Source organism: Colwellia sp. Bg11-28, assembly GCF_002836245.1.
Lineage (GTDB): Bacteria > Pseudomonadota > Gammaproteobacteria > Enterobacterales > Alteromonadaceae > Colwellia > Colwellia psychrerythraea_A.
In genome coordinates, this window is record NZ_PJBA01000006.1 from 230687 (window position 1) to 346029 (window position 115343).

Below are 115343 nucleotides of genomic sequence, written 5' to 3' on the forward strand. Positions count from 1 at the left end.
GTCATGTAATAAATGCCGTGCAAGAGCACGGCATTTATAAGCATAGTCTACTCTCTACTTTGAATTAGAAAGTATAACGACCACCTAAAGCATAACGTGCTTCTTGCTCTGATAAATTCCACAATTGTGCTGTGGTACGACCGTGAGTTCGAGTATCTTCACCAGTAATATTAATACCTTCGAAGAAGACAGATAGCTGTTCAGTAACTTGATAAGCCACATTAAAGTCTACCTGTGCGTATTCTTCTGTATAACCAGGCTCATTTATATATTGAGCTTGTGTATTTAAGAACTTGTCTCGCCAGTTATAAGCAATACGTGCTTGGAAGTCATCGTTTTCATACATTAGTATTAGGTTAGCTGTATCACTTAAACCCACTAGGGCAAACTGAGTTACTGAGGGGTCACCGTTGTTATCAAAACCTACATCACCATTAACAGTGGTGTAGTTCGCTTGAAAACCAAAACCTGTTTCGCCAAAAAAGTGTTGAACAGCAAATTCAAAACCATCGATTTTAGCTTCTTTATTGTTTACAAACTTAGTTACCGTAAAGTCCATTAAGGGATCTTCACCATTAGGTAAAACATCATATTGAACTTCAAAATCTTCAGCTGGCATCGAATAGAAATCAACATTATTTTCGGTTGCAGCAACCATAGCAAATAAGTTGGTATCAGTTATTTCTTCACCTAATGCAGTTAACGCTAAAGCGGCCGCTTGAGCACGAGGGCCTGCAGTTGCATCACGTAAACCGTATACATTTTCTTCAACAGGTTGACGACCAGCGAAGTTATTAACACGCTTTTCATAATAACCAATCGATACATAACTCGTCTCTGCAAAGTACCATTCAGCAGATAAATCGATATTATTTGACTCTAATGGTAATAAACCAGGGTTACCATTAGAAGCCGTACCTAGTTGAACACCTGGCAAGCTAGTTGGGCCGGTCGGTCCGCTAACATCAGAAGCGGCAGCACTTAATTGATCATAAGTAGGTCGAGCAATAGTTTTACTGAAAGAGAACCGCGCTACAACATTATCAACAACTTCGATGTCAAAATCGAAACTTGGTAATGCATGGTCATAACTTGCATCGGCAGAGAAGTCTTGCATTCCATTACCGAAACGTACGTTAAAGTCATTATTACCCTCCCATGCAACCGCATTAGGTAGTGCTACATTAGCTGAAGAAGTGACGTCAGTACTTTCAAGACGTAGACCCGCAGAAATGTTATATGGACGACCGCCTAACTCACCTGAAAGGTCAAGTTGAAAAAATGCGGCGGTAATATCTTCTTTAATAGTACGGTTAGTCGCGGACGCTCCATTGGCTACAAAATCAAAGCCATATTCGCCAGCAGCCCAAGCACCAATTTGTGAAGCACTACCAGTGAAACCTTGATTGAAGGCACCATTTTTATCAAAATCATTAATTTCTTTGGTGAAGTTAACAGGAGTTAAGAAATCAGCAGGTAACTCGCCAGGGTTTTCAACACCCCAGTTACCCATAGTGTGCCGTGTTAAGCTTTGTACAGAATGACTCTCCATAGAACGAGACTCAATACCAAATTCGATACTGCCTTCCTCGAACTCATAAGCACCAATCAGGCGAAATTCATTAATATCGGTTTTTTGAGATGCATAGTTCATATCAAGAATTGATGTACCCACATCATCTTGATCAAGTATGCCGTTACAATTTAAACCTCTTCTTGGGTCACAATCGTCAAAATCGACTCGCATAGTAGGGTAGTCATTACTAAAATCAACACCTTGACCAGCAGAAATGTTTGCACCTAACCCTGCATTAACCCAACTACCATATTCTGCATCAGGAGAGCTATCAGCTGTTGAGCTATGACCATCAAAAGTGATGTTAAAATAGTCATTAACGTCGTAACTAATGTTTAAACCAATTGAATCATTTTCATTTACTTGGTTTAGCTCTTGTTGCGCTAAACCTAAATCACGTGGGGGTTGATCACCACGATCTTCATTATAATCGATTGGAGTGGCTGTCGTTTCATCGTCAAAACCTAAACTAGATTTGTAGGTGTCCATCCAAATAGATTGTTCAGCGCGTGCCTGAAAAGTATCCTGTTTTGAATAGGTGTAATCAAGCGTTGCAGTTAAAGATTCGACAGGTCTGAACTGTAAGGTAAGTTGAGCATTAGTACGCTCACGTTCTTGGTCGGTAATAAAGTAGCGTAAATCTGATGGCATTGAATAAAGTTGACCAATATCAGGTGCATTGTTTAATTGAATATCATCAGCTGCTTGTGGGATTGTGCCATCGAAGGCACCGGTTCGCCATTGATTAACAAATGCACCAGAGGTAGAACTATGTCGTTCTTGTGTATTAACTGTTAATGAGGCGCCAAACATCTCATCATCATCAGTCCAGCTGAATAAACCGGATAACTCAGGTGTAACATCATCACCTACACGGTTACTTGTATCCATGAGTGCTTTTGCACCAACACTAACATGCATGCCCGGGTTATCTAAGGGTTTGCCTGTTACTATGTCAATAACTGCGCCAATACCACCAGTAGCTATGTTGGCTTTACCTGTTTTATAGACAGAAACAGATTTAACAGCATCAGATGCTAAATTTGAGAATTCAAAGGCTCGTGAATTTGCGACACCACCACCAGCAGGTAAGCCAGATGCTGGCATTGTACGGCCATTGAGGGTAACCATATTAAAGTCGGGACCAAAACCACGTACGGTTACTTTACTACCTTCACCATTAGTACGATCAATTGATACACCCGTAATGCGTTGTAAAGATTCTGCTAAATTGGTATCAGGAAATTTACCAATATCCTCAGCTGAGATAGCATCAACGACACCAGAAGCATCACGCTTAATTCTTGTCGATTCTTTAATACTTGAAAGCATGCCAGTTACGGCAATGATTTCAATTTCATCACTGTCTTTCAAGCTTGCTTCTTCTGCTGATATTGCTGGCAGTGCTGTTACTCCAAGTATCAGTGATAAACTTGTCGCTATTCTTGTCTTAGTGAATATTTTCTTACTCATGTTACATCCCCAGTCGAGTGGACCATATTATATTATAATTATGTGTTGGTGTAAGCGCTTACATAATGATACAAAAAAATAAAACAAACCAGTATTTTTTAACAAGTTACAAATTAAAGTAAAATGTAAGCGCTTACATAAAGGTAAATTAATAATAAAAATTGGTCAATAAATATTTCAATTTAAATTAAAGTTTATACACTAAACGAAGGTTTTACATACAATCGCATTTTTAATTTTTTTATATTAAAACTGTTACTAAACAAATCTTTATTCATTACTTTTTATCTTTAGACAAAATTCACATTGAAAAAATTATAAATAACAGTATATTTGTAAGCGCTTACATTTAATTGTGAAATGGTTAAAAAATAAATGTAATACGTTTTTTGTGCCTTAAAGAATCAATGTGAATTTTTTCAATAACAGCGAACCTATAATGATAAAAAAAATAAAACAGCATCAACTTAACTTAGGCGAGAAAATGGGTTACGCCTGTGGTGATATCGCCTCAAATTTTTATTGGCGGGTCTTTGATGTATTCCTGTTTATCTTTTATACCGATGTATTTGGCCTTTCTCCGGCTGCTGTCGGTACTATGATGCTGGTTACCCGGCTTATAGATGCTTTCTCTGATCCACTGATGGGCGCAATAGCTGATCGCACTAAAACAAAATTTGGTAAATTCAGACCCTATTTACTTTGGGGAATTATCCCTATGGTGGCCGCAGGCGTACTTACTTTCACCGTACCCGATGTCAGTGATGGTAATAAGTTAATTTGGGCTTACGGCACTTACATCTTTATGATGTTGGCTTACACCTTCATTAATGTGCCCTATGGCGCTTTATTGGGGGTTATCACCCCTGATAGCCAACAAAGAACTACGTTAACAAGCTTTCGTTTTATTGGTGCGTTTTCAGGAGGAAGTCTCGTTGCTTATATGACGCCTGAATTGGTCAATTATTTGGGGCAGGGCAATGAAGCCTTAGGTTGGCAGTATACTATGTTGGTTTATGGTTTAATTGCAGCGGTACTTTTTGTAATTACCTTCTTATCCACTACTGAGCGTGTTTCCCCGCCGGCAGAGCAAAAAACACCGGTATTGCAGGATTTAAAAGACTTAACGCAGAATAAACCTTGGAAAGTCTTGTTTGTTTTAGCCCTTATTATCATGATGACCATTTCATTAAGAGGTAGCACGGGCACTTTTTATTTTAAATATTACGTTGAACGTCCTGACTTAATTGGCAGCTTTGCCATGGCTTATATGATTGCGTTAGCCATTGGTGCAGCATCCACGCCCCTATTAACCAAGTTTGTTGATAAACGTCGCTTGTTGATGACTATTGTTGCGCTACTTTCGATCATTTTCTATTTTGTACCAAACGACAGTATTACCTTGATGTACGTTTTACAAATAATGATTGGTTTAGCATTGGGACCAAAGTCACCGTTAGTTTTTTCTATGTATGCCGATACGGCGGATTACTCGCAGTGGCGAACAGGAAGACGGGCAACCGCGATGATTTTTTCAGCGGCAGCATTTTCTCAAAAGCTTGGCGGTGCCTTGGCTGGGGCTATGATTGGTTGGTTACTCGCCTCTATGGGGTATGTGGCTAATCAAGTACAAACGGGTGTCTCCCAAGAGGGAATTGTGTTGTTGATGACTTTGATCCCTGCAATTTTTGCTGCTATTGCCGTACCGTTAATCTACTTTTATCCGTTAGGTGATCAACAATTAGAAAAAATTCAGCAGGAATTATTAGCTCAACAAGACAAATCTAATACTGATGATGGTCAGCCAGCTATAACAGGAGCTGTTAATGTCTAAATTACCTTTATTCAGTATTGATACTGCAGTTGATGGCTTGAGCAATATAAAGCTTACCAGTCCAACGACGTTACCTAATGCAACCGGGTTTTTATGGAACCGCGCCATGGTTATGCAAGTGAATTGTCGGGGTTATGTCAATTCACAGTTTATGCAGCCAGAGCCTGCTAAATACTCTTACGCGCCGAACATGGAAGCTAAAAGCTTTATTCAACCAGAGCATAGTTATTTCAGTCATCACCCAGGGCGATTTTTTTACCTTAAGGATGAAGACAGTGGTGAGATCATTTCACTGCCTTACGAGCCGATGCGCGTTCAACTTGATAAGTTTTCTTTCGAGTTAGGCAATAGTGATATTATTTGGTCAATTGAACACCATGGTTTGAAGATAACCATTAAAGTTAATTTAACAGAGGATGATTTAGTTGAATGCTGGTTTTTTTCGGTAACCAATTTAACGGATACCGTTAGAAATATTAGTCTCTATCCTTATTTCTCTATTGGTTATATGTCATAGATGAATCAATCGGCTTGTTATAACGAAGCGTTAAATGCCATTGTTGCTGAGTCTGTTACGCCCTATCAAAAAGTGGCGGATTACTTTACTAATAAGCAGTTAAAAGATAAAACCTTTTTTTTGAGTGATACCATTCCTACGGCGTGGCATGCCAATCAAAAAGACTTTGAAGGAGAAGGTGGGTTACATCAACCGAGTGCATTACAGGCTGCGCTATTAGAAAATGTTGAAGCGCGTTATGAAACCCCAGTTGCTGTTATGCAGTTTCAACAGACGTTATTACCTAGTGAACAGAAAAACTATCAATTTCTCTTTGGACCCGCAAAAAATGAGTTAGAAATAGCTGATATTAAAGAAAAGTATCTGGGTCATCAGCAACGAAATAAAGCGGAAAGATCCTATCGAGATTACATTGCCCAAGGAAAAGCGTGTTTAACCATTAACAGTGGTAATGACGGCTTTGATGATTTTTTTAATCACTGGTTACCAAGACAGATGTTTTATCATGGTGAGGTTAACCGATTAAGCACGGACCCTCAAACGAGAAACTATATCCAAGATAATATGGGCATGGCTTTTATTAATCCAGAGCGAACTCGTCAAGCTTATATCTTAGCGGTTTCCCAACAAACCATTAATGGTGCTATGCCAGAGGGGGTGTTGTTACACGCAGATGCGAAGCTTAAATATATTAATCAAGTACCGCATGCGGACCATGGTGTTTGGTTGCCTATATGCCTGTCAGTTTATTTAAACGAAACGGCTGATGTCAGCTTACTCAGTGAAATGATTACTTTTGCTGATTCAGCAGAGATACAATCTTTTGCTCGTCATGTCGAGTTAGCATTGGATTACCTGATTAATGCTACCGATCATCGAGGTTTAAGTTTTATTGAGCAAGGTGATTGGTGCGATCCAATGAATATGGTTGGTTATAAAGGCAAGGGCGTTTCTACTTGGTTATCTTTAGCAACAGCCTATGCACTAAAAACTTGGTGCGAACTTTGTGAAGAATACGACATTTCCATTAGCCGACAAAAATATAATGAATATCGTTTTGCAGCCAAAGCCATTAATAGCTCAGTAAATAAGCACTTATGGCATGGTCAATGGTTCGCTCGTGGTATTACCGATGATGGCCGTGTTTTTGGTACTGATGAGGATGTTGAAGGAAAAATATTTCTTAACCCTCAAAGTTGGGCCATGCTCAGCGGGGCCTCAAATGAGTTTCAGCAAGTCGAGATGATTACGGCTATCGCTAAGCAGTTAATTTCACCGCAAGGAGTAATGATGCTGGCGCCAAGTTATACCAGTATGGTGGAAGATATTGGTCGTATTACGCAAAAACATCCAGGGGTGTCTGAAAATGGCTCCGTTTATAATCACGCGGCAATATTTTATATTTACGCGCTTTATCAAGCCGGGCACAATAATTTAGCGTTTGAAATGCTCAGTAAAATGTTGCCATCCCTTGATAATGCTGAAGTAACCGGGCAGTTACCTATCTATGTACCTAACTATTATCGCGGGGCTTATCACCAGTTTCCGAAAAAAGCAGGTCGTTCGAGTCATTTATTTAATACCGGTACCACATCTTGGTTATATCGTTGTTTAGTGGAGGAGTTGTGTGGCTTAAAGGGCTGTGCTCGCGGTTTACACCTAGCGCCGAAAATGCCAGTAACCTTGCCAAATTTATCTGGTCAGCGGTTGTTTAGGGGAGCAATGGTAAATTTTGATATTGAGCAAACCAGCGATATTAGCATCATGGAAGTATTACTCGATAAGCAAGTCATCGTTGGCAATATATTAACTGGCTTACAGGCAGGACAACATTATCAGTTACAAGTGAGGGTTCCCATGACCAATGAGGATGACGTTAAATGACAAAGTCCTCACAGCCGTTGCCGTATTTGTTTATTGTTATGGGCGTTAGCGGCACGGGTAAGTCAAGCTTAGCCAAACAAATCTCCGATGAATTTTCATTGGTTTTTATTGATGCAGATGACTTTCACAGCGCTGAAGCTAAAAAGCATATGGCAGCAAATAAACCTTTAACAGATGAAATGAGATCTCCTTGGTTATCAAGTATCACTGATCACTTAGTTTTGCTTTCACAGCAAGGTCAGTCGATTGCGCTTGCTTACTCAGGGTTAAAATCGGTCCACCGAAACTTATTTAGAGACTTGCCTTTTTATTGCCATTTCTTCTATCTGATTGCTAATAAGAATGTTATTGCGAACCGAATTTCTCAGCGTAAAAATCATTTCTTTTCATCCGATCTTCTTGATAGCCAATTTGAGGCAATGGAACCACCCTTGTTAAGTGAACTAGACGTTAGCACTATCAACATAGAACGACCTTTTGTATTGGTTTCTGATGAAATTAATAAGCTCACCAAGCAAATCACTAGGAAAAAGAATAATGCAAAAATATGTTAGTTGTTTTACACCGTTGAAGTTTATCACCGCAATATTAGTGGCAATCTCACTTAATGTGTCTGCCCTTGAAGCGCTCAAATCATCAGAAAAAATGCTGATTGATGGATTAGCTGATGAGGCCAGTTGGCAGCTAGCTAAATGGCAGCCAATAGATAAGCTTATTCTGGGCATGCAACCCAGTGCTGAGGATTTTTCTGGGCAATTTAAAATTATGTGGGATGAAAAGCAATTATATTTACTGGTAGAAATCACCGATGATATTTTATTCGATCAACATGCCGACCCACGACATTTATATTGGGATGATGATTGCTTAGAAATTTTTCTAGATGAAGATGCTTCCGGCGGAAATCATCAGTTTAATTTTAATGCCTTTGCATACCATATAGCGCTTGATAATCAGGCTGTAGATATTGGCGAGAAGAACGCCGATGGCTCAGATAACTTTGTGTTATTAAATGATCATATTACCAGTGTGTGGCGACGTAACGAAAGTGCACCAAATAAAGTTATTTGGGAAGTGGCTGTGCGAGTTTATGACGATAGTTTTACTATGGCGATTAAAAACCCAGTGGCAGTGACATTATTTGAGGGTAAAAAATTGGGTTTCATGCTGGCTTACTGTGATAACGATGGCAGTAAAGAACGGGAACATTTTATCGGTTCAATAGATATCAAAGCAGTAAATGGTAGTAAAAATTTAGGTTATATCACCGCTGACGTATTTCAAAAGCTGACCCTAATAAGGTAATTAAATTTCTTACTGAAAACTCTACAGATATTCCGGTAATAACAAAACAGAGGCGCTTACATTTAATTGTGTGCCCAAAATTAACAAGTTGAAAAGGTTAGGTAATGAACAATACATTTATGACAAAAAAGCTGAAAAACAAGTTAAAAAATACCCTGTTGGTTTCTGTAATACTCACGCTTAGTGCTGGCCTTACTGCGTGTGTTAATGACAATAAAACCTTAATTACAAAGCAGGATGTTGCAGCGCCGGAGGATCGTTTAGTGACAGTAGAGCAAGATGTGGAAACGCTCCTGTCAAAAATGACGCTGCCAGAAAAAGTATCTTTGGCGCATGCCAGTGGTAAATTCCACGTTAACGCAATTGAGCGTGTCGGCATTCCTGAAATGTGGTTGTCTGATGGTCCTCATGGGGTGCGTCATCAAATTGAACGTCATACTTGGGCATCGGCAGGTTGGACAGATGATCATGCTACTTATTTGCCTCACCTTACCTCTGTTGCGGCCAGTTGGGATGTTGAAATGGCTCGCTTACACGGTCAAGTCTTGGGCGCTGAAGCACGCGACAGAAAAAAAGATTTTATTCTAGGACCTGGCGTTAATTTAGCGCGTTTGCCTTTATATGGCAGAAATTTTGAGTATATGGGGGAAGATCCAATCTTAGCGGCAAAGTTGGTAGTACCTCAGATTAAAGCTATTCAAGCAAATGATGTGGCCGCTACTGTTAAACATTATGCGTTAAACACGCAGGAGTTAAATAGAATCGGCGTCAATGCTAAACCAGATGAGCGTACCTTAAGAGAAGTGTATTTACCTGCCTTTGAAGCCGCGGTTAAAGAGGGCGGCGTGCTTGGCATGATGGGATCATATAATCAATACTATGGCACTAATGCTAATCAGAGTAAGCATTTGGTGATGGATATTTTAAAAGGAGAATGGGGATATCAAGGGGTATTACTTACCGATTGGCATGTTGATATTAATACCTATGATGCTGCTATTAACGGTTTAGATTTAGAAATGGGTACAGATGTTGCTGATTATCAAGATTACTTTTTGGCGAAGCCTTTTTTAGCAATGATCCAAGCAGGAAAAATTCCTGAATCAGTGGCAGATGAAAAGGCTAGACGTATTTTAAGAGTGCAACATACTATAGGTATGTATGACGATAACCGTTCTCTTGGGGCAAGGAATACTATAGTGCATCAAGCTGCGGCGCGTAAGATTGCTACCGAAGGTGTGGTGTTATTAAAAAATGAAGTTGTCGGCTCTAAAACGGTATTACCGTTAGATAAAAAACAAGTCAAAAATATTTTAGTGCTTGGTCCTAATGCAGATAAAAAACACGGCACGGGTGGCGGTTCATCAGAAGTTAAATCTTTGTATGAAATCACGCCACTAGAAGGTTTAAAAGCAAAGTTTGGTGAAAATGTAAATATTACCGTGATGCGAGCACGTAGTAGTGAACTGTCTGCAATTGCCAGTGATTATGTTGTGAGTCGTCACTGGACTGGAACGCCAGCCTGGAATATAGCTTACTTTAATGAATCAGCAAGGGTGAATTTACAGGAGCAATCTTGGATAGTTGATTCTAACTTTACGGCCAAAAATTCAGCCAATACTCAGTTCATTACGATGACGGCAACAATCAAACCTTTAACTACAGGTTCACATCAATTGAACGTTGAAACATTAGGTGATTTTCAATTAAAAATAAATGACCAAATTGTCATTACTCATCAAGTTGATGATACTGATTCAACATCATCAACATCATCGACTAATGAAAGTAAAGTTACCGAGTTGTCGCATGATATAGAGTTAACGGCGGGTGAAAGCTACTCGTTTGAAATTGAATATGATGGTAGTGAACATTTTACTTTAGGTTGGAATGCGCCAGGTGAATTATTCAGTAGTGAGGCCGAGTATATTGCTGCTGCTAAAGCTGCCGATGTTGTGATCTATTTTGGTGGCTTGAGTCACGGTGACGACAGAGAGTCAATTGATCGCGTGGATATGAAGCTACCTAACTCGCAAGATGAAATTATTAGTAAGTTGATTGCAGCCAATAAAAAAACAGTCATATTCCTTGTCGCTGGCTCAGCCGTTGAAATGCCTTGGGCAAAACAAGCCAACGCGATTGTTTGGGGTTGGTATGGCGGGATGGAAGCGGGCCATGCGTTTGCTGATATCTTAACAGGTGATGTTAACCCGAGTGGTAAAATGCCGATTACCTTACCAGCTCATTTGGAAGACACCGCACCCATTGCGCTTAATGATTATAATGCTAAAGAAAGTTTATATAGTGAAGGAGTCTTTATTGGATATCGCTGGTTTGAACAACAACAGATCAAACCAACCTTTACCTTTGGTCATGGTCTTTCATATACCCAGTTTAGGTTAACTAACGTTAACTTATCAGCATCAACGATAGTGGCTGATGAAAGTATTACTGTGACTGTGGAGGTTAAGAATACTGGTGTTGTCGCTGGTGCTGAGGTGGTGCAGTTATACCTACACGATAAAAAGGCTAGTGTCTCAAGACCGATAAAAGAGTTAAAAGGGTTTGCCAAAGTTTATTTAGCGCCAGGAGAAAGTAAGCGAGTTAGTATTTCCTTAAATAAACGTGACTTATCTTTTTGGGATGTTCACACCAATGACTGGTTGGCTGAAGTGGGGGAATTTGAAGTACTGTTGGGAACTTCACTTGATAACATTCGCCAAAAAGCGACTTTTACTTACCAAAATAAATATGAGCAATAGTTACTGGTGTTATAGCAAATGGATTCATGGTGCTAAAGACTGGACTAGTTAAGTTTAGCTAGTCACGAATGATGTGTATATATTTCAAGAAGTCACTACTATTTACCGGTTAAGTTGATTAAAATTAGCCATTAAATAGTGGTGAATCATTAATTTTTGTTTGTGTTTGCGAATAAGTTTTCAGATTCACGTATTACAATATAAAATTAAATGGTTAGTTATGAAATTTAGTCCACTGGTTCAAGAGTTAATTGATTCATTAAAATGTTTACCTGGCGTTGGCGCAAAATCAGCGCAGCGCATGGCATTTCAGTTACTTGAACGTAATCGTCGTGGTGGTAGTAAGCTTGCCAATACCTTAGCGAAAGCCATGACTGATATTGGTCATTGTCAGCAGTGTCGAAACTTTACTGAAGAAGCACTATGTGAAATATGCCAAAGCCCAAAGCGACAACTTTCAACTACTTTGTGTATTGTAGAAACGCCGGGTGACGTTATTGCTATTGAACAAACAGGTGAGTTCTTTGGGAAGTATTTTGTCTTGATGGGGCATTTATCTCCTATTGATGGCATAGGACCAGATGATTTAGGCTTAGATATATTAGCGAAGCAATTTGCTACAGGTCAGTTTAGTGAAGTTATTTTGGCAACTAATCCGACGGTGGAAGGGGAGGCAACAGCACACTTTATTGCTGAGTTGGCTCAGCAACATCAAGTGAATATCTCTAGAATTGCCCACGGAGTCCCTGTTGGGGGGGAATTAGAATATGTAGATGGCAATACACTTTCACATGCTTTATCTGGCAGAAAAAGCTATCAGATCTAACACCTTTATTCAGACATCTATTGATATAGCTTACGTTAAGGAAAGCGTTAACCGCCGGTAAATTTAACTTTAAATCCGGCCTTTTCGAGTACTTGCTGTATAACGTCGCGTTTGTCGCCTTGAACTTCAATGGTTTCATCAACGACGGAGCCACCGCTACCGCAAGTTTTTTTAAGTTTCTTTGCTAACTCTTTTAATGCTTTATTATCTAAGCCTAAGCCACTAATAACAATAACGCCTTTACCTTTTCGGCCCTTAGTTTCGCGCCTTACTCTGGCAAAACCATCACTTGGCGTAATGCTCTTTTCTTTTTGTTGGTTGATGCGGCCTGATCCTGTTGAGTAGACTAATGAGTCATCACTCGCGGGTGTAGGTTTATCCTGCTCAATTGGCGCTTTACCAAATGCAGCAGCTAAATCACTTAAACTCGATAAATTATTTTTCATAAATCACTCAATACTCTTAACTTTTGCTATTAACTAAACCCGCTTCACAAATTTTAGATAAAATAAAACCACGTCTTATTTTCATAAGCGTGGTTTTATTATATCAATATTACTTTGTGCTTAGTACTGTTTAAAGGACTGCTTGAAAGTAATGACTAATGATTGAATTATAACTTGCTCTCTAACTCTGGTAACGCATCAAATAAGTCAGCAACAATACCATAATCAGCGACTTGAAAGATTGGTGCTTCAGGATCTTTATTGATAGCAACAATAACCTTTGAATCTTTCATACCCGCTAAATGCTGAATAGCACCACTAATACCTACCGCAATATATAAGTCTGGAGCAACAATTTTACCTGTTTGGCCAACTTGCATATCATTCGGAACAAAACCTGCATCAACAGCAGCGCGTGATGCGCCAATAGCTGCGCCTAGTTTGTCGGCAATACCGTCAAGTAATTTAAAGTTATCGCCATTTTGCATACCACGACCACCAGAAATAATAACGCCTGCTGCGCCTAAGTCAGGTCGCTCAGATACGGTTAATTCGTCGCTTACATGGCTTGAAATACCAGCATCAGTTACCGTGTCAAGGTTAACTACTTCAGCTGTACCATCTGTCGCAACGGCATCAAAGCCAGTAGTACGAACAGTGATAACCTTTTTGTTATCTAAGCTTTGTACTGTTGCAATAGCGTTACCTGCATAAATAGGACGAACAAAAGTATCACTACTCTCAACGTCAATAATGTCAGAAATTTGAGACACATCTAACAAAGCAGCAACTCTAGGCATAAAATTTTTGCCGGTAGTTAGCGCTGTTGCTAAAATATGTTCATAGTCAGCGGCTAACTCAGTAACTAACAAACTAACATTTTCAGCAAGTTGATGTTCATAAGCGGCATTGTCACAAACTAAAACTTTGCTTACGCCATTTACTTTTGAGGCAGCTTCAACAACATTTTGGCAATTAAAACCAGCAACTAGTAATGTTATATCACCACCAATTTTTTGTGCTGTGCCAACTGTTTTTAGAGTTTCAGCTTTTAACGAGCTGTTATCGTGTTCAGCAATTACTAAAATACTCATGAGATCACCTTGGCTTCATTTTTTAATTTTTCAACTAATTCATCAATGCTTTCTACTACAATACCTGCTTGACGCTGTGCAGGAGGAGTAACTTTTAATAATTTAGTACGAGCTGTTAAATCAATGCCAAAATCTGCTGCAGGTTTCACTGCTAATGGTTTACGTTTAGCTTTCATAATATTAGGTAATGAAGCGTAACGAGGTTCATTTAAACGTAAATCTGTGGTCACAATAGCAGGTAAGTTAAGCGCAACAGTTTGTAAACCGCCATCTACTTCACGGGTAACATTAACTTTTTCGCCTTCAACTTTTACAACTGAAGCAAATGTGCCTTGTGGCATACCTGTTAAAGCAGCAAGCATTTGACCTGTTTGGTTATTATCACTATCAATAGATTGCTTACCTAAAATTACAAGTTGCGGTTGTTCTTCTTCAACAACTTTTTGTAATAATTTAGCAATATTTAGTGCGTCTAAGCTTTCATCAGTGTCAATTTGTATGGCGCGATCTGCACCTAAAGCTAATGCAGTACGCAACTGCTCTTGACAAGATTTATTACCGACAGAAATTGCAATTACTTCTGTTGCTATACCCGCTTCTTTTAAACGAACAGCTTCTTCAACGGCAATTTCACAAAAGGGGTTTATAGCCATTTTTGTATTGGCAAGATCTACATTTGATTGATCGGGTTTTACCCGAACTTTGACGTTATAGTCAATAACACGTTTTATCGGAACTAATACTTTCATCGTAGCCTCTGAAAAGGGTTGTTAATTTAAAAATAAATAATAGTTAAAAGATACTCTTGCTTTACGTCAACGTCAACGTAAACTTGGTTAAAACTTTTAAACTAAGATACAATCTAACGAAATGCTTTAACAGTGTCTTGCTTGGACATCTGTTGTAGGATACTATCAAACACTTGTTTGAATATCAAACGCACGTTTGAAATTTAGTATAGACTTTTAAGATATAAATTAAAATATAAATATAATCACACTGGGAGATCTTATGGAACGCGAATCGATGGAATTTGACGTAGTCATTGTTGGAGCAGGGCCCGCAGGTCTATCAACTGCTTGTCGATTAATGCAATTAGCACAAGAAAAACAGCAAGAATTAATGGTTTGTGTTGTTGAAAAGGGATCTGAAGTTGGAGCCCACATTCTTTCGGGTGCTGTGTTTGAACCAAGATCTTTGAATGAACTATTTCCGGATTGGCAAGAACGAAATGCGCCATTAACGACTAAAGTTACCGGCGATGATATTTATCTATTGAATAATGAAAATTCAGGTATCAAATTACCTAATTTTTCTGTGCCTAAAACTATGCACAATGACGGAAATTACATTGTTAGTATGGGCAATGTTTGTCGTTGGTTAGCTGAACAAGCTGAACAGCTAGGTGTTGAAATTTTCCCTGGTTTCCCGGCACAAAGTGTTATTTATAATGACGATGGTAGTGTCGGTGGTGTTATCACTGGCGACATGGGTTTAGATACTGAAGGCAAAGAAAAAGATTCGTTCATGCCGGGTATGGAATTACGCGCTAAATACACGGTTTTTGCCGAAGGCTGTCGAGGTCATTTGGGTAAAGAGTTAATCGAAAAATTCAACCTTGATGAGCAAAGTTCTCCACAACATTATGGTTTAGGTTTTAAAGAAATTTGGGATATTGACCCAGCAAAACATCAGCCAGGACTTGTTGTACATACAGCCGGTTGGCCATTAGATAAAAAGACTAATGGTGGTGGTTACCTATATCATGCCGAAAACAACCAAGTTTTTGTTGGTTTAATCATCGACCTAAATTATAGCAACCCACACTTAAGTCCTTTTGATGAATTTCAACGTTACAAACATCATCCTAAGATTAGTCAGTACCTTGAAGGTGGTAAACGTGTTTCCTATGGCGCTCGAGCTATGGCCAAAGGCGGTTTTAATTCTTTACCTAAAATGACGATGCCAGGTGCATTATTAGTAGGTTGTGATGCTGGTACTATTAACTTTGCGAAAATTAAAGGTAATCACACAGCGATGAAGTCTGGCATGATTGCCGCTGAAGCTATTGCTCAAGCATTGATTGTTGGAGAAGCTATCGCAGGAGAAGGTAAGCAAGATTTAACTCAATTTACGCAGCTATATAAAGACTCTTGGTTATATGAAGAGTTATACAATACCCGTAACTTCGGTCCAGCTATGCATAAGTTTGGTACCATGTTGGGCGGCGCGTACAATACGTTAGACCAAAACTTTTTTGCTGGTAAATTACCGTTTAATTTTAAAGATGATAGTGTAGATTATGCTCAATTAAAGCCGGCTGCCGATATGCCAGTTATTAATTATAGTAAGCCAGATAATAAATTAAGCTTTGATAAACTCTCTTCAGTTTTTTTGTCAAATACTAACCATGAAGAAGAGCAGCCTTGTCATTTAAAACTTAAAGATGCAGATATTCCTATCAGAGTTAATTTAACTAAATACAATGAACCTGCACAGCTTTACTGTCCTGCTGGTGTGTATGAGGTTGAAAAAACTGAAGACGGCGACAAGTTTGTCATCAATGCTCAAAACTGTATTCACTGTAAAACATGTGATATTAAAGATCCAAGTCAAAATATTACTTGGGTTACACCTGAGGGCACTGGTGGTCCAAACTACCCGAACATGTAATATTCGCTAATCAACTGATTATAAAAGCCCAATGTACCTTACTAAGTATCTTGGGCTTTTTGCTGCTAAGATTTGATAAATCAGAAGTGCACTATTTGAGAAGTTATAGTCGCTATAAAATAAAACAACCTGTGTAAGGGAATCCTTACTTATAAAGGTTGTTATGAGTTAAATTGTGTCGATGTGAGGGGATAAATATATCGAGCTAGTTCGATGATTCGATTAGGTTATACTCTTTTAATGCTGGTATGGCTTGGTGAAGTTTTGTTTCTAGTTGATCTAGGTAAGTCAGTTGTTGACAAAAGTTTTCTGCTTTTTTATCTAATGCTTTAGCTCTTTCTGCGACTTCTAACTCCAAACCTTTACTGAGTGTTGTTAAGCGTTTATCAAAAGTGGTTATACGTGTTTCACCATCGAATTCATTGCTATTATCATTAGCTAAAATTGATTGGCCAACCGCTTCTAATATTGTACCGATAGATGTTGAAATCATTGCTTCAATTTCTTGTTCAAACTCCCCAGTAAACATTTCATCCAAGTTATTTAAATCTTGTGGGGCTATATAATAATTATTAGCACTTTGATTAAATCGCGCTCGAATTCGCCATTTTAGTTCTTCAAATTTGGCCTGTACTTTTTGTTGTGAAGCGCTATTTTCACCTGTTAAGCCGGCAACTACTTCGTTTACTGCTTTTAAGCCGATATCAACGCCTTCAATAGCAATAGATACAATTTCAGGTACTTGTTGACGAATGCCAACACTAAAGCTAGTCAGCAATTGCTGTTGCTCACTAGATAAGGCGATCTCTCTACCTTTAATGAACAGTTGTGTGGCATTATTTATTTGTACTTGGGTTTTCGCTTTATCGACAATCCGGATATGTTTAGGGTCAATGATGACCCCATAATTAAGGTTGATAGAGCATTGTTGAGCGTATGCTTGCTGGCTGAACGGTATAAGTGCTAGCGCAAAGAAACTGGATTTAAGTACAGATTTGTTAGCCATAGCCATTATGTATTCACTATTGGATCAATCAGTATTTTTCGCTCTCGATATCTCATTTTGCTTGGACCATATTCACGACGAGATCTGTCATTATAGTCGCCAACAATTAACTCTACGCCATGATAAAGCTTCTCCGTTGCTTCAAGGTAAATACTGGCCATGTATTCTTGGAGGTTTTCTTCGTGGATTAGCTTTTCGTTGAGTATTTCACCCATTTGATTAGCATGATATTGATAGGTAGGTATAATTTTAGCTACTAATTCTGGCCTAGCTTTTTCTTTTGGTAATTTCTTTAATTTATTGATTGCTGCTTTCAATTCGTTTGTTTTATCAGACTCAATTTTAAGCCGTTCTTCTGATTGGTGAATTTCATCTTTAAACTTGAGTATTTTATGCTCAAAATTGATAATGGTATTACTACCCGCCGTTGCGCCAATTATACCAGCATGAACCGAAGTACCTACTTTGGTGTAGCCACCAATTAGTTTTCCGTTAGCTTGCTCATCTTTTCCTATCCATAACCGGCCACTTATATCTAAAATGCTGTGCAATAATTGATTTTCAATACGAACATCTTGGTAACAAGTAATTTGGGCATATTGACCATACTTTGCATAAATACTGCCTTTTGCACTGATATTGACACTCATGGTAATGTTAGTTATATGTTTTTTTTCAACATCATGTTTTCGGCCAATAATCCCACCAGAGATAGTGATGTCGCCACCCGCTTCAAGCGTTGCTGACTCAACAAAACCACCTACCGTAATATCACCTGAAGCAGTTACTTTCATACCTTCAGTAACATCACCATCAATAATAACACTACCGGTAAAGTTGATATTACCCGTGGCAACAGTGACATTTTTAATCTTATAAACTTCATCAACTTCCATACCATTATTAATGAGTTTAGGTAAGCCTACTTTTTCAGAAACCAGAATATTAGTATTTTGCGGACTTATGTTTGTTCCTTCGCCAGCGACGAGTTCAACATCATTACCAGGCTCTGGCGACAGTGGGGTAGCAGTTACAGTATAGCCTTGCTTCCCTTGAGTTAAAGGCACTTTTTTTGCAATAGCATCGCCTATATTTACACAGATAATATCGCCTAAATCTCGCATGTCGACACTACCATCTTCACGTTTTTTTGGCTTTAAAATCCTTGCTTGGGCACTTTCAACTAAAGGCTGTATTAGAGCATCTTTGCCATTAACCGCTATTTTCCCAGTAGCAATTTGCATATCAACCTGGCTATTGGGAATTTGTTTTGCAGCAAGTTGTGCAAGTTGAATTAAATGCTCTTTACTAAAGCCTTTTTTTACACCTGCCTCTTGTGCGGCGTTTAATATCGCTTTTGCAGAAAGATGTTTACCACCTTGAGCGCTAGTAATTTCAGCGGTAGCCCCCATCTCATCTGATTCTATAGTGATGCTAATTTTCGCATCAACCCGTTCGAGTACTTGATAGCGAATTGTTCTGCCTACTTTTTTATCTTGTAGGGGTTTTAAAACATCATTTAACTCAGCAACAGCATTTTTAATATTACCGTTATTAATGCGAAGTTTTGCAAATTCTGATGCATCAATTAATTCTTTGATACTCAAGGTGGATATAGTGTCACCACCTTTGATTGGCTCTAAGACTAAATCTATATTATTTTTTTTATTACAGATTAAACTGGCTTTGGTCATTGCGCGGGCTCCCCCAAACCGTTAAGTACTGCTGAGCCAAATAACGGTTAGGTGCTGTTCTTTTACTATATAATTATTATGAGTATGTAGTTTATGGACTTTGTTACATATAATGATTTTGATGAATTTTAATGAAGCTGCTAGTACCTTCTTTAGAGTAATCTATTTTATATTCAATGCCATCAAGTGCCTGAACAAACAAAAGTGTTTTTTCTTCACCAAATAATTCTGCAGACGAAATATCCACAATATCTTGGTAAGCTTTCTTAGCAATAGAGCGTTTTGCAGGTATTTCACCCTTATATATGCCTATACCGCGGTGGCTAATAATAACAACGGACTTATCACCATTGATGATAAGTAAATCGAACTTTTTTACTTTGTGAATAACGGTATTTCGACCACTGGTTATAAAATTTCTCTCTATCAAAATAGGCTCCTGAAATTAATCTATCATTTCTATTTGTTATTAGTCTTAATATATAAATTTTTACTAAACTAAGCAATGGATAAGCAGGCTTCTATCCGGCTATACATTATTCTAGTTCATCAATTTGTTAACTTTTTGTCTATCCTTGTTGACACTTCATTGATCGGTAAAGGCGCGCTCTGTTATATAGTTAGGAATCGACGTTATGTTTTGTTGATAACGGCGGAGTAAGTCTAAGCCAATGGCCGCTACAAACTCTTGAAATTTAACTCTTTTGTAAGGTAGAAGTAAACATTGAGTTTTGATGTTATCAATGCTACCCCAAGCAAGCCACACGGTACCTACCGGTTTTTCTTCAGTTCCGCCGTTTGGACCTGCGACACCTGATACTGCAATAGTAAGATCTGCAGTAGATTTTATCAATGAACCTTTTGCCATAGCAACAACCACCTGCTCACTCACAGCACCATATTGGTCAAACAGCTTCGCGGGGACATCAAGCATGGCTGTTTTCATTTTATTACTGTAGGTCACATAACCTGCTTCAAAGTTCATGGATGAACCGCTAATCTCGGTTAACTTACTAGCAATCAAGCCACCAGTACATGACTCTGCGGTGGTGACCTTTAAATTATGTTGTTGTAATTGATGAAGAAGATGTTCTGCAAGCGATTTGGGTTTGTCTTGAATTTCAGAGATTAAATGATCTCCAAGAACGTCGGCTAGTTTGTTGTGCCATATTGGCTTCAACGCTAAACCTTTTTTAGTATTTGTTGTGAGTTTAACTTCAAGTAACGGCATTCCTGCGCGAAAGCCTAAATCAATTGCTGTTGGCCATTGGGGGAGTTGTTCATTAATTATTTTTTGCAAACTAGATTCGCCAAGGCCAAAAATCTGTAAGCGCGTAACGTCAGTGATCAAATCGCTTGGTAAGTCTGCAGAGATAGCAGGTACTATTTGTTCTATAAGCATTGTTTCTAGCTCATGAGGAACGCCCGGTGTGCAGTAAATATCACAATGATTATAACGTACGTAAAAACCAACAGCACTACCATTTTTATTCGCTATTATTTGGCAACTTTTAGGTAATATAGCTTGTTTTAAGTTAGGGCCATTTAACTCCGCGCCCCGTTGTTGACACCAGTTGGTTAAATGAGTAAGCGCCTGTGGGTGTTGGCTTAATTCGTCTTCAATGGCTAGTGCTAAAGCTTGTGCGGTTAAATCGTCCACCGTTGGTCCTAAGCCACCGTTGATAATTAATATATCACTGGTACTAGCCATGTAAGTTATCTCATTAACAAGGAGCACTAAATCATCAGCTACCGTCACCTTACGGTTGACCTCAAGTCCAATGTCTTTCAGTACTTGTGCCATCATAGCTGAGTTACTGTCAACAATATCGCCTGTCATCAACTCATTGCCTGTTAATAATAACTGTACTTTTGGGGCCGACATAGTTCATTTTCCTAAATGGTTTAATTGCTGATAAATTTAAACCTTTTTTAGTTAAACTTATATCTAATTTTTCTGTGAGGATCATGAAAGTGTCAAATGGATTAATTTCAGGATATTTCAGTTTGTTATTGAGTTCCCTAAATGAAACTTGTCTAATAAGAAAATACAGTGTTATCTACTTTGACAATATAATAACTTTTCACAACACCACTTTTTACATTAAAATAGTCACAAACTTGTTGATAAGAAATGTGGTTTTTAGATGGTTAAGTAATAACTTAATCTTTTAGTTCCACATTGCAAAATATTAGGAAAACACATAGTGAGTAAATCTAGTTATCCCCGAGCCTTGCTCTTTGGACGCTGGTATCGAAATGATATTGATGAGCATGGCAATGAAACCGTTGAATATGCTCAACTTAGTAGCGATGGTAGTTTTGAGTTTACCTTTATAACACTTGATAAAAAAGGGAATGTTATTGAACAAATCACTGAGTTGGGTGATTGGGGACTCGTGGCAGACATTCATTTTACACTTACTAAGAATGAACTTATTAATGAAGAACTCTATGCTGCTGATTTAAATAATGATGATAATTATCAAGCATATAAGGTATTATCATTAGACCATCAGATATTCCATTACCAGCATAGGTTAACGAATGATGAATATATCATGAGACGGGTTGTTGATAACCCCGGTCATTGCTAGAATGTTCGACAAGAATTTACTGATTTATACCAATCGGACTCATTTATTGGTCACTTAGCGAGAATTAAAAGGCTTATTAGGCAAGGCATTGATTGAAGAGAATGGTTATTCCTTTGTCAAAATTAATAACGCCGCATATAAAGCTTTTAAACTCGCCCTTCGGGAGCGTATTAGCAAACTGATAACATCACAAAATGAATGAAATATAGAATAACTATGTTTACATTATTTTACTTGTTATAAGCTCGCTACTAACACTCTAAGTTGTACAATAAACGAATCCGTTTGGTATTACCCTATTGAAGTTAAATAAAAGAATTAGAGATAGTTAATGAAACGATTAAAAGCAGCAAGTTTAATGACCGCAATAAAAACTCCTTACACAGATAAAGGAGAGGTTTGTTTAAAAACTTATGATTTCTTGATAGAACAACAAATTTCTGCTGGTGTAGACGGCATAATTGTTGGCGGTACTACCGGTGAAGGGCATTTACTTAGCTGGGAAGAGCATTTAATGCTAATTGCTCATTGTGTAAATAACTTTGGTGATAAATTAATTATTGTTGGTAATACTGGCAGTAATAATACCCGCGAAGCAATAAAAGCCACTGAAAATGGGTTTGCTATGGGTATGGATGCCGCTCTACAAATTAATCCTTACTATGGTCGTACTTCAATTAGAGGTGTTAGCGAGCACTTTAAACGTGTTCTTGATATAGGCCCTGCCTTTATCTATAACGTGCCAGGAAGAACAGGACAAGATTTAACACCAGAAATTATCGAACCTTTATCAACGCATAAAAACTTTATTGGTGTGAAAGAATGTTCTGGTAACGATCGCATTGCCTATTATGAAAAACGAGGTATTGCTTGTTGGTCAGGTAACGATGATGAATGTTATGTAGGACGTCATGTGCACGGTTCTCATGGCGTTATTTCTGTTGCTTCTAATATCATTCCTGGTTTTATGCGCCAATTAATGGATAAAGATAATGTAGAAGAATCAGCTAAGCTTAATGATAAATTGCAAGGGTTAATGAAATGGCTATTTTGTGAGCCTAATCCTATTGCCATTAACACCGCCATGATCATGACTGATGCTGTTCCAAATAACTTCCGTTTACCTTACATCGCGCTTACTAAAGAGCAACGTGAAGTTGGCCTTGAATTATTAAAAGCGATAGAGACAAAAGACTTAGTTGGTGACAGCTTGTCTTTACTTGAAGACAGTGATTTTAACTACTGTATTTAGTCGTTATACCCTTGTAAGTTAGTTATACGTATAAAGTTAAAGCCTCAATCATAATTGGGGCTTTAATGTTTCTGGCAATTCAAATAAACGTTGTTGTTCTATTAGTGGTTTGTCACTTGCGGGCGAAATTTCGGTGGCTAGTGGGCAAACAAAGCGTAAGCTTACTGCGCACAATTGCAAATTACGCTGTTCATCTTTATCAGCTATTCCATGTAATCTATCGCCAACTACGGGCATTGCAATACTTGCAGCATGTAGTCGTATTTGATGTTTTCTGCCGCTGTCAATTTTAACCTTAATTAATGATTGGTCTGTCATTTCATCATAGGCCAAACACGTAAAAGTACTTAGTGCTTTTTTACCATCAACGTCACTATCAATAATGTCTGGTTGGGCTCTTTTGCGGTGATCACCATGGACAATAATTTGGTAATGCTTTTCAAGTTGATGATGCTCAAACATATGAGACAACGCCCTTGCTGCGCTTTTACTATGGGCAACAATAATTAAGCCAGTTGCCGCTCTATCTAATCGATGCACAATAAAGGCAGGGCGTTCGTTCGGTAAGTTTTGCTGAGCGAAACGAGCGATGGTGCAATGGTCACTCCATTTAGAGCCTTGTGACAACATACCGTAGGGCTTATACCAGACACTGTAATCAATTAAATCGGCAATTAACAATGCTTGTGGAACAGGTGATGAGAGCACTTCACTATTAAAATAAAAGTGCAGTTCATCACCGTTTACTAACTGCTTCTTAACGCGGCGTAGTCGCTGTGTTTGTTTTTTATTTTTAGCAGGCGTTAACCATAATGCGCCTTTAGTTATTGCCTGTTTTAGCTGCGCCTTTGACAAAGAAATATTTTGCTCATAACCATAGTTTTCTAATAATGCAATGGCAGTAGTATTAACTTGTTCGTCAATTTTAATATGCCATTCAAACTTTTTATGGCTTTGAGTCGGGTTTTGACCTTGGGTGTCTGAACAGTTTTGATCTACGGGCATATTTCAAATGAGTAACGTGGGCTTTGCACTTATTTTACTAGGTTTATTCACTTAGCAAAGCTAAAATATCCAAATGAGGATAATAATCCTAAATAATATTAAATATAAATAAATGAGAATAACTATGACACGTGATTTAGCGCTTTACCCTGAAGATGAAATTGGCAATACCCTTTGGCAGATGCAAGAAAGTGGTGAAGATTTACTTAGTGAGCGTGAAATAGAATTCTCAGTATTATTTCCCAATCAGGAGCTCGCGCTTAAGTTCGGCCAGTTATTATTAGAAAACAATCAAAAACTGTCTTTTACGCCATCAGAAGCACATGCCGATTTACCTTGGGAAATTACCGCTTACCCACAAATGCCAGTGAGCTATGAAAATATTACCAGTTATCAAGAGCTGTTAGAGTCAAGCGCTGCACCTTTAAAAGGGCAGTTTGATGGTGTTTACTTTGTAGGATAGTGTCAACAATTCTAAATAGGTCAAAGCCACTACCTTTTCGTTTAGTTACTTTATTCAAGTTAAATAAATAGGTTGTTGGCTTCATTATATATGAGTTTGGAAGGTTATGAATATAGATCTTAAACAGTTCGCAGCGTTACAAAAGGCGAGTAAAGAGTCATTCTTTGAGCAAAGAAAATTGCTTAAGCAAGTCATGTCAGGAAGAACAGTCCCGTGTAGTACTTGCAAGCAACCATTAAAACTTTATACGCCAGAGCAAGGTGAACTTACTGGCATTCGTTGCGCAAAAGGTTGCACTGATATTGCGTTAGATTTTGCTTAATTGATTATTTTATCAGGCATTATAAAAAAGTTGCTATATCTTCCAAGTCCTTTTTTACTTGTGCATGAGCAGGTACGGTAGCATCATCGGCAGGATAGCCAGCAATGACTAACATATAAGCACGCTCATTATCGCCACGTTGGCAAACCTTATTTAAAAAAGACATCGGCTTAGGTGTATGCGTTAAAGTAGCTAAACCGGCATTATGCAGTGCGGTAATCAATACTCCAGTGGCGATACCCACTGATTCATGGACGTAATAATTAGTGTGTTTATCTTCTTCACATACGCCGCCCTTTTTTTGACTAAAAATAGCTATTAACCAAGGTGCATGCTCTAAATAAGGTTTATTAGCATCGGTACCTAAGTCTTTTAAAGCATCAAGCCATTCTTTACCTGCACGGCCCTCATAAAAACCACGTTCGTGAAATTCTGCTTGCTCTCTGATTTGTTTTTTAATCTCTATAGAGTTAACCGCAACAAAGTGCCAAGGTTGATGGTTAGCGCCACTAGGGGCTGTTCCAGCAGCTTTTAAGCAGTTCTCAATAACTTGTTTATCGACTGCTCTATCACTGAAGCTACGAATAGAATGACGGCGTTTAACCAGATCATAGAAACTTTGCGATCTACTTAGCATTTCAGCTTCTGGGTATTCAATGAAATCATCAAGGGGAGAGCAGTCATGTTGTTGCATACGTTAGATGGCCTTTATTGTTTTTATTTTATGAGTCCGATTGGTCTTAATCGCTTACGGTAACAATATTTTAGCCAGGAACAAAAGGCAATAAAAAACCGGAAATCTCTTATTAGAAATTTCCGGCTATATTTTATTGTTTATCTTGCAGCTAGTTAGTCCAAATCAAAGGAAAAAGCACGGAGCTGACGAATGTCAGTGAGTACTTTTGACAAATGATTTGGGCTTAATAGCAAAAAGATTAGCCAATGAAAGCACGCGCGTTACGGAACATGCGCACCCAAGGTGAATCTTCACCCCAGCTATCTGGATGCCAAGAGTTAGCAACCGTTCTAAATACACGCTCAGGATGAGGCATCATAATAGTTACACGACCATCAGTGGTTGTTAATGAGGTAATACCATCAACAGAGCCATTCGGGTTAGCTGGGTAAGTTTCTGTAACGTCACCGTAGTTATTTACGTAACGCATTGATACCGTGCCTGAGTTGTTAGCAGCATCAATAGCAGCATCAGAGCTAAATTCTGCATGACCTTCACCGTGTGAAACAGCGATAGGCATACGTGAACCTTCCATGCCTTTAAACAACACTGAAGGACTCTCTTGAATTTCAACTAATGAGAAACGTGCTTCAAAACGCTCTGATTTGTTTTGTACAAAGTGAGGCCAATGTTCTGAGCCTGGGATAATGTCTTTTAAGTTAGACAACATCTGACAACCGTTACAAACACCTAAGGTGAAAGTATCTTCACGCTCAAAGAATGTTTTAAACATAGTGCGTGCGTTAGCATTAAATAAGATTGATTTTGCCCAACCTTCACCAGCACCTAATACATCACCGTATGAGAAACCACCACAAGCTACTAAACCGTTAAAGTCAGCTAAATCGGCGCGGCCAGATAAAATGTCAGACATATGTACGTCGATTGCAACAAAGCCTGCTCTATCAAAAGCGGCTGCCATTTCAACATGTGAGTTAACACCTTGCTCACGTAAAATAGCAACACGTGGGTTAGTTATGTCGTTTGCATTACTGTTAACAGAGGCTTGCGCATCTTTAACAATTAAATCGGCAACAATATCTTCGTTGATATCAAAGGTTAATTCAGTGTTTAAACCTGGATCTTCAGTATCAAATTTAACATCATGCTCTTGCTGTGCACATTCTGGGTTATCACGAAGCGACTGCATTCTGTAAGTCGTTTGTGCCCAAACGGTACGATAATATGTACGAGAGTTTTCTAGAACCACTTCATCATCACGGCTAAAGCGAATAGTATCTTCGTTATTAAGGCGACCAATATCAGTACAGTTCTCTAAAATGCCGTGCTGAGCTAAAATAGCGTGAATGGCATCAACATCGCTTTCACGAATTTGAATTACACCACCAAGTTCTTCATTAAATAAAGTGGCTAAATCATCGTTTGCACCATTTGATAACTTGCTGATGTCAATATCAACACCGGTATGACCAGCAAAAGCCATTTCAGTAACGGTAGTGAATAAACCACCATCAGAAATATCATGATAAGCAATTACTTTCTCTTGACGGACAAGTGTCTGCATCGCATTGAAGAAACCTTTTAAGACTCCTGCATCGTCAACATCAGGAGTTTCACTACCAAGTTGTTTATAAACTTGTGCTAAACATGAACCACCTAAACGTTTTTTACCTTTTGACAAGTCGATAGCAACAAGGCGAGTGTCACCTTTATCAGTTCTTAGCTCAGGTGTAACTGTTTTACGGATATCTTCAACAACACCAAAAGCAGTAATAACTAAAGAAAGAGGAGAGGTTACAGATTTTTGTTCGCCATTTTCTTCCCATTGGGTTTTCATCGACATAGAGTCTTTACCCACTGGAATAGTTAAACCAAGGGCTGGACAAAGTTCTTCACCAATCGCTTTAACTGCTTCATAAAGACCAGCATCTTCGCCTGGGTGACCTGCTGGAGACATCCAGTTAGCTGAAAGCTTAATACGGTTTAAATCACCAATATCAGTACCAGCAATATTCGTTAGTGATTCAGCTACGGCTAAACGAGCAGAAGCGCCAAAGTTTAGTAAAGCAACGGGAGTACGTTCACCTAAAGACATTGCTTCGCCGTGGTATGAATCAAGTGCTGAGGCAGTGACACCACAGTCAGCAACAGGAACCTGCCAAGGACCAACCATTTGATCACGATTAACCATACCGGTTACCGAGCGATCGCCAATGGTAATTAAGAACGTTTTTTCAGCTACGGTTGGTAAGCTTAAAATTCTGTCAGCAGCATCAGCTAATGTCACTGTACTAAGATCTAATGAATCACCAGCCGCCGTTGCTGTTTTAACGTCTTTATATATTTTAGGTGTTTTACCTAGTAATACGTCAAGAGGTAAATCAATTGGCGTATTTAATTTTTCATTGTCGCTAAAATGTGAATCAGTAACGGTTAAGTGTTCTTCTTCTGTAGCACGGCCAACAACTGAATAAGGCGCACGTTCACGTTGACATATTTGTTCAAAAGTTGCTAAATTTTTGTCAGATACTGCAATAACATAACGTTCTTGAGACTCGTTACACCAGATTTCATGAGGCGCCATGCTACGCTCGTCATTTGGTACGTTACGAAGTTCAAAAATACCACCACGGCCGCCATCAGCAACTAACTCAGGGAAAGCATTTGATAAACCGCCCGCGCCAACATCATGAATGAAAGCTATTGGGTTCTCTTCGCCTAGCTGCCAACATTTATCGATAACTTCTTGGCAACGACGTTCCATCTCAGGATTTTCACGTTGAACAGAAGCAAAATCTAAACTTTCAGCTGATTGACCAGATGCCATTGATGAAGCAGCACCGCCACCTAAACCAATGTTCATGGCAGGGCCACCTAAAGCAATAAGGTTAGCGCCAACGATGATTTCACGTTTTTGTACATGTTCATCACGAATGTTGCCTAAACCACCCGCAAGCATAATTGGTTTGTGGTAACCACGTACTTCTTTACCGTTAAACGAGTTAACTTCTTCTTCATAGGTACGGAAGTAACCTAAAATAGCAGGACGACCAAATTCATTGTTAAATGCTGCCCCGCCTAATGGGCCTTCCATCATGATATCAAAAGCAGTAACAATACGGCTTGGTTTGCCAAAATCAGTTTCCCAAGGTTGTACAAAGTCAGGAATACGTAAGTTAGATACAGAAAAGCCTACTAAACCAGCTTTAGGTTTTGAACCAATACCGGTTGCGCCTTCATCACGAATCTCACCACCGGAGCCTGTTGCAGCACCTGGGTAAGGTGAAATTGCCGTTGGATGGTTATGGGTTTCAACCTTCATTAATATTTGAATGTCTTCATGGTTATAACCATAAACATTTGTTTCAGGATTAGGGAAGAAACGACCCCCCTTATTGCCAACCATTACTGCAGCATTATCTTTGTAAGCACTAAGAACATAATCAGGATTGATTTCATGAGTATTACGGATCATTTTAAACAAAGATTTTTCTTGTTTAACGCCGTCAATAGTCCATTCCGCGTTGAAAATTTTATGGCGACAATGCTCAGAGTTTGCTTGTGCAAACATATAAAGCTCAATGTCGTGAGGGTTGCGACCTAATTTGGTGAAGTTTTCGAATAAATAATTAACTTCGTCTTCTGCTAAGGCGAGACCTAATTCAATATTGGCTTGAACTAACGCATTTTTTCCGCCGCTTTCAATATCAATTGCCGTTAGCTCGCCTGGTTCACTGCTTGCGAATAAGGTGCTTGCCTGGGCGAAGTCATTAAAAATACTTTCCATCATACGGTCGTGTAATAGCGTGTTTAACTGTGCTTCTTGACTGGTGCTTAATTGTGCATCATTTTCTAATGTCACGTAATAAGCAATACCACGCTCTAAACGCTCCACTTTAGCTAAACCACAATTGTGCGCTATATCGGTAGATTTTGATGACCAAGGAGAAATAGTGCCTGGACGAGGAGTCACTAATAAAAACAAACCAGCAGGTTGATGTTCTTCAATTGTTGGGCCGTAAGTAAGTAATTGCTGTAAAACTTTCTCTTCACTTGTGCTTAATTCTTCATTAAGTTTAGTGAAATGGGCAAATTCAGCATAAATATCATTTACTGGCAGTTGTAACTGTTCACATTGAGCTAATAGTTTTTTAACTCTGAAGTCAGATAGTGCTGGGGCGCCACGAAGGTTTTTAATCAACATCGTCATAGGGTAATCACCAAGTTTTATGTAAGGTTTGGATTGGCTTCTATATGCTAAATTTGCATAGTAAATGCTAATCGAAAATTTCGCGCGTATTATAGTTGAAAATAAGGCTTTTGTTAACGGAAAAAGTCAAGTAATAACTTAACACTAGTGTCAGGTAAAAAGTACTTGGCTAATAGAACAATACACGACACAATTGAGACCATGACTAAATATTTATCTTTTTCAATAAAAACTAAGCTCACTAGTAAGTTAGTGACTAAGTTTACCTCGTTGCTCTTGGTTATTTTCACCACAGTACTATTAAGTGCTTGTGATAAAGAAAATGATTCTTCAAGTTTATCTCGAATTTTGGCTAGAGGTTATATCAATGTAGGCACAATTTTTGGCCCAACAAATTATTACACTACAGCAAATGGCTTTGCGGGTTTTGAATATGAGTTAGCAAAACAGTATGCAGATTCACTTAATGTTGAATTACGTATTGTCCCAACTTATAGCCTTGATGAACTTTTTATTAAATTAAATACCGGAGAGGTAGATTTACTTGCTTCGGGATTATCAATTACGGATAAACGCTTACAACGTTTTAGGTTTGCACCTAGCTATGAAACCATTAGTCAAAAGTTAGTGTTTAAACAAGGCAATGTTAGACCTAGGAAAGTGGCTGATTTAACAGGTACGCTGATGGTTACTTCAGGGTCAAGTTACGTAGAAAATCTTGAAAAGTTAAAACAAACAAATAACGAATTAGCTTGGCAAGAATCAACCGAGTTTGATAGTGAAGAACTACTGAGAAAGGTTTTAAGCGGCGAGATAGATTATACCATTATTGATAGTAATAATTTAGCGATTAACCGTCGTTATTACCCTGAGATAAGTATTGGTTTTAGTATTAATGAACCTGAGCCGTTAGCTTGGATGGTAAGTGAAAATAGCCACGATGATATCTTAGCAAGCTTGGTTGAGTTTTTTGGCACCGTTCATCACGATGGCACTTTGCTGGCGCTGGATGATAAATACTATGGTCATATTGAACAGTTTAATTATGTTGAAACGAGAACCTTCATTAAAGCGGTGGCTGGAACGTTACCTGAGTATCAACCACTGTTTGAGAAGTATGCGCAAGAGCTCGATTGGCGTTTATTAGCCGCTATTAGCTATCAAGAGTCACACTGGAACCCAACAGCACGTTCATACACTGGTGTTCGCGGTATGATGATGTTGACATTAGCAACAGCGAAACAAATGGGTATAAAAAGCCGTTTAGACACTGAGCAAAGCATTCAAGGGGGGGCAAAGTACTTTAAACGTATGATTGCCATGATGCCTGATAGAATTCCGACGCCAGATCGAATTTGGTTTGCGCTAGCTTCTTATAATATTGGTTTTGGTCACTTAAATGATGCGAGAATTATCACCCAACGCCAAGGTGGTGATCCAGACCGTTGGGTTGAAGTGAAAAGTCGACTGCCATTATTACAACAGAAAAAATATTACAAGAACACTAAACACGGTTATGCTCGCGGTGAGGAGCCAGTTCAATACGTCGATAATATTCGTCGATATTACGATACCTTAAGTTGGCTAGATGAAAAAGCCAAAGAGCAAGCTATTGCATTACAGCTAGCACAAGAGAAGTCACAAGCTTTATTATTAAATGACATTGTAAATGACTCAGTCAATGAATCGACTTCAGAGGAAAATGCTACTGAAAGTATTTTAAAAGAGGAAGAGGTAACAGCTGAAACGGCTCAATAAATCGCAGTTTCCCTGCTATACTTTTCATTGTCAATGTCATAAAACTGTCATGATAGCAGGCTATAGTTATCTGACTATTTAACAGCCAATTGGAAATAATTAACATGAAAAGACCATTAAAAAGTAATCAACGTAGAAAACAGTTAAACCGCCAGCATCATAAAATGATCTCACGTAGACAGTCTCATTTTAACCAAGCAATAACTGAATTACATGAATCACCAGTCAGTAACCAAGCAAACTAGAGAAAAACTTAAAGCAAAGAGTACTTAATCAACCTTAGTTGATAGCTATTCCATCAGATGGAATTAGCTAAAGCTTGTGGTAGGTATTTATCAATATTGATTTTTCGCCAGATTGAATATCATCGCTATTTAAACACCTGATAAGTAAAACATCTTCGAACAACTGCCTTTATTATTGATGACATCATCACCACTTAGGTTAAATAAACCAAATAAATGCCTAATTAATCTATATTCAATTGTTCAAATAGATCAAACCTACCGTGAGATTATCTCTACTATTTTGGACTATAGCTTGCTCAACCATATCATCACATACGTTTTTTTCAGTAGAGAATTCAGATAAGTAGTGATAGATTTCTCGATCAGTTAAATAATCGTGTAAGCCATCGGTCGAAAGCATAATAGTATCACCACTCTCTATCGCAATAGTTGCAGTATCGACAGATATTTTTTCTCGAACACCTATTGCTTGTGAAAGTAAGTTTTTAGTCTTAGCACTCTTTGCTGTTTCAGCGCTGATCGCACCTTTATTGACTAATTCTTGTAGCATGGTGTGATCAATGGTTTCTTGTACTAAGTTTTTATTTTTTAATGTGTATGCTCGAGAGTCACCAACCCAACCAAGGTGGCATTTATTATTTTCGATAACCATTAATACGCCTGTTGTCCCCATTCCTTGCTGCCCTACTGTGTTTTTGGCTTGCTCAAAAATACTCAAGTTAGCGGCATTAAGTTGCTCTGTAATCCATGTCAGCCAATTAGCTTGTTTAGTTATGGATACTTTACCCCAGGCATATTTGATATGGTCAACTAACATGGCGCTAGCAATTTCACCGGCATTGTGGCCGCCCATACCGTCAGCAATTAGCATCCAAACAACATCTAGCTCTTTATGAATGCCGTAACTAATAGCATCTTCGTTATTGTCTCGAATCGAGCCCTGATGACAAAGGGATTTAATGTGATAATTCATAGGGGTTAACTGTTTACCTTTACCTTATTATGCAAGCGTGGATGTTTAATCTATTCGTAAGCAAGTTAGTTTGCTGTGATCTTAAAATCACGTTTAAGTGCATTGGTTAATGCCAATTTAAATTCTGACATTGATTGGAAACGCTTATCAATATCTTTATGCATGGCTTTACTACAAATACGCATCGCACTTGTTGGCAAATTAGTATTGCGTTGATTAACGGCAATAGCCTTCGCTTTAGTTATTTGATAGGCCACCGTTGCTATGGACTCTCCTTCAAAAGGTAAGTGGCCACAAAGCAATTGATAAAAAGTCACGCCTAAGCTGAAAATGTCGCTGCGACCATCCACTTTTAAGCCTAATATTTGTTCTGGAGACATATAATAGGGGCTACCCATAATGATACCTGTTCGGGTATTACTGTTATCACTGACATAAGCTATTCCAAAATCAGTAACCGTAACTTTGAGCAAATCGTCATCATAAATAATATTAGCGGGTTTGATATCACGGTGAACAACATTTTGATTATGGGCATATTCTAGCGCATCAGTTATCTGAATCAATAACTGATAAACCAATGGCGTAGGGAGTATTTTGTCCGCTTGGGTAAATAATGATAATGGCGCGCCTGTGAGTAAATCCATAGCGATGTAACCTAGGTGATTATCTTCACCTACGTCATAAATCGTGACTATATTGGCATGGCTTAAACCACCTGCTGTTTGCGCTTCTCTGAAGAAACGCGCTTTAGCTTCAACAAATTCAGGCGAATCAATGTCATCACTTAATTGTAATGTTTTTATAGCTACATGACGGTTGATTTTAGGATCAACGCCTTGATAAACGATGCCCATCGCACCTTTTCCTAAAACCCCTTCGACTTGGTAGCGGCCAAAATTTTCAACCCTAGTTTGATGAGTTGTCGAGATAGTATTTGTTACTGGGTTATCAACGATAACTAATGTTTGTTCAATATCATTCCCAGATACGGGTGAAGGTTTATTTATCGGTGGAAATTGATTATGACTCGCTGCATTGGTATTTTCTTCTGGTAAAAAGCTGCTGTGTTTTACTTGAGGAGATTTCACTCGTTTGTTAGTTAGTAGGCTTTTTAGCTTAGCTCTTATCTTGGACTTCACTTTGGACTTAACAGTGGAATTAGGCGGTACTAAAAATTCGTTAGTCTCTTTATAAGGCGTTTTTTGGGAATAAAGTGCAGCTAAAAATAGCTTATATTCTTTTTGATAAGCAAGAAGTAATAGCCATGTCCCCATTATCGAGATTATTATCGGGGGAACTTCAAGCCATTGTCCTTGATTGAAAAAGACATATTGTAAAATGAAAAGCAAAACGACGTAACTAAGTACACTGATCGATTGCTGCTTTAAGGATAATTGACCTATGAACCAGGTTAGGGAAATGCCTAGTAGCAAGAGCAGCCAAGCAAATAAAATAATAACCAGACTCTGATAAACATAATCTTCTTGAAGCAATTTACCAAGTAATGTTTTGAGTACTTTATCCTGAGAGTAGTTATTATCGGTAATGAAGATGACTTTGTAGTTAGGCCTAGAGTTAGTGTTAGTGCTTGAAGAGTATTGTTGAATAAACTGGCTTACAGAGCTTAACCTAGGTAAAACAGTCTCCGATCTTTCTTGACGTTCTTGATTTATTTGATTAACCCTGGGTAAGTTCTCTGAAATAAATACCTCACCAAAAAAACCCAAAGGATATTTTTTAGGAGCTAAAGTATTCACCTGCGTGAGTAAACTCAATTGCCAATCTTGTTTGATGGATAGTTCGGTATTTGAACTTAGCTGTTTTATTATTTCGCCTGGTAAAGTGAGATATAAGATCCCATCTTTTCGCCATATCAACGGAAAAGTTTGTCGTTTACTTTGCAAGAAAGGTGAAAAAATAAAGTACTTTGAACTCAACAACTCAGTGTCAATTTTTGACGAAAAGCGAAACCAATTAAGTAATGGTGAAAAAGGCATTGTTGCCTGAGACTTTAATGGTGATGCAGAGCTAACTTGGCTTGAGCCAATAACAATCTTACTGTTACGGGGTTTTGAGGATAGGTAAGCCTCAAGTTTATTCATAAAACTGCTTGATTGTTGACCTAACAGGGTTATCTGACTATTGGGGTAATACGACAAAAGAGTTGTTACTGATTTTATATCTTGTCCATTGAACTCGGAATGTAACGTTAAAATGTCATTAGCATTTAAGGTCGGTTTTTTATCTGATAAAACAGGAGATGATTCAAGTTGGCTTAGCCATTGAATATTTAATAGATTTATCTGGTTTAGGCCGCCGATAGAAGCATACCAAAAGGAAAATCCCCAGAATAATAAAAGTAGATAAAACCAACCCGTATGATAGATGGGCAGAAAACGTTTGATCATGTGTAGTGATAACCTTTAGCTATTTCTTAGTATTATTATTATTTTGCTGTTGTTATGCCTCTATTAATACCTGAAAGCGTGTGGCATATCAAATTTTAGCTGACAAGTTAGCAAAATGGCTCATTAACATTACAATGTAATTTATTGAGATTACAGCGAGCTATCTTTAGCGGCTTTTTTGGCTAGTTTTTTTTCTTTTCTACGTCGTTTAAAAAATGCAGATAACAACTGGCTGCACTCTTCTTCTAGGATATTTGAGCATACTTCTAATTGGTGATTTAACTGTGGGTTATTTACTAAATTAAAAGCACTGCCTGCGGCACCTGTTTTCAGATCGCTACAAGCATAAACTAAGCGATTGATTCGACTATGCACTAACAGACCAGCACACATAGGGCAGGGCTCGAGAGTTACGTACAAAGTGCAGTCAAGCAAGCGATAGTTATTAAGAAACTCTCCTGCCTGTCTGATGGCATTCATTTCAGCATGACTTGATGGGTCGTTAAGCATGATTGATTGGTTAAAACCTTCACCGATGATTTTACCTTGATGCACTACCACGGCGCCAACAGGAATTTCATCATGTTGCTCAGCTTGTTGCGCTAGTTCAAAGGCCCTTCGCATAAACGTTAAATCAAGTCGCTCTTGGTCTTCTATACTTTGCGTCAATGGTGAGTGTACTGAGGATTGCTCTGTCACAAGAATATCTCCAGTAAATCATTTAAATATCGTTGTCCTAGCTGGGTTACCAGCCAATATTCTTCATTGTCTATCACTTCACAGGTCATGAGGTTTTTTTGTTGAGCTTCTTTAAGCAAAGGTAATACTACCTTTATATTAAGCCCTGTGCTTGTTTGGAACTGCTCAATGCTAAAAGCGCTGTGCAGTCTTAGCTGATTCATCATGAACTCAAAAGGACGTTCACTTTCATCAACTTCAGATAATTTATCTAAGAAATCACGATTATCATCTAAATAGCCTTTAGGGTGTTTTACTTTAATGGTACGCATTATTTTCTGGCTTCGACTATCAGTGATTTTTCCATGGGCACCACAGCCAATGCCAAGGTAATCACCATATTGCCAATAATTTAAATTATGCTGACATTGATAGCCTGGCTTAGCGTATGCAGAAATCTCATACTGCTGATAACCCGCTTCATTGAGTAACTTAACGCCCTGATCCTGAATCTCCCATAAAATATCATCAACAGGTAACTTAGGCGGTTTAGAGTGAAAAATAGTATTGGGTTCAATCGTTAATTGATACCAAGAAATATGATTCGGATTTAGGCTGATAGCCGTTTTTAGATCATCAAGGGCATTATCTAATGATTGATTGGGTAAGCCATGCATTAGATCTAAATTAAAACTGCTGACACCACTTTCTGTAGCCAATTTTGCTGCTATTTTAGCTTGGTTACTATCATGAATACGGCCAAGCTTAATTAATTTATCAGAGGCAAAGCTCTGTACGCCGATAGAGAGTCTATTAACACCGGCCTTGAAAAAGCCTATAAATTTATCTGCTTCAACAGTGCCAGGATTTGCTTCTAAAGTGATTTCTATATCTGCTTTATGGTCAAAACGATTGAGTACTTGTTCTAGCAAGTCTTTAATAGACGCAGCAGAAAATAAACTCGGCGTACCACCACCAATGAATATTGAATGTAAGGAGCGAGTGCTTAACCCAAAACGTGCAATATCGGCGTCTAAATCTCTGATCAGCGCTGCGACATAATCTTGCTCAGGGATAGCACTTTTAACGGCATGTGAATTAAAGTCACAATAAGGGCACTTTTCCACACACCATGGAATATGAATATAAAGTGATAAGGGCTGATTTTCTAACAGTTCTAACATAAGTAAAGGACTCGAACTTACTTTGATGAGGTAGCTAGCGCTAGTTTTTCAACTAACTTAGCTAGTGCTTGACCACGGTGACTTAGTTTATTTTTCACTTCGCGTGATAGCTGCGCGGAAGACATTTGTAAATCGTGTTGCCAAAAAACAGGATCGTAGCCAAAACCTTGCTCACCTTGCTTAGTTCTAGAGATAGTTCCTTCCCATATACCATGACAGATAAGTGGTGTTGGGTCATTCTCATGTTTCATATAAACCAAAACACAGTGGAAACGCGCAGTGCGTAATTCGTCGGGAGTAGTGGCTAACGCAGTTAATAGTTTGTTGGTATTGTCATCATCAGTGACCTCACCTTCAGTGATATCTGCCGCGTATCTAGCCGAATAAACACCAGGAGCACCATTTAGTGCATCAACTTCCAAACCAGAATCATCAGCAATAGCGGGTAAACCAGTGATCTTTGCTGCATGGCGCGCTTTAATAATGGCATTTTCTACAAAGGTGCTGCCGGTTTCGGCAACTTCAGGAACATCAAACTCACTCTGCGGTACTATTTCTATTGATTGCTCAGCCAGTAAATGGGCTAATTCTTTAACTTTACCTTGATTTCCTGTGGCTAATACAACTTTTGACATGATGGGTACCTGTGGCTATTTTGAGTTTTATTGATGGGGCTTATACCAATTTAATAAACTTGGTATTAATCGCGCTATTCTATCCTAGAATTGGATGTTTCGCTAAAGTTAACAGCAAAAAAAAGAGCTTTCAAAAGCTCTTTTTTTATGAGTTTATGGTAATAATTAAACTATGTCAGACTATTAATCCACGTAGAAAGTTTGCGAGAATTTTAATTGCTGTTTTTCTTTGCCATCATTAATCATGATATCAAAATGAATTGTCTCTTCATTGCTATAGTTAACCTGTGCAAGGTAATAAATAGCGCCACCTTCTTTGACTTCTTTAAACGCTAAATCTTTAAATTGGCCTAGATTGTTTTTGGCTTTACCCGTAATACTAACCGTTTTCGATGGTGTGTTTTTCTGGGTATTATCTAATACTGAAATATTGATTAAACCATTATATCGACTACGCGTAATGCCATAGACTTTAGCTATTTCAGGCGTAAAAAAAGTTGAACCAATAGCCATATAATGCACATTCATATTGCCTAGTTTTTTCATGTTTTCAGCACTAACATTGCTCATCAAAAACAAGCTAAGGCTAAAGGCAATAAGTAATTTGATGATTGACGTTTTCATGTGGTGCTCCAAAGAAATATAGAGGAATCGGTACTGTTCTATTACATATCTTTAGTATAGAACAGACCAAAAAAAATACTATTGTTTTACAACGCACCCCAGTAAGGTAATGAGTTTGAAAGTAAGATATTGATGACATTCATCAGTAAAAAGGCCAGCAACATTGATAAATCTAAACCACCCATATTTGGTATTATTTTGCGAATAGGATTTAAAAAAGGTTCAGTCAATTGGCTAAGCACCATTAACGTTGAATTATAACCTTGAACAACCCAACTCATGATCGCCATAATAATCATGATAACAAAGAGTAGAAATCCAGCTTGTTTTAATAACACTAATAAACCGATATAAAAAGCTAACACCCCTAAACTCTCACCGGATAAAGCGGCGAGGGAAACAAACTTCAGCGTTGCTACTACATAAGCAATGAGTATTGTTGCTAAGTCAAAACCACCTAAGCCTGGAATAACTCGACGCAGTGGTATCACTAATGGATTACTTACTTTGACAATAAACTGACTTAATGGATTATAAAAGTCAGCTTTAACCCATTGTAGCCATACACGCATGATTAAAATCATTAACAAGGCGTCGAAGGCGAATCTAAGCAAATAAATAATTGCTTCCATTTTTTTTCCTCTACTTAATTTTGGTTACTTTGAATTCGTTAGAATTAGTTTAATACGTTTTTATTTAGCCATTTCTACAGCACGAGCAATTGCAGCATTCATGGCATTTTTAACTATTTCTTCTATACCATCAGCCTTAAAACGTTCTATTGCGGCATGTGTTGTACCGCCTTTTGAGGTGACATTAGCGCGCAACTCACTGATAGGGGCGCTGTTGTGAGCGACCATTTGGGCAGCACCAAGCGCGGTCTGTTGCACTAGCATACGGCTTTCTTCTGCAGAAAAACCATACTGCTTTGCTTGCTGTTCCATCGCTTCCATAAATAAGAAATAGTAGGCTGGAGCAGAACCAGCAACAGCGATAATATTATTAATCTTATCTTCTGTGTCGAGCCAAATACTTTTGCCAACCGCGTTAGTAATTTTTTCTGCATTAGCCTTTTGCTCTACCGCCACTTCTTTTGAAGCAAATAGACCACTCATGCCTAAACCAAGTTGAGAAGGGGTATTTGGCATGACACGGACTACAGGAGCAAGGTTTAAAGTGTCGTCTTTTGATAACGCTGATTGAATTTGTGCAACGGTAGTACCTGCAGCAACAGAAATGAATAGTTTTCCTGCTATATCGATTGCTTGGCTTATTTGAAAACAAACATCAGTGATAAAGTGTGGTTTAACACAAAGCACAATAACATCGGCGAACTCACTGGCTTTGATATTATCGTTTGTTTGTAACACTCCAAACTCTGTCGCTAAATTGAGTCTCTTAGTTTCAGAAGGGTTGGCTACTATAATGTCTTGGGGAGTGATACCAGAATTAACTAAACCAATAATTATGGCACGTGCCATATTGCCGGCACCTATAAAGGCTATTTTATTCATAAAAGGGATTCCTAAACGATTAATGGTTAAATTTTATTTTCTCTGGCGCCAAAAATGGCGGTGCCAATTCTCACCATGGTTGAACCGTGGGCTACAGCGTTATCTAAATCATTAGACATGCCAAGAGAGAGAGTATCAACGCTGGGATATTGCTTTTTAAGTTGGGTAAACAATTGCTGCATTTGCTCATAACAGGCTTTAGGGGCATTTTTTTCAGGAACAGCCATTAAGCCTCGTAGGGTGAGTTTATCACAACTATCAACAATTTTAGCAAGAGAAAAAACCTGCTCAATACTTATACCTGACTTTGACTCTTCATTGCTAATATTGACTTGTAAACAAATGTTTAGCGGAGTATCGTGACAATTATCATCCGTGAGATGTTGATTAAGACGCAAGGCTATTTTTTCTCTGTCAACACTGTGAACCCAAGAGAAGTTACTGGCAATTTGTTTCGTTTTATTTGATTGGATAGGGCCAATAAAGTGCCAAACTATCTCAGGTAAATGTGCTAACTCTGCTATCTTCTCTACCGCTTCTTGCAGGTAGTTTTCACCAAAATCGTGTTGACCAGCCAGGTACGCTTGTTCAACAAGTGAAGTTGGCTTAGTTTTACTCACGGCTAGTAGCGATACTGGAGATGATTGTTTTGATAATTCTGCAAGGGGAGTTAATCGACCACTTTGTTGACAAGCTTGCTGAATTTGCGCTTTAACTTTATTAAGATTATCTTTTACATTTATCATATTAAATATTGAGCTATGTTAACTTATCTTATTTTCTGGTTAGTATAACCTATTAAATTATTACCGATAAAAGATAATATTATTATTTTTTATCACTTTATAAAAAGAGGCTTTTATGGATATTACCGAACTACTCGCATTTAGTGTGGAGCATAACGCATCAGATTTACATTTATCAACAGGTACACCGCCTGCTATTCGTGTTGATGGTGACGTACGTAAACTGAATATTCCAGCCTTTGATGGCAAAGATGTTAATGCGTTAGTTTATGACATTATGAATGATCGTCAGCGTAAAGAATATGAAGAAAATCTAGAAGTCGATTTCTCATTTGAAGTACCAAATTTAGCACGTTTCAGGGTTAATGCTTTTAATCAAAATAGAGGCCCTGCAGCTGTATTTCGTACAATCCCAAGTAAAATTCTTTCACTTGATGATTTAGGATGTCCTGAAATATTTCGTGAAATATCAGATACACCACGTGGCTTGGTGTTAGTTACTGGGCCTACCGGCTCAGGAAAATCAACCACGTTAGCTGCGATGGTTGATTATATTAATGATCATAAACACGATCATATTCTCACCATTGAAGATCCAATAGAATTTGTACATGAAAATAAAAAGTGTCTTATTAATCAGCGTGAAGTTCACCGAGATACGTTAAGCTTTTCAGCTGCATTACGTTCAGCCTTGCGTGAAGATCCAGATGTGATCCTAGTCGGTGAAATGCGAGATTTAGAAACGATTCGCTTAGCTATGACAGCAGCAGAAACAGGCCATTTAGTCTTTGGCACCTTGCATACAACCTCAGCACCAAAAACTATTGATCGTATTATTGATGTATTTCCAGGCGAAGAAAAATCTATGGTTCGCTCTATGCTGTCAGAGTCACTTCGCGCGGTAATTTCACAATGCCTAATTAAAAGAGTCGGTGGTGGTCGAGTAGCTGCTCATGAAATTATGATTGGGGTTCCCGCTATTCGAAACCTTATTCGTGAAGATAAAATTGCCCAAATGTACTCAGCGATTCAAACAGGTATGCAACATGGCATGCAGACTATGGATCAATGTCTACAGGGCCTTGTTAACAGAGGCATGATAACTAAACAAGATGCGATGGAAAAAGCAGTTGATAAAAATCAATTTTCAGGCTTTTAACATGGTGTTTTGTAAATGTAGAACTGACAGGAATAGAGGGTAATAAATGAAGCTTCATGAATTATTAGAAAGGATGGTAAAGCAAGACGCCTCAGATATGTTCGTTACGGCAAAATTACCAGTGAGCGCTAAAATAAATGGTGATTTACAGCCTATAGATGACGTGGTACTGACTGCTGAACAGTCATTAGCTTTAGTTTATGACTCCATGAATGAGAAGCAAAAAAATCAATTTGATACTGAAAAAGAATGTAATTTTGCCATTCAAATTGATGACATCGGTCGTTTTCGTATTTCTGCTTTTTGGCAACGAGATATGGCGGGCATGGTTGTTCGTCGTATTGTTACAGATATTCCTGATGTTGATGATTTAGGCTTACCTCCGATTTTAAAAGATGTGGTTATGTCTAAACGTGGTTTAGTGCTTTTTGTGGGTGGTACCGGTACTGGTAAATCGACATCGATGGCTTCATTGATAGGTTATCGTAACCGTAACTCTTGTGGGCATATTCTTACTATTGAAGACCCAGTGGAGTTTGTTCATGAGCACGGAAAGAGTATGGTCACTCAGCGTGAAGTTGGCTTAGATACTGTATCCTTTGATGCGGCACTGCAAAGCTCATTACGCCAAGCACCTGATGTCATTTTAATTGGTGAGATTCGAAACCAAGAGATAATGGAGCATGCGCTTAGTTTTGCAGAAACGGGGCATTTATGTATAGCTACCTTGCATGCAAACAACGCCAACCAAGCTATTGACCGTATTATGCATCTGGTACCAGCAGACCAGCATGGAAAGTTGTTATTTGATTTAGCGTTAAATCTTCGCGGCATTATTGCCCAGCAACTGGTACCAACAAAAGATGGTCATAGCCGAGTAGCCGCCATCGAAGTATTACTAAATTCTCCTTATATTAGTGAACTCATTAAAAAAGGTGATATTGGTGGTATTAAAGAGGTGATGGAAAAATCAAATGAATTAGGCATGCAAACGTTTGACCAAGCATTATTCAACCATTACCAACAGGGTATGATTACTTATGCGGATGCGTTACATCATGCGGACTCGCCGAATGATTTACGTTTAATGATTAAATTGCGCAGTAATGAGCAGGGTGGTACAGGCGGCTTATCAGGTGTCACATTAGATGGCTTCGACTCTACAGATAACTAGAAACGAGTAAGTTTTTAGATTCTGAATGAAAAAAGCTGATATTTCCCCAGTATAACTTAGGTAAATATCAGCTTTTTACTCTATGAAATACGTATGCTTATATCATAGAGTATCTTTAGATAATCATTAACCTACGTTTTAAAATAAAATTCATGATTACTTATTATTATTTGGCTTTGAGCTATTACCAACATAATAGTAAATTGTCCATGTTGTGGAAAATAAACCTGAAGTAGGTACTAAGTGCGTTGAAAAAGTCACTTTCTCATTCGGTTTAGCATCATGGTTGGTAAAGGTTGTTTTCATACCATCGTCATGTTTTCTTTTACTTTCTTCCAACTGCCATTGTTCACCTAAACACTCTTGAGTGACTCTTTTAGCACTTTGGTAATAGCTTTTAGCCGTTTCTTCATTCGGCGCTACTAAATTGCAAGAATAGGTATGCTGTTTTCCACCCCATGAAAACACCTGGCAGTTTTCACCAAAGAGCTGATATTTAGCTTTCCATATATTACTGGCTCTCCCTGAAATCTTAATCTCTTTTAATGAAGAAAAATCATCATAATAAGCACTCTTAAGTAAATCGAGTTTAGTACAAGCATTAGTGGTGGGCATGATGTTTGTGGCAATTTTTGTATTTTGATTAACGCAACTTGTTAATAAAATGCTAGAAAGGATAAGGGTATATTTTGCATATTTTTTCATAAAACTATATCAGCCTGACGTAAAATTTTAAGGTAATACCAATAAGTAATACCACTTGTATTAATTAAGGTTACATAATTCAGTGAGGATAAATTTGCAAGAACAAGGCGCTTGATTGAGTAATAGCTGGCTATTGGGATTGAAAGCAACAATGTTATTGGATATTTAGACCTCTTGAAAATGATCAATTATTTAGTGCAATTGGTATTTGTTTGATTGGTATAAATACTTTCTAGTACTGATGGTACAGAGTTTTAACCGTTTTTCCTAGTTAACATCTGTGTAAATGTTTCTAGGTAAAACATTAACATCCTATGTTATAAAATTGTGATGTGTTTATACCCATGTTATCTCAGGATGCAGGATTCAGCTGGAATTAGAAACGCCTTTAGGCAAGGCATTGATTGAACAGAATGGTTGTTCGGAGAATATGCTCCTGCATTCTCTAAGAATACCATCCATGTAGCGTCCTTATCGAAATCAATAACGTGGCAAAAAGCGTTTCTAAACCAGTCCTTCGGGGATGTTTGAGCTATTCATGCGTTTCGTTGCATCTGTTTTTAAGGGAACCACCCTTAATAAAAAGATGCGACTTGATTATGAATAGCTCAGGCACCCTGAAACTCGCATCCTGAAGTATCATGGGTATAACTGCATATCATAGTGAAAAAGAGTTATATTTTTAGTGATTTAAATAGCTTAAAATACTGCCATTATTTTTCTATATCCAACAACTATTTAGACTATCCCAATGATCCCTATCACGCCTTTAAATACAAAAAGTATAGAACTCATACAAGCCCAAATTGATAACAAAACTAAACCATTAGGTGCATTAGGGGCACTAGAGCCTTTGGCGCTGCAACTTGCTTTGATTACTGAACACAGGCATCAAAAAATCTCAGGTTGTAATAACTCCGACTTTAGTCATTCTGAGCTTAATAGTTCTGGTCAAATCAGTATAAATAATCCTGCTATGTTAGTTTTTGCCGGTGACCACGGTATTAATGATAATAATGTCAGTATTGCGCCCAGTGCAGTTACTAAACAGATGGTACTCAATTTTTTACGGGGTGGTGCCGCGATAAATTGTTTTTGTCAAAGTAATGATATCGCTTTAACTGTGGTCGACTGCGGTATATTACAGCCTATTTCCGCTGATGAAGTCCCTCAAGTTGCAAGCAAAACAATGAATAGTGTTAGCTTTATTGAGCAACGACTTGGCGCAGGAACAAATGATTTCTCAGTTGAAAGCGCTATGTCTATCATGGAAGTAGAACAAGGATTCGACTATGCAAGACAACTGGTTGATGTACAAGTTGAGCAGGGTGCTGAAATATTGTTATTAGGTGAAATGGGCATTGCTAATACTAGTTCAGCTGCTGCATTGATGTCGGCTTTAACTTTATCTAGTGTTCCAGAGTGTGTTGGTCGAGGTACCGGTATTACTGATGAGCAATTAGAGAAAAAAATAGCCTTAATCGAAAGCGCACTTCAACGCGTTAAAGTATCAGAGAATAATGTTGAAAATTTAACTCAAGATGAGATTATATTACTGTTATCTGAGTTAGGTGGTTTTGAGATAGTTCAAATGGTCTCTGCTGTCTTATCAGCGGCGTCGGCTAGCATACCGGTTGTCATTGATGGCTTTATTGTCAGTGTCGCTGCTTTAGTTGCACTGCGCTTAGATAAAGATGTGGCCAACTATTTAATCTTCTCTCACGTTTCTCAAGAAAATGCCCACCAAAAATTGCTTGAAGAACTGATCTCGGCGCAAACATTTAATGTGTCAAGCAGCCAACCTTTATTGAATCTAGGTCTTCGCTTAGGAGAGGGCACAGGTGCAGCACTTGCTTTGCCTTTAATAAAAGCCTCTGCAAGTTTTTATAATAATATGGCCAGCTTTGAAAGTGCAGGTGTTACGGTATGAGTGTATCAGTGAATGAGCCGCTAAAAAATAAAGTAGCTGCGCAGCTGAATTTATTTTATTTGGCGTTAAGCTTCTTTACTCGTTTGCCTGTTCCTAAAACCATGCATTATTCAGAAGCATTATTAAATAAAGCTAATCGATTCTTCTCCTTAGTAGGCTTAGTCACTGGTTTACTGCTCGCGTTAAGTTATGTCTGTTTTAGTACCTTTTTACCCGCCAATATATCTATATTGTTAACTATGACGATAAGCTTGTTATTAACAGGCGCTTTTCATGAGGATGGTTTAGCTGATATGGCTGACGGTATCGGTGGTGCTTTCACCATAGAAAAACGACTGACTATTATGAAAGATAGTCGTATCGGCACTTATGGTGCCGTTACCTTAGTGATGGCTTTATCATTAAAATTTACATTACTGGTAAACCTAGCTGAGCAAGATAGTAATCACTTACTTTTAGCTATTATATTAGCAGAGGTTTTATCCCGAGCGGTTGCTGGCAGCTTAATCTCATCTATGCCCTATGTAAGTGATATTGAACAAAGTAAGAGTAAACCATTAGCCCAAGCACAATCCTCATCAGAATTAACTATTTTGCTCTTGATAGGTTTAGCTCCGCTCATTTTTTATTCTAGTGAAGTGATTTTCTCGTTGTTGATCGTTTTAGTGTTGTTTCGTTGGCTTTTTAAGCAATGGCTTATGGCGAGAATAGGTGGTTTTACCGGTGACTGTTTAGGTGCTGGGCAGCAACTCTCTGAGTTACTTATTTATTTAACGCTTGTTTCTTATATTGATAAAGACGTATTCATAGGACTTGTTTTTACAGGGTATAGTTTTTTGGGAAATAGTTTTATGGAGCATAACTTTATGGGAATAGTCGGATGATTCATCTTGTTTTAGGTGGAGCTAGATCGGGCAAGTCTCGATTTGCCGAGCAACAGACACGCGAGTTATCAGTAAAGCAGGGAAAACAAGCGGTTTATATTGCAACAGCAACCGCCATTGATCCAGAAATGGACAATAGAATAGCCCAACATCAAAGTGATAGAGGTGCTCGGGGTGAAAGTTGGCAATTAATTGAATGCCCATTAGCCCTCGCAGAAACATTGAGTGATCTTGATAACAATAATGTCTACTTGCTGGATTGCTTAACGCTGTGGTTAAACAATCAACTTTATGCGGTTCATGAAGAGAATCGTGATCAGCAATCCCAACATTTACAAACTGAAATAGACAAATTAGCCACGGGCTTAGCCTCAGTAAATGCTGACATTATTATTGTTAGTAATGAGATAGGGTTAGGTGTAATACCCATGGGGGAATCTACCCGATTATATGTTGATTATTGTGGCTGGTTAAACCAGAAAGTTGCAGAAGTTTCAGATAAAGTCACCTTGGTTACCGCGGGTATCCCGCTTTGTATAAAAAGTAATGATGTGTAAGTAGTGAGCTTTCAATATGCTTGAAATTGACTTAATAAGACATGTTAAAGTGTTGGGCAAGCCAGCCTTATACGGCTCTACTAACGTTGCCCCTATCGCGGCAGAAAATGCGCGTTTGCTTGGACGTTTACTGGCACAACAAAAAACCTCTAACGCCTATCAAGGAGTTATTTCTTCTCCGTTGATACGTTGCCAAAACCTAGCAAGAGAATTTTCACAGTTAGGCCAATTATCCTTAGAAATATCACCTGAGTTACAAGAGATGAACTTCGGCAGTTTTGATGGTGTGCCTTTTGATGATCTTCTGTTCGAAGAAAGTGTTTTCGAAGGTAGTGTTGTTGAAACTGAACAAGATGGTGTAGAGAAAACTCAACTGCATTGGTCACAACTTGAAGGCTTTTTTCAGGCACCTGCAAACATTGTATTACCACAAGCTGAAGCGTTGCCTGATTTTCATCTTCGCGTGAAACTGGCTTGGAAAAAGCTGATAGTACAGCAAGTCAGCATTGCCACTAAGCAAAAAGAAAGTCTCCAACTAGAACAAGGGCAGGGGAAAAAAGAATATCAAAAAGCTAAGCGAATTTTAGTTGTTGCTCATGGTGGCGTAATTCGCATGATCTTAGCGCATATATTAGCGCTAGATTGGCAACAAGCCAGCTGGCATCAAAAACTACAGATTGGTCATGGCAGTATTTCCCGTATTTTGATTAGTCAGCCTTATCAAGATAAACAACTAGATCAAGCCGTAAAGCAAACTCAAACCAAAGACCAAGTACAGTACCAACAATTAACCCAACAAGTGACGACCATTGCTATGCCGTTTCTTGAGGAAATATCAGATGAACACTAAGCAAAGTAACAGCCATTCTACACCGAGTACTTTTGAGGGAGCTCAAATTAGGCAAGGCAAAGCGAGTCAATGTAAAACCTTGATGATACAAGGAACAACGTCTGATGCGGGAAAAACGACTCTCGTGGCAGGGCTGTGCCGTGTGTTTGCTGATTTACAGGTTAAGGTAGCACCCTTTAAACCACAGAATATGGCGCTTAATAGTGCCGTGACACCATGCGGCGGTGAAATAGGACGAGCACAAGCGTTACAAGCTAAAGCGGCGCGTCTAGCGTTAGATGTAGACTTCAATCCCATTTTGCTAAAACCTAATAGTGATACTGGCGCGCAAGTTATCGTGCACGGTAAAGCACTTATGCATAAGTCATCGTCGAATATGGAAGCTAGTGAGTACCAAGATTATAAAAAAGTGGCCATGCGAGCAGTATTGAGTTCACATCAACGCTTAACACAGCAGTACGATTTAGTTGTTGTTGAGGGGGCAGGAAGTCCAGCAGAAATAAACTTACGCAAGGGTGATATTGCTAATATGGGCTTTGCCGAAGCCGTTGATTGTCCTGTATTGATTATTGCTGATATTGATAAGGGGGGCGTTTTTGCTCAGCTCGTTGGTACCTTGATGTTGCTGTCACAATCAGAGCAAGACAGAGTGGTTGGTTTTGTGATTAATCGCTTTCGCGGTGACATTAAATTACTTGAATCTGGGCTGACATGGTTAGAAGAAAAGACCAATAAACCTGTGCTGGGGGTTTTACCTTATTTACATGGCTTAGATATATCTTCTGAAGATGCCTTAGTCACACAACAGGCGCTGGTTGAGGGAACATCGACTTCATCAAAAGTGCGTATTATAGTTTTAGTTTATCCACATATGAGTAATCATACTGACTTTGATGCTCTGCGCCATCATGAAGAGATTGATTGCCAGTTCCTTTTTGCTAAGGGCTCGAAAGATGAGATTAATCCCGAAAAAATAGCTATTCCAGCGTGTGATCTTATTATTTTACCCGGTAGCAAAAATGTCCGTAGTGACCTTGATTTTTTAAGGTTACGAGGCTGGGATGACGATATTGCCAAACACCTACGCTATCAAGGCAAAGTAATTGGTGTTTGTGGTGGTTATCAAATGTTAGGGGAGTTGATTGCAGACCCCGAAGGATTAGAAGGACAACCAGGGGTAAGCGAAGGGTTAAGTTATTTTGCGATGAATACCGTTTTAGATTCGAAGAAAACCTTAATTAACGTTTCAGGTGTCTTGGAGTTGACGCGACAAAGTGCCAATATTAGTGGTTATGAAATTCATGCCGGTGTGAGCACACTTATTAATGATACAGAGAAATTATCTCACTTATTGACAGTCGAAGGTGAGGGACACGGATTATTAAGTGAGGATGGTCAGATAGCAGGTTGTTATCTACATGGGTTATTTGATCAACCCGAGGCATTACAGCTCTTTATGAATTGGCTTGGTTATGATGTAAAAAAAGCGCCCAGCATAGAAATACTTGAAGAGCAGGCCATTGAGCGAGTAAGTAAAGCCTGTCAAGTACACTTAGATATGGTGAAAATAAAACAAATAGTTACAGAATGGTACAAATAACCACAGATATATCATGGGTATTATTTACTGTAATGATCTAAATCAATTCGTCGTTATGTTTACTTGTTAAAATACTCCTATTGGTCATGTTACCAGCGCTAGTAAGGTAACTATAGGTAACTATAGGTAGCTAAGGAGTGACTTAAATGTCGAATGTACATAAATTATCGAAAATAATCAGTGACGAAAAAAATTGTAAACCAATAGTTTACTCTTGTTCTGGGTGCTCAAACCTTGCACAAATGGCGCATAATATTTCATTAACCCTAGATGGTGATGGTATTGCTGAAATGTCTTGTGTTGCTGGCGTAGTAGGTAAAATAGAGCCTATTATGGCGATGGCTAATTCAGGTCGACCTATTATAGCCATTGATGGTTGTGCGTTAGGTTGTACAAAAGCTTGTTTAGATAAAAGTGGCATAAAAACTGATCACTATTTTAAAATTAGTGATTTAGGATTCGAGAAGCGTGACAAGTGGGATGACTCTCTTACCGAGAACACCGTTGCAATGAAAAGTGTCTATGCGAGTTTAATAGAAGCAGGTATTGGCTTTACTCAATAAGTATTTTATACCAATTACACTAATTAATTGCCCATCTTCAAATGGTCTACATCTACAATTTCTGCGTTGCGCTCAATCCCAATAGCCAGCTATTGCTCAATCACGCGCCTTGAACTTGAAGATTTATCCTCGTTGAATTTAGATCACTAAATTAATGTAAATGGTATTATTAAAAGTTATTTTTAGCCTTAAGAACATTAAAAAAGCTGCCAATAATATTGAGCAGCTTTTTTTGTATCTATTTTTGAGAATAAATTACTTATTTATGCGTCTTGCTCTAAGAAAGGTGCGTATTGATTGTGCTTACCCAATACCGCTTGGCTGCCTTTAAGAGAAAAGCTATAACCACAAAGCGAAAATTTACCGCGAAAAGCTAGCGCTTGAATTAACTCGCCACTATCAAGAGGAGAAAAACTAGCAAAATATTCACTACCATTTTCAACCAATACAGTTAAAGGACGTATTGAAGAGCCCTTATTAAACTTAATACTTTGACAACTTTTATCACCGTTTGTGGATAATTGTGACCATAGCTCGCCATTAGCAACCTGATCGGCTTGCCAGTGAATAATTACGCCTTGGTACTCTGATAAGTATAAATTGAAATTATCAGGCATCGCGAGCAAATGATTTTTATTGGCAAGAATGGTAGCGGATACATTGTTAGATACTACTTGCGGCTCACTCAACTCGGTGTTGTTAGTATTATTCTGCTCTGTGGGGATAGCATTAATTGCGCTATTAACTAGTACACCGATAAAAATTAACGCGACACTGGCGATAAGCCCAAGCTGTATTTTGCGGTTACCAAGGAATTTTAAGCGAATAAGTTCGCCAATATCAGCTTGTTTACCATCAACCTCACGATCAATTTCATCATTAAATGTGTCGTTAGGTGTAATACTTTGTTCAGCGATAGTGTCATATGCATAAAGCTGTTCACTAGCGCCATTAGCAGCTAACGTTGGCTCAATGCGTTGATTATGAGTTTTCATGACGACGGTTTTTTGTTTATAGCGACTAAGGTCAACAGGACCGTAATAACCCAAAATATAATTATTTTTTTCTTTTGCACCTTTACTAGGGTAGGTAAGGAGAAGGGCTGCACTTAATACCGGTAAAATTAATAAATAATAACTGCTGCTGTTCTCAAGAAGTAAGCTCAAAACACCAGTAAGTAGAAGCAGACCGCCTGGTACCAATTGCCAATTTTTATTTAGTTTAGCATCATGTAAGCGGCGCTTTGCACTGCAAGTAAGTACAGCGGTTAATATTAATAACATGATAAAATTTACTGCCAAATAATTAGATAAAATGGCAGAGCAAAAGATAAAGCCCAAAATAGTAAGTATTGAAGTTGCAAAAAATCGATTACGATCATCAAATCCTTTTAGACAAAAAGCGGCTTGTAAAAATGGCACGAAAACTCCAAAAAGATAAATTGCACTAGGTGTTAATTGCTCATAGCATAACACTAGTTGATGGTACTTATGACCCAGAATAACCATAACAATGGTTATTCTGGGTCAGTATTAACTCACTCGATAAGCGGGTAAGTCGATTTTTTCTAGTTTTAAACCATAAAGTGTTAAGCAGCCCTGATTGTTAGACTCACCGTCACCACTAAAATCAAAGTCAAAAATGCTATAAATACAAGGACCGTGTTTCTTGGTAAACTTTAATCTACTAGAGCGTCTAGCGAGTGAAATAAACTGCAAACCACCGTCTTTACAGTAACGATGAATATGACGTTTAGCTGCTTCAGAGACTTGTCTTAAGTAAACAAAGTACCAGCAGAATAAACAAAAGAGTAATAAATAATAAATATTTTCCATAAATGATACTTTCCACAATTAATAATAACTAAGTTTGACTAAATAATTGCCCAATGGCTTGTGCTAATGCTGGTGAGCGATCCTCACTACGAATACACTGGAAAGCAACCGGTCTAATTAATGGGATAGTCACTAAGTCTTTAAAAATGCTAGAAAATAGGGGTAAATCATTATTACTGAGTAAATGTTCAAAATAACACATAAGCATTTTTTCATCAGCTAACGCTTGCCAGCATCTACCAGACAAAGTGATAAGTAATTCGCTGCTGACTTCTTGATTGCTCAACAGTTGTCCTACGACTTTTCTCACATGAATATGGTCACTATTAGCGGCTAGTGAACGTAGTAATTGCATCGCTTTTACGGAATTATCAGGGATTATTAATGCACTTTCTAATGCAGATACCAAAGCGTCAATTAAAGCGACGGGATATTGCTCATTTTCTAAAGCGCTACAAACGGGAGATAGTACTTCATCAGGCAAGTACGGCAGCGCTTTGAGTAACAACTCACTATGATTATCATGTTTAATTCTCGCGATAAAATCGGTGATACCTTGTACGCCGACACCTTGCCAATTAGCCCAATCAGAACCATGGCTGAGATATTCTTTAAAAGGGGAGAAATACGCACTCGGTTGCTGTTTTAAATCCACTTTTATTTTGCTGTTTAAGCTAGCTAATTTATATTGTGCTGGGGTGAAAAGGTAAGGATTAATGCTGAGTAATTCTTCCTGTTTTTTAGAGGTTTCTTGAGTTAAGTCAGCGCCTAAAGCCTCAACAATAATAGCAATAAAGTGATTTCTTGCCCCTTGATTTAATAAACCACGTTCATCAAGTGGTAATTTCAATAACCATAAATAAGGCTGAGAAGATTGTTTCTGCCAAAATGCTATAGCAATACAAGCACACCCTTGAGTAGGAGTAGGGTATGGCAATTGATTCAATTCAACTTTTTCAAATTGCTCTTTAGGTAATTTACTAACTAGTCGACCAATATCATAAAGGCGGTATTGTGAACCTGAAAGTTTAAGTAATTCTGATAGGGTAGCTATGTTAGCTGTTGGTGCTGTGTCAGTCATAAAGTCAAAAATATTGCTGCTTGTTATAGCGCGTTATTATAAGGATAATGACGCCATTAACATAGTAAATTATTTATCTGAGATAATTTACTGGTAATTATCGACCTCGACTAATCACCTTAAAGAACCGACCTAAAATAATCACAGATGATGATAAAAACTGACCCTCAACATATCAGCACTTTGCTGGCTGACTTAGCTTTTGAGCTTAAATCACTTAATCTTTGGCAAACACTGCAGCCAAGTGCAACAGAGCTTTCAAGTAACGCACCTTTTTGCTGTGATACTTTAGCATTTGGTCAATGGTTACAGTTTATATTTATTCCTAAGATAACTATGATGATACATCAACAACAATCGTTGCCGACAAAGATTTCTTTAACGCCAATGGCTGAAGAGGCTTTTACACACTTATCAACGAGTGCTAAGCCTTTGATTGATGTTATCCAAAAAATCGATAAAACATTAACAGAACAAAGTAAGTAAAGGTGAATGATATGAATAACTCTACTTTAGAGCTAGCAATTGCTACGGATATAGAGCCGGAAAAACCTGTACTTAATATCCTCTATCAAGACGAGTATATGGTAGCGGTTGATAAACCTGCGGGGTTATTTGTTCACCGAAGTTATATGGATAAAGATGAAATTTATTTTGCTTTGCAGCTAGTTCGTGATCAAGTAGGGCAATATGTTTATCCCGTTCATCGATTAGACCGACCAACTTCGGGTGTACTTCTTTTTGCTTTAACTAAAGACGTAGCAACTAAACTAAGTGAAGCTTTTGCCAATAAAAGTAGCCAAGCTGAGTTTAGTTCTGACACTGAGCTTAAGGGGAAAGATCAGAATAATACTCAGCAAGGTCAGTCCGAAGGACTTACTACAGATAAAAATATCGATGGCAGGGATTTAGTTATGGTGAAAACCTATTATGCCTTAGCACGTGGTCACTTGGCAGTACCGGCAGATTTAATCGATCACCCACTGAAAGAGAAGCTAGATAAATTGGGGGATAAAAATGTTAGCCGTGACAAGCCTGCACAATCGGCGCAGAGTTATTATCAAGTAAAGCAGCAAGCAAGTGTGCCAATAAAAGTCGGTAAGTTTGATAGTGTGAGGTATTCATTAATTGAAGTACGCCCTATTACTGGCAGACGTCATCAAATTCGTCGTCACTTAGCGCATTTACGTCATCCTATTCTGGGAGATATCAATTACGGCGATAACAAGCAAAACCCATTTTTCATCGAACACTTTGGTTTTAAGCGTTTGATGTTAATAGCAAAATCATTAGAATTTAATCATCCCATCAGTAACGAGAGAATTAAAATATCAGCACCGTTTGATGAACAGTGGCAGCAGGTTTTTACTACATTTGAATGGCCACTAAGTTAGGAAAACCCTTTTGGTTACTGCAAATAACCTAGCTAGCTAAAATGCAGCATTGACCAATGGAAAGTCTAAAACTAGTGTAAAGCCTAAAAATAGTCGGGCTGTAATTTGTGTACTGGCTATTAACTTGCACGAATGAAATATCGACTCCCTCCTGATATTGCTAAATAAATCGATAGTTTTTACTTGGCGTAATTATTTCAGGTAAGGGAATGTCCCAACCTTCTACTGGCACAGTATCGACCAGCTGGCAATCATGGGCTAAGCCGAGCGGGTATGTTTTATTTTGTTGCCAGTGAGCTAGGCTGCGGTCATAAAAGCCACCACCCATGCCTAACCTTGCGCCTGAGTCATCAAAAGCGACTAAAGGCGTACAAATAATATCAAGCTGATCTAGTGGACAAACCATAGTGACATCTAATTTTGGCTCTAAAATGCCATACCTGTTGCTAATTAGCTCGGTATCTTCTTGATAATCTAAGAATAGTAAGTTTCCCTTACTGAAAGGATGTACTACTGGTAAGTACACCTCTTTGTTATTCTGCCAACACCAATCTATAAAGTTTGCAGTCGATAATTCGCCATCATTACTTAAGTAGATTGCGATACGTTTAGCTTGCAGGATCTGACTATGAGTAGACAACCTTTTTGTCAAAGCTATCGCTGCATTAGATTGCTCCGTTACAGCTAGTGCATTACGGCGTTGTCTGATTTCTTTTCGCAATTGTGAACGTGCATTCATTATAGGGGTCATCATTAAATAGTTAACGGCTATTAATTATCGACTATTATTACGAACATTAACATCTGCTTTAACGTCTGTTTTCAAATATAAAAAAAGCTGGGAGATTGCTCACCCAGCTTAATATTATTCTGTAACCTGTAACATAAACTAATTAGTTATGGGTTTCAGCAACACCTTCGTGAGTACCGGTAACTGATATTTCTTGTTCGATTTTCTCTTCTAAATTAGAAGGAATATCGCCTTCTGCACCATGCATCCATTCAACTAACTTACCAGCAGATAGGTAGATGATAAGACCGGTAATTAAAGCACCGACACCAACACCCATAAAGATGTTTGCTGCATTATTAACCATTTCTTCACCTTCACCAACGAATGAACCAATAAATGCGGCTAAGAAGTTAGATAAGGCTGTAAAGAAGAACCAAATACCCATTAATAATGATGTAAATTTAAGTGGGGCTAATTTCGTTACCAGCGATAAACCAATTGGTGATAAACATAATTCACCCAAGGTATGAAATAGGTAAGCAAAAACAAGGAACAACATGCTCACTTTAACAGCAACGTCGCCACCTTGAACCATAGTAGCCCAGAACATAACGAAGAAACCTAAGGCTAAAAACAACATCGCCAAAGCAAATTTCTTCGGAGAAGTCGGTTCATTTGAACCCATCTTAACCCAAACTGAGGCAACAAAAGGTGCTAATAAAATAATGAACATAGCGTTTAATGATTGAAAAGAAGAAGCAGCGATTTCAAAACCAAAGAGAGTACGGTCAGTAAAGTCAGAAGCATAGATAGTGAATAAGCCACCTGCTTGCTCAAAGCCTGCCCAGAAAACAACTGAGAACATGCTCATAATCAAGATAACTTTCATGCGGTCCATATCTTGAGACGTTAATGGTGCATGAGATTTTTGCTCACCTTTAGTGCGCTTAGCTGATGGAACTACGCCAATATCACCTAAATATTTGTTAGCTAAAGTAAGCTGAAGGGCCAAACCAATCAACATACCACAACCTGCTAAGATGAAGCCGTAGTGCCAGTTAACTTGCTCACCTAATATACCGACAGTTATTGGCGCTAAAAAAGCACCTAAATTGATGCCCATATAAAAAATAGTAAAAGCAGCATCACGTCTGTGATCGCCATCGTCATAAAGCTCGCCCACCAAACTAGAAACATTGGCTTTAAATAAACCATTACCGGTAATAATAAGTGCTAAACCAAGGTAAAATACCGTTTCTTCCATGCCAACAATCATTGACTTTGGAATACCTAGGGTAAAATAACCTAATGAAAAAATTATCCCGCCCCAGATAATTGCTTTACGCTGACCAATATAGTTATCAGCTAACCAGCCACCTATTACCGGTGTTAAATAAACAGCCATAGTGAAAAAGCCATAGAGCCTTAACGCTTCTTGATTGGTCCAGCCAAAACCGCCGTCTTGAACAGAGGCAATAAGATAAAGTACCAATAGGGCACGCATGCCGTAATAACCGAAACGTTCCCACATTTCAGTACCAAATAAAAGGAAAAGTCCTTTTGGGTGGCCAAACAAGGTACCTGCATTAGGTTGAGTCATATCATTATCCTAGATTTTATTTTTATAATCATTAGCGTTAGTTTTTACCGTAACATTTTAAGTTTAGTTTTTAGTAAAGATAGTGTTATACCCGTGTGAACAAATAAAGGCAAGTTTTGGTATAAATCAATGAATACCGTGCTTTGGGAGGTGTAGAGAAATCTTTCCTAGTGCTTACTGAATGACAGCACCATAATAACGGTGACTAGCTTAGTTAACATATTGTTTGCATAACAATATGCTGGTAAACTTTGTCGTCACTAAATTCAGTGATTAAACTTAGGGTTCTTGGCTTTATGTTCTTGGAATTATTCAGGGATAGATTGAAACCTTCGCTTTACATGTATTACGCACGGGCCATATAGGAACTCTTTGTTAAAATGATAACCGCTATTGAAAATTTGTTTAAGAATAACAACTTTAATGTTGTAAAATCTTTATTTGGTATTTTACTGATATCGATTTTCCTCCTTGCTAATTTACCTTTGAAAGCGCTTGCTGCAAATCAGATAAGCCAACAGCAAATGGAGCAATTTAAAAAATTACCTCCTTCGCAACAAGAAGCGCTTGCTAAAAGCATGGGCGTTGATCTAGACAGTATAAAAGGTCAATTATCGAAAGGGGGCTCTAGTGAAGAAAAAAATAATACCGAAACCTTCCCACGCGGAACTCAATTTGATGCTGAAGGTAATCCTACTTCTGAAGAAGAATTAGAGAAGCTAGAAAATAGCGATGAACTCAAACCTTTTGGTTACGATGTTTTTGCTAATTCACCGCAAACCTTTGCCCCTATGATGGATATTGCTATTCCTGCAGACTATATCATTGGTCCAGGTGATAACATTTCTATTCAAGTATTTGGTAAAGAAAAAGATGAACTTGAATTAACGGTAAACCGTGAGGGACAAATTATTTTTCCTTCTCACGGGCCTTTTACTGTTTCAGGTTTATCATTTAATGAAATGAAGCGTTTGTTGACCGCACGAATTAAAGAAAAAGTTATTGGTGTTGATGTTGTTGTCGGTATCGCTTCTTTGCGCTCTATGCGTGTTTTTGTTTTAGGTGACGCTCATAAACCAGGGCCTTATACTTTAAGTTCATTATCTAGTATTACCCATGCTATTTTTGCGGCAGGCGGCATTAGTGACATTGGTAGTTTACGTAATATACAACTTAAACGTGCTGGTAAGTTAGTTACCACCCTAGATCTATATGACTTGTTGATTAAAGGTGATTCACGTAGCGATGTCTTATTGCAATCTGGTGATGTTATTTTCATTGCACCTAAAGGCAATACTATCAGTGTTGAAGGTGAAGTTCGACGCCCAGCTATTTATGAATTAAGCCAAAACGAAAACTTTAATGATGTTTTGGCTATGTCCGGTGGGCTTTTACCTACAGCCTTTGCTAAAACAACCCGTGTTGAACGTTATAATCAAGATTCCTTACGCACCGTTGTTAATATTGACCTGACTAAAAGAGATGATTTAGCTAAAAAAGCACAAGCAGGCGATGCGGTTTATGTGATGAAGGCTGCTGAGATGTTCGAACAGTCTATCACTGTTATCGGTGCAGTAACTCGACCTGGAAAATACCAATGGCAAACTGGTCAGCGCATCACCGATATATTCCCTAATATTGACTCTCATTTATTACAATCGGCCGACCTTAATTATTCTATTGTTGTGCGTGAAATCGATATTGCCCGTAACATTGAGGTTTTACAGTTTGATTTAGCCAAAGCTATCTCAGCGCCAAATTCAAAAGATAATATTATTTTACAAGGCAATGATAAAATTTTAGTTTTTGCCAATGTTATTAAACTAATTGACAGTAAAATCAACTTGGATTCTTTGGCTTTTACTCAAGATAATCTTGCCAAAAAAGAACAAGAGTTAGCGAAAGAGAAATATAAACAAAAACAATTTTGGTTGAAATATGGTGATAGTGATAAAGCCGCTCAACTTGATAGTGAAGAAGCTGCTGCAGCTAAATTAATTGAACAATCTATAGCTCAATTTAGTGGTGGAGAATTAGAAGACGAACTTGATCCTAAAGAATTAACGCTTTTCTCTCGTCAACGTTTATTAATGCCTATTATTGAAAAATTAAAGCGTCAAGGTAAGTCGGGTCAACCAATTCAACTAGTTGAAGCGGACGGGGAAGTGAAGTTTCCAGGGATATATCCTTTAGCTAGAAACGCCCGTGTATCCGATTTAATTGCTGCTGCAGGCGGCTTAACCGAGTCGGCTTATGTGGTACGTGCTGAGGTTTCTCGTAATCAAATTATTAATAATAGAGCACAACAAAATTCAATAATGTTCAGCTTAAGTGCTGCCCTCGCGGGTGATGAAAAAGATAATGTTATATTAAACTCAAAAGATAGATTGAATATTCATCAAGTCCCTGCTTGGAGTGAAAACAGCGTTGTTGAGCTTCGAGGTGAATTTGTCTTTCCTGGTAAGTATACCGTACGTCGCGGTGAAAGTTTGGCTGATTTAATAACTAAGGCTGGTGGTTTTACCAAATTTGCTCATCAAGAAGGCTCTGTGTTTACCCGGGTGCAATTACGCGAAATTGAACAACAGAATTTATTAAAATTAACTGCCGATCTGCGTATAGAAATGGCCTCTAAGTCCATGTCTGATTCAAACTATTCGCAATCTTATGCTGAAGTACAGCAAATGTTAGCAGATATGGCTAATGTACAGCCCGTTGGGCGTCTAGTACTTGATTTACCTAGAGTTATCAATAATAAAAACTATGATGTGCTTCTTGAAGGTGGCGATGTGTTATATGTTCCTACTTTGAAAAACTCTATTAATGTTGTCGGCCAAGTACAAGTGACTTCATCACATATATACGATATTAATTTATCAGCAGATGATTATTTATCTCAAAGTGGTGGTAGCAAAAAACGTGCAGATGAAGATAGAATTTATATTATTTCTGCCAATGGTAGTATTAAAATGATGGAAAGTGGTAATTGGTTTAGCAGTGATGCCGGTGATAACTTAAGACCAGGTGATACCATCGTTGTACCACTTGATGCCGAGTATATGAACAACTTAGCATTGTGGACCAGTGTAACAGGCATAATCTACAATTCGGCCGTTGCAATTGCTGCCATCAGCGGTATTTAAATAAAGCGGTAATAGATAATGATAAACTTATATTATTGTTTATTACTAAATATTTAAATGTGTAATTAATAGAAATATAATAAATGGATATAGTATGTTGCACTCATTAGAAAACGTGAAGCTAGGCATTATAGGTTTAGGTTATGTTGGTTTACCTTTGGCGGTAGAGTTTGGTAAAAAATACCCAACTTTGGGTTTTGATATCAACACCAAGCGTGTTGGTGAATTAAAGCAAGGTCATGACTTCACTTTAGAAGTATCGAGTGAAGAATTAGCTGATTCAGAATTTATTTCCTATTCTGCTGACGTTGACGACTTAAAAAATTGTAATATCTATATTGTTACCGTGCCGACACCTATTGATAAACATAAGCAACCTGATTTAACACCATTAGTAAAGGCGAGTGCTATGCTTGCTAAAGTGATTAATAAAGGTGATATCGTCATTTATGAATCTACGGTATATCCGGGAGCAACCGAAGAAGTTTGTTTACCGGAAGTTGAGCGTCACTCTGGTTTAGTGTTTAATCAAGATTTTTATGCCGGTTATAGCCCTGAGCGTATTAACCCGGGTGATAAAGAACATCGAGTGACGAATATCCTTAAGGTAACTTCGGGCTCAACGCCTGAGATTAGCGACTTTATTGACAGTTTATATAAATCAATTATTACAGCAGGTACCTATCAAGCATCAAGTATTCAAGTGGCTGAAGCGGCAAAAGTGATTGAAAATACTCAGCGAGATCTAAATATTGCTTTGATCAATGAGCTTGCCGTCATTTTTAATAAATTGAATATTGATACTGAAGAAGTATTAAAAGCAGCCGGTACTAAATGGAACTTTTTACCGTTTAGACCTGGTCTTGTCGGCGGTCACTGCATTGGTGTTGATCCTTATTATTTGACTCATAAAGCACAATCTATAGGTTACAATCCCGAGGTCATACTTGCTGGTCGTCGCATTAATGACTCTATGGGCGAATATGTGGTTTCACAGTTAGTGAAAACTATGCTTAAAAGGAAATTACCAGTTAATGGCGCTAATGTTCTCGTTATGGGTTTGACCTTTAAAGAGAACTGCCCTGATGTGCGAAATACCAAAGTTGTTGATATTTTGTCTGAGTTAGCTGAATTTGATATTAATGTTGATGTATACGATCCTTGGGTTAATCCTAAAGACGCAAAACATGAATATGATGTTGACTTAATATCAGCACCTAAGCATAGCTTCTATGACGCGGTTATTTTTGCAGTAGCTCATGATCAATTTAAGGCATTATCCGCAGATGATATTAAGTTATTGATGAAAAAAGATCATGTGATTTATGATTTGAAATATATGCTAGACAAAGAATTAGCTGATATTCGCTTATAAATTATTTGACTATAACTTACTTAGATATAGATAAAACACCCTTAGTTGAAGATTCAGCTAAGGGTGTCTTTTTAAAGAAAGGACTATTTAAACAAATGACTCAATTTAAAAAAATTAAACAAGAACTACTCAATTCACCAAAGACTTGGCTTATCACAGGTTGTGCTGGTTTTATTGGTTCGAATCTTTTAGAAACATTACTTTTATTAAATCAGAAAGTTGTCGGTTTAGATAACTTCGCTACGGGTCATCAACACAACTTTGATGAAGTTCAAACACAGGTTTCGGCTGAGCAATGGCAAAATTTTTATTTTGTTAAAGGTGATATTCGCCAATTGGAAGACTGTCAAACCGCGTTAAGCCATTACAAAAGTGGTGTTGATTATATCCTTCATCAAGCAGCGTTAGGCTCAGTACCTAGATCAATTGCTGATCCCCTATTAACTAACTCAGCAAATATTACCGGTTTTTTGACTATGTTAACGGCAGCGAAAGAAACTCAAGTTAAAAGCTTCGTTTACGCTGCATCAAGTTCTACTTATGGAGATCACCCAGCATTACCTAAAGTTGAAGATGCTATCGGTAAACCGCTATCTCCTTATGCAGTAACTAAATATGTAAATGAGCTTTATGCCGATGTGTTTCATAAAACCTATGGTTTGAATTGCACTGGCTTACGCTACTTTAATGTTTTTGGTAAAAGACAAGACCCTGACGGCGCTTATGCTGCGGTAATCCCTAAGTGGACAGCTGCAATGATCGCTAATGAAGAATTACTTATAAATGGTGATGGTGAAACGAGTCGCGATTTCTGTTTTGTTGAAAATGCCGTACAAGCTAATATTTTAGCTGCAACGGCGAATGATGCAGGTAAAAACCAAGTGTATAATGTTGCACTCGGTGATAGAACTAGTTTAAATACCTTATTTAATAGCTTGAAAGTTGCCTTACAAGCAAATGGTGTTGATTATCAAAAGTCGCCTACGTATCAAGATTTTAGAGCAGGTGATGTTAGACATTCACAGGCTGATATTTCTAAAGCAAAATCTTTGATTGGCTTTGAGCCTGAGTTTAAAATTCAACAAGGTATAGACAAAGCGATGCCTTGGTATATTAAATTCTTGAATTAAAGGGTCTAAATACCCCTACCATCGTTGCAATCAACAACAATAGCCAACTATTATTCAATCAATCGCCTTGTTCTGGATTATTTATTTTCATTACTTATGTAAAACGAATAACTCCCTGTTAATTCATAGTCGCAAGGCTAGGTAGTAATAATATTAAAAAAGCAGCTCTCATTTAAAGCTGCTTTTTTATTCCCCCAGGTACTCCCAAAACAATTTATTATCTAATCGATTTTCTGTTGTAATAAAATTGTCACATAACTGACTTATACTTCGCTCAGTTATTTTTATCATATTCTCTATATTGAATGAGCTATTTTTTAGCTTGTTGATAATAAGGTTAATTAAGTGGCAAGTCTTATTAGTTCGAACCGAAGCCGTGGGGTTAAAAATTCATTGGCTAAATGGTTAATAACCCTCGGTGGTATTAGCGTTTTATTTACCCTAGTGCTGATTTTTTTGTATTTACTTTACGTCGTAAAACCTATTTTTGACTCTGCTAAAATTGAGCCAAAGGTTAGTATTAGTCTAAACTTAACAAGTAATGAAAAAGTGTTAAGTACTGGCGTTGATGAGTTACAAGAAGTGGCTTATGAAATTACAGAAGCTGGTAACATTGATTTCTATTATTTAAAAGCCAGCGCCCCTGAATCAGACAACCAGTTTGCTGTTGGTGATAATGCGCTTTCTATGTCTTTATTTTCAAGTGAAGACTTCAATCAAGAACAAGTGGTTAATGTAGTTAACTCTTTTTCAGCGAATAAATTACTTCATACCATCAAGGGTAAAACGTTATTAATTCAACCAAGCTTTTATGCTAAATACGCTAATGATACCCGTGAAATAATCCCTCAAGTAAATTATCCTCTCGGTCAAAATTCACTAGTTATTGATGAACAACAAACACCGCTTTCTCAATTAGCCTTTGCAATGGATGATGAAAGAATTGTTTTTGTTGCTTTTACTGAAGATAAACGTTTAATAAAAACAAGCTTTATTGCTGAAGATGACTTCAGTTCTTCTAGTGATGGTGATGATGTTGAATACGAAACTATTTTTCAACAAATTGAGCTTACTGATGATGTCATTGATGAAATAAAAGTGACACCTGACTTAAGTTTAGCTTTTATTCGAAGTGCTTCAACGGTGTATGTATATTCGCTAAATGATGACGAAGAAGTCAGCCTTAAAGCAACAATTACACCGACGCTCGATAATAGCAATACTTACCTTACCTCAATGGCACTGCTTTCAGGGAGTAGTTCTGTTTTATTAGGTGATAGTAGTGGTCGAATCAGTCAGTGGTTTGAAGTCGCAACGGAATCAGGTCGCCAGTTTAAGCAAATTCGAAGCTTCAACGCTAATGATGGCGAAGCGAGTTATGACAAAAACTACAAAACATCAAGTGCGATAACCGCTATTTATACTGAGCAATACAGAAAGAGTTTTTACACCATGACCAATTCAGGTATGGTTAATGTTTTCTATACCACCAGCTCAGCACATCTTTGGCAAGGCAAACTTGCCTCAACTCAACCCGAAGCATTTTCGATAGCGCCTCGTGCTAATGGTTTGATTATTATTGGTAATGACCCTCTTGATGCTTCTAATAAAAGTTTACAGGCTTTTAGTGTTCATAATGAGCATCCAGAAGTTACTTGGCAAGCGCTATGGCAGGAGGTTTGGTATGAAGGTTACCCTGAGCCAGACTATATCTGGCAATCAACATCAGGCTCTGATGACTTTGAAGGTAAGTTTTCTCTAGTACCTATTTCTTTTGGTACTATTAAAGCGGCTTTATATGCGATGTTATTTGCAGTACCTATTGCCTTAACTGCTGCGATATATACCGCCTACTTTATGACACCGGGAATGCGTAAAAAAGTTAAACCTACCATTGAAATGATGGAAGCATTACCTACCGTTATTTTAGGTTTCTTAGCAGGTTTATGGTTAGCGCCGTTAATGGAGGAATATTTACCAGCAATATTCCTGTTATTTATTTTCTTACCTTTAGCAACACTAATCACTGCGTTTTCTTGGCATAAATTACCAAACCAACTCAAAGACAAACTGCCAGAAACATTAGCACCCATTTTGTTAATTCCTGTGATAATACTAGCCACCTATGCGGCCTTTTCTTTATCACCACTGCTTGAAAACAGTTTCTTTAATGGTGATATGCGCCAATACCTAACCAATGACCTAGGTATCAACTTTGATCAACGTAACGCTCTAGTTGTTGGTATTGCGATGGGATTTGCTGTTATACCTACTATTTTCTCTATGGCTGAAGATGCTATTTTCAGTGTGCCAGGTCATTTAACAAGCGGTTCATTAGCATTAGGGGCAACACAATGGCAAACATTAATCGGTGTGGTACTTCTAACTGCCAGTCCCGGCATATTTTCTGCTGTGATGATGGGCCTTGGTCGTGCAGTTGGTGAAACAATGATTGTCTTGATGGCAACGGGTAATACGCCGATTTTAGATTGGAGTATCTTCCAAGGTATGAGAACACTTGCAGCAAACATTGCGGTAGAAATGCCCGAATCTGAAGTAGGCAGTTCCCATTACCGAATATTATTCTTGGCAGCATTTGTACTCTTTATCTTCACCTTTATTTTCAATACCGCAGCAGAATTTGTTCGTCAACGATTACGCGAAAAATACAGCTCAATGTAGTTAATCGTATTGAATTTAGAAAACAAACAATAATTTATATATAAGTGGCTAGTCAGCTTTAAGCTGTAGAGTTCAATTTAAAGGAAAATGTACGAAGTTGATAAGTATCAATGAGTACATTTGACGCATAAGTTGGGCTTTACAGCAACAAGATGAAAAGTCACTCACCAATGACGAGTTACTTTATGAATAAGTGGTTTAAATCAGGTTCACCGTGGATATGGTTATCGGCAGGTGGCGTAAGTATCAGTTTAATTTCAGTGTTAGGCCTATTATGGCTTATCGCTTCACGGGGCTTGTCATATTTTTGGCCAAGTGAGTTATATCAATTTGATCTTACCGATCAACATGGCGCTAAGAGTGTTGTCATTGGTGAAATCTACGATAGAGAGCAAATTCCGGTAAGCCAATTAGCACATTTAAATTTGGCGCTTGATCCAGAACAAGAAATATTAGAGCGACTGTTAATCAAAACAGGTAACCGCGAGCTGGTGAGTTTAGATTTTCGTTGGTTGTTAAGTCATAACATTCAAAAGACACAAACACCAAAAGATTTAGTTGTGGTTGAACGTCGAACTCATGGTAACTTTTACGGTTTCATTGAAAGTGTAGTGGTTGATGGAAAAGAAGTAGATAAAAACAAGTTGGATGAATTATTAACGCGTGTTGATAATTTTCAAGACCAGATCGATGATTTACAAAAGTCAGATATTGGTGCTATCAACTATCAATTAGAACGTTTGCGATTAAAAACGCGTAAATATCAATTGCAAGATAAGCTAACGGCTGAGTTACAAGTAAAAATTGATAGCGAAATAGCGGCACTGAACCAGGACTACGAAATACTAGAAAACGAGCTGATGGGATATCGAGAGCAGATATCACGTGATCATATCGTGATGCGTGCTATGGACGGTCAACTCGTTACTATTAACTTTGAATATATTCTTAAAGTCACATTTAATAATCAACTTAATACCTTTGAGAAAACGGCATTATTCTTTAGCCATATTGGGTCATTTCTCATCGAAGACCCTCGCGAAGCTAATACAGAAGGCGGTGTATTCCCTGCTATTTTTGGTACCGTGCTTATGGTGTTATTAATGACAGTCATTGTTTCACCGTTTGGTGTTATCGCGGCTATCTACCTACATGAGTATGCCGGTAAAAATGCATTTACTAAGCTGCTACGCATTGCGGTTATTAACTTAGCCGGCGTTCCCTCTATTGTTTACGGGGTATTTGGTTTAGGGTTCTTTGTTTATATGGTGGGTGGCTCACTCGACCAACTATTTTATTCAGAAAACTTACCTAGCCCTACTTTTGGTACGCCTGGTGTTTTATGGTCAGCGTTAACGTTAGCCATATTAACCTTACCGGTAGTTATTGTTTCAACAGAGGAAGGCTTATCACGCATTCCATCGACTATGCGTCATGGTTCATTAGCGTTAGGAGCAACCAAGGCCGAAACGTTGTGGCGAATTATTTTACCTATTGCCAGTCCTGCTATTATGACGGGTATTATTTTAGCGATTGCTAGAGCAGCTGGTGAGGTTGCGCCATTAATGTTGGTTGGTGTAGTTAAAATGGCACCTAACCTACCTTTGGATGGTAACTTCCCATTCTTACACTTAGATAGAAAGTTCATGCATCTAGGCTTTCATATTTATGATGTTGGTTTCCAAAGTCCTAATGTTGAAGCCGCACGTCCATTGGTTTTTGCAACAGCCTTACTATTAGTAACTATCATTGTTGCTTTAAATATGACCGCCGTTTCAATCCGTAATAAATTACGTGAAAGATATAAGATGCTAGAGCACTAGTTTGCTCTCACAACATTTAGCAATGAGTAATAGATAGTTATTCATTGCAGTTATTAATAGTAAATTAGTAACGAGCAATTAATAATTTTAAATTCATAACGATCAATTAGTAAATAAAGATTAATCAAAAGTAATTAGAGAAACACCTATTATGATTTCTATTAGCCCAAAGGCGTTAGCGCCTGGCTCAGATAAAGCAATTGAAAAAAAGCTAGATTTAACCAATTTAACACCAGAACAAGTTGCCTTAGATATTAATAAATTAAATTTATTCTATGGTAAAAAACAAGCGCTAAATAATATTACTATGTCTATTCCCAAAGGGCAGGTAACAGCGTTCATTGGTCCAAGTGGTTGTGGTAAATCTACGTTATTACGCTCTATTAACCGTATGAATGATTTAGTTGATAATTGCCATATAAGTGGCGAGATAAACCTTCATGGCAGCAACATCTATGATAAACATGTTGATGTCGCAGAGCTAAGACGCAAAGTTGGCATGGTATTTCAACGACCGAACCCTTTTCCGAAAACCATTTATGAAAATGTAGTCTATGGTTTACGTATTATGGGGGAAAATAACCGTAGAAGGCTTGATGAAGCTGCCGAACAATCACTTCGTAGCGCGGCGCTTTGGAATGAAGTAAAAGACAGGTTGCACGAGAGTGCATTAGGTTTATCGGGCGGTCAGCAACAACGTTTAGTCATTGCTCGTGCTATTGCTATTCAACCTGAGGTTTTATTACTTGATGAACCTACTTCAGCACTCGATCCTATTTCAACCTTGACCATTGAAGAGCTAATCAATGATCTTAAAAAACAATTTACCGTGGTCATTGTTACCCATAATATGCAACAAGCAGCACGGGTGTCAGATCAAACAGCATTTATGTATATGGGAGATTTAATAGAGTACAGTGACACGAATACTTTGTTTACCACGCCATTGAAAAAGAAAACTGAAGATTATATTACTGGCCGTTACGGTTAATTATAAATTAATAAAAGATGCAAGCACATACCTTTGAAAGGATATCCCATGGATAATTTACAAATTGGTCGTCATATTTCCGGCCAGTTCAATGAAGATTTAGAACGCGTTATCAATAATGTTATGCATATGGGCGGCTTAGTTGAGAAGCAATTAACTGACGCACTTATTGCTGTAGGTCAATCTGATGTTGATTTAGCCAAACAAGTGTTGAGCAACGATTACCAAATTAATGCTTATGAAGTCAGTATTGATGATGAATGTACACGTATTATCGCAAAGCGCCAACCAGCTGCTGGCGACTTACGTTTGATTATGGCTGTTGTAAAAACGATTGCTGATTTAGAACGAATAGGTGATGAGGCAGAGAAAATTGCTAAAGTTGCACTAGAAAGCTTTTCTTCATCACAGCAAGATTTACTGGTTAATCTAGATAACCTAGGCCGACGAGTACTGGAGTTTTTACAGGCTAGCCTTGATGCATTCACTCGAATGGATTGTGAAACAGCGATTAAAATTCACCAAATGGATGACAAAATAAATCGTGAATATGAAGCGCTTATGCGTCAATTGATGACTTATATGATGGAAGACCCGCGCTCAATTCCGCAAGTTATGACGGTTATTTGGTCAGCACGCGCACTGGAACGTATTGGTGATCGTTGTCAAAACATCTGTGAATATATCATTTACTTTGTTAAAGGTAAGGTTGTACGTCATACCACAGCAGAAGATATGAAAAACTTATAACTCGCTTGCGCGCCAACTGAGTAATTAAAATTATAATAAATTCAATTGATTAACTATGCACTATACTAGTGTTTAGCAAAAAATAAATCACACTATTGCGCTGAGTTAATAAAGGCATGCGTTTAAGCTGATATTAGCATTTAACATTAGAAGTTAAATGGGGTACTATCCGCGGCGAATAGCAATGACGAGAGTTAGACTGACTGGAAACACAATTATGGCTAAAAATTCAATCTTAGGTGTATTTGCAAAATCACCGATTAAACCGTTAGTAAAACATATTCAAATAGTTGTTAAATGTAGTAAACAACTAATCCCATTTTTTGAAGCATGTACTGCAGAAGACTGGAGTGAAGCGGCTAAAGTTCGTCGTAAACTCTCAAAATTAGAGCAAGATGCTGACGCCTTAAAACGTCAATTACGTCTAGAGCTTCCAGGTGGCCTATTTATGCCAGTTGATCGAGCTGACTTACTTGAACTAGTTTCTCAACAAGACAAAATAGCGAACAAAGCAAAAGACATTGCTGGTCGCGTTCTTGGACGAAAACTTGAAATACCTGTCACCTTACAAGCAGAATTCACTGTTTATTTAGCACGTTGCATTGATGCTACCGAAAAAGCAGCTGAAGCGATTAATGAATTAGATGATTTATTAGAAACAGGCTTCCGTGGACGTGAAGTAGTATTGGTAGAAAAAATGATCAGCCAGTTAGATGCTATCGAAGATGATACTGATGACTTGCAAGTTATTTTGCGTAAAAACTTATTAGCGATTGAAAAGGATTTGAATCCAGTTGATGTAATGTTCTTATATCAAATTATTGATTGGGTTGGTGATTTAGCCGATCTTGCTGAATGTGTAGGTGCACGTTTAGAAATTCTTCTCGCTAGAAAATAGGGTTTATTTGATGGAAATTATACTTAACTCAGGCGGCACTTTTGTAATTCTTGCTGCCGTTGTTGGCTTCTTCATGGCGTGGGGCATTGGTGCCAATGATGTTGCTAATGCAATGGGAACCTCTGTTGGATCGAAAGCATTAACGATTAAACAAGCCATTATTATTGCGATGATTTTTGAGTTTGCGGGTGCTTACCTTGCCGGTGGCGAAGTAACTTCAACCATTCGTAAAGGCATTATAGATGCCAGTTACTTTGTCGATAGCCCAGAATTACTGGTTTACGGTATGATCTCAGCACTTTTTGCTGCAGCTACATGGTTATTAATAGCCTCAGCTTTAGGTTGGCCTGTATCGACTACCCACTCAATTGTTGGTGCTATTGTTGGTTTTGCTGCAGTTGGTGTTAGTACTGATGCTGTAGAATGGGGCAAAGTAGTTGGCATCGTTGGTAGCTGGATTATCACACCGCTAATATCAGGAATTATCGCCTTTATTATCTTTAATAGTGCGCAAAAGCTTATTTTTGATACGGATAAACCATTGCAACAAGCTAAGCGTTGGGTTCCTGCTTATATGTTCCTTGCTGGCTTTGTATTATCACTGGTTACTATCAAAAAAGGTCTTAAGCATATCGGCCTAGAAAACGTCAATTTAGGCTTTGTTAACTTTGAAATTAAAGGCGCTGGTGGTTTCTATTTGGCAGCCATTGTCGCAATTATTGTTGCTATTATTGGTAAATTCTTTATTAGCCGCTTAAAGTTTGATGAAAACCTTGCTAAAGAAGCTCATTACGTAAACGTTGAGAAAGTATTCGCAATATTGATGATTGTTACTGCGTGTGCAATGGCGTTTGCTCATGGTTCAAATGATGTTGCCAATGCTATTGGCCCATTAGCTGCCGTGGTTAGTATTGTTGAACATGATGGACAAATTGCCGCTAAATCAGCAATAGCTTGGTGGATATTACCATTAGGTGGTTTTGGTATTGTTGCCGGCCTTGCCTTGTTTGGCCATAAAGTTATTGCAACTATCGGCCAAGGTATTACACATTTAACACCAAGTCGTGGTTTTGCAGCTGAGTTAGCGGCTGCTAGTACTGTTGTTATTGCTTCAGGTGCAGGTTTACCTATCTCTACCACACAAACACTTGTTGGTGCTGTGTTAGGTGTAGGTATGGCACGTGGTATCGCAGCTATTAATTTAGGTGTTGTACGTAACATTGTTGTATCTTGGGTTATAACCTTACCTGTTGGTGCTGGTTTATCTATTGTTTTCTTCTGGATTATGCAGGCAACATTTAGTTAGTCTCTTACTCCTGAAAAACAGAATTAAAAAAGCCGCAATTTGTTGCGGCTTTTTTATTTTCTTTATTTAATCACGACTTCTAAAGTACCTTGATTAAATAGCTACCTATTTAACTCTTTAGTTAACTAGATTTAGTTACGTGCAGTAACTTCTAATAAGTGGTAACCAAACTGAGTTTGTACAGGGCCTTGTACTGTATTTAAAGGAGCTGAAAAAACAACTTTATCAAATTCAGGAACCATTTGACCTGGGCCAAAGCTACCTAAATCACCACCTTGGGCATTTGATGGGCAGTTCGAATGTTCTTTAGCCACTTCAGCAAAATCTTTACCTGCTTCAATTTCTGCTTTTAAGGCTAAACATTTTTCTTCTGTATCCACTAAAAGGTGGCGTGCACTTGCTTGAGACATACTTCTTTCCTATTTCTGTATTATGAAATTATAACTATTTTAAAATATTTATAATTGAGCAAAGCTACATTAACGCATTTAATTAATAATTGAAAGTCAGGTAAATATAAGTAATTTATTAGCCCTTGAATTCATTGAACTATTAGCTGTAGTGGAGATATATTTAAAACGGATAAAACTAAGGTAAAGTCCTTATACCACGGGCTTAGTACTTTAAAAGAACGATAGTGGAAATAAGTAAAAAGTTAACTTAACCGTTAAGAGTAAAGTAGCCATATTAATAGAGAGGATAAATTATCCTGCGTTAGCTATTACGAGAGTAGATTCGCATTTTAACTAATACCAATTCCATTAAATTTATTCCCACCTCAGAGCTATGTCAGAAGAGTTATAACAAACAAAATTTTTGCTGGTATAGTCATGTCTATATCTCACAAATTTGTACAGTTATTGCTTTTATGACAAGCTCCCAAGGGCGAGTTTAAAAGGCTTACATGCTGTGTTATTGATTTTGACAAGGGAATAACCATTCTCTTCAATCAATACCTTGCCTTTAAACCTTTTAATTCTCGCTGAGTGGGAAATAACTTAATGGACTTGGTATTAAAAATAGGTAGAATAGCGGCAATTTTTGATTCACCTATTGTACTGATTCTGTACCATATCGTACTAATACCAATAAATAGTACGATTGGTATAACACAGTAAGGATTACCGATGGCCTCTCTCCAAGATCAATTGCTCAAAGCCGGATTAACCACTAAACAAAAAACGCGGCAAGCTAATGCTGACAAGCGTAAGAAAAACAAACAACAACGCAGTGGTGTTGAGCATGGTGCAAGCTTGCAAGAGCAAGTAAAGCAAGACTTAGCACTATCAAAAGCAGATAAGCTTGCTAAAGATAGTGCGCTTAATGATGCAAAAAATATTGAGATCGCTAATAAAGAACAACAATTACGCATCAAACAGATTCTTGAGCATCACCAACTAACTGGTGTGAGAGGGGAAAGTGAATATAATTACACTTTCGATAATAAAGTTAAAAAATTAGCGCTAGATAGCAAAACGCATAAAGCGTTAGTCAATGGTCGTTTGGCACTGTGTGGTTTGAATGAAACTACCTATCTTGTTACCAGTGAAACGGCAGAAAAAGTCGCAGAACTTGATAAAAACATCATACTTGTTCAGAACGATAAAGTTGATGCTGAAGAAACCGATGAAAATGATCCGTACGCTGATTATCAAATTCCAGATGATTTGATGTGGTAGGACGAATCAGGAATGCATTTTATGTAAACTGTTTCCCCGGTTAATAGCGGACAGATAAATGTTCGTTGCATGTGTTAGAATACTGCGAAATTAGGTGTCGAACACACCAATAAAACTAACGCTATTACAATGGCTAGCATAAACAATATGTTAGCTTTATTTAGATTTATTTGATTTACAAGAGTTGTTATTTATTATGTTGATGAAAGCTATCCGTTGGCCAATAGGTCAATTAATTTTGTTACTAAACCTTACTTTTTCACCACGATCGCCAAAACGCGCCGCAGACGAGCAAGCCAGAATTGACGATAAAACACGAACACTCAGTTTGTATCAACTACCATCGTGTCCATTTTGTGTGAAGGTCCGTCGTACAATGAAGCGTGAAGGGTTGAAAATTGAGCTGCGTAATATCAATGGTAATAATGACTACAGTGCAGAGCTTGTGCGTGAAGGCGGTAAACGTAAAGTGCCTTGTTTACGTATTGAAAAAGAAGATGGCCAAGTGCAATGGTTATATGAGTCAAGTGATGTAGTTAGCCACTTACAAGCGTTAACTAAGGCTGCCTAACCTTGATTATTTTTATACTCACTAACATTTGATTGAAAAGTTAATGGGTGTTGATCTCCTTAGGGTGATTATAAAGTTATTATTGAAATTATTTATCAAAAAAATGTGTCTATTAAGTTAATCACTTGTTCTGAAAACTTAGTAGGCCCTTTATGTTGATAAAAACCCCACCAAAATCCGCACTAAAAACATCCGACATTACTGATGAGTCAGTTTATATACAGCGCCGTCAACTTATCAAAAATATGGGATTTCTCGGTGCAGGTGCTCTATTAGGCTCAGTAATATCTAAAACAGCCAATGCTGGTTTTTTTGATAATAAAGACGCTGATGCGAGTAGTTTTAAAACAACGCCTTTAAAGTTTACTGCGGATAAAGATAATGTTTCGTTAATTAAAACTCCGGAACAAAAAGTTATTAGCCACAATAATTTTTATGAGTTTGGCGCTCAGAAAAATCAACCCACTGAATTGTCTCAAAATTTTAAAGTTAACCCTTGGCAACTATCTATTTCCGGTGAATGTGATAACCCCATTACCTTAGATTATGATGATTTAACGACTATGTTTGCCCTAGAAGAGCGCATTTACCGACTTCGTTGTGTAGAAGCTTGGTCAATGGTGGTCCCTTGGATTGGTTTTTCTTTAGCTGATTTATTAAAAAAAGTTGCGCCAAACTCATCGGCTAAATACGTGCTTTTTGAAACACTGCATGATCCTGAGCAAATGCCTGGTCAAAGCGATAGACGTTTGGGTGGCGGTATTGCTTATCCTTATGTGGAAGGGTTACGTATCGACGAAGCGATGAATCCACTCACTTTAATGAGTGTCGGTTTGTATGGTAAAACATTACCCCCACAAAATGGTGCGCCAATTCGCTTGGTTGTTCCATGGAAGTACGGTTTTAAGAGTATTAAATCAATAGTATCAATTAAGTTGGTACGTGAAAAACCCCAGACAACGTGGAATAAACTCGCAGCTAGTGAATATGGTTTTTATGCCAATGTAAACCCAGCGCATGATCATCCAAGATGGAGTCAAGCCAGCGAAAGGCGGATAACCTCTGGCGGGTTATTTGCTCGAAACCGCATTGAGACCTTACCTTTTAATGGCTATGGAGAACAGGTCGCGCATATGTATAAAAATATGGATTTAACTAAGTATTACTAGGGACTGTTTATCTTTAGCGGTTAAGTTTTGTTCGAGGTAAAAGGGATTTAATCGCGGCGAGTAGTGTGTAGCCTAGTAATTCTAAGCAAATACTACTCAACAAAGAGTAAAACACTTTTAGCCGAATCCTTCGGACAGCGTTTGTTGGTTGTTTTTACTTCGTTATCGCTTTTTTATGTAGAATAACCACATGACAAAAGTTCTGCCTTGTATAAACATCCAACAAATCACTGCAAAAATAATCTCAAAAGTTCAACAGTCCCTAAGGCCTTATTGTTATATGCTTTTCACTACATCGAATAAAGTTCTACTGTTAAAAGTCGTTATTCATCTAGCTGCGTTTTTACCTTTACTAAATTTATACTACCTTGCCTTTAATGATCAGCTTGGTGCTGATCCCGTGCAGGAAGTTATTCATTTTACCGGTATTGGTGCTTTTAACTTGTTATTAGTAACACTGACTGTGTCACCTATTGCCAAAAAATTTAAACTGGGCTATCTATTACAGATAAGACGTTTACTCGGTATATATACTTTCAGTTATGCGTTGATGCATTTATTTAACTTTTTGGTCTTTGATTTACAGCTTGCTTGGTCTTTATTTTTTAGCGAAGTGGTTAAACGGCCATATATCACTATTGGCATGATTGCTTTTATTCTGTTAACAGCGCTTGCCGTTACTTCCCTTAATCGTATTAAACGTAATATGGGGAAATCATGGCAAAGTTTGCATAACTACAGTTATTTTATTGCCATGTTAGTGTCAGTGCACTTTTATTGGTCGGTTAAATCAGAAATCATTTCACCCTTATTCTACATGCTGTTAACGGTTGCCTTATTAGCATTTCGCTATAAAAAAATTAAAACTTTGATCCTGTCTATATTTGTTAAAAAAATAAGGACTAAATAACTCTTTTTACATTGGTATAACATTGCTTTTTTCTATAATCTACCCGTCCTAATCGGATAATAAATATACAAGCTACTGTTTTACTACAGTGAAGTGTAATTAAAGGGAAGTTTAAGATTTTATGGCAGAGCTAGTTTGGGACGAGGGAATGAGTGTCGGCATTGATAGCCTAGATAACGACCATAAAAAGCTCATTGCCATTTTAGCGCAATTGATGTCTGCCAAAAATGAAAAGCTTGGACAGGATGATATTGATGTTATTTTTGAAAGACTTGAAGGTTATTGCCTATCTCATTTTGCTCGAGAAGAAGCCTTACTAGCTAAAATTGACTATAAGCAGCTTGAGGCTCATAAATTGAGTCACCAAGCGTTTATTAAAAAAATACCACAGTTGAAAGAGCAGTGGTTTGCCAAGGTTACAGAATCTGAGGCAGTAAAAGATAAAATTATCTTATTTTTACAGCAATGGTTAATAAAGCATATTTTAGAAGAAGATCTAGACTATGTACCTGCCATACATTGCTTTCAAGAGTTCAGTCGTTATGAAAAAGATAAAAAAGCCAAGCACCCTTGGTTAAGATTTTTCTCGATGAAATTGTCTCACTGCCTTATTTTAAGCCATCGTGTTTTAATCACAACACTACTGCCTGTTGCAGCAGTGTTACTACTTTGTTTCTTTATACTTAAAGACAATTACCAACGCTATGACAGTATTTCTAAGGTATTAGGTCTTAATTCTGTTATCGAGCAAGTCAATGGTATTAGTCACTCATTACAAGCCGAGCGAGGTTTATCTACCGGTTACACTAGTTCAAACTATAGAAGTTTTGCTAAACAACTAAGACAACGCCGAAAAAGTACAGATGCTAAAATCCAATACTTTTTATGGTTACTAGAGCAGTCTGCTAACCAAGAAATAAAAGTAAGTGTTAGTCGTTATATGACTAATTTTCAGGAAATAGTAGCGAACTTGTCGCGTCACAGAATGCATTTAGACCAGAAAATTGTTGGTTTTGAAGAAACTTATCATGCTTATACCCAATTAATTGGACAACTTCTGTCGGTATCTGACCATTTGGTCCATATAGAAATAGGCTCAAGTCACGCCAATGATATTTCAGCCATTAATGCCATACTACGTTATAAAGAGTTTATGGGGCAAATCCGTGCTATTGGTATGAAAATGGCTGAAAACCATCAAGACAATATTTATGGAAATGTTGAAGTTAGTTTATTGATAGGAAAACAATTAAATACCTTGCTCATATTTAAAAATGCAGCAAGTTCAGCTCAAAAGTCAATCTGTGGCCACTATTGTGATGCTTTTGCGCTGCGACAACACTTAGAGTCTTCTTATCTAGAAACAATGCAGTTTGAAGATAAAGATGTCAGAGCCGCAAGATGGTTCAAGGTGATGTCAGCAAAAGTCGATAATTTAAATAGCGTGGTTCAAAGACTCATTAACGAATTTGATGGGCAAATATACATTGAAAGTCAAAAATTGAAAAAAGAAGGTTATTTGATCATTCTTGCCATGTTGATATTTTTGTTGGTGGCTATATTCTTTGCGTTAGTGCTTAATTACAGCATTATTAGCCCAGTAAGAAAACTCACGTACGCATTAAATGATATGTCTGAAGGGCAGAATAACATTCACTTTAACCATATTGATAGCAAAGATGAAATTGGATCTATGCAATTAGCTTTTGAAAAGCTTCGCCGGAAATTGCTTCAAGGTGATGTGTATAAAGCGACAGTCAGTCAGCAGCAGAAAGAGATTAAATACCGAAAGTCTCAACAGGATCATTTTCAGCAACTAGCCTTGACTGATGCTTTAACCGGTGCTGTTAATCGCCACCACTTTAACGAGGTACTTGATCAAGAAATAGCCAATGTTAATAATCATGGCAGCCCATTATCTATTATGCTGTTAGATATTGATCACTTCAAAAGTGTCAATGACCGTTATGGTCATGGTGTAGGAGATGAGGTCTTGGTAATGTTCTATCAAACGTGCGTTGAAGCAGTTCGAAGTAGTGACGTTGTTGCCCGTATTGGTGGTGAAGAGTTCGTGATTATTATGCCAAATACTCAGTTGGTCAATGCCCAAAAGTTTGCTGAACGTTTACGCCAAAAAATAGCAAAACTTGAATTAAATATTGCCAATAATCAAATATCTGTAACGGTTAGCATTGGGGTGAGTCAGTGGCAAAGTGAATATTTTACCAATGCTGAAACTTTTGTAGCCCATGCGGATAAATCTCTCTATCAAGCAAAAAATAGTGGCAGAAATAAGGTTGTCGTTGCTCAACAGTGATCAATTAACGTATATATGTAAATAAACGTAGATAAGTGACTACTTATCGTCATTACCTTGTTGTTTTATCAAAATAAATTTATGGTGTTAGGCATTATTTTTCGTTACAGGAATTACAATGCTTAAAACGTCATTACCGCGTAATTTAGTTACCTTAGATTCATATAATAAGCCAATTCAGAAACCTATTAGTCAGCCTATTAGTCAATTTATTAGTAAAAAAACTACGTTTACTCTGCTCACCACCACTATGCTATCGTTGGGCTTAACGGCTTGTTTACCCAATGAAAAACAAGATGCAAAAGTAGTTATCAATAAAAATCCTTACCCGAGCACCTATCAAGCATTACCTAGTGAAAGTACTTTATTAACTAATGCCACAATTTTAACCGGTACCGGTGAGCGTATCAATAATGGGGATATTTTGTTAGTTAATGGCAAGGTCACTCAGGTGGGCAATAATTTGTCAGTAGAGCAGGCCACTGTTATTGATATGAAAGGTAAATGGATCACGCCAGGCATTATTGATGTTCATTCTCATTTAGGCGTTTATCCTAATCCAGAAGTAGAGTCACACTCCGATGGTAATGAGATGACGTCTCCTAATACGTCAGAAGTATGGGCTGAACATAGTGTTTGGCCACAAGATCCTGCTTTTCAAGCAGCGCGTGCTGGCGGTATAACAAGCTTACAGATTTTACCTGGTTCAGCTAATTTATTTGGTGGTCGCGGCGTTACATTACGCAACGTACCGAGTGAAACTATGCAAGGCATGAAGTTCTCGGGTGCGCCTTACGGCTTGAAAATGGCGTGTGGTGAAAACCCTAAACGTGTTTATGGGAGTCGAAAAGTTTTACCTTCAACGCGAATGGGTAATGTTGCTGGTTACCGCAGCGCTTGGCTTGCCGCTACAGAATACAAACGTGATTGGGATAAATATGACAGTGACTACAGTGCAGGGAAAAATCCTGATGCACCTAAACGTGATTTAGCACTCGATACCTTAATGGGCGTTTTAGACGGCGAAATTTTAATTCATAACCATTGTTATAAAGCGGAAGAAATGGCGGTAATGATTGATCTTGGTAATGAATTTAATTATCACTCAGGTACCTTTCATCATGCAATTGAAGGTTACAAAGTCGCCGATTTATTAGCGGCTAATGGTAACTGTGCTGCTATGTGGCCAGATTGGTGGGGATTCAAAATGGAAGCCTATGACATGGTTGAAGAAAATGTTGCCATTGTTGATGCCGTTAAAAATTCTTGTGCTGTTGTTCATTCAGATTCAGCAACAACTATTCAGCGTTTAAACCAAGAAGCGGCGAAAGTGATGTACCGCGCCAATGAAAATGGTTTTGCCTTAAAAGAAGAAGATGCCATAAAGTGGATTACCGCTAATGCAGCCAAATCTTTAGGTATTAACGATGAAGTAGGTAGCCTAGAAGCTGGCAAGAATGCTGATGTCGTAGTTTGGAATATGAACCCATTTAGTGTTTATGCCCAAGCTGAACAAGTGTTTATTGATGGTGCTAAAGTTTATGATCGTTTTGATGATAAATACCAAGCTAAAAGTGACTTTTTACTTGGTCAACAGCTAGATAATCACGTGAGTAAAGTGGTTACTCAATTAGAAAAAAAATCAGCTACTAATCCGGCAACTCATCCGGCAACTCATCCGGCAATTAAGCCAGCAAATAAAAAATAGGAATCACAATGAAAAATACTCAATTACTTACTTCATTGCGCTATGTTTTGCTTGGCGCACTTACTGTAACAACTAGTGTTGTTCAGGCTGAATCAATCGCAATTACCAATGCTACTGTTTATACCGTAGCTAAAAAAGGTGTTTTATTTCAAGCAACCGTTATGGTCGATGAAGGAAAAATTACCGCTGTATATGGTAAAGATGAAGTGCCTGAATCGCTTAGTGCGGACACTATCATCGATGCTAAAGAACGTATTCTAACGCCTGGTTTTATTGCAACGCATAACTTACTTGGTTTAGTGGAAGTCGGTGCAGTGTCCGATACTCGCGATAGCTCGGATAAAGATGCTGATATTACTTTTGATGCCAGTTTAGCGTTTAACCCTAAATCTACGTTAATCGCCTATGCTCGAAAGGGCGGTATTACCAGTAGTTTAGTTATGCCCTATGGTGGTGAAGATGTTATTACGGGCCAAAGCTTCGTTGTTAACTTATCAGGAGACTTTGACAGTGTGATCATGCCACAAAATGCCGTGATCGTTTCGCTGGGTGCTTCGGGCAAAGGCTCTCGGGCAACAAAACTTCAAACGTTAAGCAATGAACTTGAAGATGCGCAAAAAGCGTTAGCTAAAGCAGAAAAAGTTAAAGCTAGCAGTAAAAAAGATAAAGAAGAAAAAGAAGCCGAAACACCATCACGATCTGAGCTGGTTCTAAATGAGCTATTATCGGGAGATAAGCCTTTAATTGCTTATGCTGATAGGGCGACTGATATCTTAGCTTTGCTTAAGTTAAAACAGAAGTTTAACCTTAATTTGATACTCGCTGGCGCCAGTGATGCGGTATTAGTTAGCGATGAAATAGCTAAAGCCAATGTTGTTGTGATGATGAGTGCTATTGATAATTTACCTAGCAGTTTTGACTCCTTGCATAACTCACTTACTAACGTTGCTAAACTGACTGATGCTGGTGTGAAGGTGATTATCAGTAATAGTGGTGAAAGCTATAATATTAATCAATTATGCTTTGATGCGGGTGTGGCGGTTGCCAATGGTGTCGCTGCAACTACTGCTTTAGCAGCCGTTACAGCTAATGTTGCCGATAGTTTTAACTTAAACTCTGGTCGTATTGCGGTTGGTAAAAATGCTGATTTAGTTTTATGGAGTAGTGACCCTTTTGAAATAAGCACCAAAGTGGATGCTATGTGGATTAACGGTCAAGCCATGTCATTAAAATCACGTCAAGATGCATTACGCGAGCGTTATACCGTCGAAACGGGTATGCCACGTGCGTACACTAAATGATTTATTAAGTGTGTAATCATTCACAAAAAGTTTATGTACAATTAAATAAATCCTGTATTTTAAGAAGCATTTAAAATCCAGGATTTTTTATTTTAATCGCTTCAATGATTGAAATAACCACACTGATCACCTAGCGCTTCGCAATCAGGACATGGCATCAAGAGAATAAACTTGTATTTTAACCTCCATTCTCTATCATTGGAGTAATTCTCATACTTAACTAACTCTTTTATAAGCAACTATCATGCGTTTCATTATTACTTTATTTTTAATACTTCAACTTACTACCTTGGCTTTTTCGGCCCACTCTAGAGACAAGATTGGTCTGGTGTTAAGTGGTGGCGGTGCTAAAGGCTCAGCCCATATTGGCGTACTTAAAGTACTCGAACAGCATAATATTCCTATCGATTATGTGGTAGGTACGAGTATTGGCGCCTATGTTGGTGGAATGTACGCGTTAGGTTATGAAGTGAGTGAAATTGAAGCCATTATGCTTGGCATGCCTTGGGATGAGAGCTATTCAGACTTTATACCCAGAGAATCATTGGCTTATGATAAAAAACAGCATAGAGATAGGTATAACATATCAATACGATTAGGTTATAGCGATGGTGAATTTAAAGTTCCACATGGGTTGTTGTTAGGTCAGAGTGCTTACCAAATTCTACAGCGTTCAACGGATACTGTTCGCTCTTTTGACAGTTTTGATGATTTGGCAATCCCTTATCGCGCTGTTGCTTCTGATATCGCCACAGCAAAAATGGTCGTTCTCGATTCTGGCAGCATTAATGAGGCTATGAAAGCATCAGCAGCGGTACCAGGTATTGTAGCAGCCGTTGAAATTGATGGTAAAACGCTAGTTGATGGCGGCATCACCAATAACATGCCAATTGATGTAATCAAAGCAATGGGCGCCGATATTGTTATTGCTATTGATATAGGTTCGCCGCTCGCTGAACAAAGTGAGCTAACCAGTACGGTATCTGTACTCAATCAGCTATCTACAATTCTCACCAACAATACCAGTTTGGCGCAAAAGGCGTTACTTACTGATAAAGATATTTTGTTGCGTCCCGCTATCGATAAATTAAGTACCACTGACTGGTCTGTTATGCCTGAAGCTTTGAAGTTAGGTGAGCAGGAAGCACAGGCACAATCACAAGCGTTGATGAAATTAGCAATCAGTGATGTTGATTATCAAGCCTATAAAAATCAAAAAAAGCTGAAGGCAAAAAAATGGTTTGATGCTTTACCCAGACATATTACTAAAATTAAAATTAACAATAACTCTAAAGTAGAAAACGACATAATAGAGAAAGTTTTTGCGATTGAACTAGGAAAAAAGCTCACTAAAGAAGCCTTAGATTTAGCTATAAATAGAGTCTATGCGTTAGATAAATTTGAACAAGTCACCGTTGAATTTGATGATTCGCCAGAAGGACGAATTATCACCTTAACTACGCAAGCTAAGTCTTGGGGACCAAATTATTTTGATTTTGGCTTTAACTTAAAAACAGATTTCTCTGATCAGTCTATTACGTCAATCAATATGTCTTATTTGATGACAAATGTTTCGATGAATGGTGGACGTTGGTTAAACGAGCTTGAATTGGGGTGGGAAAGTTTACTCGCGAGTGAGTTCTATCAACCGCTTGATCACAGTCATGATATATATAGTAGAGCAAGAGTCTCTTTTGCCCAAGATAAGTGGGAGAAAACAAGTTTTCGTGAAGAGCTCAGAAATGAGTATTATCAAGCGACACTAGCATTGGGCTATGATTATTCTTTTAAAGGGATTATTGAGTTAGGCGTTATTGCTGAAACAGGTGATCTTTCTCTTGATAAACCAGGTACTGATGATTTTGATTATGACAGTTACGGGAGTTTTATAACGTTTGGTTACGATACCCTAGATAGTATTAATTTCCCCACCAATGGTAATAAATTATTAATTGAAGTGAAGTGGTTAAAAGATGAATATTCACCTCAATTAAGTGATGTAGAAAAAGATACTGCGACTACCTTTGCCCTTGATTGGCGAGGCGCTATAGGGATTAGAGGTCATACTTTTGTTGGAATAGCCTCTTTTGCCACTATCGACAATGAAAGCGACTTTAGTGTCCATGTAACTGAATTAGGTGGATTTCTAAACCTTTCAGGTTACCAAGAAGATGCGCTAATTGGCGTACATAAAGTCTTTGCTGCAGTTGTTTATCAATATGATTTAGGTCGTGAAATACCCGGTGGCTCAGGCTTACCTATTTATTTAGGCACAAGTTTAGAAGCCGGGAATGTTTGGGGGGGAGAAGACAGGATTAGGTATAATGATTTAATCAGTTCAGGCAGTATTTACCTAGGTACAGATACCAGTTTTGGGCCTGCAGTTTTAGGGATGGGCTTTGCGACAAGTGGAGAACATTCATTCTTCTTATCGATAGGTAAAAACTGGTAGTGATAAAGGTGAATATTTTTATACGGCTTGTTATCAAGTAAAAGCAGAGAGGTAACATTTTATGCTATCAAACAACCTCTTCTTTTTATAGAATTTAACTGCTTATAGAATTTACCGTTTCATAACCTAACCATATTAGTTTACGCCATGACAAAAATACCACTAAATAATGATTTTGCTCAAGTTACTTCAATTACACTAAACCAAGAAAGTGGTGAAGAGCGGTTTGAGGGACTTAATATTTCTCATGCCTATTGCCAAGCAAAGGTAAGTTTATACGGTGGGCAAGTCTTAAGCTTTAAACCCAGTGGTCATAGGGATGTTTTGTGGTTAAGTGAACAAGCTAGTTATCAAATGGGTAAAGCTATTCGTGGTGGTATCCCTTTGTGCTGGCCTTGGTTTGGTGCTAATGATAAACAAAGTCAATATCTCACAGAAAATCCAAACACAGCATTAAAACCAGTGAATCATGGTTTTGCTCGTCAATTGCCATGGCACATAACAAGCATTGATGCTGATGAGAGCGGTGTTACTTTAGTTTTAGTGTTAAGTGGTGATAAGCAACACCCGCTCTGGCCTAATGCGTATACCTTAACGCAAACCTTATTTTTTGGTAAAAACCTTAAACAAACACTGACGATGAGCAATGACTCTTTAGAGGATGCACAATACTCTGCTGCCCTACATAGCTACTTTACGGTCAGTAATCCAGGCAATGTGAGTATCGATGCCTTAACAGGAGTTCGTTATAGTGACAAACTCACGGGCAATTCAAGTACTCAACAAGAGGCTGTAAGTTGTGTTGGTGAAATAGATCGTGAATATCATAGCAGTGAAAAAATGACGGTTATTGATAATCATTGGCAGCGTAAAATTGACATAATAAGCAGTAATTGTCAGCAATGGGTATTGTGGAATCCCGGTACGGAACTAGCAAACACTATGGCAGATATTCACCCTCAAGGTGAGCAAGAGTATGTTTGTTTAGAAGCAGCAAATACTAGCTGGCAAATAATACCAGCGGGTGAAACGGTTGTTATTTCACAAGAAATAACTGTCACTAACTGTTAATACTAAAAAGATCATCCAATATTAATTGATACGCAAATAACGATGTAGTAAACCTTGCGTGAAGTTAATCTTAAGGTAAAAACCACGGGGTAAGGTCATAAAAGGTTTACCATTACGATCGAATGCTTGGGTTCTTGCTTTGTTGTTAGCCGCTTTGGGTCTCAGCTGCATTACTTGTCCATGTTTACCATGAATATTCTCTACTTCACCGAGTACAATCATATCGGTGAGTTCTTGCCAGTCCTGAGCTAATAAGGCTTCTTCTTCAGCGTTAGGTGACCACAAAAAAGGTGTGCCCACTATACGCTCACTAATTGGTACATCTTTAGGCGTGATCACTGGCACCCATAATACTCGTGCTAATTTTTTGCGTACATAGCAGTTATGCCAATTTACACCGACAAGGCCTGTTAAGGGCGCAACACTGACAAAGGTTGTCTCAAGTGGTTTAGCTTGTTCATTAATAGGCAATGATTTTAACTCTATGCCTAAGTGGGGGAAGTCAGGCTCAGGCCTAGAGCCTGCGCTAGCACCTAAAACATGCTCCAGTAATAAACCGATCCAACCTTTATTACGGGTTAAGTCTTTTGGAATGACAATACCCGCTTGCTTAGCCAAGTCACCTAACGTTAAACCAGCTAAATTTTGGGCGTTGTGCATGAGTGCTTGTTCAGAAGAGGGTATGTTCATAAAAGAAACGACATTAACCAGGAAATATTTTCTTACTAAGGTTAGTGACTATTATCATAGATTTACTAAAAAAATTAAAGTAATCATTTGCTCCACTGACGTTAATATGGTTGAATTGAGGCAAGTATTTTATATATTGTCAGGAGTTCCTGTGATCGATGCCGAAGGCTATCGCGCCAACGTCGGCATAGTAATAATTAATGACATGGGACAAGTATTTTGGGCAAGGCGGTATGGACAACATTCATGGCAATATCCACAAGGTGGAGTTGATGAAGGTGAGACTGCTGAACAAACCATGTATCGAGAACTACATGAGGAAGTTGGTTTAAAACCTGAACACGTGAAAATTGTTGCTTCAACTAAGCATTGGCTAAAATATAAATTACCAAAACGTTATATTAGGCATGACTCTAAACCCGTTTGTATTGGTCAAAAGCAAAAGTGGTTTTTATTAAAGCTCACTGCAGCTGAGTCATCAGTTGATTTACTTCATAGCTCGCATCCTGAATTTGATGACTGGCGATGGGTAAGCTATTGGTATCCAGTCAGACAGGTAGTATCTTTTAAACGAGATGTTTATCGAATGGTCATGAAAGAATTTGCTAATTTTGCTTTACCTCTTACGTATGAAAGGCGACCTGATCGCCGTAAACGTAGGGCTTAATAACAATAACACCTAATTATTACTATGATTGTAAATCCTAATAGCCCACTTTATTGTGGGCTATTTTTTTATAAACTTTCACTCTACAGTCACCACTAATTAGTTCGTTCGAACGATCTTATTGGCCCGTATCGAATTACAGAGGAATTAAATGTTAACTACCTTGCGTCGAATAGTATTAGAGTTTAGTCAAGAAGCTGAACTGCAAAATGCGCTTGAACGTATGGTTTACAATGTAAAGAAAGCGATGAAAACAGATTGTTGTTCAATTTATCTCGCTGATTATCACCAACAACATTTTTTATTAATGGCGTCTGATGGTTTGGCTAAAACGTCAGTAGGGGAAACGAGTATCGGTTTCTCTGAAGGATTAGTCGGTTTAGTGGGCCAGCGAGAAGAGCCGTTAAATATTGCTGATGCTCAGCAGCATCAAGACTATATGCATGCGCCAGAAGTAGAAGAAGATGATTTTAATGCCTTTTTAGGCACACCCATTATTCACCAACGTAAAGTGCTTGGTATTTTAGCTATTCAGCAAAAAGAGTCTCGTCATTATACTGAAAATGATGAAGCTTTTTTAGTGACACTGTCGGCGCAACTTGCCAGTGCTTTAGCAAATGCTGAAGTTAAAAATTTATTAAGTCACCAACAGCAAAAAAATCAAGGCGTAAAACAGCTACATGGTATTGCTGGTGCTCCCGGCATTGCCCTAAGTGAAATTATTGTCTGCCAGCCGCAAGCGGATCTTGCTGCGGTCTCATTAAAAAAATCTCCAGACAGCCAAAAACAGTTATTGCGCTTTGAGCAAGCCGTTGAAAAAACGCGTATAGAATTTGATGTTTTAAGTAGTCAGTTAAGTGAAGCTATTGATGATGATAGCTTAGCTATTTTTGATGTGTATAAGCAATTGTTAGAGCAAGCCAGTTTAGGTCACGAAGTCGCGGCTAAAATATCAAAAGGTTGGCGCGCCGATAGTGCATTAAAGCTAGTGATTGAACATTATATCAGTCAGTTTGAAGCCATTGAAGACAGCTATTTTCGCGAGCGCGCGAGTGATATTCGAGATTTAGGTACTCGTTTATTGGTTAATATTCAGCAACAAGCAAAAGAAGAGCTGGAGTTACCTAAAGAATTTATTTTATTAGCACAAGATGTCAGTGCATCCTTGGTTGCTCAATATCAGCACCAAGGGTTGTTAGGAATTATTTCTTTAACAGGCTCTAATAACTCTCACGCCGCCATTTTAGCGCGTTCATTAGGCTTACCAGCCATCATGGGAGTTAATGCATTAGTGCTTGGTCAGTTGCATCAGCAACAGGCTATCATTGATGGTTATAGTGGTGAGTTATTTATTAACCCAGATGAAGGGTTAATACGAGAGTATCAATATTTATTAAGCCAAGAAAAAGCGCTTACCGATAAAGTGATGGAAGTAGCGCAATTACCATGTATCACCCAAGATGGTAGAGCCATTGAAGTATTACTTAATGCAGGGTTATCAGCCGGTTTCGAACACTCAGCTAAACTTGGTGCTTTAGGTATTGGTTTATACCGTACTGAAATACCTTTTATGAATCGTAACTGTTTTCCATCAGAGCAAGAGCAAACTCAGTTATATCGTAAAGTGTTACAGGTTTTTCCTAAACACGGCGTTACCATGCGAACTCTGGATGTTGGTGGCGACAAATCATTGCCTTATTTCCCTATTAACGAAGAAAACCCTTTTCTTGGTTGGCGCGGCATACGAATCACCTTAGATCACCCTGAAATCTTTTTAGTACAAGTGCGTGCCATGTTACGGGCAAATCAAGGGTTAAATAACTTAGAGATCATGTTGCCTATGATCTCGGGTGTTGAAGAAATTGATGAAGCGAATAGATTAATTAATCAGGCATTTTTTGAGCTTAAAGCTGAATTGACCAAAGATATAACGACAGAACTTATGTCAGCGAGTAATGAGGATGGTCACTTAACGCTCCAACAGGCACAGAAAAAAGCGCAGGCGGTTTCTGCTAAATTAGTACGACCCAAAATTGGTATTATGTTGGAAGTGCCTTCTGTTATTTTTCAAATGGAAGCCTTAGCTAAACGCGTTGATTTCTTTTCCGTTGGTAGTAATGATTTAACACAGTACTTATTAGCAGTTGATCGAAATAATAGCCAAGTCGCTAATTTATATGATGCTTTTCATCCAGCAGTCTTAAATGCTTTAAATAGTATTGCAAAACAATCAGCACAATACTTAACACCCATTAGTTTATGTGGTGAGCTTGCCTCACAACCTGCAGGGGCCATTTTATTATTGGCGATGGGCTTTGACAAAATTAGTATGAATGGCCATAACGTACCCCGTATTAAGTGGGTTATTCGTCATATTTCTTTTGAACAAGCGCAAAATATTTTAGACAAAACATTAACATTAACTACAGCTAAGGAAGTGCACAGTTACCTTAACGAACAGCTTGAAGTGCTCGGCCTTGGTGGATTTATTCGGGCAGGTTATTAGTTTAAAGTCATAACTAATAAAGACCCACGATCAACCACGCATAGTTTTTATTCCATATTTAGGAGCGGGCTTTCCGCAAAACAGAATGATTTTAACAGTATTAATTTCTTGTATCGTTTTAGGTAGTGTTGTTGGTTTTTTAGCGGGCTTATTGGGTATTGGCGGCGGTCTCATCATAGTACCTGCATTAGTGTATTTACTTCCTATGGTGGGCGTTGATAGCGATTTGGTTATGCCCATGGCGCTAGGCACTTCTTTAGGGGCGATTGTTATCACCTCAACCAGTGCTGCCTATGCTCATCATCGAAAAAGCAATATTCCGTGGCAGTTGGCAAAACAGTTAATGATCTTAGTTGCAGTAGGGGCATTGGTAGGAGCTTTTATTGCTGATTCACTCTCGAGTGAAGCATTAACGAGATTTTTCTCTTTCGTCGTTATTTTACTCGCCGCCTATATGTTGCTCTCAATAAATGCCTCTAAAGAAAGGTCCTTGCCCGCCACTTACGTATTGCAATTACTAAGTTTTATAACAGGTATCATTTCAAGCTTAATGGGCATTGCAGGTGGTGCTATTTTAGTCCCTTCCTTGAGCTTTTTTGGTATACCGGTTCGACACGCAATAGGCATAGCAACCGCTTGTGGTGTCATGGTTGCGTTGTTTGGCTCCCTTGGATACATTATTACCGGATTTAATTTACCTAATCTTCCTGATTTGAGCTTAGGGTATCTCTATTTACCTGCTTTATTAGGCATTGTAATAAGTTCGTCAATATTTGCGCCAATAGGTGTTAAATACGCGAGTAAACTACCGGTAAAAACCTTGAAGAAATTCTTTGCGGTTTTTCTTATTTTCGTCGCTATCAAAATGATGATAGGTTAATGTTTTTTCTGTGAGTACTTTGCGGTTTAACAGCGTATAATATTGCGCAATAAAAGATCTCGTTTTAATCGTATATTATGACGACATTTAACAGCTCAATTTCAGAGATATAACTTTATATACCAAAACTATCTGAAGATGCATCTTTAAGTGGCTTGGGTATAGTAATATTCAGTTTTTAATTTTCTACTTTAAACTCTACTTTTTAGAGATGGACAAGCAATGACAGACAAGTTTTTACAATTTCCAGTGATAGACCCGATCATCTTTAGCATTGGCCCGGTATCTTTACGTTGGTATGGCACCATGTACTTAATTGGCTTTCTTGCCGCTATGTTTATGGCAAACAAGGCTGCTGATAGAAGTAACGGTTTATGGACGCGAGATCAAGTTAGTGACGTATTGTTTTATGGATTCTTAGGTGTCATTCTAGGTGGCCGTGTTGGTTATGTACTATTTTACCAATTCGAATATTTCTTATCAGATCCACTCTATTTATTTGAAATATGGCAAGGAGGCATGTCTTTCCATGGTGGGTTATTGGGCGTCATTCTTGCGGTATTTATTTTTGCCCGTAAAACCAATAAATCCTTTTTAGCGGTAGGTGACTTTGTTGTACCCTTAGTACCTATTGGTTTAGGAATGGGGCGTTTAGGCAACTTTATTAATGCTGAACTTTGGGGACGTCAAACTGATGTTTCTTGGGCTATGGTCTTTCCAACGGATCCATTACAAGTGCCACGTCATCCATCGCAATTGTATGAGTTTGCTTTAGAAGGGGTCGTGCTCTTTGCTATCTTATATATTATTAGCCGTAAAACACGTAGCCTAGGACTAGCATCAGGTACTTTCTTAATTGGTTATGGCGTATTTAGAAGTATTGTCGAATTCTTCCGTGAGCCTGATGCGCACCTTGGTTTGTATTTCTCTTTTATTTCAAAAGGCCAAATTTTGAGTATCCCGATGATCTTAGCAGGTATACTTATTATCTATTTAGGCTATTTATCGCAACAAAAATCAGCCATTGCTCAAGGTGATAAAGCTCCAGCAACTGGCGGAAAATCAGGTAAAAAAACAGTAAAAGGAAATAACTAATGCGCGCTTATTTAGATTTATGTCAACGTATTATTGACCAAGGTACTTGGGTTGAAAATGAGCGTACAGGCAAACGTTGTTTGACTGTGATTAATGCTGATTTAGAATACAATGTGGGTAATAACGAATTTCCTTTAATTACCACACGTAAAAGTTTTTTTAAATCAGCCATTGCTGAATTTATTGGTTATATTCGTGGTTATGATAGTGCGGCCGATTTTCGTAAATTGGGCACGAAAACGTGGGATGCTAATGCCAACTTAAATGATGCTTGGCTTAATAATACTCACCGTAAAGGTGAAGATGACATGGGGCGCGTTTATGGTATTCAAGGCCGAGCATGGGCAAAACCAGACGGCGGAACTATTGACCAGCTGAAAAAAATTGTTGATAACCTTAAAAATGGTATTGATGATCGTGCTGAGATTATGACCTTTTACAATCCTGGTGAGTTTCACATGGGTTGTTTAAGACCTTGCATGCATACCCATAATTTTTCTTTGCTTGGCGATACCTTGCATTTAACTAGCTTTCAACGTTCATGTGATGTTCCATTAGGGCTTAACTTTAACCAAGTGCAAGTCTTTGTTTTTCTAGCGCTAATGGCTCAAATAACGGGTAAGAAAGCCGGTATGGCATATCATAAAATAGTGAATGCTCATATTTATGAAGATCAGTTACCGCTTATGAAAGAAGTCCAGCTCAAGCGTGAACCGTTAGCTTTACCAAAACTTATTATTAACCCAGAAATTAAATCGTTAGAAGATCTTGAAACCTGGGTAACTATGGATGATTTTAAAGTTGAAGGTTATGAATGCCATGAAGCGATTAAGTATCCATTTGCAGTGTAGTTATTAATAATACTTGTCAATTATTAATGTAAAAAAGGCCACTTTATGAAGTGGCCTTTTTTTCTCTGCAGTGCGAGAAAAAGTCATTAACCCAGCACAGAGACAAGTAAAGTTGTTGTTATTTAATTTATGCTAAAGATATAAATATCAATTTTTTACCTGAGTTTTGGTGTTACTTAGCAAATACAACGGATTTTTTACCGTGTAAGAAAATTCGATGCTCAATATGGCAGCGTACCGCGCGAGCGAGCGTTAAACATTCTATATCACGTCCTTTAGCGGCTAGATCTTGAGGGTAATAACTGTGGTCAACAGTTTCAACGCCTTGGCTAATAATTGGACCTTCATCAAGATCATCACTGACATAATGCGCAGTAGCGCCGACTAATTTAATACCACGATCATAGGCTTGATAATAAGGTCTAGCGCCCTTAAAACCAGGTAATAACGAGTGGTGAATATTAATCGCTTTACCGGACAGTTTTTTACACATATCACTAGAGAGTACTTGCATGTAACGTGCTAATACCACTAAATCTGCTTCAGAATCTTGAATGATCTGAAAAACTTTAGCTTCTTGCTCTGGTTTAGTTTCTTTAGTGATAGGTAGATGGTAATAAGGAATATCATGCCATTTGGCCAGGTCTTCTAAATCAGGATGATTAGAGATAATTGCTGGAATTTCAATATTAAGATCACCAGTGCGATAACGATATAATAAGTCATTAAGACAATGATCGTGCTTCGACACCATGATCACAACTTTAGATTTATAAGGACTCGACGCCAGTTCCCATTTCATTTCAAATTCACTTGCCCGTTCACCGAACTGTTGGCAAAAGTCATCTCTATTAAAGTTTGTTGCTGTATCGGCTCTAAACTCTATACGGATGAAGAAACGATCTTGATCGGTATCATCGAACGAATGAATTTCATTAATATAAAACCCTTGTTCAAACAAAAAACGGGTAACAACATCAACCGTTCCAGGCTGGCTAGGGCAGCTTGCGGTGATAACGTGGGTTTGCGATACTGGTTTGATATCGGACATTTTCGATCCTCTATTTTAATTTTAAAAGCGCTGAGTCTGATAAATTCAAATTTGAGCGGCTTTATTATTGTCGGTATTTATTCCCTTAAGTGGTTTAAAAAAGGCTTAAGGGGCTGTTGGTGTTATGTAAATAATGGTTAACCCGTATTATTGACTGCCTTGCGGATCCATAACCAAATATAGTCAAAAAAACTAATGTGAACAACTCATTATAACGTATCTTCACCTAGACGAAAATGTGATTAATAGCCTTAACGAAGATAGTTTTAACAATTTTCACTAGCAAACTGTCTATGCAGATTATAGTCAGTTAATTTGTGCTTGAGTTTGGACATATTCATGTAAAACCTTCTAGAAACGTATCACTGGTACTGTTGAGTTGATATAAAAAAACACTTTTTAAAATACCTCCATTGCTTGTTATTTATCATTTTTATTTCACAGCAGAAAAAATAAACACTTGTTGTTTTAGGTGAACTCTGGTTGAATCGATTTAATTAAACACCTGTATGATTTATCTCGTGAGACTTATGATTACCATTGAAGTGACACAGAAAGTATTAGCCCCAGCAAAGCAAGTAAGCCAAGTTTTATTAGATCATCTACAGTTAGACCGATTTTTTAATGCCAAGTTTAAATTAATAAAAATACAAAGTAAGGGTGAATTAATTGGTGGTAAAGGTGCTGTTCGTCAAATATCTATTGGAAAAATAGTCTTTGAGGAAGAAATTATTAGTGCAACCAATGATCACATTTGTTATCGCATTGTTGGTAATTGGCCAGTATCAGATCATCAAGGCGATATTCAATTAACATCAGTTGGCGTTGATAATCAAACCACACAACTTGACTACGTTATTAAATTTAATGGACCTACGTGGTTACCTTCATTTTTGTTAAAGTTCTTTGTTGCCAGTGATATTAACAAAGCCATGAAAAAGTTAGCGGAGCACTTTGCCGATAGGCACATTTCAGTGGAGGACGTTGCATGACTATTGAAGTGATTTTATTGGCATTAAGTCCGATATTTTTAACCTTTGTTATTTACGAGTTTGTTAAACACCGTAAACTTTATGACATTAAAGACAGTTTAACAAATACCGCGTTAGCACTTTTACATCAAGGATCAGATGCGCTTGCTTTAGTATTATTGATGCCTTTTTTTTACTGGCTACATCAATTTGCAGTGTTTGAATTCTCACTCAGTTTCATTACCATTTTTATCGCTTTTTTATTACAAGATTTTCTTTATTATTGGTTTCATAAAGCGTCACATCATATCCATTGGCTGTGGGCAGCACATGTTGTGCATCACAGCTCAACCAAGATGAACTTCTCAACTGCTTTTAGACAATCGTTAATGTATCCATTAGCAGGTATGTGGATTTTTTGGATGCCAATGATTATTGTTGGTTTCGATCCGAACACCGTTTTTACCGTGGTTGCACTTAATTTGGCATATCAGTTTTTTGTTCATACGCAAATTGTTTATAAACTAGGGTGGTTTGAAAAAATATTTAATACGCCCTCACATCATCGGGTGCATCATTCAACCAATAAAGCCTATTTAGACAGAAACTTTGCTGGTGTATTAATTATTTGGGATAAAATTTTTGGTACTTATGTTGAAGAAAACGCTGAAAAAAATGGTCCATGTCGCTATGGTATTGTCGGTCAAATCAAATCTAATAATCCGTTTTATATTAGTTTTCATCAGTGGATTTATATGTTTAAAAAGGCCGTTGAGGCAAAAGGGCTAAAAGCTAAGAGTCGTGTATTATTTACCTACCCAACAAGTTCAGTTGAAAAATAATAGTACGAAACAAAAGTACTAAACAAAAAAGCTCCACTAAGTATCACTTACTGGAGCTCTTATATTTTTAACTTTAACTAATCGTTCTAACCGATAGTTTCAACTAAATATTTTAAAGGAGACTGACTAACACTCGATAATATTAACCGCTAAACCACCACGTGAAGTTTCTTTATATTTAGTTTTCATATCATTACCAGTTTCCCACATAGTTTTGATTACTTTATCTAAAGATACTTTTGATGTGCCATTACCACGAAGTGCTAAACGAGAAGCATTAATTGCTTTTACTGAGCCCATCGCATTACGTTCAATACAAGGTACTTGTACTAAGCCGCCAACTGGATCGCATGTTAATCCTAAATTATGTTCCATACCTATTTCAGCTGCATTTTCTACTTGAATGGGAGTACCACCCAAAATTTCAGTTAATGCGCCAGCAGCCATTGAACAAGCTACACCAACTTCACCCTGACAGCCAACTTCTGCGCCAGAAATAGAAGCGTTAGTCTTGTATAAAATACCAATGGCTGCTGCGGTAAGTAAGTAACGAATACAATCATCATCAGAGACTGGCTTAACAAACTTATCGTAGTAACAAAGTACAGCAGGGATAATACCTGCAGCGCCGTTTGTTGGTGCTGTAACTACGCGGCTTCCTGCAGCATTCTCTTCATTTACCGCCATTGCGAACAAGTTAACCCAGTCCATAGCGGTAAGTGGGTCGTTAGAATTTTCTACCATCAAGGAACGATGAAGAGCAGGGGCTCTACGATTTAAGTTTAGACCACCAGGTAGAATACCTTCGGTAGCAATACCGCGGTCAACACTCGCTTTCATCGCATCCCAAATTTCAATTAATTTAGTGCGTATAGTCGCTTCATCGTTTAAGCACTTTTCATTATTCATCATAATGGTACTAATGCTTAAACCATGCACTTTAGCTTCATGGAGTAATTTATCGCCAGTAGTAAAAACATGAGGAGGCTTGATATTGGTGTGTAGGGATAATGCTTTATCTTTTTCTTTTTCGAAGTCACAATCTTCTACAATAAAGCCACCCCCAATAGAATAATACGTTTTTTCTAATACCAAGGTATCGCCTTGATAGGCATACAAAGTCATTGCATTGGAATGAGCGGGTAATGTTTTCTTGCGATGATAAATAATAGCGTCATCTTTAGGGAAATCGACTTCATGAGTACCATTGAGTGATATTTTTTGGCTGCTTACAACTTCGGCTAAGGTCGACTCTATTGACTCAACAGGGATATTTTCCGGTGTTTGACCAGAAAAGCCTAAAATTACGGCTTTACCCGTACCATGGCCAATACCTGTCTGTCCTAATGAGCCGAATAGTTCACATTTAGCTCTGTCGACACTAGTTAATAAATTTTGTTTAACTAATTCATCAACGAAAAGTTTCGCGGCTTTCATAGGGCCCACTGTGTGTGAGCTTGATGGACCTATGCCAATAGAAAACATATCAAATACACTGATCATAATTTTTACCTTTGCTCTGCTTATGTAATAGACACTATTCTTTAATTATAGACTCAATTCTCTCTAAGCGATAGCTCGGTGAAATGGACCGCTACAATATCAAATATGGGCTATGTTGCCATATTCCGAATTATAGTTGGTATTTGTTAGAATAATGGGATTATTGTCGATTGCTTGTGTCGGTAGTAATTCTAGCTGAAAGTGAACAAAGAAAGAACCAAAATATTCAACTATCAAAGAACTAAATGCACTAACAAGGGGACATATACCCGTCACCATTCAAAGAACTCGATTTCAGAGGGTGTTAAAAACGATTTAGGCAAGGTGCTTATGGTAAAGAATGATTATTACATTGTTCAAAGGAATAACGCAGCGTAAATCATTTTTAAACCCATCCTATAAGGTTGTAAGCCATTCCATTTTGTTGTTACAGCAATAACATAGGGGGTAACCACTATTTAACCATTGCGCCTAAAACTGAAATGGCTTACAACCTCTGAAACGTGCGTCTAAATTGTTAACGGGTATATTGAAGAACTAGCGAATTCACTAGTTTATGTGGGCAACTAAATCTTTGAGCATTACCGCGGTAGCACCCCAAATATTGTATTCTTTATAGGGAAGGAAATGCACATTGTGTTGTTTTCCACCTTTATGGGCAACAAAAACATGATGGTCTGTAGTGGTTAAAAAATGCTGTAGGGGTACCTGAAATACTTCAGTGACTTCATTTGTATCTATCTGATAAATTTGTGAACTGGCAACAATGGCGATAATAGGTGTAACTTGAAAACCACTAATGGTCTCATAGGGTGGTAGTTGGCCTGCCACAGTTACTGCTTCACGAGACAAGCCTATTTCTTCAAAAGCTTCTCGAAGGGCGGTATCTATAAGTGATTTATCTTCTAGTTCTACTTTTCCACCGGGGAAACTCACTTGAGATGGGTGATGTTTTAAGTGGCTAGCTCGTTTAGTTAATAATACTTGCAAGCCTTCACCACTATCTGATTCGACCAAAGCGATGAGTACAGCTGCCGATCTTAGTGGTAAAGGGTGCTGATAGTTATGCTCAGACTCGGCCAACTGTAATAAATTAAAGCGTAATAAAAATTCATCTTTAGTCATTGGTACTACTCTTTAAAGGTACTCTTTAACAGTACTACTTATTAGTATTGATTTTAGTTGTCTTAGCTAAGTTATTAGTTAAGGCGTTAGCTAAGGTGTTATACCCGCTCCACTTGAAGATGCTCGTTTCAGGAAGTCTGAGCGATTCATAATTAAGGCACATTTATTTATTAAGGGTTATTCCCTTAAAAAGAAAGGTAACGCAGAGTATGATTTGCCCAGCCTTCCCCCAAGGCGTTTCTAATTCCAGCTGAATCATGCATCTTCAAGTGGAACGGGTATAGTTAAAGCCTACACCTGATTGAGTTTTGATAATACCGGTAAAATGCAATTAACTTTATCAAAGGTTTCTTGATACTCACTTTCTGCGGTTGAATCAGCGACCAATCCGCCTCCTGCCCAGCAATGAATCGTCTTCTCGTTGTCAGGAGAGTCTTTTGAAGTCTTTTGGCTTGGCTGACAAATTAAGGTTCGAATGGTAATACTGGTATCCATAGTGCCACAATTGGAGAGGTAGCCAATTGAGCCGCAATAAACACTGCGACGGTGTGGCTCTAGCTCTTCAATGATTTCCATCGCGCGTATTTTAGGAGCACCTGTAATAGAGCCTCCCGGAAAGGCACCGCGCAGTAAATCAGTGGCATGTTTATCACTAGCAAGTATGCCTTCAACGGTACTCACTAAATGATGCACCGCAGGGAAGCTTTCAATATCAAAAAGTTTAGGTACCTTGACCGAGCCAGCTTGACAACTTTTACTGATGTCATTACGCAGTAAATCAACAATCATTAAGTTTTCAGCATTATCTTTACTTGAATGCCTTAGTATTTCGGCATTTTTAGCATCTTGAACTTTATCATCACTGCGCGGCATTGTGCCTTTAATGGGTTTACTTTGTACCTTACCTTGCGATAACTGTAAAAATCGCTCAGGGGATACACTTAAAATGGCAGCATGGTCTAAGCGAATAAAAGCAGAGAATGGCGCTTTATTTGCCGATTTTAAGGCTAAGTAAGCTTCAAACTCATCACCTTGGTATTGGGCACTAAAGCGTTGTGCTAAATTAATTTGGTAACAATCACCGCTCAATAAATAACTTTGCACCTTATCAAATTTTTCAATGTAACCGGCTTTATCCATGTTTGATTGCCAGCTACTGGTTAAGTGAAAATTATCAGTTGTGACATTAGCTTTTGCTGGCGCTATATTTGAACTCACCGTTGAATTAATAAGTGCTACTTCAATCTCGGCACGCTTGTCATCAGGGCAAACTAAGTAAAACTTTGCTGAGTTTTTATCAAAAATAACGGCGCGATCATAAAGACCTACGGCCATCTCAGGCAAATTAATGTCTTGTTTTGCTAAATTAGGTAGTTGCTCAAATCGACGACCTAAATCATAGGAGAAATAACCTAATGCACCACCTAAAAAAGGCAGGAACTCATGTGGCAACTGAGGTGTTGTAAATAACTGTGCTTGTAATTGTTTTAGCAGTAACAGCGGATCATCAGTACTTTTCTCACTAATATTCTTTTCAGGAGAATAGACATCAGGAAAGCAGATCTCTGTACTAACACCTTGTGCCGTTAGTGTTGCAATGGGCTGCCACACTAAAATATCAAAACGGCTATCAATATGTTCACTATTACCTGAATCTAGCCACATAGCCCAAGCTTGTTGAGCCATAGGGGAAAATATGGCTTCTGCTGTAGTGCCACTTTTTAGGGACAGTTCTTTAGCTGAGATAACAGTAGTTGGGTGTTTGGCAGTGATTGTCTGGAACAAGGTTTTTATTACTCTAAGTATTCGCTAGTTAAATAGTTATTATCAGCCATTTGCTCTGGCAGCACTGTCAATAGCGGGTTATTATATGTAGTAGAATTATTATAACTTTCAACCACGCATTATTAAAGCTAATAGAGAGCACTATGGCCATCATTAAACAACAAGACGTCATCGATAGTATTGAAGATGCATTGCAATATATTTCTTATTATCACCCGATTGATTTTATTCAGGCACTAGAAAAAGCCTATAACAAAGAAGAATCAACGGCGGCGAAAGACGCAATAGCACAAATTTTAATTAACTCACGTATGTCAGCACAGGGTAAACGCCCAATCTGTCAAGATACCGGTATTGTGACCTGTTTTGTTAAAGTAGGTATGGAAGTTCAGTGGGATAAAACTGACATGACCGTACAGCAAATGGTTGATGAAGGAACGCGTCGTGCCTATTTAAATCCTGATAATCCATTACGCGCCTCAATAGTTAAAGATCCGGCAGGAAAGCGTATAAATACTAAAGATAATACGCCGGCCGTTGTTCATATCGACATGGTTCCTGGCGCTGGTCTTGAAATCATGATTGCTGCTAAAGGTGGCGGTAGTGAAAACAAAACTAAAATGGCGATGTTAAACCCATCTGACTCAATTGCTGATTGGGTTGTTAAAACTCTACCTACAATGGGCGCAGGTTGGTGTCCTCCAGGAATGTTAGGTATAGGTATTGGTGGTACGGCTGAAAAAGCAGGCGTATTAGCGAAAGAAAGCTTAATGGACCCAGTAAACATTCAAGACTTAATTGAACGTGGTCCACAAAATGCAGAAGAAGAATTACGCCTTGAAATTTTTGAACGTGTAAATAAATTAGGTATTGGCGCGCAAGGTTTAGGTGGTTTAACAACTGTAGTTGATGTGAAAATTAACTCAGTACCAACGCATGCGGCTTCTAAACCTGTTGTTATGATCCCGAACTGTGCCGCTACTCGCCATGTACACTTCCACCTTGACGGTTCTGGCCCTGCTGATTTAACGCCACCTAAGCTTGAAGAGTGGCCAGAAATCACTTGGGAAGTCGGTGAAAATGTTCGTCGTGTCAATGTTGATGATTTAGGTAAAGCTGACATAAGCGATTGGAAAACAGGTGAAACTGTTTTACTTAGCGGTACCATCTTAACGGGTCGTGACGCTGCGCATAAACGTATTCAAGACATGTTAGCTAAGGGCGAAAAACTGCCGGTAGATTTTACTGATAAGTTTATTTATTACGTAGGCCCTGTAGATGCCATTGGTGATGAAGCGGTAGGTCCTGCTGGCCCTACAACAGCAACACGTATGGATAAATTTACTGAGATGATGTTAGCTGAGACTGGTCTTTTAGGGACAATCGGTAAAGCCGAACGTGGCGCTCAAACTTGTGAAAGCATTAAAAACCATAAGTCTGTGTACTTAATGGCTGTCGGTGGCGCTGCTTACCTTGTATCAAAAGCAATCAAAAAAGCGAAAGTGGTTGCCTTTGAAGACATGGGTATGGAAGCTATCTATGAATTTGAAGTAGAAGACATGCCAGTCACTGTTGCTGTTGATAGCACCGGCGAATCTGCTCATGTAACAGGTCCTGAAATCTGGAAAGTTAAAATCCAAGAAGCTGATGCCAAAGCAAAGTCTTAATTTAAGGGGGAGTTAGTAAAAGCTAGTTACCACTTAATGACACTTGATGAAAAGGCGCTTATAGCGCCTTTTTTGTGCCTGAATTATTCAAATGTGAGGATTGAAGTGTGGGGCATGAGGTATCGTTATATAAAATGTTAAGTTGCGATGTAACTTTTCACTCCACGCTTTTCAGTCTTTGTTCGGACTAATATTTTCATGGTGATAGGCATCACAATATAAGAAATAATAGGCACAATAATACCGACTACAATACATACATGTAGTAGTTTGTTATCGGGTAGATACGGACTAATCCATGTAGGAATAAAATACACTAAAGGAACCAGTGCGAAATAGTTAATGAGTGCAAGTAAGTGTTTGTTAGGTGGGATCATAAATTACTCCGAAGACTATAGTCTATAAAATATTGTTAACTAATAAATACTGGCCGATGTTGATACATCGACCGATATTCAATTATTTTGTATTATGTTTAACCTTGACCAACCACAATTATTTCTACGTCGCTGGTGGCTATAATATCGGTTTTATAGCTACGAATTAAATCGCCATCTTCTGCACTAAAGTTGTTATTTTCATCTGAAAAATCAGCGGTGCCTTTACTGACATAAGCTAATACTTCTTCGCTAAAGCTAATGCCTTCACCGGATGATAAACGAACAATATCTATGGTTGTTTTGCTGGTAAAAGTTTTATTCTGATTTTTTTGTCCACCAGACTCTTTACCTCCATAAATGCGGCTGACACCTTTTGCCTTTAATGGATAATGTTTATAACCAGCCGGTTCTCCTGCTACCTCAGGTAATACCCACAATTGCAACAGACGGTTTTTAGTGTTGTCAGGGTTTATCTCATTATGTGAGAAACCCTCACCACCAGCACGTTGAACTTGTACTTCACCAGCGGTCAAACTTTGGCCATGCTTTAAAGAACCTTCATGAGTTACTCGCCCCGTCAGCATGATTGAAATAACATCAATCTCTTTGTGAGGATGCATGTGGGTTTCACCATGAGGGTTAAACTGTGCGTCAGCTAAATAGACAAAGCTGCCGATACCATCAAAAGTATTAGGCGCTTTACGTGAGCCAAAAAGACGACGGTCTGTTACTAAGCGGTGTTCGGTTAAACCGGCAAAACCGCCTAAAGGTAATGATTTTCTGCTGAGTACTTGCATGTTTTGCTCCTAATAATTGGGGACCTTGTTTCAATGATTACAATCATAAGTGTTAAGCATTGTTTGATAAATACCACTTTGTTGATATGATAATCTCATTATCAACAACAATAATTTATTGAAGAGCGTGTGAACGAGTCTTTTTATTTCACGCTCTACATAACGCTTTGTGTTTAGGAAATACAGCAATGGAACATGATTTAAATGACATGATGGTTTTCTTAGCCGTCGTTGAGACTGGCAGCTTTACCCTCGCCGCAGACAGGCTTGGTATGCCTAAAGCCAATGTCAGCCGAAAAGTGTCGCGCTTAGAGAAAAACCTTGCCGTTACTTTACTCGAGCGATCAACACGCTCTCAGCATCTAACTGAAGCAGGGCGACGTTATTTAGCCCACTGTAAACGCATTCATGAAGAGCTTGATTTAGCGACCGCCTCAGTCTGTGAACTTTTTCATAGCTATACAGGTGAACTAAAAATTGGGGCATCTGTTGCTAGCGGGCAACAAGTCTTAAGGCCAGCACTTGGCAAGTTTATGCGCCAATATCCAGATCTTAAAGTACAACTTAACTTAGTGAATAGACGGGTTGATTTTATTGAAGAGGGCTTTGATGTTGTCATTCGTATAGGGCAGTTAAATGACTCTATGTTAATTGCAAAAAAGTTGGGTAGCGTTAACCGAAAAATATTCGTTAGCCCTAGCTATTTAGCGAAACAAGGTAATCCGGACAAGGTTGAACAGCTAACTGAGCATCAGTTGCTGATAATGAATCCACTTAATATTTCAGGGAATAAAGACTTAAAGTTACCGTTAACGTCAACAGATCACGAGACATTCACTTTAGATTGTCAGCCACGCTTACTTGTAGATGATTTTTCTATGCTTAAACAAGCTATTGTCGATGGTTTAGGCATAGGGGTTCTGCCTGATTACATGTGTCGTCATGAAGTAGCTTCAGGTCAATTAATTAATATATTACCTGACTGGGGCATGGAAAAAGTTGATATTTATGCACTATACCCAAAACATCGAGCCAAAATTCCTAAAGTTAAAGCTTTTATCGATTTTGTTAGCGAACTTTATGGTGAAGTTCTTTAGTCATGCTACGTTATCTATTGATTTTTATATCAGTTATGGGTTTAATCAATTAAGTACTAAACTGGATTAATATGGTTAGCATTTTAGTTATATAAATAATAAAAATGGAGATATTATGCAAGGATCTATATATACAGCATTCTCAGATATGATTGTTGAACAAATGGGAATGGAGCAGTGGAATGAATTAATTGAACAAACCAAGCCACCATCACATGGAATATATACCAGTGGAGAGCAATACCAAGATAGTGAGCTGATAAATATGGTGAAAGCACTATCGATTAAAACCGGTATTGAAATTGACCAGTTAATTGAAAAGTTTGGCCGATATTTATTTAAAAAATTATACGATACCAGCCCAGTAGACATCTCCACAATAGATTCCTTAAAGAGCTTTTTACTTGCGATAGATAACCTCATTCATGTAGAAGTAAAACGTCTTCACCCCAAAGCTTACCTACCCACCTTTGAATATGAAACGGTAGATGATAATACCCTTATTATGTATTACAGCTCTAAGCGTAAATTATGCCATGTAAGTATCGGCTTAATTTTCGGTGCCGCAGATAAATTTAATGAAAAAGTATCAATCGAGCACCCTGAGTGTATGCATCATGGCGCTTCGCGTTGTAAGTTAGTGGTAACGTTTGAAGGTCAAAATGAATAAGCCAGACCTCTATAGAGTTGCCTATGAGCGCGAGCGAAAAGCGAGATTACTTGCTGAGCACTTATTAGATAACAAAACACGTAGTCTTTATGACAATTGTATTAAGCTTGAGTCAACCGTAAAAGCACTTAAAACAACTCAGCAACAGCTCATACAATCTGAAAAAATGGCGTCTATAGGTCAGCTTGCGGCAGGCGTTGCTCATGAAATAAATAATCCTATAGGTTATTCAATCAGCAACTTATCTATGCTGTCTGAATATGTCGATTCATTTTTACTGTTAGATGATTTCATTATCTCTAATTTTCCTGCATTAGCATCACAAGATGTTGCTCAATCCTATCAACAATTGAGGGAACAAGAAGACATTGATTATATAAGAGGTGATGTAAAGTCGATGATGGCTGAAACAGGCAAAGGGCTGAATAGAGTTAAAGAAATTGTTAGTAATTTGAATAAAGTGAGTCACTCTGGATCTTTTGAAAAAGAGCTTTGCGATATTAATATGCTCATTGAAGAGTCTCTTAAAGTTGTATGGAATGAGTTGAAATATTGCTTAACGGTAAATAAACACTTTACAGGATTACCTAAAATTTATTGTCATCCAGGCGAAATTAACCAAGTGTTGTTGAATATGTTTATAAACGCGGCTCACGCAACAAAAGACAAAGGTGCTTTAGATATAACGACCGGAATTAAGCAGGAGAAGGGAAGGGAGTTCCTGACTATTGAAATAAGCGATCATGGTGATGGTATACCTCAGAAGGTAATCAATAAAATTTTCGACCCTTTTTTTACCACTAAACCAGTAGGTGTTGGCACCGGATTAGGTTTATCAGTCTCTTTTGGGATTATTGAAAAACACAAAGGTAAAATAGAGGTGGCTAGTGAGGAAAATCAAGGCACTACCTTTACTATTTACTTACCATATTAGCTATTAACTCAATAATTGACTTAGCTACAGCATGGCTACAAATGCTGTCTCCGTTATAATTCAAACCTCTGAGACATGCATCTTGATTGATAACGGGTATATAATGATGCCGTGTCTAGCCAATTAAATAGCGAACTATGAAAGATTGTAATCAATGCGGAAAATGTTGTATCAAATATGGGGGAGAAGATCTTTCGGCCACAAAAGAAGAAATTGACCTGTGGGAGATATTTAACCCAGATATATTCAAATACGTGATAAACAATGAGATATGGTTCGACCCTGAATCAGGTGCAAGGTTAACAAGTTGTCCTTTTCTCGATATTGCTCCCAAGAAAAATCTGCTCGATCCAAATATGTATACCTGCAGCATTTACTTAGACAGACCAGAAGACTGTCGTCATTACCCTAGTCTTATTCCTGAAATGATTAGAGATGAATGTGAAATGATTGAAGTAATAGATTTAGCTAATCCAAAAAAAGCGCAAATAAAATTAGACATAATGATGGAAGATAGTCGCCCAGCAAGTTTTACTTAAAGTTCATCTAAATATAGTTACCTCCTCAATACATTGAGGAGGTAACTAACCTACGTTACTTACTATGCTTAGTTAGCTTGTAAGTTTTATGCGGTTGTAACAGACTTAGGGTTAACACCATAATCATTCGCATCATGTCCATCTTGTGCTAAGAAATAGATTAAAACAATCAAACCAATGATAGGAATTAAGACTATTAATTGCCACCATCCAGAACGGCCAGTGTCATGTAATCTTCTTGCCGCTATGCTAATACTTGGGATTAGTAGTCCAAGACCGACCAATGCAGAAATGGCATCCAAACCAAGAACCGCTAAAACAACATTGATGATCATATAAATAAGTATGTACATCCAATACTCTTCTCTGCGTGCTCTGCCAGTGAAATCAGCATATTTTTTTAGTGCGCCTGTAAAATAATCCATTTTTGGACTCTCCTTGTTGTTAATAAACTTTTTAAAACTAATATTTGTTAGTTTGCGTGGATACTCTAATTAATCAAATACATAAGGGCAAGCACTATACTCATTAAAAGCATCATCCCAACGCTGAACGTCATTAGCACGTCTCCAACGAGCATGATAAAACTGCATCAAACAAGTGCCTTGTTTTAATTCTATGACAAGCGTATCAAATTCATTTACCTCACCATAATTGGGGTATGTATCGGCAACGCCCCATGATTTAGCTTTGTTTTTTTTTGCAAAATTTTGCCAAAATAAATCAATATCACTCCACTCATTTTGTTCGGCGTTCCAAGCTTGAAGCGTGCCTGAATCACTCTTATTAACAAAACCATGTTCTGGTGCTGCAGCGTGAACATTGGTAATGATAAAACAAAGCATAAAAATAAATAATGTTTTCATTGGTGACTCCTAGTAACTAAATGCCTAATTGAGAGGCGAGTAATTGTTTTCAAAAATGAGAGGCTGAACGAGATATAGCCAACTTATGTCAATAGCATAGTTATTATGATTTACGCGTCAACTTTAATTTATCTTAATTAACCGAGGTATCAAACTGTTAAACAGTAAATAATCTGAATTTATCTGGAAACGTTTTAACCGTAACTAGAGCAACAGAGATATTTATTTATTCAGAATAGAGGGTTTTTCACTCTTGATTACTTGGGATAACCAGCGGGTAAAAGCGACCATGGGAGCATAGTTAAGTTTGTCATTGGGGGTGACTAAGTAATAGCCATTATCGGTACGTTGGGGTTTATTGCAAATCACCTGTAACTCACTACGTTGCAATTCACTTTCAACCAAAAACTTCGGCAATAAGGCCACGCCTAATCCTGCCACAGCAGCATTAGTTGCTATGGAGAACTGCTCAAAATGCATGTCTTGTAGTGTTTTTTTCTTTGGTTGTTCTTTTATTGTTGAGTCGACTTTATGTTCATCAAACCAGTGCTGCCAAGCATTAGGTCGAGTTGCGATATGCAATAGCGGTAAATTAATTAAACGGGCACAAACATTATCGACCTTTGCCAATTCAGCCTGCTCGAACAATTTAGGTGAGCATACAGGTACGCTTTCTTCGGCCATTAAAAAAGTACAGTTGGCTTGCGACCAATCCGCTTTGCCAAAATGAATAGCGCAATGAATATCCTCATGAGAAAAATCAAATTGTGACAGCTTACATACCGTATTGATGGTGATTCGTGGGTGTTTTGCTAAAAAATCAGCCAGTCTTGGCATTAACCACCGAGAGCCAAACGTGGGTAATATCGCAATATTAAGTATGCCACCATCGGGGTTTGTCATGAGGTTTAGTGTTGCAGAACGAATATGACTTAATGCCGAGTTGACTTCTTTAGCGTAGGTTTTTCCGGCTTCGGTCAGCGATATATTCTGTTTATGACGATGAAATAAATTAACACTTATCTGCAGCTCTAGTGCATTCACTTGGCGGCTAATAGCCCCTTGCGTTAATGCTAAATCTTTTGCTGCCGCAGTAAAACTGCCTGTTCTTGCTGCAGCATCAAAGGCGGCCAACATACTGGTACTGGGTAATGATTTTTTAGATTGAGGACTTTCAGTAGGCAGTGAGTTCATTGGCTAAATAGTTCATTAGGTATGGTTAATTGGGTAATAGCTTAAGATTGAGCGGTTTTTACATGCTTGTCAGTATAGCTAAGGGAAGGTTTCACTTTATTACTTAACATCAAACTAACGCTATAAATTAACGCAATAAAGGCATTCTTTTATTAAGGTTATTACCAAAGCTCATGACTTGGTGATTTTTACTCGTTTGATTCACGTCGCGCTTTCTTTGAAAATCACATCATAAAATATTTATTCGACCTCAATCTTTAACTTATCACCTTATAAAAAAGCGTGAACTCATCAATGTATTGAGCTTCTGCTAGAGAGCCTTGTTATGACCGATTCCACCTCTAAAATTTCAGTAAGTAAAGCGCAGCATATTGATGTTGCGGTACTTAACCCAAAACAGCTTGATCCTAAGTTAGATGGCAATGTTCATGTTCGAAATAGTGGTATTAGTGATGTGAGCGAAATTGATATTAACGACATGATGGACGTATATCACTACAGTGATGATGTTCGTAAAACGATTAAAGATGAACAGCTACTGTCACCAGGTTTACTTAGCCGTTTACATGCGTCGTACCCACAGCATTCAGGCTTGCTAGATAAAGAAGCGCATATGTTCGATGAGAAAGATCAATACACAGGGCTTTCAGGCTTTCGCCGTGTGGTTGAAATTCTTGTAGCTAATAATATTGATATTGGTGATATTGAAGAGCGGGAACTTTTTATTGAGGTTTACCGATTTTTAGCCACTAAGCACAGCTTAAATAGCATTGACTGGACTAACTTTTATGAAGATTCTGTTTTTCAGTTAGTGATGCCACAACCTAATATGATTAACAAAATTACCGTGGCTGAATACTTAGCGGCAAGCGTGGCAGAGAAAAAAGTCATTGTTGAAGAATACCAAGAGAAAACCAGTCCGCATGATGGTAACCAACAACTCAATAAACCTTGGTTTGAAAACGAGCAAGGTGAAATAGAGTTTCTTGATGGTAGTCAGCATAAATATCCTCAGTGTCAGTTGATTTTTGATAAAACCACCCAAAACTGCTTTTCGTTTTGTACTTACTGTTTCCGTCATGCGCAAGTTCGTGGTGATGAAGATATGTTTATCCAAAAAGAAATTGACCAAATTCATCGTTACTTAAAAGTGCATGAAGAAGTCACTGATATGTTAATTACCGGTGGCGATGGCGGTTATATGCCTGCTAGTCGTTTTGAGCAATATGTCACGCCATTAATGGAAGACCGAGACTTATTGCACATAAAAACGGTTCGCCTTGCTACACGTGCGTTAACTTTCCAACCAGAAATGATTTTAAGCAGTAAGTACGACAAGATGTTAGCCGTATTTGATAAAATGCATGAAAATGGTATTCAATTGGCATGGATGGCGCACTTTTCTACGCCACGTGAATTGTTAAACCCAACCACTATTGCCGCTATTCGTCGCTTGCAGCGTCACGGTGTGGTTATTCGTAGTCAAAGCCCGATGATGAATCACATCAGTTTATTCGAGAACAAAGATGGCTCAATTGATATCGATCGCAGCGCGCAAAACTGGATAGATTTATCTAATATCCTAGGGACTATGTTAATTAGTTTTCACTCTATGTATTGCGCCAGACCGACAGGTGAACATCATTATTTTACTGCGCCGCTTAGTGCCGTTAGTCAAATATTTGATAAAATATACCGTGAATTACCGTCGATTAACCGCCCATCTCGTCATCTTTCTATGACCACTTCTGCAGGGAAAATCTCGATAATGGGTGAATGTGAAGTTGGCGGAGAACGAGCTTTTGCTTTGATGTTCACCGAAGGGCGTAACATGAAATGGATGGACAAAGTATTTTTAGCTAAATATGATGAAACCACTAATGATGTGAAATTACTTAAACCGTTTGATACCGACAAGTTTTTCTTTGAAGAAGAGTTGGCTACGATTGAACATGATTTAGCGACAGCATTAACCAATCGATTAAAACCATAGATTTAACTTACAGAGTAGAGTTATAAAGTAAAAGAGTAATGCTAGTAACACGCTAATTTTTACTTTTGAATCAGCTCAAATAAAAGCCCTGTTGAATTAGCAGGGCTTTTATATTTTAAACTCAGCTTGAACCTAATTATCTCAATTTGACTAAACTCTGCTTAATACAACTACGTTGATGGGTAAAACTGAACAAATTATGTCGCAAGATATTTTTTAGGCGAACAACCTAACTGTTTTTTAAAGGCGGTTATAAAGGCCGATGTAGATTCATAACCTAGCTCAAAAGCAATATCGACAAGTCGCGCATTGCTGTTAAGTAATTCTAATGACTTTAATATTCTCAGCTTTTGCTTCCATCGGCTAAAGCCCATGCCATAATTTTGATTAAATAATCTATTCAAGGTACGACTTGAAGCACCTACTTTAAGCGCCCATTGTTCAATAGTTAATTTATTTGCGGGTTCTTGATTCAAAGTTTCAATGATAGGAAAAAGTCTTTTATCTTGAATAGTTGGCATAAAAAGCTCATTACTTTTAGCTATTGCTAAGCGGTCTAATAATACCAGTAGAAAACGCTGTGTCTCTTCCGTTTCTTCATAGTCTTCGGACCAGTTTGAAATCTCTAATATCAATGACTTTAATAAAGGGTCAACTGTTAACGGGCGTACTTTATCCCCTAACATTTCACTCAAAACCGGGTCGAAATATAAACTACGGTAACTGACTTTATTTTTGCAAAAGTGTTGGTGAGCCATGCCTGGTGGCAGCCACAATGCTTGTTCTGGCGGAATAACAAAAATACCTGCATCGGTTTCAATATGCATAACACCAACACAAGAGTAAGAAAGCTGTGACCACGGGTGGGAGTGACTAGTGATCTGAGTCATAGGTTTAAATTCTGCTGACAAGGGTAATACCGAGCGAGGTAAACTTGAATAAAGCCTGTTAGAGCTTTTTTGATGCCATATACCTTTTGTCTGAATTGATAAACTAACTGTCATAATTGTCGCTATTGGTCATATTAAAATCATCATATAATGGTCATTGTAGTGACACAAGCCGAACGTTATAAAAGAGCTTGGATAGTTATTAATTTTTTACACTTATTTACTCTGGGTGAACTACTTCATGCGAACTACTTCATATGAGTTATCAAGTGTTAGTCACCTAGCGTTAGTTAATTAAGGCAATAGACCCACATGGAAAAAGTAACCGCAGAAAAAGCAATTCCACTTATAGCAGAGCAGGGTAATAAGTGGCATAGTCCCTTTGTTTTCTTAGCTATTGCTAGCATTGTAATGTCAGTTACTTTTGCTGGTTGGATGGCTATGCTCAATAATTTTGTTATTGAACAAGCTGCGTTTACGGGGGCTGAAATAGGCATGTTACAGTCTTTAAGAGAAATTCCCGGTTTCTTAGCATTTACCGCAATTTTTGTTTTATTGGTGTTTACCGAACAAGTATTTGCGTTGATTTCTTTGTGTCTATTATCCATAGGGGTTGCGGTTACAGGACTCTTCCCCAGTATTTACGGCCTTTATGCAACTACTGTATTGATGTCGATTGGTTTTCACTATTACGAAACCTTGAATACCTCATTAAGCTTACAGTGGTTTAAAAAAGATGAGGCTGCGGAAAAGCTTGGCCAATTAATGTCAATAAAGTCTGCTGCTTCACTGACTTGTTACGCCTTGATTTGGTTGGGCTTCAGTGTTTTTTCTACTAGTTATCAAGTGATGTACCTATTTTTTGGTTTGAGTGGTTTATTACTGACGTTATGGTTGGCATTCTCTATGCCTAAGTTTGTAATGGATCATCCACAGCATAAAAAAATAATTTTAAGAAAACGTTATAGCTTGTATTACTTGCTGACTTTTTTAGCGGGCGCGCGCAGGCAGATATTTGTTGTTTTTGCTGGTTTTCTTATGGTTGAAAAGTTTGGCTACAGTGTTCAGGAAATTACAGTTTTGTATATGATTAACCATGTAATTAACTTCTTTTTAGCACCGAAAATAGGGCTTTGGATTGCAAAAGTAGGAGAGCGTAAAGCGCTGACTCTTGAGTATTTAGGCCTAATTACTATCTTTGTTGGTTATGCGCTGGTTGAATCTGCCAATGTGGCTGCTGTGCTTTACGTTGTAGACCACTTGTTTTTCGCAATGGCTATTGCTTTAAAAACTTACTTTCAAAAAATAGCTGACCCTAAAGATATTGCTTCAAGTGCAGGGGTTAGCTTTAGTATTAACCATATTGCCGCTGTTGTTATTCCTGCTACTTTTGGTTTGATTTGGCTTTACGATCACACGTTAGTATTTTATGCGGGTGCATTTATCGCATTACTCTCTTTAGCGGCTAGTCGCTTTGTTAATACGGACAAGTATTCGCCATCAAACGTTTCTGATTAAAGCTTTTCATTCAAGCTCATAATTATACGAACTACTGATAGAGAAAACTGACTTGCCGATGTAGAGAGCCGCTTCAATTCAAGTCACTTTTTCGCTTCAATAATACCAGTAGCCAGGAGAGCTAGTTTTTATTTGTCTTGCTATTTGAAGTGCGTAAATGTTCTTGTTCAATATCTGATAGCGCGGCTTTTAAAAAGTGATAAAAACTTTGAATGCGGGCGCTATGCTTTAAATCTTTATGATAAACGAACCAGATAGACTCACCGTTTTTGGGAATGTCTAAGTCGATTTTAACCATAGATGGATTTAGGCTTGCTTGGTGATCGCTTAAAGGACCAATGCCCATACCTGCGATAACCGCGTCGTGAATATCAGAGAAGTTGTTACTTTGAAAAACTATTCTGTTTTTATCTATTTTATCAACAATGTAATTAACAAAAGGGATGCGGTATTTCTCCGGTGTTGGTAATACCCATTGGTGATCGTTAAACTCATTAATGGTTTTAGGCTGACCAAATTCATCGATGTAATCTTGTGTTGCATGATAGGCCGTCTCTAGTTTGATTAGATTTTTAACGACCAGGTCAACACCAACAGGACTTGGGCCTGCTCGTAATGAGACATGCGCAGCACCTGAATCGAGCGGTACAATATCATCTGTAGAGATAAGTTTAAGGCGGATTTTTGGGTGCTTAGCACGAAATGCTTTTAATGCGGGTGTGATCACAGGAGAGAATGAACTTACTGTGGTGATCCTGAGTTCGCCACTAATATCACCCTCTACATTTTGTAGTTTATTTTCTAAACTAGAAAATTTTGCCAGCATCTCGGGCATTTCATCCATTAAAACACAACCAGCATCGGTAAGCTTATAACCTCGTTGGTGGCGAATAAATAGTTTCACTTCAAGCGCTTGCTCTAATTGATTGATGCGTCTTAATACGGTGGCATGGTTTATTCGTAATGATACGCCTGCTCTACTTAAGCTACCATCAAGTGCGACTTGATACGCTATTTTATAATCATCCCATGAAGTCTCTTTCATATTACACCCTATATAAAATGCATTTAGTTGTGCATATTTGCACAATAGTTTCGCATTTATTGTTATTTTTTAATAGGTTTTAGTTCGCTATAGTAGCTTTAACAATTTGACAAGGATATTGTTAGTGCATTAAATAAAGCGTTAACACAAAAGATAGATTACAGCATGAGTAATAACATATTAAAGAATACTGAAAACAGCTATGGCCTTATTGCCATTATGTTTCATTGGCTTATGGCAATAAGCATCTTTTCCTTATTTGGCTTAGGTCTTTATATGGTTGAACTAACTTACTACGATGCTTGGTACAAAGGTTCGTTAGATTTACATAAGAATATTGGTATGACGCTTTTCGTCGCATTGATGCTAAGAATCGTTTGGCGAGTGGTTAATGTTACGCCAAAAAATGCTGATAGATCTGCAAGTGGAATTGAAGTTAAAGCGGCCCATTATGCGCATTTAGCACTTTATGGCTTGATGGTAGTGTTGATGATAAGTGGCTATTTAATCTCAACGGCAGATGGCAGAGCGATTGATGTTTTCGGTTTACTATCGATACCAGCATTGCCAATAGATTTTGCTAACCAAGAAGATATTGCAGGTATTATTCATGAAGTTTTAGCATGGATCTTAATTTTACTCAGTGCTGGTCATGCACTTGCCGCATTTAAACATCACTTTATTAATAAAAATGATACCTTAGTACGGATGGTCAAAGTACTACCTAGAAAATAACTAATTAATTATGCATTTAAAAACAATCTAAAAAATATCGAACTAAATCAATAAATAAAGAACTAATTAACTTACCTAATATAGACGCAACTAAGTTAACGCATTCAATATTAATTTACACTTCATTCTTCTTAATTTGAGAAAAGACAAGGAACATCACATGAAAAAGACATTAATTACCACCACACTAGCAACCACGTTTTTAGCAAGCTCGTTATTTGCCGCTATAGCGCCAAACACAGCCCTTGCAGCCGATTATAAAGTCGATGTAAAAGGTGCACATGCCTTTGTACAATTTAAAATTAAGCACCTTGGTTATAGCTGGTTATTAGGTCGCTTTAATACCTTTGATGGCGATTTTTCTTATGATGACAAGTCACCTAACAGTGCAAAAATTAATATCGAAATAGATACTAAAAGTATTGACTCGAATCATGCAGAACGTGATAAGCATCTTAAAAGCGAAGACTTCTTAAACGTTAGCAGCTTCCCAAAAGCAACTTTTGTTAGTAATAATATTAAATTTAGTGACGATGAAAACGCGATTGTTACAGGTGAATTTACCTTGAAAGGCGTGACTAAGACTATTTCATTTCCCGTTGTAAAAATTGGTGAAGGGCAAGATCCTTGGGGCGGCTATCGTGCTGGTTTCTCTGGTACTACTAGCTTTAAATTAGCCGATTATGGTATTACCTATAATTTAGGTCCAGCCTCAACGCAGGTTGAAATGGCATTACATATTGAAGGCGTAAGAATCTAGTCCAGAATTATTTCAACTACCTATCTTGAAGCCAGCTTATTGCTGGCTTTTTTAATTGCTCCCGTAATTATTATCCTGTAGTAAATAATCCTATTGCGGTTAATCAAATAAAATTAATTGAAACGTTATTATCCTCTTACCTTTTATTTTCTTGCATTGTTTTTTGCAAAAACCATCTCAATTTGAAAATACCAACATCAGTGTTGAACTTGTCTAAATAGATAGAGTATTGCCACGACTACCATAAATAAAGGGCTAAGGTTGTTAGAAGTTATTTCCTTACGTCTTGGTATATCAATTGCAGTTTAGCTATTAGTTAGGGCTTACTCGTTTGAACTGAACATAGCAAACTCTATTCAGTTACTTCCTTTTATATTTTTCAAGGTCAGGAGATCATATGTTAAAAGAAAAAAGTGTTCTCATAGTAGATGATGAAATAGGTGTTAGACAGGCGTTAAAAAGAGGTATACACCGTCAATTTAACAGGGAAGAAAATAGAGTTTCTATTAATGAGGCGAGCAACGGTAAAGAAGCAATAGCTTTGGCAAATAGTTTTCTTCCTGATTTGATTATAATGGATATGCGCATGCCCATAATGGATGGATTAAAAGCTTGCAGTATTTTAAGAAACGACAGTAAGTTTTCTGCGACTAAGATCATTATGCTAACGTGTGAAATATCTGAGGAAAGTGCAGGTTTACTCGCGGGTGCTGACGATTACATTATCAAACCTTTTGATATAAAAACCTTACTTATTCGTGTAGAGAATGGCTTATTTAAGCAAAGAGCAGTTGATACTACAGCCGATATTGAAAGTGATGGTGTTTTAACTAAAAATCTTTTTGTTGAGTGTTGGTTAGACTATGAAATTGCACGAGCACGGCGCTTCCAGCATTCCTTAAGTTTGCTTATGATAAAAATAGAAACAATTGATAGAAAAGCATCATTTTTAAGTAAAGATAGAGAAGTGACAGCGCTCTTAAAGCGCCGTAAATCAGACCTTTTAATAAAGTGGGGGGAAAATACCTTTGCTATTTTACTTATCGAAACGAGTGCCGATGATGCTATCTTACTGGCTAAGCGTATTAGCTGGTTAGCCAAAAAGAGCCCTAATCTTGCTCAGCCTAGTTTAGGTATTGCAAATTTAGAGGGTAGTCTCACTAATGATTTGATCATCAATGCTGAACACTCTTTAGCTGCATCAATATGTACCGGAAAAATTGTATTAAATAGGCTGGTCGTCAACCTTTAGTATAGTCACTTTTTTGTATTTCTTCGCGCTAGGAAGAAGCTACAAAATATACCTTTTTACTGGGTATTACTCGTCATATGTTTGTTATGGTAACTTTGCTACAAATATTGTAGCATGATGTTTTACCATTTGTAGTAGTGACTATGACAATACCACTCCCTGGATTAGAAGTACGCGGTTCTAAAACTGGTAAACCTATTATGGCATTACTCGATTTACTAGGGCGAACGTGGTCGTTAGGTATTATTTGGAATTTACATAGTGGTCCTGCAACGTTTAGAGAATTACAGCAACGTTGTGAGAAAATTTCGCCTACCTTGTTAAATACTCGATTAAAAGAACTCAAAACACTGCAGCTTGTCGAATGCCAAGAAGCGGGTTATCAATTGACCCATCAAGGTCTTAACTTATTTGATATTATTTCTCCATTAGGAAGTTGGTCTTCTCAATGGGCACAAGGACTTAAGGAAGACAGTAAATAATGACATTAGCGTATGGCAATATGCCGTTAGATAGAGGGACTAATCAACGAAAAAATAAGCGCTGGTTAGCTGCAGAATTTACCCGTGAAGATACTTTATTTTGCGTTATTAATGATGGTCAATGTCTCTTTGAAGAAGGCGATATTCTTTCGCCAATTTATCTTAACAAGTCACAAGTGCCCACGGTAAGTGTTGATAGTTGCATTTATTTAGGTAAAGGGCACTTAAGCAAGGGAAAACTTGGTCTCGAAAGCATAGAAAATGACCGTTTAACTATTACTATTACCGGTAATAGTAATACTATCCAGGCATCAGCTATTGCAATTTTTGCTATCGACTTTGATAAATTACGCTTTTCTACACAAGAAACATTAAGTGAAATGGGCCAATGGCAAGGGCTTAGAAAAGTGACGGCCAGTTTATCAGCCATTGATGCTTCAATATTAGCGTTAGCCAAAGGTTTAGTGCATTGGCATATAAGCCATCAATTTTGTGGTCAATGTGGGCATGCAAATCGTTCAGTTGAAGCTGGACACGCGAGGCGTTGCTCAGATTGTCGAAATATGAGCTTTCCACGTACCGATCCTGCAGTGATCATGTTGGTAGAAAAAATGTTTGCCGATGGTATTCCACGTTGTTTATTAGGTAGGCAAGCTAGCTGGGCTGAGGGAATGTATTCAACGCTAGCCGGTTTTGTTGACCCTGGTGAAACGCTCGAGCAAGCGGTCATTAGAGAAGTTGTTGAAGAAACGGCGATACATGTTGAAAAGCCACACTATATTACCTCACAGCCTTGGCCATTTCCTGCCT

The 115343-nt window shown here is 38.0% G+C and carries 100 protein-coding genes and 1 pseudogene (1 of these 101 cut by a window edge); 62 read left to right on the plus strand and 39 right to left on the minus strand.

The features are described 5' to 3' along the window. Positions 1-64: 64 nt before the first annotated feature. Complete coding sequence (locus CXF79_RS07950) at positions 65-3049, minus strand: TonB-dependent receptor (RefSeq protein ID WP_101154581.1); 2985 nt, start codon at positions 3047-3049, stop codon at positions 65-67. 439 nt (positions 3050-3488) lie between these two features. Between CXF79_RS07950 and CXF79_RS07955 the strand changes: the two genes are divergently transcribed. The 7 genes from CXF79_RS07955 (at position 3489) to recR (ending at position 12177) form a co-directional block, all read left to right on the plus strand. Further along, on the plus strand, positions 3489-4883 hold the full coding sequence (locus CXF79_RS07955) for an MFS transporter (RefSeq protein ID WP_101156200.1): 1395 nt from the start codon (positions 3489-3491) through the stop codon (positions 4881-4883). Further along, positions 4876-5400: a hypothetical protein gene (locus CXF79_RS23600; RefSeq protein WP_232769115.1), complete on the plus strand. Its 525-nt coding sequence runs from the start codon at positions 4876-4878 to the stop codon at positions 5398-5400. The genes CXF79_RS07955 and CXF79_RS23600 overlap by 8 nt, the downstream gene beginning before the upstream one ends. After that, positions 5401-7284 carry a GH36-type glycosyl hydrolase domain-containing protein gene (locus CXF79_RS07960; protein WP_232769116.1) on the plus strand — a complete coding sequence of 628 codons (1884 nt, stop codon included), beginning with the start codon at positions 5401-5403 and terminating at the stop codon, positions 7282-7284. Then, positions 7281-7838, plus strand: coding sequence for a gluconokinase (locus CXF79_RS07965; RefSeq protein WP_232769117.1), 558 nt, complete (start codon positions 7281-7283; stop codon positions 7836-7838). The genes CXF79_RS07960 and CXF79_RS07965 overlap by 4 nt, the downstream gene beginning before the upstream one ends. After that, on the plus strand, positions 7822-8589 hold the full coding sequence (locus CXF79_RS07970) for a sugar-binding protein (protein ID WP_101154582.1): 768 nt from the start codon (positions 7822-7824) through the stop codon (positions 8587-8589). The genes CXF79_RS07965 and CXF79_RS07970 overlap by 17 nt, the downstream gene beginning before the upstream one ends. Positions 8590-8693: 104 nt before the next feature. Then, positions 8694-11351 carry a glycoside hydrolase family 3 C-terminal domain-containing protein gene (locus CXF79_RS07975; RefSeq protein ID WP_332871595.1) on the plus strand — a complete coding sequence of 886 codons (2658 nt, stop codon included), beginning with the start codon at positions 8694-8696 and terminating at the stop codon, positions 11349-11351. A gap of 220 nt (positions 11352-11571) precedes the next feature. Beyond that, positions 11572-12177, plus strand: coding sequence for a recombination mediator RecR (recR, locus tag CXF79_RS07980; RefSeq protein WP_011044444.1), 606 nt, complete (start codon positions 11572-11574; stop codon positions 12175-12177). Between the two features lie 47 nt (positions 12178-12224). Here recR and CXF79_RS07985 read toward each other — a convergent pair whose 3' ends face one another. The 3 genes from CXF79_RS07985 to CXF79_RS07995 all read right to left on the minus strand — a co-directional run bounded on the left by CXF79_RS07985 (position 12225) and on the right by CXF79_RS07995 (position 14466). After that, complete coding sequence (locus tag CXF79_RS07985; protein ID WP_332871596.1) at positions 12225-12623, minus strand: stress response translation initiation inhibitor YciH; 399 nt, start codon at positions 12621-12623, stop codon at positions 12225-12227. Positions 12624-12790: 167 nt separating this feature from the next. Continuing rightward, on the minus strand, positions 12791-13717 hold the full coding sequence (locus CXF79_RS07990) for an electron transfer flavoprotein subunit alpha/FixB family protein (RefSeq protein ID WP_101154583.1): 927 nt from the start codon (positions 13715-13717) through the stop codon (positions 12791-12793). Further along, on the minus strand, positions 13714-14466 hold the full coding sequence (locus CXF79_RS07995; protein ID WP_101154584.1) for an electron transfer flavoprotein subunit beta/FixA family protein: 753 nt from the start codon (positions 14464-14466) through the stop codon (positions 13714-13716). The genes CXF79_RS07990 and CXF79_RS07995 overlap by 4 nt, the downstream gene beginning before the upstream one ends. Positions 14467-14728: 262 nt before the next feature. On the opposite strand from CXF79_RS07995, the gene CXF79_RS08000 reads away from it, so the two are divergent. After that, positions 14729-16390, plus strand: a complete 1662-nt coding sequence (locus CXF79_RS08000) for an electron transfer flavoprotein-ubiquinone oxidoreductase (RefSeq protein ID WP_101154585.1) — start codon at positions 14729-14731, stop codon at positions 16388-16390. A gap of 205 nt (positions 16391-16595) precedes the next feature. Here the strand turns inward: CXF79_RS08000 and CXF79_RS08005 are convergent, their stop codons facing one another. The 4 genes from CXF79_RS08005 to CXF79_RS08020 all read right to left on the minus strand — a co-directional run bounded on the left by CXF79_RS08005 (position 16596) and on the right by CXF79_RS08020 (position 20975). Then, positions 16596-17402, minus strand: a complete 807-nt coding sequence (locus CXF79_RS08005; RefSeq protein WP_101154586.1) for a YggN family protein — start codon at positions 17400-17402, stop codon at positions 16596-16598. Beyond that, the gene (locus CXF79_RS08010) at positions 17402-19090 is read right to left on the minus strand and encodes a DUF342 domain-containing protein (RefSeq protein ID WP_101154587.1); all 1689 of its coding nucleotides are present in this window, start codon (positions 19088-19090) and stop codon (positions 17402-17404) included. Before CXF79_RS08010 ends, CXF79_RS08005 begins: the two co-directional genes overlap by 1 nt. Positions 19091-19193: 103 nt before the next feature. After that, on the minus strand, positions 19194-19520 hold the full coding sequence (locus CXF79_RS08015) for a hypothetical protein (protein WP_101154588.1): 327 nt from the start codon (positions 19518-19520) through the stop codon (positions 19194-19196). A 156-nt stretch (positions 19521-19676) separates the two neighbouring features. Next, entirely contained in the window at positions 19677-20975 is a 1299-nt protein-coding gene (locus CXF79_RS08020) for a CinA family nicotinamide mononucleotide deamidase-related protein (protein ID WP_101154589.1), read from the minus strand. Between the two features lie 322 nt (positions 20976-21297). On the opposite strand from CXF79_RS08020, the gene CXF79_RS08025 reads away from it, so the two are divergent. Both CXF79_RS08025 and dapA read left to right on the plus strand, forming a co-directional pair. Then, complete coding sequence (locus CXF79_RS08025; RefSeq protein ID WP_011044435.1) at positions 21298-21687, plus strand: hypothetical protein; 390 nt, start codon at positions 21298-21300, stop codon at positions 21685-21687. 331 nt (positions 21688-22018) lie between these two features. Next, positions 22019-22939 (plus strand): 4-hydroxy-tetrahydrodipicolinate synthase, encoded by a 921-nt coding sequence (dapA, locus tag CXF79_RS08030; protein ID WP_101154591.1) that lies wholly within the window; start codon positions 22019-22021, stop codon positions 22937-22939. A 48-nt stretch (positions 22940-22987) separates the two neighbouring features. On the opposite strand, the gene CXF79_RS08035 is transcribed toward dapA, so the two are convergent. Then, positions 22988-23944 carry a pseudouridine synthase family protein gene (locus tag CXF79_RS08035; protein ID WP_101154592.1) on the minus strand — a complete coding sequence of 319 codons (957 nt, stop codon included), beginning with the start codon at positions 23942-23944 and terminating at the stop codon, positions 22988-22990. Between the two features lie 124 nt (positions 23945-24068). Here CXF79_RS08035 and CXF79_RS08040 point away from each other — a divergent pair, with 124 nt between their 5' ends. Continuing rightward, positions 24069-24407, plus strand: coding sequence for a ribonuclease E inhibitor RraB (locus CXF79_RS08040; protein WP_101154593.1), 339 nt, complete (start codon positions 24069-24071; stop codon positions 24405-24407). Positions 24408-24513: 106 nt separating this feature from the next. After that, positions 24514-24729 (plus strand): hypothetical protein, encoded by a 216-nt coding sequence (locus CXF79_RS08045; protein WP_101154594.1) that lies wholly within the window; start codon positions 24514-24516, stop codon positions 24727-24729. A 19-nt stretch (positions 24730-24748) separates the two neighbouring features. On the opposite strand, the gene CXF79_RS08050 is transcribed toward CXF79_RS08045, so the two are convergent. Beyond that, positions 24749-25423 (minus strand): nitroreductase family protein, encoded by a 675-nt coding sequence (locus CXF79_RS08050; RefSeq protein ID WP_101154595.1) that lies wholly within the window; start codon positions 25421-25423, stop codon positions 24749-24751. A 241-nt stretch (positions 25424-25664) separates the two neighbouring features. After that, entirely contained in the window at positions 25665-29636 is a 3972-nt protein-coding gene (purL, locus tag CXF79_RS08055) for a phosphoribosylformylglycinamidine synthase (protein ID WP_442871894.1), read from the minus strand. Positions 29637-29837: 201 nt separating this feature from the next. Here purL and mltF point away from each other — a divergent pair, with 201 nt between their 5' ends. Continuing rightward, positions 29838-31394, plus strand: coding sequence for a membrane-bound lytic murein transglycosylase MltF (gene mltF, locus CXF79_RS08060; RefSeq protein ID WP_101156212.1), 1557 nt, complete (start codon positions 29838-29840; stop codon positions 31392-31394). Positions 31395-31498: 104 nt separating this feature from the next. Beyond that, positions 31499-31639, plus strand: a complete 141-nt coding sequence (locus CXF79_RS23500; RefSeq protein WP_198560050.1) for a hypothetical protein — start codon at positions 31499-31501, stop codon at positions 31637-31639. Positions 31640-31874: 235 nt separating this feature from the next. Here the strand turns inward: CXF79_RS23500 and CXF79_RS08065 are convergent, their stop codons facing one another. The 9 genes from CXF79_RS08065 to CXF79_RS08105 all read right to left on the minus strand — a co-directional run bounded on the left by CXF79_RS08065 (position 31875) and on the right by CXF79_RS08105 (position 40407). Then, complete coding sequence (locus CXF79_RS08065) at positions 31875-32615, minus strand: PP2C family protein-serine/threonine phosphatase (RefSeq protein ID WP_101154596.1); 741 nt, start codon at positions 32613-32615, stop codon at positions 31875-31877. Between the two features lie 65 nt (positions 32616-32680). Next, positions 32681-35026 (minus strand): serine/threonine-protein kinase, encoded by a 2346-nt coding sequence (locus CXF79_RS08070; RefSeq protein ID WP_101154597.1) that lies wholly within the window; start codon positions 35024-35026, stop codon positions 32681-32683. Between the two features lie 150 nt (positions 35027-35176). Continuing rightward, positions 35177-35725 carry a tRNA adenosine(34) deaminase TadA gene (tadA, locus tag CXF79_RS08075; protein ID WP_011044423.1) on the minus strand — a complete coding sequence of 183 codons (549 nt, stop codon included), beginning with the start codon at positions 35723-35725 and terminating at the stop codon, positions 35177-35179. Further along, the gene (gene hemW / locus CXF79_RS08080) at positions 35722-36888 is read right to left on the minus strand and encodes a radical SAM family heme chaperone HemW (RefSeq protein ID WP_101154599.1); all 1167 of its coding nucleotides are present in this window, start codon (positions 36886-36888) and stop codon (positions 35722-35724) included. Before hemW ends, tadA begins: the two co-directional genes overlap by 4 nt. A 17-nt stretch (positions 36889-36905) precedes the next feature. Further along, a complete protein-coding gene (gene rdgB / locus CXF79_RS08085) occupies positions 36906-37526 on the minus strand; it encodes an RdgB/HAM1 family non-canonical purine NTP pyrophosphatase (protein ID WP_198560075.1) in 621 nt (206 codons plus the stop codon). A gap of 180 nt (positions 37527-37706) precedes the next feature. Beyond that, on the minus strand, positions 37707-38147 hold the full coding sequence (locus CXF79_RS08090; protein ID WP_011044420.1) for a DUF4426 domain-containing protein: 441 nt from the start codon (positions 38145-38147) through the stop codon (positions 37707-37709). Positions 38148-38233: 86 nt separating this feature from the next. Next, on the minus strand, positions 38234-38779 hold the full coding sequence (locus CXF79_RS08095; RefSeq protein ID WP_011044419.1) for a YggT family protein: 546 nt from the start codon (positions 38777-38779) through the stop codon (positions 38234-38236). 60 nt (positions 38780-38839) lie between these two features. Continuing rightward, the gene (proC, locus tag CXF79_RS08100; protein WP_011044418.1) at positions 38840-39661 is read right to left on the minus strand and encodes a pyrroline-5-carboxylate reductase; all 822 of its coding nucleotides are present in this window, start codon (positions 39659-39661) and stop codon (positions 38840-38842) included. A 26-nt stretch (positions 39662-39687) separates the two neighbouring features. Continuing rightward, positions 39688-40407: a YggS family pyridoxal phosphate-dependent enzyme gene (locus CXF79_RS08105; RefSeq protein WP_101154600.1), complete on the minus strand. Its 720-nt coding sequence runs from the start codon at positions 40405-40407 to the stop codon at positions 39688-39690. A gap of 115 nt (positions 40408-40522) precedes the next feature. Between CXF79_RS08105 and CXF79_RS08110 the strand changes: the two genes are divergently transcribed. Together CXF79_RS08110 and CXF79_RS08115 are read left to right on the plus strand one after the other, a co-directional pair. Further along, a complete protein-coding gene (locus CXF79_RS08110) occupies positions 40523-41566 on the plus strand; it encodes a type IV pilus twitching motility protein PilT (protein ID WP_011044416.1) in 1044 nt (347 codons plus the stop codon). A 46-nt stretch (positions 41567-41612) separates the two neighbouring features. After that, positions 41613-42740: a PilT/PilU family type 4a pilus ATPase gene (locus CXF79_RS08115; protein WP_101154601.1), complete on the plus strand. Its 1128-nt coding sequence runs from the start codon at positions 41613-41615 to the stop codon at positions 42738-42740. A 156-nt stretch (positions 42741-42896) separates the two neighbouring features. On the opposite strand, the gene CXF79_RS08120 is transcribed toward CXF79_RS08115, so the two are convergent. Then, positions 42897-43445, minus strand: a complete 549-nt coding sequence (locus tag CXF79_RS08120) for a hypothetical protein (protein ID WP_101154602.1) — start codon at positions 43443-43445, stop codon at positions 42897-42899. 751 nt (positions 43446-44196) lie between these two features. Between CXF79_RS08120 and cobT the strand changes: the two genes are divergently transcribed. The 6 genes from cobT (at position 44197) to CXF79_RS08150 (ending at position 49829) form a co-directional block, all read left to right on the plus strand. Then, positions 44197-45375 (plus strand): nicotinate-nucleotide--dimethylbenzimidazole phosphoribosyltransferase, encoded by a 1179-nt coding sequence (gene cobT, locus CXF79_RS08125; protein WP_101154603.1) that lies wholly within the window; start codon positions 44197-44199, stop codon positions 45373-45375. Beyond that, positions 45372-46259 carry an adenosylcobinamide-GDP ribazoletransferase gene (locus CXF79_RS08130; RefSeq protein WP_101154604.1) on the plus strand — a complete coding sequence of 296 codons (888 nt, stop codon included), beginning with the start codon at positions 45372-45374 and terminating at the stop codon, positions 46257-46259. The genes cobT and CXF79_RS08130 overlap by 4 nt, the downstream gene beginning before the upstream one ends. Continuing rightward, positions 46256-46816 (plus strand): bifunctional adenosylcobinamide kinase/adenosylcobinamide-phosphate guanylyltransferase, encoded by a 561-nt coding sequence (gene cobU / locus CXF79_RS08135; RefSeq protein ID WP_101154605.1) that lies wholly within the window; start codon positions 46256-46258, stop codon positions 46814-46816. Before CXF79_RS08130 ends, cobU begins: the two co-directional genes overlap by 4 nt. A 16-nt stretch (positions 46817-46832) precedes the next feature. Beyond that, the gene (locus CXF79_RS08140; RefSeq protein ID WP_101154606.1) at positions 46833-47666 is read left to right on the plus strand and encodes a histidine phosphatase family protein; all 834 of its coding nucleotides are present in this window, start codon (positions 46833-46835) and stop codon (positions 47664-47666) included. Beyond that, positions 47656-49266 carry a cobyric acid synthase gene (locus CXF79_RS08145; protein ID WP_101154607.1) on the plus strand — a complete coding sequence of 537 codons (1611 nt, stop codon included), beginning with the start codon at positions 47656-47658 and terminating at the stop codon, positions 49264-49266. Before CXF79_RS08140 ends, CXF79_RS08145 begins: the two co-directional genes overlap by 11 nt. A gap of 146 nt (positions 49267-49412) precedes the next feature. Then, positions 49413-49829, plus strand: a complete 417-nt coding sequence (locus tag CXF79_RS08150; RefSeq protein WP_011044408.1) for a putative zinc-binding protein — start codon at positions 49413-49415, stop codon at positions 49827-49829. 263 nt (positions 49830-50092) lie between these two features. On the opposite strand, the gene CXF79_RS08155 is transcribed toward CXF79_RS08150, so the two are convergent. The 3 genes from CXF79_RS08155 to CXF79_RS08165 form a co-directional block, all read right to left on the minus strand. Continuing rightward, a complete protein-coding gene (locus tag CXF79_RS08155) occupies positions 50093-51250 on the minus strand; it encodes a hypothetical protein (RefSeq protein WP_232769119.1) in 1158 nt (385 codons plus the stop codon). 111 nt (positions 51251-51361) lie between these two features. Next, complete coding sequence (locus tag CXF79_RS08160) at positions 51362-51664, minus strand: DUF3301 domain-containing protein (RefSeq protein ID WP_011044406.1); 303 nt, start codon at positions 51662-51664, stop codon at positions 51362-51364. A gap of 28 nt (positions 51665-51692) precedes the next feature. Then, complete coding sequence (locus CXF79_RS08165; RefSeq protein WP_101154609.1) at positions 51693-52745, minus strand: DUF3549 family protein; 1053 nt, start codon at positions 52743-52745, stop codon at positions 51693-51695. 147 nt (positions 52746-52892) lie between these two features. On the opposite strand from CXF79_RS08165, the gene CXF79_RS08170 reads away from it, so the two are divergent. Both CXF79_RS08170 and CXF79_RS08175 read left to right on the plus strand, forming a co-directional pair. Beyond that, the gene (locus CXF79_RS08170; RefSeq protein ID WP_232769120.1) at positions 52893-53231 is read left to right on the plus strand and encodes a YqcC family protein; all 339 of its coding nucleotides are present in this window, start codon (positions 52893-52895) and stop codon (positions 53229-53231) included. Positions 53232-53242: 11 nt separating this feature from the next. Next, positions 53243-54139 (plus strand): tRNA pseudouridine(65) synthase TruC, encoded by an 897-nt coding sequence (locus CXF79_RS08175; protein WP_101154611.1) that lies wholly within the window; start codon positions 53243-53245, stop codon positions 54137-54139. Between the two features lie 160 nt (positions 54140-54299). On the opposite strand, the gene CXF79_RS08180 is transcribed toward CXF79_RS08175, so the two are convergent. Continuing rightward, positions 54300-54878 (minus strand): 5-formyltetrahydrofolate cyclo-ligase, encoded by a 579-nt coding sequence (locus CXF79_RS08180; RefSeq protein WP_101154612.1) that lies wholly within the window; start codon positions 54876-54878, stop codon positions 54300-54302. A gap of 154 nt (positions 54879-55032) precedes the next feature. Further along, on the minus strand, positions 55033-56472 hold the full coding sequence (locus CXF79_RS08185) for a peptide MFS transporter (RefSeq protein ID WP_011044401.1): 1440 nt from the start codon (positions 56470-56472) through the stop codon (positions 55033-55035). A 380-nt stretch (positions 56473-56852) separates the two neighbouring features. Here CXF79_RS08185 and CXF79_RS08190 point away from each other — a divergent pair, with 380 nt between their 5' ends. The 9 genes from CXF79_RS08190 (at position 56853) to CXF79_RS08230 (ending at position 70570) form a co-directional block, all read left to right on the plus strand. Continuing rightward, complete coding sequence (locus CXF79_RS08190; RefSeq protein ID WP_101154613.1) at positions 56853-59615, plus strand: SLBB domain-containing protein; 2763 nt, start codon at positions 56853-56855, stop codon at positions 59613-59615. Between the two features lie 94 nt (positions 59616-59709). Then, positions 59710-60990 (plus strand): Vi polysaccharide biosynthesis UDP-N-acetylglucosamine C-6 dehydrogenase TviB, encoded by a 1281-nt coding sequence (gene tviB, locus CXF79_RS08195; RefSeq protein ID WP_101154614.1) that lies wholly within the window; start codon positions 59710-59712, stop codon positions 60988-60990. A 95-nt stretch (positions 60991-61085) separates the two neighbouring features. Continuing rightward, positions 61086-62120: an NAD-dependent epimerase/dehydratase family protein gene (locus CXF79_RS08200; RefSeq protein ID WP_101156213.1), complete on the plus strand. Its 1035-nt coding sequence runs from the start codon at positions 61086-61088 to the stop codon at positions 62118-62120. Between the two features lie 345 nt (positions 62121-62465). Further along, entirely contained in the window at positions 62466-64802 is a 2337-nt protein-coding gene (locus CXF79_RS08205; RefSeq protein WP_101154615.1) for an ABC transporter permease subunit, read from the plus strand. 185 nt (positions 64803-64987) lie between these two features. After that, complete coding sequence (gene pstA / locus CXF79_RS08210) at positions 64988-66625, plus strand: phosphate ABC transporter permease PstA (protein ID WP_011044395.1); 1638 nt, start codon at positions 64988-64990, stop codon at positions 66623-66625. Between the two features lie 151 nt (positions 66626-66776). Next, positions 66777-67616: a phosphate ABC transporter ATP-binding protein PstB gene (gene pstB / locus CXF79_RS08215; protein WP_011044394.1), complete on the plus strand. Its 840-nt coding sequence runs from the start codon at positions 66777-66779 to the stop codon at positions 67614-67616. A gap of 48 nt (positions 67617-67664) precedes the next feature. After that, positions 67665-68366, plus strand: coding sequence for a phosphate signaling complex protein PhoU (gene phoU, locus CXF79_RS08220; protein WP_011044393.1), 702 nt, complete (start codon positions 67665-67667; stop codon positions 68364-68366). Positions 68367-68583: 217 nt separating this feature from the next. Then, positions 68584-69264, plus strand: a complete 681-nt coding sequence (locus CXF79_RS08225) for a TIGR00153 family protein (RefSeq protein ID WP_011044392.1) — start codon at positions 68584-68586, stop codon at positions 69262-69264. A 10-nt stretch (positions 69265-69274) separates the two neighbouring features. After that, positions 69275-70570, plus strand: coding sequence for an inorganic phosphate transporter (locus CXF79_RS08230; protein ID WP_011044391.1), 1296 nt, complete (start codon positions 69275-69277; stop codon positions 70568-70570). A gap of 131 nt (positions 70571-70701) precedes the next feature. Here the strand turns inward: CXF79_RS08230 and CXF79_RS08235 are convergent, their stop codons facing one another. Further along, the gene (locus CXF79_RS08235) at positions 70702-70980 is read right to left on the minus strand and encodes a peptidylprolyl isomerase (RefSeq protein WP_011044390.1); all 279 of its coding nucleotides are present in this window, start codon (positions 70978-70980) and stop codon (positions 70702-70704) included. Positions 70981-71697: 717 nt separating this feature from the next. On the opposite strand from CXF79_RS08235, the gene CXF79_RS08240 reads away from it, so the two are divergent. The 10 genes and pseudogenes from CXF79_RS08240 to CXF79_RS08285 all read left to right on the plus strand — a co-directional run bounded on the left by CXF79_RS08240 (position 71698) and on the right by CXF79_RS08285 (position 83748). Then, the gene (locus CXF79_RS08240; protein ID WP_011044389.1) at positions 71698-72249 is read left to right on the plus strand and encodes a DUF2058 domain-containing protein; all 552 of its coding nucleotides are present in this window, start codon (positions 71698-71700) and stop codon (positions 72247-72249) included. A 202-nt stretch (positions 72250-72451) separates the two neighbouring features. Next, on the plus strand, positions 72452-72820 hold the full coding sequence (locus CXF79_RS08245) for a glutaredoxin family protein (RefSeq protein WP_101156215.1): 369 nt from the start codon (positions 72452-72454) through the stop codon (positions 72818-72820). A gap of 152 nt (positions 72821-72972) precedes the next feature. After that, complete coding sequence (gene msrP / locus CXF79_RS08250; RefSeq protein WP_101154616.1) at positions 72973-73989, plus strand: protein-methionine-sulfoxide reductase catalytic subunit MsrP; 1017 nt, start codon at positions 72973-72975, stop codon at positions 73987-73989. 63 nt (positions 73990-74052) lie between these two features. Then, positions 74053-74292, plus strand: a pseudogene (locus CXF79_RS23605) (hypothetical protein). Beyond that, positions 74270-74899, plus strand: coding sequence for a protein-methionine-sulfoxide reductase heme-binding subunit MsrQ (gene msrQ, locus CXF79_RS08260; protein WP_101154617.1), 630 nt, complete (start codon positions 74270-74272; stop codon positions 74897-74899). Before CXF79_RS23605 ends, msrQ begins: the two are co-directional and overlap by 23 nt. Positions 74900-75020: 121 nt before the next feature. After that, complete coding sequence (locus CXF79_RS08265) at positions 75021-77216, plus strand: bacteriohemerythrin (RefSeq protein ID WP_101154618.1); 2196 nt, start codon at positions 75021-75023, stop codon at positions 77214-77216. Between the two features lie 250 nt (positions 77217-77466). Beyond that, the gene (locus CXF79_RS08270; RefSeq protein ID WP_232769203.1) at positions 77467-78924 is read left to right on the plus strand and encodes an amidohydrolase; all 1458 of its coding nucleotides are present in this window, start codon (positions 77467-77469) and stop codon (positions 78922-78924) included. A gap of 8 nt (positions 78925-78932) precedes the next feature. Next, a complete protein-coding gene (locus CXF79_RS08275) occupies positions 78933-80225 on the plus strand; it encodes an amidohydrolase family protein (RefSeq protein ID WP_101154620.1) in 1293 nt (430 codons plus the stop codon). Between the two features lie 244 nt (positions 80226-80469). Beyond that, positions 80470-82677 (plus strand): patatin-like phospholipase family protein, encoded by a 2208-nt coding sequence (locus CXF79_RS08280; protein ID WP_101154621.1) that lies wholly within the window; start codon positions 80470-80472, stop codon positions 82675-82677. Positions 82678-82824: 147 nt separating this feature from the next. Next, positions 82825-83748 carry a D-hexose-6-phosphate mutarotase gene (locus tag CXF79_RS08285; RefSeq protein ID WP_101154622.1) on the plus strand — a complete coding sequence of 308 codons (924 nt, stop codon included), beginning with the start codon at positions 82825-82827 and terminating at the stop codon, positions 83746-83748. Positions 83749-83769: 21 nt separating this feature from the next. Here CXF79_RS08285 and mutH read toward each other — a convergent pair whose 3' ends face one another. Beyond that, positions 83770-84438, minus strand: a complete 669-nt coding sequence (gene mutH, locus CXF79_RS08290; RefSeq protein ID WP_101154623.1) for a DNA mismatch repair endonuclease MutH — start codon at positions 84436-84438, stop codon at positions 83770-83772. 151 nt (positions 84439-84589) lie between these two features. Between mutH and rppH the strand changes: the two genes are divergently transcribed. From rppH to CXF79_RS08315, 5 genes are all read left to right on the plus strand, one after another. Further along, entirely contained in the window at positions 84590-85105 is a 516-nt protein-coding gene (rppH, locus tag CXF79_RS08295; RefSeq protein ID WP_011044379.1) for an RNA pyrophosphohydrolase, read from the plus strand. Positions 85106-85256: 151 nt separating this feature from the next. Continuing rightward, positions 85257-87611, plus strand: a complete 2355-nt coding sequence (gene ptsP, locus CXF79_RS08300) for a phosphoenolpyruvate--protein phosphotransferase (protein ID WP_101154624.1) — start codon at positions 85257-85259, stop codon at positions 87609-87611. An 85-nt stretch (positions 87612-87696) separates the two neighbouring features. Then, a complete protein-coding gene (locus CXF79_RS08305) occupies positions 87697-88491 on the plus strand; it encodes a sulfite exporter TauE/SafE family protein (RefSeq protein WP_101154625.1) in 795 nt (264 codons plus the stop codon). Positions 88492-88713: 222 nt separating this feature from the next. Next, a complete protein-coding gene (gene lgt, locus CXF79_RS08310; protein ID WP_101154626.1) occupies positions 88714-89586 on the plus strand; it encodes a prolipoprotein diacylglyceryl transferase in 873 nt (290 codons plus the stop codon). Further along, on the plus strand, positions 89586-90437 hold the full coding sequence (locus CXF79_RS08315) for a thymidylate synthase (RefSeq protein ID WP_101154627.1): 852 nt from the start codon (positions 89586-89588) through the stop codon (positions 90435-90437). The genes lgt and CXF79_RS08315 overlap by 1 nt, the downstream gene beginning before the upstream one ends. 172 nt (positions 90438-90609) lie before the next feature. Here CXF79_RS08315 and purU read toward each other — a convergent pair whose 3' ends face one another. Then, positions 90610-91488, minus strand: coding sequence for a formyltetrahydrofolate deformylase (gene purU / locus CXF79_RS08320; RefSeq protein WP_011044374.1), 879 nt, complete (start codon positions 91486-91488; stop codon positions 90610-90612). A 530-nt stretch (positions 91489-92018) separates the two neighbouring features. On the opposite strand from purU, the gene CXF79_RS08325 reads away from it, so the two are divergent. Further along, positions 92019-92480 (plus strand): SRPBCC family protein, encoded by a 462-nt coding sequence (locus CXF79_RS08325; protein WP_232769121.1) that lies wholly within the window; start codon positions 92019-92021, stop codon positions 92478-92480. Beyond that, positions 92477-93301 (plus strand): sterol desaturase family protein, encoded by an 825-nt coding sequence (locus tag CXF79_RS08330; RefSeq protein ID WP_101154629.1) that lies wholly within the window; start codon positions 92477-92479, stop codon positions 93299-93301. The genes CXF79_RS08325 and CXF79_RS08330 overlap by 4 nt, the downstream gene beginning before the upstream one ends. Positions 93302-93427: 126 nt before the next feature. Here CXF79_RS08330 and CXF79_RS08335 read toward each other — a convergent pair whose 3' ends face one another. The 3 genes from CXF79_RS08335 to pabB all read right to left on the minus strand — a co-directional run bounded on the left by CXF79_RS08335 (position 93428) and on the right by pabB (position 97714). Beyond that, positions 93428-94804: an L-serine ammonia-lyase gene (locus tag CXF79_RS08335; protein WP_101154630.1), complete on the minus strand. Its 1377-nt coding sequence runs from the start codon at positions 94802-94804 to the stop codon at positions 93428-93430. 549 nt (positions 94805-95353) lie between these two features. Next, a complete protein-coding gene (locus CXF79_RS08340) occupies positions 95354-95929 on the minus strand; it encodes a CoA pyrophosphatase (protein ID WP_101154631.1) in 576 nt (191 codons plus the stop codon). A 291-nt stretch (positions 95930-96220) separates the two neighbouring features. Further along, positions 96221-97714 (minus strand): aminodeoxychorismate synthase component I, encoded by a 1494-nt coding sequence (gene pabB / locus CXF79_RS08345; protein WP_101154632.1) that lies wholly within the window; start codon positions 97712-97714, stop codon positions 96221-96223. Between the two features lie 143 nt (positions 97715-97857). Here pabB and CXF79_RS08350 point away from each other — a divergent pair, with 143 nt between their 5' ends. Further along, the gene (locus CXF79_RS08350) at positions 97858-99381 is read left to right on the plus strand and encodes a fumarate hydratase (RefSeq protein WP_101154633.1); all 1524 of its coding nucleotides are present in this window, start codon (positions 97858-97860) and stop codon (positions 99379-99381) included. A 137-nt stretch (positions 99382-99518) separates the two neighbouring features. Here the strand turns inward: CXF79_RS08350 and CXF79_RS08355 are convergent, their stop codons facing one another. Next, the gene (locus CXF79_RS08355; protein WP_011044366.1) at positions 99519-99758 is read right to left on the minus strand and encodes a hypothetical protein; all 240 of its coding nucleotides are present in this window, start codon (positions 99756-99758) and stop codon (positions 99519-99521) included. Between the two features lie 98 nt (positions 99759-99856). After that, positions 99857-100558, minus strand: a complete 702-nt coding sequence (locus tag CXF79_RS08360; protein WP_101154634.1) for a pirin family protein — start codon at positions 100556-100558, stop codon at positions 99857-99859. Between the two features lie 188 nt (positions 100559-100746). On the opposite strand from CXF79_RS08360, the gene CXF79_RS08365 reads away from it, so the two are divergent. The 4 genes from CXF79_RS08365 to CXF79_RS08380 all read left to right on the plus strand — a co-directional run bounded on the left by CXF79_RS08365 (position 100747) and on the right by CXF79_RS08380 (position 103798). After that, on the plus strand, positions 100747-101655 hold the full coding sequence (locus tag CXF79_RS08365) for a LysR family transcriptional regulator (RefSeq protein WP_101154635.1): 909 nt from the start codon (positions 100747-100749) through the stop codon (positions 101653-101655). A 115-nt stretch (positions 101656-101770) separates the two neighbouring features. Continuing rightward, positions 101771-102325: a heme NO-binding domain-containing protein gene (locus CXF79_RS08370; protein WP_101154636.1), complete on the plus strand. Its 555-nt coding sequence runs from the start codon at positions 101771-101773 to the stop codon at positions 102323-102325. Next, the gene (locus CXF79_RS08375; protein WP_101154637.1) at positions 102318-103259 is read left to right on the plus strand and encodes a sensor histidine kinase; all 942 of its coding nucleotides are present in this window, start codon (positions 102318-102320) and stop codon (positions 103257-103259) included. Before CXF79_RS08370 ends, CXF79_RS08375 begins: the two co-directional genes overlap by 8 nt. A 137-nt stretch (positions 103260-103396) precedes the next feature. Further along, positions 103397-103798, plus strand: coding sequence for a YkgJ family cysteine cluster protein (locus tag CXF79_RS08380; RefSeq protein WP_101154638.1), 402 nt, complete (start codon positions 103397-103399; stop codon positions 103796-103798). Positions 103799-103884: 86 nt separating this feature from the next. Here CXF79_RS08380 and CXF79_RS08385 read toward each other — a convergent pair whose 3' ends face one another. From CXF79_RS08385 to CXF79_RS08395, 3 genes are all read right to left on the minus strand, one after another. Then, a complete protein-coding gene (locus CXF79_RS08385; RefSeq protein ID WP_011044360.1) occupies positions 103885-104223 on the minus strand; it encodes a DUF805 domain-containing protein in 339 nt (112 codons plus the stop codon). Positions 104224-104292: 69 nt separating this feature from the next. Next, positions 104293-104664 carry a hypothetical protein gene (locus CXF79_RS08390; RefSeq protein ID WP_101154639.1) on the minus strand — a complete coding sequence of 124 codons (372 nt, stop codon included), beginning with the start codon at positions 104662-104664 and terminating at the stop codon, positions 104293-104295. Positions 104665-104886: 222 nt separating this feature from the next. Further along, positions 104887-105858 carry a LysR family transcriptional regulator gene (locus tag CXF79_RS08395; protein ID WP_101154640.1) on the minus strand — a complete coding sequence of 324 codons (972 nt, stop codon included), beginning with the start codon at positions 105856-105858 and terminating at the stop codon, positions 104887-104889. A gap of 325 nt (positions 105859-106183) precedes the next feature. Here CXF79_RS08395 and CXF79_RS08400 point away from each other — a divergent pair, with 325 nt between their 5' ends. Next, positions 106184-107851, plus strand: coding sequence for a hypothetical protein (locus CXF79_RS08400; RefSeq protein ID WP_101154641.1), 1668 nt, complete (start codon positions 106184-106186; stop codon positions 107849-107851). Positions 107852-108048: 197 nt separating this feature from the next. Here CXF79_RS08400 and CXF79_RS08405 read toward each other — a convergent pair whose 3' ends face one another. Further along, the gene (locus CXF79_RS08405; protein WP_011044356.1) at positions 108049-108855 is read right to left on the minus strand and encodes an AraC family transcriptional regulator; all 807 of its coding nucleotides are present in this window, start codon (positions 108853-108855) and stop codon (positions 108049-108051) included. 198 nt (positions 108856-109053) lie between these two features. On the opposite strand from CXF79_RS08405, the gene CXF79_RS08410 reads away from it, so the two are divergent. After that, the gene (locus tag CXF79_RS08410) at positions 109054-110259 is read left to right on the plus strand and encodes an MFS transporter (protein ID WP_101154642.1); all 1206 of its coding nucleotides are present in this window, start codon (positions 109054-109056) and stop codon (positions 110257-110259) included. A gap of 121 nt (positions 110260-110380) precedes the next feature. Here the strand turns inward: CXF79_RS08410 and CXF79_RS08415 are convergent, their stop codons facing one another. After that, complete coding sequence (locus tag CXF79_RS08415) at positions 110381-111304, minus strand: LysR family transcriptional regulator (protein WP_101154643.1); 924 nt, start codon at positions 111302-111304, stop codon at positions 110381-110383. Positions 111305-111469: 165 nt separating this feature from the next. On the opposite strand from CXF79_RS08415, the gene CXF79_RS08420 reads away from it, so the two are divergent. The 5 genes from CXF79_RS08420 to nudC all read left to right on the plus strand — a co-directional run. Then, positions 111470-112039, plus strand: coding sequence for a cytochrome b (locus tag CXF79_RS08420; RefSeq protein WP_232769122.1), 570 nt, complete (start codon positions 111470-111472; stop codon positions 112037-112039). 160 nt (positions 112040-112199) lie between these two features. Next, complete coding sequence (locus CXF79_RS08425) at positions 112200-112799, plus strand: YceI family protein (protein ID WP_101154644.1); 600 nt, start codon at positions 112200-112202, stop codon at positions 112797-112799. 397 nt (positions 112800-113196) lie between these two features. Further along, positions 113197-114051 carry a response regulator gene (locus tag CXF79_RS08430; protein WP_101154645.1) on the plus strand — a complete coding sequence of 285 codons (855 nt, stop codon included), beginning with the start codon at positions 113197-113199 and terminating at the stop codon, positions 114049-114051. A gap of 143 nt (positions 114052-114194) precedes the next feature. Further along, on the plus strand, positions 114195-114533 hold the full coding sequence (locus tag CXF79_RS08435) for a winged helix-turn-helix transcriptional regulator (RefSeq protein WP_101154646.1): 339 nt from the start codon (positions 114195-114197) through the stop codon (positions 114531-114533). Beyond that, positions 114533-115343, plus strand: partial view of an NAD(+) diphosphatase gene (gene nudC / locus CXF79_RS08440; protein WP_101154647.1) — the 5' portion only. 236 nt of this gene lie beyond the right edge of the window; 811 of the gene's 1047 nt are visible here — the first part of the coding sequence; it begins with the start codon at positions 114533-114535; its stop codon lies beyond the right edge, outside the window. The genes CXF79_RS08435 and nudC overlap by 1 nt, the downstream gene beginning before the upstream one ends.

What these genes read in the sequence shown, in the direction of transcription:
- CXF79_RS08165 (WP_101154609.1), bottom strand. Translation starts at nt 52,745, where the DNA reads ATGACTGACACAGCACCAACAGCTAACATAGCTACCCTATCAGAATTA.
- CXF79_RS08270 (WP_232769203.1), top strand. Translation starts at nt 77,467, where the DNA reads ATGCTATCGTTGGGCTTAACGGCTTGTTTACCCAATGAAAAACAAGAT.
- CXF79_RS08145 (WP_101154607.1), top strand. Translation starts at nt 47,656, where the DNA reads ATGAACACTAAGCAAAGTAACAGCCATTCTACACCGAGTACTTTTGAG.
- cobU (WP_101154605.1), top strand. Translation starts at nt 46,256, where the DNA reads ATGATTCATCTTGTTTTAGGTGGAGCTAGATCGGGCAAGTCTCGATTT.
- CXF79_RS08185 (WP_011044401.1), bottom strand. Translation starts at nt 56,472, where the DNA reads ATGACTCAACCTAATGCAGGTACCTTGTTTGGCCACCCAAAAGGACTT.
- CXF79_RS08235 (WP_011044390.1), bottom strand. Translation starts at nt 70,980, where the DNA reads ATGTCTCAAGCAAGTGCACGCCACCTTTTAGTGGATACAGAAGAAAAA.
- lgt (WP_101154626.1), top strand. Translation starts at nt 88,714, where the DNA reads ATGACAGACAAGTTTTTACAATTTCCAGTGATAGACCCGATCATCTTT.
- ptsP (WP_101154624.1), top strand. Translation starts at nt 85,257, where the DNA reads ATGTTAACTACCTTGCGTCGAATAGTATTAGAGTTTAGTCAAGAAGCT.
- CXF79_RS08120 (WP_101154602.1), bottom strand. Translation starts at nt 43,445, where the DNA reads ATGAAAAAATATGCAAAATATACCCTTATCCTTTCTAGCATTTTATTA.
- CXF79_RS08370 (WP_101154636.1), top strand. Translation starts at nt 101,771, where the DNA reads ATGCAAGGATCTATATATACAGCATTCTCAGATATGATTGTTGAACAA.
- CXF79_RS07955 (WP_101156200.1), top strand. Translation starts at nt 3,489, where the DNA reads ATGATAAAAAAAATAAAACAGCATCAACTTAACTTAGGCGAGAAAATG.
- CXF79_RS08305 (WP_101154625.1), top strand. Translation starts at nt 87,697, where the DNA reads ATGATTTTAACAGTATTAATTTCTTGTATCGTTTTAGGTAGTGTTGTT.
- CXF79_RS08420 (WP_232769122.1), top strand. Translation starts at nt 111,470, where the DNA reads ATGAGTAATAACATATTAAAGAATACTGAAAACAGCTATGGCCTTATT.
- CXF79_RS08315 (WP_101154627.1), top strand. Translation starts at nt 89,586, where the DNA reads ATGCGCGCTTATTTAGATTTATGTCAACGTATTATTGACCAAGGTACT.
- CXF79_RS08045 (WP_101154594.1), top strand. Translation starts at nt 24,514, where the DNA reads ATGAATATAGATCTTAAACAGTTCGCAGCGTTACAAAAGGCGAGTAAA.
- CXF79_RS08230 (WP_011044391.1), top strand. Translation starts at nt 69,275, where the DNA reads ATGGAAATTATACTTAACTCAGGCGGCACTTTTGTAATTCTTGCTGCC.
- CXF79_RS08240 (WP_011044389.1), top strand. Translation starts at nt 71,698, where the DNA reads ATGGCCTCTCTCCAAGATCAATTGCTCAAAGCCGGATTAACCACTAAA.
- CXF79_RS08380 (WP_101154638.1), top strand. Translation starts at nt 103,397, where the DNA reads ATGAAAGATTGTAATCAATGCGGAAAATGTTGTATCAAATATGGGGGA.
- CXF79_RS07985 (WP_332871596.1), bottom strand. Translation starts at nt 12,623, where the DNA reads ATGAAAAATAATTTATCGAGTTTAAGTGATTTAGCTGCTGCATTTGGT.
- CXF79_RS08070 (WP_101154597.1), bottom strand. Translation starts at nt 35,026, where the DNA reads ATGATCAAACGTTTTCTGCCCATCTATCATACGGGTTGGTTTTATCTA.
- phoU (WP_011044393.1), top strand. Translation starts at nt 67,665, where the DNA reads ATGGATAATTTACAAATTGGTCGTCATATTTCCGGCCAGTTCAATGAA.
- CXF79_RS08140 (WP_101154606.1), top strand. Translation starts at nt 46,833, where the DNA reads ATGCTTGAAATTGACTTAATAAGACATGTTAAAGTGTTGGGCAAGCCA.
- CXF79_RS08110 (WP_011044416.1), top strand. Translation starts at nt 40,523, where the DNA reads ATGGATATTACCGAACTACTCGCATTTAGTGTGGAGCATAACGCATCA.
- CXF79_RS23500 (WP_198560050.1), top strand. Translation starts at nt 31,499, where the DNA reads ATGAAAAGACCATTAAAAAGTAATCAACGTAGAAAACAGTTAAACCGC.
- mutH (WP_101154623.1), bottom strand. Translation starts at nt 84,438, where the DNA reads ATGAACATACCCTCTTCTGAACAAGCACTCATGCACAACGCCCAAAAT.
- CXF79_RS08375 (WP_101154637.1), top strand. Translation starts at nt 102,318, where the DNA reads ATGAATAAGCCAGACCTCTATAGAGTTGCCTATGAGCGCGAGCGAAAA.
- CXF79_RS07995 (WP_101154584.1), bottom strand. Translation starts at nt 14,466, where the DNA reads ATGAAAGTATTAGTTCCGATAAAACGTGTTATTGACTATAACGTCAAA.
- CXF79_RS08340 (WP_101154631.1), bottom strand. Translation starts at nt 95,929, where the DNA reads ATGACTAAAGATGAATTTTTATTACGCTTTAATTTATTACAGTTGGCC.
- CXF79_RS08410 (WP_101154642.1), top strand. Translation starts at nt 109,054, where the DNA reads ATGGAAAAAGTAACCGCAGAAAAAGCAATTCCACTTATAGCAGAGCAG.
- CXF79_RS08095 (WP_011044419.1), bottom strand. Translation starts at nt 38,779, where the DNA reads ATGGAAGCAATTATTTATTTGCTTAGATTCGCCTTCGACGCCTTGTTA.
- proC (WP_011044418.1), bottom strand. Translation starts at nt 39,661, where the DNA reads ATGAATAAAATAGCCTTTATAGGTGCCGGCAATATGGCACGTGCCATA.
- CXF79_RS08150 (WP_011044408.1), top strand. Translation starts at nt 49,413, where the DNA reads ATGTCGAATGTACATAAATTATCGAAAATAATCAGTGACGAAAAAAAT.
- CXF79_RS08285 (WP_101154622.1), top strand. Translation starts at nt 82,825, where the DNA reads ATGACAAAAATACCACTAAATAATGATTTTGCTCAAGTTACTTCAATT.
- CXF79_RS08335 (WP_101154630.1), bottom strand. Translation starts at nt 94,804, where the DNA reads ATGATCAGTGTATTTGATATGTTTTCTATTGGCATAGGTCCATCAAGC.
- dapA (WP_101154591.1), top strand. Translation starts at nt 22,019, where the DNA reads ATGAAACGATTAAAAGCAGCAAGTTTAATGACCGCAATAAAAACTCCT.
- CXF79_RS08390 (WP_101154639.1), bottom strand. Translation starts at nt 104,664, where the DNA reads ATGAAAACATTATTTATTTTTATGCTTTGTTTTATCATTACCAATGTT.
- CXF79_RS08430 (WP_101154645.1), top strand. Translation starts at nt 113,197, where the DNA reads ATGTTAAAAGAAAAAAGTGTTCTCATAGTAGATGATGAAATAGGTGTT.
- CXF79_RS08175 (WP_101154611.1), top strand. Translation starts at nt 53,243, where the DNA reads ATGAATAACTCTACTTTAGAGCTAGCAATTGCTACGGATATAGAGCCG.
- CXF79_RS08245 (WP_101156215.1), top strand. Translation starts at nt 72,452, where the DNA reads ATGAAAGCTATCCGTTGGCCAATAGGTCAATTAATTTTGTTACTAAAC.
- CXF79_RS07960 (WP_232769116.1), top strand. Translation starts at nt 5,401, where the DNA reads ATGAATCAATCGGCTTGTTATAACGAAGCGTTAAATGCCATTGTTGCT.
- CXF79_RS08400 (WP_101154641.1), top strand. Translation starts at nt 106,184, where the DNA reads ATGACCGATTCCACCTCTAAAATTTCAGTAAGTAAAGCGCAGCATATT.
- CXF79_RS08005 (WP_101154586.1), bottom strand. Translation starts at nt 17,402, where the DNA reads ATGGCTATGGCTAACAAATCTGTACTTAAATCCAGTTTCTTTGCGCTA.
- pstA (WP_011044395.1), top strand. Translation starts at nt 64,988, where the DNA reads ATGAATAAGTGGTTTAAATCAGGTTCACCGTGGATATGGTTATCGGCA.
- CXF79_RS08265 (WP_101154618.1), top strand. Translation starts at nt 75,021, where the DNA reads ATGGCAGAGCTAGTTTGGGACGAGGGAATGAGTGTCGGCATTGATAGC.
- CXF79_RS08355 (WP_011044366.1), bottom strand. Translation starts at nt 99,758, where the DNA reads ATGATCCCACCTAACAAACACTTACTTGCACTCATTAACTATTTCGCA.
- CXF79_RS08050 (WP_101154595.1), bottom strand. Translation starts at nt 25,423, where the DNA reads ATGCAACAACATGACTGCTCTCCCCTTGATGATTTCATTGAATACCCA.
- CXF79_RS07970 (WP_101154582.1), top strand. Translation starts at nt 7,822, where the DNA reads ATGCAAAAATATGTTAGTTGTTTTACACCGTTGAAGTTTATCACCGCA.
- purL (WP_442871894.1), bottom strand. Translation starts at nt 29,636, where the DNA reads ATGACGATGTTGATTAAAAACCTTCGTGGCGCCCCAGCACTATCTGAC.
- CXF79_RS08010 (WP_101154587.1), bottom strand. Translation starts at nt 19,090, where the DNA reads ATGACCAAAGCCAGTTTAATCTGTAATAAAAAAAATAATATAGATTTA.
- CXF79_RS08160 (WP_011044406.1), bottom strand. Translation starts at nt 51,664, where the DNA reads ATGGAAAATATTTATTATTTATTACTCTTTTGTTTATTCTGCTGGTAC.
- CXF79_RS08395 (WP_101154640.1), bottom strand. Translation starts at nt 105,858, where the DNA reads ATGAACTCACTGCCTACTGAAAGTCCTCAATCTAAAAAATCATTACCC.
- CXF79_RS08330 (WP_101154629.1), top strand. Translation starts at nt 92,477, where the DNA reads ATGACTATTGAAGTGATTTTATTGGCATTAAGTCCGATATTTTTAACC.
- CXF79_RS08435 (WP_101154646.1), top strand. Translation starts at nt 114,195, where the DNA reads ATGACAATACCACTCCCTGGATTAGAAGTACGCGGTTCTAAAACTGGT.
- CXF79_RS07975 (WP_332871595.1), top strand. Translation starts at nt 8,694, where the DNA reads ATGAACAATACATTTATGACAAAAAAGCTGAAAAACAAGTTAAAAAAT.
- CXF79_RS08200 (WP_101156213.1), top strand. Translation starts at nt 61,086, where the DNA reads ATGACTCAATTTAAAAAAATTAAACAAGAACTACTCAATTCACCAAAG.
- CXF79_RS08425 (WP_101154644.1), top strand. Translation starts at nt 112,200, where the DNA reads ATGAAAAAGACATTAATTACCACCACACTAGCAACCACGTTTTTAGCA.
- CXF79_RS08405 (WP_011044356.1), bottom strand. Translation starts at nt 108,855, where the DNA reads ATGACAGTTAGTTTATCAATTCAGACAAAAGGTATATGGCATCAAAAA.
- CXF79_RS08035 (WP_101154592.1), bottom strand. Translation starts at nt 23,944, where the DNA reads ATGCCCGTAGATCAAAACTGTTCAGACACCCAAGGTCAAAACCCGACT.
- CXF79_RS07965 (WP_232769117.1), top strand. Translation starts at nt 7,281, where the DNA reads ATGACAAAGTCCTCACAGCCGTTGCCGTATTTGTTTATTGTTATGGGC.
- CXF79_RS08190 (WP_101154613.1), top strand. Translation starts at nt 56,853, where the DNA reads ATGATAACCGCTATTGAAAATTTGTTTAAGAATAACAACTTTAATGTT.
- CXF79_RS23600 (WP_232769115.1), top strand. Translation starts at nt 4,876, where the DNA reads ATGTCTAAATTACCTTTATTCAGTATTGATACTGCAGTTGATGGCTTG.
- CXF79_RS08065 (WP_101154596.1), bottom strand. Translation starts at nt 32,615, where the DNA reads ATGAATTATCACATTAAATCCCTTTGTCATCAGGGCTCGATTCGAGAC.
- hemW (WP_101154599.1), bottom strand. Translation starts at nt 36,888, where the DNA reads ATGTTAGAACTGTTAGAAAATCAGCCCTTATCACTTTATATTCATATT.
- CXF79_RS08360 (WP_101154634.1), bottom strand. Translation starts at nt 100,558, where the DNA reads ATGCAAGTACTCAGCAGAAAATCATTACCTTTAGGCGGTTTTGCCGGT.
- CXF79_RS08040 (WP_101154593.1), top strand. Translation starts at nt 24,069, where the DNA reads ATGACACGTGATTTAGCGCTTTACCCTGAAGATGAAATTGGCAATACC.
- purU (WP_011044374.1), bottom strand. Translation starts at nt 91,488, where the DNA reads ATGTCCGATATCAAACCAGTATCGCAAACCCACGTTATCACCGCAAGC.
- CXF79_RS08280 (WP_101154621.1), top strand. Translation starts at nt 80,470, where the DNA reads ATGCGTTTCATTATTACTTTATTTTTAATACTTCAACTTACTACCTTG.
- cobT (WP_101154603.1), top strand. Translation starts at nt 44,197, where the DNA reads ATGATCCCTATCACGCCTTTAAATACAAAAAGTATAGAACTCATACAA.
- recR (WP_011044444.1), top strand. Translation starts at nt 11,572, where the DNA reads ATGAAATTTAGTCCACTGGTTCAAGAGTTAATTGATTCATTAAAATGT.
- CXF79_RS08000 (WP_101154585.1), top strand. Translation starts at nt 14,729, where the DNA reads ATGGAACGCGAATCGATGGAATTTGACGTAGTCATTGTTGGAGCAGGG.
- CXF79_RS07950 (WP_101154581.1), bottom strand. Translation starts at nt 3,049, where the DNA reads ATGAGTAAGAAAATATTCACTAAGACAAGAATAGCGACAAGTTTATCA.
- msrP (WP_101154616.1), top strand. Translation starts at nt 72,973, where the DNA reads ATGTTGATAAAAACCCCACCAAAATCCGCACTAAAAACATCCGACATT.
- CXF79_RS08365 (WP_101154635.1), top strand. Translation starts at nt 100,747, where the DNA reads ATGGAACATGATTTAAATGACATGATGGTTTTCTTAGCCGTCGTTGAG.
- CXF79_RS08180 (WP_101154612.1), bottom strand. Translation starts at nt 54,878, where the DNA reads ATGAATGCACGTTCACAATTGCGAAAAGAAATCAGACAACGCCGTAAT.
- msrQ (WP_101154617.1), top strand. Translation starts at nt 74,270, where the DNA reads ATGCTTTTCACTACATCGAATAAAGTTCTACTGTTAAAAGTCGTTATT.
- CXF79_RS08170 (WP_232769120.1), top strand. Translation starts at nt 52,893, where the DNA reads ATGATGATAAAAACTGACCCTCAACATATCAGCACTTTGCTGGCTGAC.
- CXF79_RS08350 (WP_101154633.1), top strand. Translation starts at nt 97,858, where the DNA reads ATGGCCATCATTAAACAACAAGACGTCATCGATAGTATTGAAGATGCA.
- CXF79_RS08115 (WP_101154601.1), top strand. Translation starts at nt 41,613, where the DNA reads ATGAAGCTTCATGAATTATTAGAAAGGATGGTAAAGCAAGACGCCTCA.
- CXF79_RS07990 (WP_101154583.1), bottom strand. Translation starts at nt 13,717, where the DNA reads ATGAGTATTTTAGTAATTGCTGAACACGATAACAGCTCGTTAAAAGCT.
- CXF79_RS08105 (WP_101154600.1), bottom strand. Translation starts at nt 40,407, where the DNA reads ATGATAAATGTAAAAGATAATCTTAATAAAGTTAAAGCGCAAATTCAG.
- CXF79_RS08130 (WP_101154604.1), top strand. Translation starts at nt 45,372, where the DNA reads ATGAGTGTATCAGTGAATGAGCCGCTAAAAAATAAAGTAGCTGCGCAG.
- CXF79_RS08325 (WP_232769121.1), top strand. Translation starts at nt 92,019, where the DNA reads ATGATTACCATTGAAGTGACACAGAAAGTATTAGCCCCAGCAAAGCAA.
- CXF79_RS08020 (WP_101154589.1), bottom strand. Translation starts at nt 20,975, where the DNA reads ATGTCGGCCCCAAAAGTACAGTTATTATTAACAGGCAATGAGTTGATG.
- CXF79_RS08275 (WP_101154620.1), top strand. Translation starts at nt 78,933, where the DNA reads ATGAAAAATACTCAATTACTTACTTCATTGCGCTATGTTTTGCTTGGC.
- tviB (WP_101154614.1), top strand. Translation starts at nt 59,710, where the DNA reads ATGTTGCACTCATTAGAAAACGTGAAGCTAGGCATTATAGGTTTAGGT.
- pstB (WP_011044394.1), top strand. Translation starts at nt 66,777, where the DNA reads ATGATTTCTATTAGCCCAAAGGCGTTAGCGCCTGGCTCAGATAAAGCA.
- CXF79_RS08415 (WP_101154643.1), bottom strand. Translation starts at nt 111,304, where the DNA reads ATGAAAGAGACTTCATGGGATGATTATAAAATAGCGTATCAAGTCGCA.
- CXF79_RS08225 (WP_011044392.1), top strand. Translation starts at nt 68,584, where the DNA reads ATGGCTAAAAATTCAATCTTAGGTGTATTTGCAAAATCACCGATTAAA.
- mltF (WP_101156212.1), top strand. Translation starts at nt 29,838, where the DNA reads ATGACTAAATATTTATCTTTTTCAATAAAAACTAAGCTCACTAGTAAG.
- CXF79_RS08385 (WP_011044360.1), bottom strand. Translation starts at nt 104,223, where the DNA reads ATGGATTATTTTACAGGCGCACTAAAAAAATATGCTGATTTCACTGGC.
- CXF79_RS08090 (WP_011044420.1), bottom strand. Translation starts at nt 38,147, where the DNA reads ATGAAAACGTCAATCATCAAATTACTTATTGCCTTTAGCCTTAGCTTG.